This window comes from Cytobacillus sp. Hm23, from assembly GCF_051842895.1.
GTDB lineage: Bacteria > Bacillota > Bacilli > Bacillales > SM2101 > Nanhaiella.
Genome location: NZ_JBPXRQ010000009.1, coordinates 57,672 through 173,014, shown reverse-complemented (window position 1 = coordinate 173,014; position 115,343 = coordinate 57,672). Strand labels below are relative to the sequence as shown.

115 protein-coding genes (2 of these 115 cut by a window edge) are annotated in these 115,343 nt (G+C 36.1%); 102 read left to right on the top strand and 13 right to left on the bottom strand.

Going from position 1 to position 115,343, the window contains the following annotated elements:
- The 5 genes from ACSVDA_RS07975 to ACSVDA_RS07955 form a co-directional block, all read left to right on the top strand.
- Nucleotides 1-28, top strand: the end of a protein-coding gene (locus ACSVDA_RS07975) for an LCP family protein (protein WP_485882251.1). The gene continues 1,019 nt to the left of window position 1, outside the view; only the last 28 of its 1,047 coding nucleotides appear in the window; its start codon lies off the left edge, out of view; its stop codon occupies nucleotides 26-28.
- A gap of 42 nt (nucleotides 29-70) precedes the next feature.
- The gene (locus ACSVDA_RS07970; RefSeq protein ID WP_485882250.1) at nucleotides 71-751 is read left to right on the top strand and encodes a uracil-DNA glycosylase; all 681 of its coding nucleotides are present in this window, start codon (nucleotides 71-73) and stop codon (nucleotides 749-751) included.
- Nucleotides 752-1,219: 468 nt separating this feature from the next.
- Nucleotides 1,220-2,218: a potassium channel family protein gene (locus ACSVDA_RS07965; RefSeq protein WP_485882248.1), complete on the top strand. Its 999-nt coding sequence runs from the start codon at nucleotides 1,220-1,222 to the stop codon at nucleotides 2,216-2,218.
- A gap of 232 nt (nucleotides 2,219-2,450) precedes the next feature.
- Nucleotides 2,451-2,702, top strand: a complete 252-nt coding sequence (locus ACSVDA_RS07960; protein ID WP_485882246.1) for a YwdI family protein — start codon at nucleotides 2,451-2,453, stop codon at nucleotides 2,700-2,702.
- Nucleotides 2,703-2,721: 19 nt separating this feature from the next.
- Nucleotides 2,722-3,093 carry a DUF423 domain-containing protein gene (locus ACSVDA_RS07955; protein WP_485882244.1) on the top strand — a complete coding sequence of 124 codons (372 nt, stop codon included), beginning with the start codon at nucleotides 2,722-2,724 and terminating at the stop codon, nucleotides 3,091-3,093.
- Nucleotides 3,094-3,494: 401 nt separating this feature from the next.
- On the opposite strand, the gene gerQ is transcribed toward ACSVDA_RS07955, so the two are convergent.
- The 3 genes from gerQ to hemQ form a co-directional block, all read right to left on the bottom strand.
- A complete protein-coding gene (gerQ, locus tag ACSVDA_RS07950) occupies nucleotides 3,495-3,917 on the bottom strand; it encodes a spore coat protein GerQ (protein WP_485882242.1) in 423 nt (140 codons plus the stop codon).
- A gap of 28 nt (nucleotides 3,918-3,945) precedes the next feature.
- Nucleotides 3,946-4,368, bottom strand: a complete 423-nt coding sequence (locus ACSVDA_RS07945; RefSeq protein WP_485882240.1) for a cell wall hydrolase — start codon at nucleotides 4,366-4,368, stop codon at nucleotides 3,946-3,948.
- Between the two features lie 216 nt (nucleotides 4,369-4,584).
- Nucleotides 4,585-5,328, bottom strand: a complete 744-nt coding sequence (gene hemQ / locus ACSVDA_RS07940) for a hydrogen peroxide-dependent heme synthase (RefSeq protein WP_485882262.1) — start codon at nucleotides 5,326-5,328, stop codon at nucleotides 4,585-4,587.
- Nucleotides 5,329-5,802: 474 nt separating this feature from the next.
- Between hemQ and pta the strand changes: the two genes are divergently transcribed.
- Both pta and lipL read left to right on the top strand, forming a co-directional pair.
- Entirely contained in the window at nucleotides 5,803-6,780 is a 978-nt protein-coding gene (pta, locus tag ACSVDA_RS07935) for a phosphate acetyltransferase (RefSeq protein ID WP_485882238.1), read from the top strand.
- 26 nt (nucleotides 6,781-6,806) lie between these two features.
- Entirely contained in the window at nucleotides 6,807-7,649 is an 843-nt protein-coding gene (lipL, locus tag ACSVDA_RS07930; RefSeq protein WP_485882237.1) for an octanoyl-[GcvH]:protein N-octanoyltransferase, read from the top strand.
- A 766-nt stretch (nucleotides 7,650-8,415) separates the two neighbouring features.
- Here lipL and ACSVDA_RS07925 read toward each other — a convergent pair.
- Nucleotides 8,416-9,051, bottom strand: a complete 636-nt coding sequence (locus ACSVDA_RS07925) for an RsfA family transcriptional regulator (protein WP_485882235.1) — start codon at nucleotides 9,049-9,051, stop codon at nucleotides 8,416-8,418.
- A 450-nt stretch (nucleotides 9,052-9,501) separates the two neighbouring features.
- On the opposite strand from ACSVDA_RS07925, the gene ACSVDA_RS07920 reads away from it, so the two are divergent.
- The 3 genes from ACSVDA_RS07920 to ACSVDA_RS07910 all read left to right on the top strand — a co-directional run bounded on the left by ACSVDA_RS07920 (nucleotide 9,502) and on the right by ACSVDA_RS07910 (nucleotide 11,834).
- Nucleotides 9,502-9,729, top strand: a complete 228-nt coding sequence (locus tag ACSVDA_RS07920; protein ID WP_320207372.1) for a YuzB family protein — start codon at nucleotides 9,502-9,504, stop codon at nucleotides 9,727-9,729.
- A gap of 166 nt (nucleotides 9,730-9,895) precedes the next feature.
- Nucleotides 9,896-11,209: an HD domain-containing protein gene (locus ACSVDA_RS07915; RefSeq protein WP_485882233.1), complete on the top strand. Its 1,314-nt coding sequence runs from the start codon at nucleotides 9,896-9,898 to the stop codon at nucleotides 11,207-11,209.
- Between the two features lie 118 nt (nucleotides 11,210-11,327).
- Nucleotides 11,328-11,834 carry a YwgA family protein gene (locus ACSVDA_RS07910; RefSeq protein WP_485882232.1) on the top strand — a complete coding sequence of 169 codons (507 nt, stop codon included), beginning with the start codon at nucleotides 11,328-11,330 and terminating at the stop codon, nucleotides 11,832-11,834.
- A 117-nt stretch (nucleotides 11,835-11,951) separates the two neighbouring features.
- Here ACSVDA_RS07910 and ACSVDA_RS07905 read toward each other — a convergent pair whose 3' ends face one another.
- Entirely contained in the window at nucleotides 11,952-12,194 is a 243-nt protein-coding gene (locus ACSVDA_RS07905; protein ID WP_485882230.1) for a 2-hydroxymuconate tautomerase, read from the bottom strand.
- Nucleotides 12,195-12,532: 338 nt separating this feature from the next.
- Between ACSVDA_RS07905 and ACSVDA_RS07900 the strand changes: the two genes are divergently transcribed.
- Nucleotides 12,533-13,198, top strand: a complete 666-nt coding sequence (locus ACSVDA_RS07900; RefSeq protein ID WP_214480913.1) for a site-2 protease family protein — start codon at nucleotides 12,533-12,535, stop codon at nucleotides 13,196-13,198.
- Nucleotides 13,199-13,276: 78 nt separating this feature from the next.
- Nucleotides 13,277-13,789 carry a YwhD family protein gene (locus ACSVDA_RS07895; RefSeq protein ID WP_485882228.1) on the top strand — a complete coding sequence of 171 codons (513 nt, stop codon included), beginning with the start codon at nucleotides 13,277-13,279 and terminating at the stop codon, nucleotides 13,787-13,789.
- Nucleotides 13,790-14,367: 578 nt separating this feature from the next.
- Here ACSVDA_RS07895 and ACSVDA_RS07890 read toward each other — a convergent pair.
- On the bottom strand, nucleotides 14,368-16,434 hold the full coding sequence (locus ACSVDA_RS07890) for a transglycosylase domain-containing protein (protein WP_485882226.1): 2,067 nt from the start codon (nucleotides 16,432-16,434) through the stop codon (nucleotides 14,368-14,370).
- 288 nt (nucleotides 16,435-16,722) lie between these two features.
- On the opposite strand from ACSVDA_RS07890, the gene speE reads away from it, so the two are divergent.
- From speE to argS, 4 genes are all read left to right on the top strand, one after another.
- On the top strand, nucleotides 16,723-17,550 hold the full coding sequence (gene speE / locus ACSVDA_RS07885) for a polyamine aminopropyltransferase (RefSeq protein ID WP_320207378.1): 828 nt from the start codon (nucleotides 16,723-16,725) through the stop codon (nucleotides 17,548-17,550).
- 39 nt (nucleotides 17,551-17,589) lie between these two features.
- Nucleotides 17,590-18,465 carry an agmatinase gene (gene speB / locus ACSVDA_RS07880; protein WP_485882224.1) on the top strand — a complete coding sequence of 292 codons (876 nt, stop codon included), beginning with the start codon at nucleotides 17,590-17,592 and terminating at the stop codon, nucleotides 18,463-18,465.
- A 477-nt stretch (nucleotides 18,466-18,942) separates the two neighbouring features.
- Nucleotides 18,943-19,389, top strand: coding sequence for a YwiB family protein (locus ACSVDA_RS07875; protein ID WP_485882223.1), 447 nt, complete (start codon nucleotides 18,943-18,945; stop codon nucleotides 19,387-19,389).
- Nucleotides 19,386-21,056 (top strand): arginine--tRNA ligase, encoded by a 1,671-nt coding sequence (argS, locus tag ACSVDA_RS07870; RefSeq protein ID WP_485882221.1) that lies wholly within the window; start codon nucleotides 19,386-19,388, stop codon nucleotides 21,054-21,056. Before ACSVDA_RS07875 ends, argS begins: the two co-directional genes overlap by 4 nt.
- 763 nt (nucleotides 21,057-21,819) lie before the next feature.
- Here argS and cls read toward each other — a convergent pair.
- The gene (gene cls / locus ACSVDA_RS07865; protein WP_485882219.1) at nucleotides 21,820-23,022 is read right to left on the bottom strand and encodes a cardiolipin synthase; all 1,203 of its coding nucleotides are present in this window, start codon (nucleotides 23,020-23,022) and stop codon (nucleotides 21,820-21,822) included.
- Between the two features lie 184 nt (nucleotides 23,023-23,206).
- Between cls and ACSVDA_RS07860 the strand changes: the two genes are divergently transcribed.
- From ACSVDA_RS07860 to pyrG, 11 genes are all read left to right on the top strand, one after another.
- Nucleotides 23,207-25,324, top strand: a complete 2,118-nt coding sequence (locus ACSVDA_RS07860; RefSeq protein WP_485882218.1) for a (Fe-S)-binding protein — start codon at nucleotides 23,207-23,209, stop codon at nucleotides 25,322-25,324.
- A 688-nt stretch (nucleotides 25,325-26,012) separates the two neighbouring features.
- The gene (locus tag ACSVDA_RS07855) at nucleotides 26,013-27,194 is read left to right on the top strand and encodes an acetyl-CoA C-acetyltransferase (RefSeq protein WP_485882216.1); all 1,182 of its coding nucleotides are present in this window, start codon (nucleotides 26,013-26,015) and stop codon (nucleotides 27,192-27,194) included.
- A gap of 46 nt (nucleotides 27,195-27,240) precedes the next feature.
- Nucleotides 27,241-28,092, top strand: a complete 852-nt coding sequence (locus ACSVDA_RS07850; protein ID WP_485882215.1) for a 3-hydroxybutyryl-CoA dehydrogenase — start codon at nucleotides 27,241-27,243, stop codon at nucleotides 28,090-28,092.
- A gap of 23 nt (nucleotides 28,093-28,115) precedes the next feature.
- Nucleotides 28,116-29,249 carry an acyl-CoA dehydrogenase gene (locus tag ACSVDA_RS07845; protein ID WP_485882213.1) on the top strand — a complete coding sequence of 378 codons (1,134 nt, stop codon included), beginning with the start codon at nucleotides 28,116-28,118 and terminating at the stop codon, nucleotides 29,247-29,249.
- A gap of 33 nt (nucleotides 29,250-29,282) precedes the next feature.
- A complete protein-coding gene (locus ACSVDA_RS07840; protein WP_485882211.1) occupies nucleotides 29,283-30,422 on the top strand; it encodes an acyl-CoA dehydrogenase in 1,140 nt (379 codons plus the stop codon).
- Nucleotides 30,423-30,574: 152 nt separating this feature from the next.
- A complete protein-coding gene (locus tag ACSVDA_RS07835) occupies nucleotides 30,575-31,210 on the top strand; it encodes a TetR/AcrR family transcriptional regulator (RefSeq protein ID WP_214480899.1) in 636 nt (211 codons plus the stop codon).
- A complete protein-coding gene (gene icmF / locus ACSVDA_RS07830; protein ID WP_485882209.1) occupies nucleotides 31,200-34,457 on the top strand; it encodes a fused isobutyryl-CoA mutase/GTPase IcmF in 3,258 nt (1,085 codons plus the stop codon). The genes ACSVDA_RS07835 and icmF overlap by 11 nt, the downstream gene beginning before the upstream one ends.
- A gap of 85 nt (nucleotides 34,458-34,542) precedes the next feature.
- Nucleotides 34,543-34,689, top strand: a complete 147-nt coding sequence (locus ACSVDA_RS07825) for a hypothetical protein (protein ID WP_485882207.1) — start codon at nucleotides 34,543-34,545, stop codon at nucleotides 34,687-34,689.
- 101 nt (nucleotides 34,690-34,790) lie between these two features.
- Complete coding sequence (locus ACSVDA_RS07820) at nucleotides 34,791-34,940, top strand: hypothetical protein (RefSeq protein ID WP_485882206.1); 150 nt, start codon at nucleotides 34,791-34,793, stop codon at nucleotides 34,938-34,940.
- A gap of 507 nt (nucleotides 34,941-35,447) precedes the next feature.
- Nucleotides 35,448-35,954: a DNA-directed RNA polymerase subunit delta gene (gene rpoE / locus ACSVDA_RS07815; RefSeq protein WP_485882204.1), complete on the top strand. Its 507-nt coding sequence runs from the start codon at nucleotides 35,448-35,450 to the stop codon at nucleotides 35,952-35,954.
- A 312-nt stretch (nucleotides 35,955-36,266) separates the two neighbouring features.
- The gene (pyrG, locus tag ACSVDA_RS07810) at nucleotides 36,267-37,868 is read left to right on the top strand and encodes a CTP synthase (protein WP_485882203.1); all 1,602 of its coding nucleotides are present in this window, start codon (nucleotides 36,267-36,269) and stop codon (nucleotides 37,866-37,868) included.
- 184 nt (nucleotides 37,869-38,052) lie between these two features.
- On the opposite strand, the gene ACSVDA_RS07805 is transcribed toward pyrG, so the two are convergent.
- Complete coding sequence (locus tag ACSVDA_RS07805; RefSeq protein WP_485882201.1) at nucleotides 38,053-38,583, bottom strand: DUF2529 domain-containing protein; 531 nt, start codon at nucleotides 38,581-38,583, stop codon at nucleotides 38,053-38,055.
- A 446-nt stretch (nucleotides 38,584-39,029) separates the two neighbouring features.
- Between ACSVDA_RS07805 and ACSVDA_RS07800 the strand changes: the two genes are divergently transcribed.
- The 10 genes from ACSVDA_RS07800 (at nucleotide 39,030) to prmC (ending at nucleotide 49,859) form a co-directional block, all read left to right on the top strand.
- A complete protein-coding gene (locus ACSVDA_RS07800) occupies nucleotides 39,030-39,413 on the top strand; it encodes a response regulator (RefSeq protein ID WP_485882200.1) in 384 nt (127 codons plus the stop codon).
- A 268-nt stretch (nucleotides 39,414-39,681) separates the two neighbouring features.
- Entirely contained in the window at nucleotides 39,682-40,545 is an 864-nt protein-coding gene (locus tag ACSVDA_RS07795; RefSeq protein ID WP_485882198.1) for a class II fructose-bisphosphate aldolase, read from the top strand.
- 348 nt (nucleotides 40,546-40,893) lie between these two features.
- Nucleotides 40,894-41,541 (top strand): fructose-6-phosphate aldolase, encoded by a 648-nt coding sequence (fsa, locus tag ACSVDA_RS07790; RefSeq protein WP_485882196.1) that lies wholly within the window; start codon nucleotides 40,894-40,896, stop codon nucleotides 41,539-41,541.
- Between the two features lie 227 nt (nucleotides 41,542-41,768).
- Nucleotides 41,769-43,055, top strand: coding sequence for a UDP-N-acetylglucosamine 1-carboxyvinyltransferase (locus ACSVDA_RS07785; RefSeq protein ID WP_485882194.1), 1,287 nt, complete (start codon nucleotides 41,769-41,771; stop codon nucleotides 43,053-43,055).
- A 237-nt stretch (nucleotides 43,056-43,292) separates the two neighbouring features.
- Entirely contained in the window at nucleotides 43,293-44,255 is a 963-nt protein-coding gene (gene glpX / locus ACSVDA_RS07780) for a class II fructose-bisphosphatase (protein WP_485882192.1), read from the top strand.
- Nucleotides 44,256-45,053: 798 nt separating this feature from the next.
- Nucleotides 45,054-46,337, top strand: a complete 1,284-nt coding sequence (rho, locus tag ACSVDA_RS07775; RefSeq protein WP_485882190.1) for a transcription termination factor Rho — start codon at nucleotides 45,054-45,056, stop codon at nucleotides 46,335-46,337.
- A 224-nt stretch (nucleotides 46,338-46,561) separates the two neighbouring features.
- Complete coding sequence (rpmE, locus tag ACSVDA_RS07770) at nucleotides 46,562-46,762, top strand: 50S ribosomal protein L31 (RefSeq protein ID WP_214480887.1); 201 nt, start codon at nucleotides 46,562-46,564, stop codon at nucleotides 46,760-46,762.
- A gap of 115 nt (nucleotides 46,763-46,877) precedes the next feature.
- Nucleotides 46,878-47,498 (top strand): thymidine kinase, encoded by a 621-nt coding sequence (locus ACSVDA_RS07765; protein WP_320207395.1) that lies wholly within the window; start codon nucleotides 46,878-46,880, stop codon nucleotides 47,496-47,498.
- Nucleotides 47,499-47,914: 416 nt separating this feature from the next.
- Nucleotides 47,915-48,997, top strand: a complete 1,083-nt coding sequence (prfA, locus tag ACSVDA_RS07760) for a peptide chain release factor 1 (protein ID WP_320207396.1) — start codon at nucleotides 47,915-47,917, stop codon at nucleotides 48,995-48,997.
- Entirely contained in the window at nucleotides 48,990-49,859 is an 870-nt protein-coding gene (prmC, locus tag ACSVDA_RS07755) for a peptide chain release factor N(5)-glutamine methyltransferase (protein ID WP_485882188.1), read from the top strand. The genes prfA and prmC overlap by 8 nt, the downstream gene beginning before the upstream one ends.
- A 158-nt stretch (nucleotides 49,860-50,017) precedes the next feature.
- Here prmC and ACSVDA_RS07750 read toward each other — a convergent pair whose 3' ends face one another.
- Nucleotides 50,018-50,140, bottom strand: a complete 123-nt coding sequence (locus tag ACSVDA_RS07750; RefSeq protein ID WP_485882186.1) for a hypothetical protein — start codon at nucleotides 50,138-50,140, stop codon at nucleotides 50,018-50,020.
- Nucleotides 50,141-50,309: 169 nt separating this feature from the next.
- Between ACSVDA_RS07750 and spoIIR the strand changes: the two genes are divergently transcribed.
- The 5 genes from spoIIR to ACSVDA_RS07725 all read left to right on the top strand — a co-directional run bounded on the left by spoIIR (nucleotide 50,310) and on the right by ACSVDA_RS07725 (nucleotide 55,414).
- Entirely contained in the window at nucleotides 50,310-50,927 is a 618-nt protein-coding gene (gene spoIIR / locus ACSVDA_RS07745; RefSeq protein WP_485882185.1) for a stage II sporulation protein R, read from the top strand.
- Between the two features lie 432 nt (nucleotides 50,928-51,359).
- Nucleotides 51,360-52,403, top strand: a complete 1,044-nt coding sequence (locus ACSVDA_RS07740; protein WP_485882183.1) for an L-threonylcarbamoyladenylate synthase — start codon at nucleotides 51,360-51,362, stop codon at nucleotides 52,401-52,403.
- 234 nt (nucleotides 52,404-52,637) lie between these two features.
- Nucleotides 52,638-53,189, top strand: coding sequence for a manganese efflux pump MntP (locus ACSVDA_RS07735; RefSeq protein ID WP_485882181.1), 552 nt, complete (start codon nucleotides 52,638-52,640; stop codon nucleotides 53,187-53,189).
- Nucleotides 53,190-53,466: 277 nt separating this feature from the next.
- Entirely contained in the window at nucleotides 53,467-53,901 is a 435-nt protein-coding gene (locus ACSVDA_RS07730) for a low molecular weight protein arginine phosphatase (protein WP_485882179.1), read from the top strand.
- A gap of 214 nt (nucleotides 53,902-54,115) precedes the next feature.
- Nucleotides 54,116-55,414 (top strand): methyl-accepting chemotaxis protein, encoded by a 1,299-nt coding sequence (locus ACSVDA_RS07725; RefSeq protein WP_485882177.1) that lies wholly within the window; start codon nucleotides 54,116-54,118, stop codon nucleotides 55,412-55,414.
- Between the two features lie 505 nt (nucleotides 55,415-55,919).
- Here ACSVDA_RS07725 and ACSVDA_RS07720 read toward each other — a convergent pair.
- Nucleotides 55,920-56,450: a YfiT family bacillithiol transferase gene (locus ACSVDA_RS07720; RefSeq protein WP_485882175.1), complete on the bottom strand. Its 531-nt coding sequence runs from the start codon at nucleotides 56,448-56,450 to the stop codon at nucleotides 55,920-55,922.
- Nucleotides 56,451-56,694: 244 nt separating this feature from the next.
- Here ACSVDA_RS07720 and rpiB point away from each other — a divergent pair, with 244 nt between their 5' ends.
- The 48 genes from rpiB (at nucleotide 56,695) to ACSVDA_RS07480 (ending at nucleotide 99,201) form a co-directional block, all read left to right on the top strand.
- A complete protein-coding gene (gene rpiB, locus ACSVDA_RS07715; protein WP_485882173.1) occupies nucleotides 56,695-57,132 on the top strand; it encodes a ribose 5-phosphate isomerase B in 438 nt (145 codons plus the stop codon).
- Between the two features lie 21 nt (nucleotides 57,133-57,153).
- Nucleotides 57,154-57,726 carry a TIGR01440 family protein gene (locus ACSVDA_RS07710; RefSeq protein ID WP_485882171.1) on the top strand — a complete coding sequence of 191 codons (573 nt, stop codon included), beginning with the start codon at nucleotides 57,154-57,156 and terminating at the stop codon, nucleotides 57,724-57,726.
- A 97-nt stretch (nucleotides 57,727-57,823) separates the two neighbouring features.
- Nucleotides 57,824-58,078 (top strand): DUF2621 family protein, encoded by a 255-nt coding sequence (locus ACSVDA_RS07705; RefSeq protein ID WP_485882169.1) that lies wholly within the window; start codon nucleotides 57,824-57,826, stop codon nucleotides 58,076-58,078.
- A gap of 200 nt (nucleotides 58,079-58,278) precedes the next feature.
- A complete protein-coding gene (locus ACSVDA_RS07700) occupies nucleotides 58,279-58,731 on the top strand; it encodes a GNAT family N-acetyltransferase (RefSeq protein WP_485882167.1) in 453 nt (150 codons plus the stop codon).
- A gap of 116 nt (nucleotides 58,732-58,847) precedes the next feature.
- Nucleotides 58,848-60,089 carry a serine hydroxymethyltransferase gene (locus tag ACSVDA_RS07695; RefSeq protein ID WP_485882165.1) on the top strand — a complete coding sequence of 414 codons (1,242 nt, stop codon included), beginning with the start codon at nucleotides 58,848-58,850 and terminating at the stop codon, nucleotides 60,087-60,089.
- A gap of 316 nt (nucleotides 60,090-60,405) precedes the next feature.
- Entirely contained in the window at nucleotides 60,406-61,035 is a 630-nt protein-coding gene (upp, locus tag ACSVDA_RS07690; RefSeq protein WP_320207411.1) for a uracil phosphoribosyltransferase, read from the top strand.
- A gap of 184 nt (nucleotides 61,036-61,219) precedes the next feature.
- Nucleotides 61,220-62,365, top strand: a complete 1,146-nt coding sequence (gene wecB / locus ACSVDA_RS07685) for a non-hydrolyzing UDP-N-acetylglucosamine 2-epimerase (RefSeq protein WP_485882163.1) — start codon at nucleotides 61,220-61,222, stop codon at nucleotides 62,363-62,365.
- Between the two features lie 143 nt (nucleotides 62,366-62,508).
- Nucleotides 62,509-62,655 (top strand): hypothetical protein, encoded by a 147-nt coding sequence (locus tag ACSVDA_RS07680; protein WP_485882162.1) that lies wholly within the window; start codon nucleotides 62,509-62,511, stop codon nucleotides 62,653-62,655.
- Nucleotides 62,656-62,713: 58 nt separating this feature from the next.
- Entirely contained in the window at nucleotides 62,714-64,984 is a 2,271-nt protein-coding gene (locus ACSVDA_RS07675) for a S8 family serine peptidase (RefSeq protein ID WP_485882160.1), read from the top strand.
- Between the two features lie 194 nt (nucleotides 64,985-65,178).
- A complete protein-coding gene (locus tag ACSVDA_RS07670; RefSeq protein ID WP_485882158.1) occupies nucleotides 65,179-65,403 on the top strand; it encodes an AtpZ/AtpI family protein in 225 nt (74 codons plus the stop codon).
- 2 nt (nucleotides 65,404-65,405) lie between these two features.
- Nucleotides 65,406-65,786 (top strand): ATP synthase subunit I, encoded by a 381-nt coding sequence (locus tag ACSVDA_RS07665; RefSeq protein WP_485882156.1) that lies wholly within the window; start codon nucleotides 65,406-65,408, stop codon nucleotides 65,784-65,786.
- A gap of 7 nt (nucleotides 65,787-65,793) precedes the next feature.
- Nucleotides 65,794-66,528, top strand: coding sequence for a F0F1 ATP synthase subunit A (atpB, locus tag ACSVDA_RS07660; protein WP_485882154.1), 735 nt, complete (start codon nucleotides 65,794-65,796; stop codon nucleotides 66,526-66,528).
- Between the two features lie 88 nt (nucleotides 66,529-66,616).
- Complete coding sequence (atpE, locus tag ACSVDA_RS07655; protein WP_214480865.1) at nucleotides 66,617-66,841, top strand: F0F1 ATP synthase subunit C; 225 nt, start codon at nucleotides 66,617-66,619, stop codon at nucleotides 66,839-66,841.
- A gap of 183 nt (nucleotides 66,842-67,024) precedes the next feature.
- Nucleotides 67,025-67,555 carry a F0F1 ATP synthase subunit B gene (gene atpF, locus ACSVDA_RS07650; RefSeq protein WP_485882260.1) on the top strand — a complete coding sequence of 177 codons (531 nt, stop codon included), beginning with the start codon at nucleotides 67,025-67,027 and terminating at the stop codon, nucleotides 67,553-67,555.
- A complete protein-coding gene (locus tag ACSVDA_RS07645; RefSeq protein WP_320207417.1) occupies nucleotides 67,552-68,097 on the top strand; it encodes a F0F1 ATP synthase subunit delta in 546 nt (181 codons plus the stop codon). Before atpF ends, ACSVDA_RS07645 begins: the two co-directional genes overlap by 4 nt.
- A 15-nt stretch (nucleotides 68,098-68,112) precedes the next feature.
- Complete coding sequence (atpA, locus tag ACSVDA_RS07640; protein ID WP_485882151.1) at nucleotides 68,113-69,621, top strand: F0F1 ATP synthase subunit alpha; 1,509 nt, start codon at nucleotides 68,113-68,115, stop codon at nucleotides 69,619-69,621.
- Between the two features lie 103 nt (nucleotides 69,622-69,724).
- On the top strand, nucleotides 69,725-70,582 hold the full coding sequence (gene atpG / locus ACSVDA_RS07635; RefSeq protein ID WP_485882149.1) for an ATP synthase F1 subunit gamma: 858 nt from the start codon (nucleotides 69,725-69,727) through the stop codon (nucleotides 70,580-70,582).
- A gap of 42 nt (nucleotides 70,583-70,624) precedes the next feature.
- On the top strand, nucleotides 70,625-72,046 hold the full coding sequence (gene atpD / locus ACSVDA_RS07630) for a F0F1 ATP synthase subunit beta (protein WP_485882147.1): 1,422 nt from the start codon (nucleotides 70,625-70,627) through the stop codon (nucleotides 72,044-72,046).
- A gap of 25 nt (nucleotides 72,047-72,071) precedes the next feature.
- Nucleotides 72,072-72,476 (top strand): F0F1 ATP synthase subunit epsilon, encoded by a 405-nt coding sequence (locus ACSVDA_RS07625; RefSeq protein ID WP_320207421.1) that lies wholly within the window; start codon nucleotides 72,072-72,074, stop codon nucleotides 72,474-72,476.
- A gap of 205 nt (nucleotides 72,477-72,681) precedes the next feature.
- Nucleotides 72,682-73,056: an NADH-quinone oxidoreductase subunit A gene (locus ACSVDA_RS07620; RefSeq protein WP_320207422.1), complete on the top strand. Its 375-nt coding sequence runs from the start codon at nucleotides 72,682-72,684 to the stop codon at nucleotides 73,054-73,056.
- On the top strand, nucleotides 73,047-73,559 hold the full coding sequence (locus tag ACSVDA_RS07615; protein WP_320207423.1) for a NuoB/complex I 20 kDa subunit family protein: 513 nt from the start codon (nucleotides 73,047-73,049) through the stop codon (nucleotides 73,557-73,559). Before ACSVDA_RS07620 ends, ACSVDA_RS07615 begins: the two co-directional genes overlap by 10 nt.
- A gap of 3 nt (nucleotides 73,560-73,562) precedes the next feature.
- Nucleotides 73,563-74,759, top strand: coding sequence for an NADH-quinone oxidoreductase subunit C (locus tag ACSVDA_RS07610; protein WP_485882144.1), 1,197 nt, complete (start codon nucleotides 73,563-73,565; stop codon nucleotides 74,757-74,759).
- Between the two features lie 3 nt (nucleotides 74,760-74,762).
- Nucleotides 74,763-75,863, top strand: coding sequence for an NADH-quinone oxidoreductase subunit D (locus ACSVDA_RS07605; protein ID WP_485882142.1), 1,101 nt, complete (start codon nucleotides 74,763-74,765; stop codon nucleotides 75,861-75,863).
- A complete protein-coding gene (nuoH, locus tag ACSVDA_RS07600; protein ID WP_485882141.1) occupies nucleotides 75,863-76,870 on the top strand; it encodes an NADH-quinone oxidoreductase subunit NuoH in 1,008 nt (335 codons plus the stop codon). The genes ACSVDA_RS07605 and nuoH overlap by 1 nt, the downstream gene beginning before the upstream one ends.
- A 50-nt stretch (nucleotides 76,871-76,920) precedes the next feature.
- Entirely contained in the window at nucleotides 76,921-77,340 is a 420-nt protein-coding gene (gene nuoI, locus ACSVDA_RS07595; RefSeq protein WP_214480854.1) for an NADH-quinone oxidoreductase subunit NuoI, read from the top strand.
- Nucleotides 77,337-77,852, top strand: a complete 516-nt coding sequence (locus ACSVDA_RS07590; RefSeq protein ID WP_320207427.1) for an NADH-quinone oxidoreductase subunit J — start codon at nucleotides 77,337-77,339, stop codon at nucleotides 77,850-77,852. The genes nuoI and ACSVDA_RS07590 overlap by 4 nt, the downstream gene beginning before the upstream one ends.
- Entirely contained in the window at nucleotides 77,849-78,163 is a 315-nt protein-coding gene (gene nuoK / locus ACSVDA_RS07585) for an NADH-quinone oxidoreductase subunit NuoK (protein WP_214480852.1), read from the top strand. The genes ACSVDA_RS07590 and nuoK overlap by 4 nt, the downstream gene beginning before the upstream one ends.
- A 45-nt stretch (nucleotides 78,164-78,208) precedes the next feature.
- Complete coding sequence (nuoL, locus tag ACSVDA_RS07580; RefSeq protein ID WP_485882140.1) at nucleotides 78,209-80,077, top strand: NADH-quinone oxidoreductase subunit L; 1,869 nt, start codon at nucleotides 78,209-78,211, stop codon at nucleotides 80,075-80,077.
- Nucleotides 80,074-81,600 carry an NADH-quinone oxidoreductase subunit M gene (locus tag ACSVDA_RS07575; RefSeq protein ID WP_485882138.1) on the top strand — a complete coding sequence of 509 codons (1,527 nt, stop codon included), beginning with the start codon at nucleotides 80,074-80,076 and terminating at the stop codon, nucleotides 81,598-81,600. Before nuoL ends, ACSVDA_RS07575 begins: the two co-directional genes overlap by 4 nt.
- A 5-nt stretch (nucleotides 81,601-81,605) precedes the next feature.
- Nucleotides 81,606-83,117, top strand: coding sequence for an NADH-quinone oxidoreductase subunit NuoN (nuoN, locus tag ACSVDA_RS07570; RefSeq protein WP_485882137.1), 1,512 nt, complete (start codon nucleotides 81,606-81,608; stop codon nucleotides 83,115-83,117).
- Between the two features lie 290 nt (nucleotides 83,118-83,407).
- Nucleotides 83,408-83,641 carry a DUF1146 family protein gene (locus ACSVDA_RS07565; protein WP_485882135.1) on the top strand — a complete coding sequence of 78 codons (234 nt, stop codon included), beginning with the start codon at nucleotides 83,408-83,410 and terminating at the stop codon, nucleotides 83,639-83,641.
- A 277-nt stretch (nucleotides 83,642-83,918) separates the two neighbouring features.
- Nucleotides 83,919-84,926, top strand: a complete 1,008-nt coding sequence (locus ACSVDA_RS07560) for an NERD domain-containing protein (protein ID WP_485882134.1) — start codon at nucleotides 83,919-83,921, stop codon at nucleotides 84,924-84,926.
- Between the two features lie 192 nt (nucleotides 84,927-85,118).
- A complete protein-coding gene (locus tag ACSVDA_RS07555) occupies nucleotides 85,119-85,859 on the top strand; it encodes a YwmB family TATA-box binding protein (protein ID WP_485882133.1) in 741 nt (246 codons plus the stop codon).
- 36 nt (nucleotides 85,860-85,895) lie between these two features.
- Complete coding sequence (murA, locus tag ACSVDA_RS07550) at nucleotides 85,896-87,197, top strand: UDP-N-acetylglucosamine 1-carboxyvinyltransferase (RefSeq protein ID WP_320207434.1); 1,302 nt, start codon at nucleotides 85,896-85,898, stop codon at nucleotides 87,195-87,197.
- A gap of 454 nt (nucleotides 87,198-87,651) precedes the next feature.
- Complete coding sequence (gene exaC, locus ACSVDA_RS07545) at nucleotides 87,652-89,172, top strand: acetaldehyde dehydrogenase ExaC (RefSeq protein ID WP_485882132.1); 1,521 nt, start codon at nucleotides 87,652-87,654, stop codon at nucleotides 89,170-89,172.
- A 1-nt stretch (nucleotide 89,173) separates the two neighbouring features.
- Entirely contained in the window at nucleotides 89,174-89,503 is a 330-nt protein-coding gene (locus ACSVDA_RS07540) for a DUF779 domain-containing protein (RefSeq protein ID WP_485882130.1), read from the top strand.
- Between the two features lie 231 nt (nucleotides 89,504-89,734).
- Nucleotides 89,735-90,760, top strand: coding sequence for a stage II sporulation protein D (spoIID, locus tag ACSVDA_RS07535; protein WP_485882128.1), 1,026 nt, complete (start codon nucleotides 89,735-89,737; stop codon nucleotides 90,758-90,760).
- Between the two features lie 205 nt (nucleotides 90,761-90,965).
- Nucleotides 90,966-91,841, top strand: coding sequence for a stage II sporulation protein SpoIIQ (gene spoIIQ / locus ACSVDA_RS07530; protein ID WP_485882126.1), 876 nt, complete (start codon nucleotides 90,966-90,968; stop codon nucleotides 91,839-91,841).
- An 818-nt stretch (nucleotides 91,842-92,659) separates the two neighbouring features.
- Nucleotides 92,660-92,935, top strand: a complete 276-nt coding sequence (gene spoIIID, locus ACSVDA_RS07525) for a sporulation transcriptional regulator SpoIIID (RefSeq protein WP_485882124.1) — start codon at nucleotides 92,660-92,662, stop codon at nucleotides 92,933-92,935.
- Between the two features lie 217 nt (nucleotides 92,936-93,152).
- Complete coding sequence (mreB, locus tag ACSVDA_RS07520; RefSeq protein WP_485882123.1) at nucleotides 93,153-94,154, top strand: rod shape-determining protein MreB; 1,002 nt, start codon at nucleotides 93,153-93,155, stop codon at nucleotides 94,152-94,154.
- A gap of 159 nt (nucleotides 94,155-94,313) precedes the next feature.
- Nucleotides 94,314-95,135 carry a flagellar hook-basal body protein gene (locus tag ACSVDA_RS07515; protein WP_485882121.1) on the top strand — a complete coding sequence of 274 codons (822 nt, stop codon included), beginning with the start codon at nucleotides 94,314-94,316 and terminating at the stop codon, nucleotides 95,133-95,135.
- A gap of 69 nt (nucleotides 95,136-95,204) precedes the next feature.
- Nucleotides 95,205-96,050, top strand: coding sequence for a flagellar hook-basal body protein (locus ACSVDA_RS07510; protein ID WP_485882119.1), 846 nt, complete (start codon nucleotides 95,205-95,207; stop codon nucleotides 96,048-96,050).
- A gap of 171 nt (nucleotides 96,051-96,221) precedes the next feature.
- Nucleotides 96,222-96,521, top strand: coding sequence for a DNA-directed RNA polymerase subunit beta (locus tag ACSVDA_RS07505; RefSeq protein WP_485882117.1), 300 nt, complete (start codon nucleotides 96,222-96,224; stop codon nucleotides 96,519-96,521).
- 18 nt (nucleotides 96,522-96,539) lie between these two features.
- Nucleotides 96,540-96,974 carry a 3-hydroxyacyl-ACP dehydratase FabZ gene (fabZ, locus tag ACSVDA_RS07500; RefSeq protein WP_485882115.1) on the top strand — a complete coding sequence of 145 codons (435 nt, stop codon included), beginning with the start codon at nucleotides 96,540-96,542 and terminating at the stop codon, nucleotides 96,972-96,974.
- A 296-nt stretch (nucleotides 96,975-97,270) separates the two neighbouring features.
- Nucleotides 97,271-97,471, top strand: a complete 201-nt coding sequence (locus ACSVDA_RS07495) for a hypothetical protein (RefSeq protein WP_320207444.1) — start codon at nucleotides 97,271-97,273, stop codon at nucleotides 97,469-97,471.
- A 350-nt stretch (nucleotides 97,472-97,821) separates the two neighbouring features.
- Nucleotides 97,822-98,229 (top strand): hypothetical protein, encoded by a 408-nt coding sequence (locus tag ACSVDA_RS07490; protein WP_320207445.1) that lies wholly within the window; start codon nucleotides 97,822-97,824, stop codon nucleotides 98,227-98,229.
- An 8-nt stretch (nucleotides 98,230-98,237) separates the two neighbouring features.
- Nucleotides 98,238-98,402, top strand: coding sequence for a hypothetical protein (locus ACSVDA_RS07485; RefSeq protein ID WP_485882113.1), 165 nt, complete (start codon nucleotides 98,238-98,240; stop codon nucleotides 98,400-98,402).
- A gap of 295 nt (nucleotides 98,403-98,697) precedes the next feature.
- Nucleotides 98,698-99,201 carry a hypothetical protein gene (locus ACSVDA_RS07480; protein ID WP_485882111.1) on the top strand — a complete coding sequence of 168 codons (504 nt, stop codon included), beginning with the start codon at nucleotides 98,698-98,700 and terminating at the stop codon, nucleotides 99,199-99,201.
- A gap of 253 nt (nucleotides 99,202-99,454) precedes the next feature.
- On the opposite strand, the gene ACSVDA_RS07475 is transcribed toward ACSVDA_RS07480, so the two are convergent.
- A complete protein-coding gene (locus ACSVDA_RS07475; protein ID WP_320207448.1) occupies nucleotides 99,455-99,886 on the bottom strand; it encodes a YwpF-like family protein in 432 nt (143 codons plus the stop codon).
- Nucleotides 99,887-100,902: 1,016 nt separating this feature from the next.
- On the opposite strand from ACSVDA_RS07475, the gene ACSVDA_RS07470 reads away from it, so the two are divergent.
- From ACSVDA_RS07470 to ACSVDA_RS07415, 12 genes are all read left to right on the top strand, one after another.
- Nucleotides 100,903-102,069, top strand: a complete 1,167-nt coding sequence (locus tag ACSVDA_RS07470) for a nucleotide sugar dehydrogenase (protein ID WP_485882109.1) — start codon at nucleotides 100,903-100,905, stop codon at nucleotides 102,067-102,069.
- A 36-nt stretch (nucleotides 102,070-102,105) separates the two neighbouring features.
- Entirely contained in the window at nucleotides 102,106-102,585 is a 480-nt protein-coding gene (locus tag ACSVDA_RS07465; RefSeq protein ID WP_485882108.1) for a VanZ family protein, read from the top strand.
- A 790-nt stretch (nucleotides 102,586-103,375) separates the two neighbouring features.
- Complete coding sequence (locus ACSVDA_RS07460) at nucleotides 103,376-104,308, top strand: NAD-dependent epimerase/dehydratase family protein (protein ID WP_485882106.1); 933 nt, start codon at nucleotides 103,376-103,378, stop codon at nucleotides 104,306-104,308.
- A gap of 327 nt (nucleotides 104,309-104,635) precedes the next feature.
- Nucleotides 104,636-105,295: a sugar transferase gene (locus tag ACSVDA_RS07455; RefSeq protein ID WP_485882104.1), complete on the top strand. Its 660-nt coding sequence runs from the start codon at nucleotides 104,636-104,638 to the stop codon at nucleotides 105,293-105,295.
- A 39-nt stretch (nucleotides 105,296-105,334) separates the two neighbouring features.
- A complete protein-coding gene (locus ACSVDA_RS07450) occupies nucleotides 105,335-106,348 on the top strand; it encodes an NAD-dependent epimerase (RefSeq protein WP_485882102.1) in 1,014 nt (337 codons plus the stop codon).
- A gap of 14 nt (nucleotides 106,349-106,362) precedes the next feature.
- A complete protein-coding gene (locus tag ACSVDA_RS07445; protein WP_485882101.1) occupies nucleotides 106,363-107,556 on the top strand; it encodes a glycosyltransferase family 4 protein in 1,194 nt (397 codons plus the stop codon).
- A gap of 99 nt (nucleotides 107,557-107,655) precedes the next feature.
- Nucleotides 107,656-108,588, top strand: coding sequence for a glycosyltransferase family 2 protein (locus ACSVDA_RS07440; RefSeq protein ID WP_485882100.1), 933 nt, complete (start codon nucleotides 107,656-107,658; stop codon nucleotides 108,586-108,588).
- A 20-nt stretch (nucleotides 108,589-108,608) separates the two neighbouring features.
- Nucleotides 108,609-109,415 (top strand): glycosyltransferase family 2 protein, encoded by an 807-nt coding sequence (locus ACSVDA_RS07435; protein WP_485882098.1) that lies wholly within the window; start codon nucleotides 108,609-108,611, stop codon nucleotides 109,413-109,415.
- Complete coding sequence (locus tag ACSVDA_RS07430; RefSeq protein ID WP_485882096.1) at nucleotides 109,416-110,591, top strand: O-antigen ligase family protein; 1,176 nt, start codon at nucleotides 109,416-109,418, stop codon at nucleotides 110,589-110,591.
- Between the two features lie 96 nt (nucleotides 110,592-110,687).
- On the top strand, nucleotides 110,688-111,890 hold the full coding sequence (locus ACSVDA_RS07425) for a glycosyltransferase (RefSeq protein WP_485882094.1): 1,203 nt from the start codon (nucleotides 110,688-110,690) through the stop codon (nucleotides 111,888-111,890).
- 32 nt (nucleotides 111,891-111,922) lie between these two features.
- Nucleotides 111,923-113,380, top strand: a complete 1,458-nt coding sequence (locus tag ACSVDA_RS07420; protein WP_485882092.1) for a lipopolysaccharide biosynthesis protein — start codon at nucleotides 111,923-111,925, stop codon at nucleotides 113,378-113,380.
- Nucleotides 113,381-113,425: 45 nt separating this feature from the next.
- The gene (locus ACSVDA_RS07415) at nucleotides 113,426-114,484 is read left to right on the top strand and encodes a hypothetical protein (protein WP_485882091.1); all 1,059 of its coding nucleotides are present in this window, start codon (nucleotides 113,426-113,428) and stop codon (nucleotides 114,482-114,484) included.
- 31 nt (nucleotides 114,485-114,515) lie between these two features.
- Here the strand turns inward: ACSVDA_RS07415 and ACSVDA_RS07410 are convergent, their stop codons facing one another.
- Nucleotides 114,516-115,289 carry an AAA family ATPase gene (locus tag ACSVDA_RS07410; protein ID WP_320207460.1) on the bottom strand — a complete coding sequence of 258 codons (774 nt, stop codon included), beginning with the start codon at nucleotides 115,287-115,289 and terminating at the stop codon, nucleotides 114,516-114,518.
- Nucleotides 115,274-115,343, bottom strand: partial view of a nucleoside/nucleotide kinase family protein gene (locus tag ACSVDA_RS07405; RefSeq protein ID WP_485882089.1) — the end only. 884 nt of this gene lie beyond the right edge of the window; the window shows 70 of its 954 coding nt (coding positions 885-954); its start codon lies beyond the right edge, outside the window; the stop codon is at nucleotides 115,274-115,276. The genes ACSVDA_RS07410 and ACSVDA_RS07405 overlap by 16 nt, the downstream gene beginning before the upstream one ends.

Below are 115,343 nucleotides of genomic sequence, written 5' to 3'. Positions count from 1 at the left end.
ACTATTGAAACATTTCAATAAAGAATAATATATTAGTAGTAATGATATGAAAGTTGATAGGTGGTTTTGTATGACAATACTTAATAATGACTGGTCACAATTATTAGCAGGAGAATTTAACAAGTCGTATTATAAAAAACTACGTCAAACATTGAAACACGAATATAGTACAGAAACGATTTACCCTGATATGTATAGTATATTTAATGCTTTACATCATACGCCTTATCATAAAGTGAAAGTTGTCATTATTGGACAAGACCCCTATCATGGTCCAAATCAGGCACATGGCTTAAGCTTTTCGGTTCAACCTGGTATTCCTGTTCCACCCTCGCTAAAAAATATATATAAAGAATTACATAATGACATGGGGTGTACTATACCGAACCATGGATATTTATTAAAGTGGACAGAAGAAGGGGTATTGTTGTTAAATACTACATTAACTGTGAGGAAAGGACAGCCTAGCTCTCATCGAGGGCTTGGGTGGGAATTGTTCACAGACAAAGTAATTGAAGTATTAAATGAACGTGAAAAGCCGGTAATTTTTATCCTTTGGGGTAGACATGCTCAAGAAAAACAAAAACTAGTTTCAAATAGTTATCACTATATAATTAAGTCACCTCATCCAAGTCCTTTTTCTGCTAATCGTGGTTTTTTTGGCAGTAACCCCTTTTCAAAAGCCAATAGTTATTTAAAGCAAATTGGTAGCGAAGAAATTGATTGGCAAATCGACCCGCTAACTACTTAGGTAAAGGCTGTTTACGCATTGATTGTTGTTTTTCGTACTAAGGGGAAAAACACGCATACAATCTAGCGTTAGCGGCAATTTTTTTTACTATAACAATTTTGTGGCTTGGGTAAAATGTATCTAATTGTAAAAAGTTTAAAATAAATAAAATGAGTTTACGAAAACATCCTAGGTTTACTATCAAAGGTATATTTTGCTGAACCGTGTAGATGATAGTGATACAATAAAAACACAATATTATTAATGGGGAGCATAAAGGGTGAAATAATATGAGTGATCAAAGAATAAATTGTTTTAATTGTACCCATTTTTACACAACGTGGGATCCAAAATTCCCAAGAGGCTGCAAAGCTTTTAATTTTAAAACGGACATTATTCCATCCTTACGTGTATTCCAATCATCAGGGAAGTCGTGCATGAAATTTCAGGAGAAGAGAAAAAGAAGGTCTTGAAAGAAGGAGGGGCGTGGTGAAAGTATCCAAACATATCGTTATTTCTTTAATAGGAATGACGATAATAATTATAGTTGGAGGACTTGGGTTTGCCTTTCTTGAAGGGATAAGTTTTTTCGATGCTTTGTGGATGACAGCAATTACCGTACTGACGGTAGGTTACGGTGATATCATACCTCAAACAATAGGTGGGCGTATATTTGGCTTGCTCATTATACCTGTTGGAGTTGGACTAGTAGGGTATACACTAGCAGCAATGTCGGCTGCAATTATTGAAGGAAAGTTATCACAAAGTGTATGGAGGCGTCGTATGCATCAACAAATTGAAAATCTATCAAATCATATGATTATTTGCGGAATAGGTCGTGTAGGTGAACAAGTGCTGCAGAGATTTATTCAAGAAGGTGTTCAAGTTGTTGTTATTGAACGTGATAAAGAAAGAGTGGAACAAATAGAAGAGAATTTTCTATACATAGTAGGTGACGCAACTGAGGATCGGGTTTTATATAATGCAGGGATAGAAAGAGCAAAAGGGTTAGTAGCAACGCTACCTGATGATGCTTCAAATGTATTTGTGTCATTAACTGCAAAAGGATTAAACCCAAATATTCAAATTGTGGCTAGAGCAGAAAAAGTTGAATCTGAAGATAAGCTTCGCATTGCTGGAGCAAGCAAAGTTATTAATCCTTCCTCTCTAGGGGGGAGGAGGATGGCAATGTCAGTTGTAAAACCCATCAGTGTTGACTACATAGATACGATTCTCCAATTAGGTAAAGACGAATACGGGGTCGAAGAAATTATGATCCAACCTAGATCGAAAGTTGTCAATATCTCTTTACGAGATAATAACATTCGCAGTGTGTACGGTGTAACGATTGTAGCGATAAAAAGAAAACACAGGCTAATTAGTAACCCTCACCCGGATGAACTATTAAAAGAAGGCGACTTAACAATTGTGTTTGGTACAGAGGGTCAATTAGTGAAATTTGAAGAAGCTACAAAACCTAGTATATAATAATCAATTATCCTATACTTTTGAACTTTCTTAAAGGTTGTTTTCGCATTAATTGTTGCTTTTCGTACTAAGAGCCAAACACGTACATAATTAGTGTTCGTGGCATCTTTTCTTCTGTACAACAATGACTAACCAAGTAAAACCACTTTTTATTGGTACTAATTGAAAACAATAGCAACAAAGTTTACGAAAAGAGCCTTCTCAAAAAATATAAACTCAGGAGGTGGGGAGTTTGGAGGTACCAGTTCAAATGATACTTGATAAAATTGGTGAGGAGCTGTCAAAAGCAAACCAGTCAAATGACGAAGGCAGACTTCGTGAACATATTGCTAGTATCCACTCTTTGTGTGATGTCGTATTATCATCTAATTCTATAGAGGACAATCGTAAAAAAACGATTCCAGAAATACAACAAATGTCAATTAAACAACATAATAAAGTAAATGTAGATGAAGCAAATGGAGATTCATTACTAGATTTTTAAAATTGGGGGACTAACAAACATGAAAATATTGCTAATAATTGGAGCAATTAATGGTTTTTTAGCGGTAGCACTAGGAGCATTTGGTGCACACGGTTTAGAGGGCAAAATTCCAGCAAAGTATTTAGAGACATGGAAAACTGGCGTGACTTATCAAATGTTTCATACTACAGCAATCATGATTATCGCTTTGATTGCAAGCAAATTTCCAAATACACCTTCTCTGACATGGGCTGGTTGGTTTATGTTAATTGGAATTATTTTATTTTCTGGAAGCCTTTATATTCTAAGTGTTACTCAAGTAAAAGTGTTAGGAGCAATTACACCATTAGGAGGTGTGGCTTTCTTAATTGGATGGGTACTTCTCGGGTATGCAGTCATGAAACATATGTAAAAAAAGGGGGTTGTCTTTAGTCGAATTTCGACAAATAGACTCCCCTTTTCTATTGGTAAAGCACTTTTAAAAAGGCTTTTTTTGCATTGAATGTTGCTTTTCGTTCTAAGGTATAAGTACGTATATATCTAGCATTCGTGGCATCTTTTCTTCTGTACAAAGATGGCTAACATCTAAAATCACTTTTTATGGTAATAATTTGATAAAAATAGCAACAAAGTTTACGAAAAGAGCGTTTCATAAACTTTATTGCTTTTTTTTATGGCTATTTACTCCAACCGTTGTCTTAGTGAAACCTCTCGAGTCCATCAAGGTCACTTCACCATTCCATCCGAAGGCAAAATGCGCCTTCATCTGAAATGGTACGAATGCTTGTTAGGAGAAGTCATGGTTGATGACATTCACCTAGGAGAGTAGCTTACAATTCTATCTGGGTAATATTCTATTTCTTCATCAAAGGTAATATAATCTAGATACACCATCAATAATACATAGCGCTTTTCCGACTCAGTATCGCTAAGTATGATATGGTCACGTCCAGCAGCCTCAATCATTCCTTTAAATATTTGTGTCCTTCCTTCTCGACCATTTTCAAAGGTCATATAAACAGTTGCTACCTTCCCTTTATTTAATCGTAGTATATTTTCAATATAAGATTCTTCAAGTGGTAACATATCTGGTACTTGTGGACCTGTTGTTGGGGCAGAAGTTGGTTGTGGGACTTGTTGTTGTTGTTGTTGTCCGTATTGGTACGGGTATCTATATGGGTATGATGATTGGGATTGATAAACTCCATAGTTCCCCTGATTGTAATTATTTGTCATCAAATTCCTCCTTTACACCAAAATAGGTTTAATACACTTTAGGACATTCCGACTGAGTCGGTGCAAAAAAACAATGGGATTTGAAACGTCCGGTATTCCATTGATTAAACCATTGTGCTGGGCAATCGCCTTCAGGCCTGTAAAACCATAATGTATTTGTTGCAGGGTGAAATCTTTCTCCATTTATGAGTCTTCTAGCTAGCTGTTTGTCAGATTCTCTTGCGCGCTGATAAAAGTATCCTTTTATGGTTGCTTCAAATCCACCCGGGCGCTGAAAGACCATTTTTTGTATTGATGTAATGTCTCTAAAATCTAAACAACTGGCTCTAACTCGGTTCACACTAGTATTACCGGCCATTAACATACCGAGTTTGCCATCTCCCTCTGCCTCTGCACGAATTAAGCGTGCAAGTAAATCTACATCTTTTTCTGTATAAGGAATTACCGCCATCTTCTCACCTCACTTACAAATAGGTATCCACCTACAATTTCGTACAATATTACTCTATTTAAATAAGAGAAAATGGTTCCTTATTTTTGAAAAATGATGATTTCTATTTAATAGATATGAGTTGAACATTTTAGATATGCATTAAATTCAAGTAAAAAGAAAATGACCCATATATGTATATGAGCCATTTTCCTTTTACTTGAATGATTATAGATATTACACGTGTAGTAGTTGATTTAATTTTTCTTCATTTAAAATGTTACCTACAAAAAACGTTCCAAACTCACCATAACGAGCACTTACTTCATCAAAACGCATTTCGTACACTAACTTCTTAAATTGTAAAACATCATCTGCAAAAAGTGTTACACCCCATTCGTAATCATCGAAGCCGACAGAACCTGAAATTACTTGTTTAACTTTTCCTGCGTATTTCCGGCCTATCATGCCATGTGAACGCATTAATGCTCGACGTTCCTCCATCGGAAGCATATACCAATTGTCATTACCTTGACGACGCTTATCCATAGGATAGAAGCAAATATGATTTGCTTTAGGTAAGGTAGGGTATAGCCTTTTTAGGATATCAGGGTTTTGATACGGGTCTTCATCAGATGGTAAATAGTTACTTAACTCAACCACTGACACATACGAATATGTAGGAATTGTATACTCAGCAAGTTTAGTTTTATTAAATGCATTTTCTATTTCATTAATTTCTTCCATTGTAGGCCTTAAAATCATGAGCATAAAGTCTGCTTTTTGCCCAACAATTGAATAGAATGCATGACTACCCTGTTGATTTTCTTCAACAAGACCCCATTTTTCAAGTAAACCAACAAACTCATGAATTGCGATTTGACGCTCATCACTTGTTAGTCGTTTCCAAGAAGACCAGTCAATTGCACGTAAATCATGTAGACAATACCAGCCATCTAACGTTTTAGCTGCTTCACTCATATTGATACCCATCTCCTTCATTATGTATGATATGACAATTATAGTTTACTCTAATTAGATCATGATATAAAATATATAGCATTTCTAATATACCACAGTTTATGCATTACTAAGAAACACGAAACATTTTTGTTAATTAGTGTTTCGTACTAACACGTACTCGTGGCCAGCTAGCCTTCTTTAACACAGCTGACACTTGCATGAACTTTCTTTGGTTTTTATCATTCAGCAAAATAGTAATAAAGAGCTTTCTGAAAAAGCTAACTTTGTAATATGTGTGAACGAAGTGTGACTACGCTTATTAGTTTTGACAAATTTTCTCCAACATACGTATAAATGTGTTTTTTTTGTGAATTATGAAAAGATAAACTTCTTTCATGTAAGCGTTATTTTAAGATAGATTTATTGATTTTCAGTAATAGTCAAGTATTCTAAATATAACGAGTAATGATGAGAGCAAAGGAGGAAAAACATATGTCACAATTATTCAACATATTAGAAGAGAAAATTAAGGGTGAAAACATCCGTATTGTCTTTCCAGAAGGGAATGATAATCGAATCTTAGAAGCTGTAAGCCGTTTAGCACAAGAGGAAATTATTAAGCCAATTATTATTGGGAATCCAGGTGAACTTCAAGCAAAAGCTGAAGCACTAAAAGTATCGTTAAGTGGGGTAGAAATATACGATCCTGAACAATATGATGAAATGAACACGTTAGTAGAAGCTTTTGTTGAGAGAAGGAAAGGCAAGGTTACAAAAGAACAAGCTTACAAAATGTTACTAGATGAAAATTATTTTGGAACAATGCTAGTATATACAGAAAAAGCTCATGGGTTAGTAAGTGGTGCAGCCCATTCTACAGCAGATACAGTTCGTCCAGCATTACAAATAATTAAAACAAAAGAAGGTGTTAAGAAGACATCGGGTGTGTTCATCATGGTTCGTGATACCGAAAAGTATGTATTTGCTGATTGTGCAATTAATATAGCACCAGACAGTCAAGATTTAGCTGAAATTGCAATAGAAAGTACCCATACAGCACAAATGTTTAATATTGAACCAAAAGTTGCTATGCTCAGCTTTTCCACAAAAGGTTCTGCCAAATCACCTGAAACCGAAAAGGTAATAGAAGCAGTTCGTTTGGCAAAAGAAAGAAACCCTGAATTAATGGTTGAAGGAGAATTGCAATTTGATGCAGCATTTGTACCTTCTGTTGCACAAAAGAAAGCACCTGATGCACTTATTCAAGGTGATGCTAATGTGTTTATATTCCCGAGCCTTGAAGCAGGGAATATTGGATATAAAATTGCTCAAAGACTAGGGAATTTTGAAGCGGTAGGCCCAATATTGCAAGGGTTAAACAAACCTGTCAACGATTTGTCCCGAGGTTGTAACCAAGAGGATGTTTATAAATTAGCTCTTATTACAGCAGCTCAAGCACTGCAAAAATAATGAAAATATGTTAGGGGACGCATATTATGTATACTCAGTCAAAGAGCTTATTAGAGCAAAACAGATGGAGAATCATTGATCAATCTAGTGTAGGTCCACACTTTAATGCGCTCCAGTCCTTTGCTATTGATGATACGTTATGCTCTTCTGTAGGGAAAAATGAATCTGTGACAACAGCACGTACATGGGTTCATCACAATACGATTGTGCTGGGTATTCAAGATACAAAGCTCCCTTACTTAACTGATGGAGTTCGTTTTTTGCAGTCGCAGGGATATCGAGTGATTGTAAGGAATTCAGGGGGCTTAGCAGTTGTTTTAGATGAAGGAGTTTTGAATATATCTCTCATTTTCCCAGATACAGAAAAAGGGATCGATATAAATAGAGGCTATGATGCCATGGTGGAACTAGTAAAGCATATGCTTTCTCGTTTTCATTTACAGATCGAGGCTAAGGAAATTATCGGTTCATATTGTCCTGGAAGTTACGACCTAAGTGTAGCAGGAAAGAAATTTGCAGGAATTTCTCAACGAAGGGTTAGAGGTGGAGTAGCTGTACAAATTTATCTTTGTGTGACTGGTAGTGGGGGAGAGCGTGCAAATTTGATTAAGGATTTTTATAACAAATCAATCAAAGGCATCGAAACAAAATATGTTTACCCTGACGTAAGGCCTGAAACGATGGCTTCATTAAACGAATTGACAGGCGAATCAAGCACAATTCAAGATATGATGTTAGCATTGTTAACAACGCTAAGGAATATGAGTACGTCTATCTATTCTTCGCAATTAACAACAGATGAATTAGTATTATTTGAACACAATTATAAGAGAGTCATTGAACGCAATGAAAAAGCACTTAACATCTAGGTTAGGTGCTTTTTCATATATCTAGTTCCATTGTATATCCTCTTGAGTCGCTTCCGCAATTTCTCGTGAAGTCAAAAGACGCCTTCAAGTGAAATGCTTCCAGTGCTTATCGGGGATGACCAAGGCGCTTGCGCTTTTCTTTTTGTCTAGCTCCAGCGCCTATCCCCTCGAGTCACTTCACCATTTCACATGAAGTCAAAAGGCGCCTTCAAGTGAAATGCTTCCAGTGCTTGTCGGGGATGATCAAGGCGCTTGCGCTTTTTTACTTGTCTAGCTCCAGGTGCCATCGGCTCGAGGTCATAAGCCAAACCGACGAGAAGGTTAAAGAACAATCTTCTCGTCGGCTCGTCTTATGCTTGTCGCCGATAAACGGGCACCTTGCGCTTTTCTTTTTGTCTAGCTACGTCTCCTTGCCTCTCGAGTCGTTTCACCTTTTCAGCAGAAGACATAAAGCGTCTTCAGTTGAAAAGGTTCCAACGCTTGTCGAGGCAGTTCAAGTCGGCTTCGCTTTTCTTTTTGTCTAGCTCCAGCGCCTATCCCCTCGAGTCACTTCACCATTTCACATGAAGTCAAAAAGCGACTTCAAGTGAAATGCTTCCAGTGCTTGTCGGGGATGACCATGGCGCTTGCGCTTTTCTACTTGTCTAGCTCCAGGTGCCATCGGCTCGAGGTCATAAGCCAAACCGACGAGAAGGTTAAAGAACAATCTTCTCGTCGGCTCGTCTTATGCTTGTCGCCGATAAACGGGCACCTTGCGCTTTTCTTCCTACTTCGCCATTTTTTCTAGGTTACCGTTTTTATCCATCTTGAATGCTGTGGTCGGGCTTTGTTCTTCTTCAATTAAAACTAGTTTTCTTGCGCGATTCATGATTTTCATGAGTGTGTCGTAATCTTCTTGTATTGAAATAGAACTTTGCTGTAGTTTTGAAATGTTTTCTGAAAATGTTTTATTTTGTTTAGACATTTCTTCATTTTCTTGTCGTAATCTTTCATTTTCTTTACGTAGAAAATCGATATTACTAGTGTTTTGTTGTAATGATTGTAAGAAAGAGACCACCTGATCGAGTGTAACGTCCTTATTACTTTCTATAGCATTTATACCTAAGTCTTTAATAGAAGGAACAGTCGGTTTATATAATAGAGTCTTTTTAACCTGTTGGTGTTTTCCTAAAGAGCGTTGCCGTTGCTTACGTTGCTTTCTTGCTAACTCTAGCGCTTTCTGATAGTTGTTACGTACTACTGCATTCCAACGAAAGCCACATGCTGCCGATGTGCGGTTTAATTTGTCTCCAACCTCTTCAAAGGCATTTAACTGTGTACTACCTTCACGAACATGCCTTAGTATTGTTTCAGCTAATAATAAATCATCTTCTTCTGTCCATGCATCCTGTCTTTCTTTCATACTCTCAACTCCCAATTTTTATAAAATATTTTATTAATAGCATTGACAAGTTCAAATTTCTTTATACTTACTGTTTTTTATTTTGGTTGCTTTCGGGCTGTTTGCTTCTTTAGTAAGCTTTTTTCGCAATAAATGTTCCTTTACGCAAAAAGAGCTAAACACGAATATATCAAACGTTGGCCACCTTTTATTCTATAAAAATCATATTTTATACATCAGTTACTCAAATGTAAGCGAAGAAAAGCAACAAAGTTATTGCGAAGTTTTTTCTCCATAGTGCACATGTTTCTTTCCAAGTAGATTAAGATAATATCTCTGCCAAATGGTGTAATTAAAACTCAGCACTTGCATTACCAATCAATTAAATGTACAATACCCTTTAGCCATTGACGAAATGATATATATTTATATTGTTATTCATGAAGAAGGTTTTAGAAGGGGCTGTACTGTATGGCAAATGAATTTCGTATTTGTGACGATTGTCAAGCAACAAATATTAAAACATTGCTACCTCGTTTAAAGAAAATAGATCCAAATGCTAGCATAGATGTAGGCTGTCAATCCTACTGTGGACCGGGGAGAAAAAAAGCATTTGCATTTGTAAATAATCGTCCTATTTCCGCAAAGGATGAAAATGAGTTACTCGAGAAGGTAGAGAAAAAAATGAAGAAAAAGTAAGAATCACCTTTGTTTTATGAATAAGGTGATTTTTACTTTTATAACGGATTATTCCCATGTGCTTATAAATTTTTTTAGTGAGATAAATAATGATAAAATCAAGAGTTTTTTTGTCATTGATTAGGAGATATAATATAAAATATGTCAAACGAAAAGAGGGAATTGGATGACATATGCCAATGAAAAACTGACGGAGGAAAAGGTGTTTAAAGACCCTGTCCACCGATATGTCCACGTACGCGATAAGGTCATCTGGGATTTAATAGGAACTGCAGAGTTCCAGCGTTTGAGGCGAATTAAACAGTTAGGTACAACTTATTTAACTTTTCATGGTGCAGAGCATAGTAGGTTTAGTCATTCACTGGGAGTTTATGAAATTATTCGTAGAATTATAGATGACGTATTTGACGGTCGCCCAGAATGGAATAGTGAAGAGCGGCTACTCTGCTTGTGTTCGGCACTGTTACATGATTTAGGTCATGGTCCATTTTCACATTCTTTTGAAAAGGTTTTTCACCTCGATCATGAAAATTTCACCCAATTAATTATTCGTGAGGATACAGAGGTGAACCGTGTTTTGCGAAAAGTAGGCCAACATTTCCCAAAACAGGTCGCTGAAGTTATAGCAAAAACATACGAAAATAAGTTAGTAGTCGGTTTGATCTCAAGTCAAATAGATGCAGATCGTATGGATTATCTACAGCGAGATGCTTATTATACGGGCGTTAGTTATGGACACTTTGATATGGAACGAATACTTCGTGTGATGCGGCCTCGTGAAGATCAAGTAGTAATAAAACAAAGTGGTATGCATGCTGTAGAAGATTATATTATGAGTCGTTATCAAATGTATTGGCAAGTATATTTTCATCCGGTTACTCGCAGTGCTGAAGTTATTTTAACGAAGATATTGCATCGAGCTATGCACTTATACAAAGAAAACTACTCATTTAAAAGTCAACCTGTACATTTTTACTCATTGTTCGAGAATAAACTTGTGCTTGCTGACTATTTGAAATTAGACGAAGGTGTGATCTTGTACTATTTTCAGGCGTGGCAAGAGGAAGAAGATGCTATTTTATGTGATTTGTGTCAACGTTTTTTAAATCGAAATCTATTTAAGTATGTCGAGTTCAATCCATCGAATGACGAAATGACTAAATTAATTGAATTAACAAAGCTTTTTAATGAAGCAGGCATTGACCCTGAATATTATTTAGTAGTTGATTCCTCATCAGACTTACCTTATGATTTTTACCGTCCTGGTGAAGAAGAGGAAAGATTACCTATCCAATTATTAATGGCGAATGAAGAAATCCATGAGCTATCGAGAGAGTCAGCAATTGTTGAAGCGATTTCTGGAAAGCGTAGAACTGACCATAAACTTTATTTCCCTCAGGATTTGTTAGAAGATCGTTCATCCAATCCAAATATTAAGAAAAAAATAACAGAATTACTATATACGAAGGTTAAGTCATAGATGTATTTAAAGGGACGACAACATTGTCGTAAGTATATCCTATATAAATTTAGCCATTTTTCCATTTTTCCATTCTTTTTTTAAGGTGTGTTAAAAGGGCGTTAGGAGATGAACGGAATTGTTATTAGAACATGCAAAAGTTATGAAAGCATTCTCGGAAGCAGGAGAGATAGTCGGACGTAAAAAGCTTCAAAAAATGATTTTTATCGCAAAAAAAATGAAAGATCCATTTTATGAAAAATATAATTTTCATTTTTACGGACCTTATTCCGAAGAACTTACATTACGAGTTGAAGAGCTTTGTAATTTAGGTTATATACATGAAGAAATTGAGAAGAAAGCAGGATACTCCCAGTATCGATATTCACTAACTGAATCAGGAGAACAATTCTTGAATCACTATGAATTGGACATGCCTTTTTTGCAAAATTGGATCTGTAATTTAAATGAGCAAAATGCGAGATTTTTGGAGCTTGTCTCTACGATTATTTATTTTGAAGATTTAAGTAAGGATGAAGTGAAGGAAAAGGTATTCACGCTAAAAAGTAAGCAAAACTATTCAGAGGAAGAATTTGAAGAAGCAATAACATATATTGACGTCTTAAGAAAGTCAGTAACAAGCTAAGGCTGTTTTCGCATTGCTTGTTTCATGGCATTTTTGTTATTAGAAATAGTATTGACAGAGTTTATGAATAGAGCTTAAAGGAATGAGCTAATCACTCATCCCTTTAATGTCTACCTTTTATTCATCACTTAAACGTTTTCCACCAACAGCATAATGACTTTTAGTCATCTCATCTATAAATACTACAATTTTTTCAGCAGGTGCACCTGTTGTTTCGGAAACAGCAGCAGTTACTTTTTCAACAAGCTGTTTCTTTTGTTCTTCTGAACGTCCCTCAAGCATTTTGACAGTAATATATGGCATTTGATGTCTCTCCTTTTTACAGTTGTAAGGTATATTAAAATTAACATGTATGTGCATTGCAGAGGAGCTATATTCATAGTATGGACACTATCCATATGGACAGGCTTTTCAAAGTTTAGCTCAGAGGTCAAACCACTCCATGCATTAGGATTCCCCGGTTATTATGAAATGTTAAGATGTTTCCACATTTGTTTTAGCGCCTTATCTTTGGGCTCACTTTTCCCTAACATTCTAAGGTAAACAGTACACTTATGTATTAAAGTTGTAGTGCTTGTTAGAAATTCTCCGCCTTTCGTTTTAATTCTACCACGTTTAATTTAACAATTCGAATTTTCATAGTCAATTGTGTATACTATTATTGCATGTATAAAAAGTGAACAAAAAGGAGAAACAAAGTGAGCAATTTTTTAGCATTTCCTATTGAACAAATCCCATATGTAGTAATTGCTTTAGTAATAGCATTTACCTTACACGAATTTGCTCATGCTTATGTCGCATATAAATTTGGTGATATGACAGCAAAAAATCAAGGCAGACTTACACTTTCACCACTTTCACATTTGGATCCAATAGGTACTTTATTAATATTTATTGCAGGTTTTGGTTGGGCTAAGCCAGTACCCGTTAATCGTTACTTCTTTAAAAATCCTCGTTTAGCTGGTGTCTTAGTATCAATAGCTGGACCGTTAAGTAATTTGGTAATAGCTTTTGTTGGGCTATTCATTTTGAATGCTATGGTTCATTTTGGTATCATTGGCCTTTTACCAATAGGGTTTGGTGACAGCTTATATTCGTTTTTTATTATACTAATAAATTTAAATGTTCTTCTATTTGTATTTAACTTGTTACCATTTCCACCACTTGATGGGTATCGCGTCATTGAAGACTTATCACCACCTGATATTCGGGCAAAATTGACACAGTATGAAAACTATGGAGCTCTCATTTTTTTAATATTAGTTATAACACCTTTAGACAGATATACAATTCAACCGATTTTTAATACGTTTATTCCTTTTGTTAATAACATACTAGCAACCATAATGAATATTATATTTTAGTGTATTTTGCAAGTCATGTTACTACAGTGTAATGAAGTAACTTCAATATAGCAGTTTCGCAAAGGAGGAAGATATGGTATGGAAAAAGATAACAAGAAAAAAGTTGGGTTTACAATTATAAAAAAAAGTGATTCGACAGACGGCCATGGTGGGTTTGGAGTAGGTGTTTTAAGCTTAGATAATATATCGCCTGTTATTATTGATGTAGAAGAAAAATCTGCTGTTGTTGATATCGGTGCAATGCATGCTCGTAGTGATGTGGAAAGAGGGATAAAATTTCTACCAAACAGAGATGAAGTACCTAATGGAAAACTATATTGGCTCGTTTGGGTTACGATAGAACAAAATGAGGAAGGACCGTTTTATACAGGTGTAACTGCATGTGAAATGACTGTTGATCGTGACATACGCCGTGGGTATAAATCGCTCCCTGAACATGTAAATAATATGGATAAATCGCTTAAGCGCCAGATTATTGTTGAACATATGGATGTAGCTTCAAAGCAAGTGCTAGCAGAATTTTTACAAGAGCATAATATTGATATGTGGAATAGATCTGGTGAGCAGCTAAAGAATGATCTACAATCATAATGCAATTATATCCTCTTGAGTCATTACAATTTAAGATTGTTTTCTCAGCGATTGGTATTTCGTATTAAGAAGTAACACATTCTGCTAGAGTTCGTAGTTTCTTTTTCTGTTATAACGATAGCTGTTACTTACCGTATCTTCTCATCTTGATTAATAAGCACCAGATTTTATAATGATTAATTTTGATGTTTTAAACGAATCGGAGTAAACTTAGTTTTAATGTTATTCACATGTGAAAACTAGGACAAAAACCCTTAACTATGTATTATTAGTTAAGGGTTTTTTACTTATTTTAATGTCATGCTTTGCTCAATTCATGTTATATCATTGAATAAATCATGTTGTTACTTAACAACAATAAATGTAAGATCCAATATTTAATAGGTAGGCTTGTTTGTACGAGTAAGTTTGTTAGCATACTTATAATTGCTCTTTTCATAAAGATTGTTGCTATTATCAACAAATTGTACCTAAATAAATGACTTTATACGTTAGTCATCATCTTATAGAAGAAAAGATGCCATGAACTCTAGCTGTTTTTATTTCCTAAAACGGAAAACAAGAATCCAAAAAACAGCCTAATTAAACCAGTCAATAAACCGTTTAAACCAACCTTTATCTTCTATAGGTGTTTGTTTTTTATCAAGTGGTGGCTTATCTGAATGTTCATCACAATATTCCTCTGGTTCAGTTCCTTTAACATAATACATTTGTAATGTAATAGGACAATCTTTTGTTGCTAACTTTCCGTTGTCGGGGTTAATAAACACTTTTTTAAGATTCCCAGTTGTGTTTCGAAAAGTGAGCACAGGTTCCTTTGTTAATGATTGTTCCATAAAATTTGCCCATATACGTTTTGAATAAGCTCTTTCATCTACTTTGTCTATGGTGTAATCTCTGTCATAACCTGTCCAAATGCCGGTTACTATTTGTGGTGAATAACCAATCATCCAGCTATCGGTCTTTGTAGTGCCGGATTTTCCAGCATATAGCCTAGTTAAATCATTTTGAATAATGCTACCTGTTACATTCGTATAATCGTTTAATTTCTCGTCAAACATTCCTTTCATTAGCTGCGTTGTAACAAATGCTAGGTCTGGATCAAGAACTTGTTCAGATGATGGAGCCTCTTCAAAAATAACATTTCCATGATGATCAATAACCTTTGTGATGTAAGTAGGGTGTACCTGTTTTCCATTGTTAGCAATAGTAGCGTACGCTTGAACCATGTCAATCATCCTGACAGGAGAAGTACCAAGAGCTAATGACGGTACATTGTCTAGTTTGCTTGTAATCCCCAATTTATTAGCAGTTTCTACAAGAATATTATTCCCTAAATATAAATTAGTTTTTACTGCATATACATTATCGGACAGAGCCATTGCTTGTGCTAATGTAATCGTATCATCGGCGTAATAATTATTATAATTATGAGGTGTATAAGTTGCTCTTCCTTCATCAAAGATAAAGGTTGTTTGTTCACTTCGTAACTTGGTTGAGGCAGTAAAACCTTTTTCTAAAGCAGCATAATATAAAAAAGGTTTAAAAGTTGACCCTGGCTGCCTTTCTGCTTGAACAGCCCGATTAAAGGGACTTTCATCATAATCTCTTCCTCCAACCAATGCTTTTACTTCACCGGTATATTGATCCAAAGCTACGAAACTCACTTGTATATCAGATGAAGGATTAATGGTGTTAGAAATTGATTCCTCAGCTAATTTCTGTAGCTCTATATCGAGTGTTGTATAAACGTGAAGTCCGCCCATTTCAATAACCCGTTCATCAATGTTTAGTTTGTTCACTAGTTCATTCTTTACAATGTCCTGGAAATAGAGTCCTACTTCTTCATGCTTAACCTTTTGCTGTTCGACATATTGTATTTGTTGATTATAGGCTTTGCTTGCTTCATTTTCTGTAATGTAGTTGTTATTAACCATAGCATTTAATATGGTCCATTGCCGATCTTTTGCTTTTTCTTCGTTAATAAGTGGTGAATAATGTGACGGCCCTTTTGGAATACCCGCTAACATACTTGCTTCACTTAACGTTAAATCTTTAGCTGACTTCCCAAAATAGTATTGAGCAGCTGCTTCAATTCCATAAGTCCCATGTCCATAGTATATGGTATTTAAATAACCCTCTAAAATGTCATTTTTGCTATAGTTCATTTCTAAACGAATGGTATAAAGTGCTTCATGGAATTTTCTTTTCCATGTTTTATCATGCTCTAAAAATAAGTTTCTTGCATATTGTTGTGTAATTGTACTTGCTCCCTGAACCTTCGCTAAGGCTTTTATATCTGCTATCGCAGCACCTGCAATTCGTTTAAAATCAAATCCAGGGTGTGAAAAAAAACTTTGATCTTCTATAGCAATCGTTGCTGCGATTAAAGAAGGGGAAATATGATCAAGTGAAATCCAGTATCGCTTTTCTTTGCTATGGCTTTCACCTATGATGACATTGTCATTTGCATAGTAAATTGTAGATTGCGGTACAGTTAGTGGTGGGGCACCTTTAACGGTTGCATATGAAAAAAGAGAAATTAAAGTTATCGACATTAAGATTAGTAGTATAAGAGTAACAAAAATAAGAGCTCTAAAATACTTAAGTGCTTTTTTAAATCGTTGATTTGTGATGATTTCCATACTAATCACCTCATCTTTCTATCACAAAAACAGTATGGGGTGGATTTTTCTTTTTTATACCTTGCTAAAAAATTTGCTTGCAATTTTGCTAGATTCATCTATAATTTTTTTAGCTAATATCTTGCTGACGGTATAAAGTGCCTCATAAGATTTGGATGACAACATTCCACCGCTACTCGCAAGGTGTGAGCAACGGTGGTATTGCGCGTTGTGCTTTTCTTATTTACATTTCCTGATCATGTTTGGGAAAACTAATAGAAGCTTAAAGATAGAAAGGAAGAGGAACAAATGGAACTATGGTTTACAGAAAAACAAACTGCGAGTTATGGAATAACAGCGAAAATTAAGCGTACTTTACATACAGAGCAAACTGACTTTCAAAAATTAGATATGATCGAAACTGAACAATTTGGAAATATGCTCGTTCTTGATGGCATGGTTATGACAACTGAAAAGGACGAATTTGTATATCATGAAATGGTTGCCCATGTACCGTTATTTTCTCACCCTAATCCAGAAAATGTACTAGTTGTAGGCGGTGGAGATGGTGGGGTAATCCGTGAAGTTCTTAAGCACCCAAGTGTAAAAAAAGTCACTTTAGTGGAAATAGATGGTAAAGTTATTGAGTATTCAAAGAAATACTTACCGAGCATTGCCAGCCACTTTGACAATCCACGAGTAGAAGTCATAGTCGGTGATGGCTTCATGCATATTGCCGAAAGTGAAAATGAGTATGATGTTATTATGGTAGATTCAACTGAACCAGTTGGTCCTGCAGTCAATCTATTTTCAAAGGGTTTTTATGCAGGGATTTCAAAAGCCTTAAAAGAGGATGGGATCTTTGTTGCACAAACAGATAATCCATGGTTTAAGCCAGAGTTAATTGCAACTGTACAAAAAGATGTGAAAGAAATTTTCCCACTAACTCGTCTATATACTGCAAATATACCGACATATCCTAGCGGGTTATGGACATTTACATTAGGTTCAAAGAAATATGACCCACTTCAAGTAGAAGATGGTAGATTTCATGATATTGATACGAAATATTATACGCAAGAGCTTCATAAAGCAGCTTTTGTGCTTCCGAAATTTGTTAGTGACTTAACGAAGTAGTTTACAATAATGAAGTATCTTTAGAATGGGGGAAGCAAAATGCGTTTTGATGAAGCTTATTCAGGAAATGTTTTCATTAACAGCCATCCACTGCTAGAAGAAAGTGATGCTGTGATCTATGGAATGCCGATGGACTGGACAGTTAGCTTCCGACCAGGATCAAGGTTTGGTCCTGCTCGTATTCGTGAAGTGTCACTTGGGCTAGAGGAATATAGTCCGTATGTAGATAGACATTTAGATGAAGTAAAATATTATGATGCTGGAGACATTCCACTTCCATTCGGAAATCCTGCGAGAAGTCTACAAATGATTGAAGAATTTGTAACGAAAGTACTACAAGCTAATAAGTTTCCACTTGGGTTAGGTGGAGAGCATCTTGTTTCGTGGCCGGTTTTTAAAGCGATGTATAACAAATATCAGGATATGGCGATTATTCATATAGATGCACATGCTGATTTACGAGAAGAATATGAAGGTGAGCCTTTATCACACTCGACGCCAATTCGAAAAGCATGTGAACTGATTGGGGCAGAAAATGTTTATTCTTTCGGCATTCGTTCAGGAATGAAGGAAGAATTCCAATTTGCAAAGGATTCAGGCATGTATATGGCTAAATTTGATGTGGTTGAGCCTTTGAAAGAAGTATTACCTAAACTTGCTGGTCGGAATGTATATGTAACGATAGATATTGACGTCTTAGACCCTGCTCATGCTCCTGGAACAGGTACTGCTGAAGCCGGAGGAATTACTTCAAAAGAGCTCTTGGATGCCATTACACTTATTTCTAATTCTCAGCTAAATATTATTGGCGCGGATTTAGTAGAGGTAGCACCTGCGTATGATCCTACTGAACAAACACAAATTGCTGCTAGTAAATTCGTGCGTGAAATTTTACTCGGTTGGGTAAAGAAGTAATGTTTGAAAGACAGTAATTTCATATTCTACGCTATGTCATTGAATTTAAATCCATTCAAAATTTGTGTAAAAGACTGAACTATTTGTTAAAAAAGTTCAGTTTTTTCTTTAATAGCGAGATGAGGTTTGGACAGTAAAGAGCTGATTTTGGACAGTAAGGAACTGAATTCGGACAGTAAAGCATCGATTTTGGACAGTAAGGAACTGAATTCGGACAGTAAACGACTCAATTTGGACAGTAAGAGGTATAATTCGGCTAATAAAAGCAATCAGAGATATTTTAGTAAGTCAATGACCTGGTATTACTACTAATTTGAAATGATAACACTAAGATTAGCTGGAAAAGTTGATAATGGTTATTGAACAATCGGATAGAAACAGCAAATCCAAGTGAAAACTAGCAAATGTATTTGAACTTTTTTTTAAGAATCATTATACTATTTAAGTCAATAACGTACGTTTGAGGAAGTGTATATTTTGGTTCAATCAAATGGAAAAGGTATTCCAATTAAAGTTAATTTTGTTTCTGAAATAAAAGATGGCTCAAAAAGCGATCGTGTTGCTTTTACGACAAATGGTTTATACTACATAAAAGGAAAAACTACATATTTGTCTTTTAATGAAAGTGAAGCACCACATGAAATTAAAACGATTATTAAAATAAATGAACATGGTGACGTGCTGATTATGCGTAAAGGTGCCGTATCAATGAAGCAGTATTTTCAGCAACATAAGGAAACATACGGAAAATATCGAAATGAAATTGGCTTATTTGAAATGGTTACGACAACCGAACAAATAAAGTACGAGTGGACTGAAGATAAGAAAAGTGGATACTTGTTGTTAACATATTGGTTACGAATACAAGGAGAATTAGCTGGGCGGTACAATGTAACAATACAATTTAGGGAGGAACAAATATGAACATTGTTGAGCAAGTAAAGGATCGATTGAAGGATGAAATATCTGAAGCTGTCGTTAAGGCGGGGTTAGCTACAAGAGAGCAACTTCCAGAGATTATTCTAGAAATACCCAAAGAGAAGGTACACGGTGATTATTCTACAAATATGGCAATGCAGCTTGCTAGAATCGCTAAAAAAGCACCTCGAATGATTGCAGAAGAGCTAGTGAATAATTTCGACAAATCGAAGGCATCTATTGAAAAAATTGACATAGCTGGTCCAGGATTTATTAATTTTCACATGAACAACAGCTATTTAACCGAGTTAATTCCAACGATATTAAAGGCTGGTGATTCATATGGAGAGACAAATGTTGGTCGAAAAGAAACCATTCAAGTAGAGTTCGTATCAGCGAATCCAACAGGCGATCTTCATTTAGGTCATGCACGAGGCGCAGCGGTGGGTGATACATTATCTAATGTTTTGGCAAAGGCAGGATATGATGTTAGTAGAGAATATTATATAAACGATGCTGGCAACCAGATCAATAATTTAGCTTACTCTGTGGAAGCACGGTACATGCAGGCACTTGGGGTGTCGCAAGACATGCCAGAAGACGGTTATCATGGGGAAGATATTATTGGAATTGGAAAAGAGCTTGCAGAGCAACATGGTGATAAATTTGTTCATATGGATGAAAATGAACGATTTACATATTTTCGTGAGTATGGTTTACAGTTTGAGCTTAGTAAACTACAAAAGGATCTGGAAGCGTTTAGAGTTTCCTTTGACAAATGGTTCTCAGAAACTTCATTATATGAAAACGGTAAAATTGATACAGCACTTAAAACATTGCGTGAAAATGGACATGTATATGAAGAGGATGGTGCAACATGGTTCCGCTCCACAACTTTTGGTGATGACAAGGATCGCGTGTTAATCAAAAATGATGGCTCATATACGTATCTAACTCCAGATATTGCTTACCATCAAGATAAGTTGGATCGTGGTTTTGAGAAACTTATTAATATTTGGGGAGCAGATCACCACGGTTATATTCCGAGAATGAAAGCAGCTATACAAGCACTAGGGTATGAAAAAGATACACTTGAAGTAGAAATCATACAAATGGTTAACTTATTTAAAAATGGGGAAAAGGTCAAAATGAGTAAACGTACTGGTAAAGCTGTTACAATGCGAGAGCTCATTGATGAGGTTGGTCTTGACGCAGTTCGTTATTTCTTTGCGATGCGCAGTCCAGATTCACACCTTGATTTTGATCTTGATTTAGCGGTATCAAAGTCTAATGAAAATCCCGTATACTATGCCCAATATGCTCATGCACGGATTTGTAGTATGCTACGTCAAGGTGAGGAGCAAGGCTTATTAATTGATGAAGAAATAGCTTTACAACACATTACATCTGAAAAGGAAATTGACCTTCTCAAAAAGTTAGGTGAATATCCGATAGTTGTAAGTGAAGCAGCACAAAAGCGCATTCCACATCGTATAACAAATTATATTTATGATCTGTCTACAGCACTGCATAGTTTTTATAATGCTGAAAAAGTGATTAACATAGAAAATAAAGAACAAAGTAAAGCTCGCCTTGCGCTTATGAAAGCAGTACAAATAACTTTACGGAGTGCACTATCTATAGTAGGAGTTTCAGCACCTGAACAAATGTAGTTTATCGCAAGTGGTCAACGATTTTTATAGTATATTATATTTAAACGAAAGGGTAGTAAAAATACTATCCTTTCGTTTGTTTACGCTTCAGCGTTTATCTGCTGGGTTGTCTATGGATTTGTCGCTTCATCATTTCAATGAAGGCAAGAAGCGACTTCACGTGAAATGCTTCCAACGCTTGTCGGGGGAGTCATGGATGACGACATTCCACCATTGCCCACAGGACGTGGGCGGCTTTTAGGTGGAATTGGGTCGGCTTCGCTTTTCTTCCTGTCCAGCTACAGTGCCTATCCCCTCGAGGTCATAAGTCAAACCAACGAGAAGGTTAAAAAGCAACCTTCTAGCCGGCTCGCCTTATGCTTGTCGCAGATAAGCTGGCGCCTTTCGCTTTTCTTTGTCCAGCTACAGGCGCCATCGGCTCGAGGTCATAAGTCAAACCAACGAGAAGGTTAAAAAGCAACCTTCTAGCCGGCTCGCCTTATGCTTGTCGCAGATAAGCTGGCGCCTTTCGCTTTTCTTTTTGTCTAGCTCCGCCTCCCAGTCCCTCGAGGTCACTTCACCATTTCATCTGAAGGCAAAAAGCGCCTTCTTATGAAATGCTTCCAGTGCTTGTCGGGACTATGCAGTCGGCTTCGCTTTTCTTTGTCCAGCTCCGCCTCCTTACCTCTCGAGTCGCTTCACCATTTCACATGAAGTCAAAAAGCGACTTCTTGAGAAAAGCTTCCAGCACTTGTCGGGGATAAACAAGGCACTTTCGCTTTTCTTATAAAAAACCATTGATTAATGTTGAAAAAGATTCTTTACCTTGATCTAGTAACGAGCGTTTTGTAAAGTAATCAATCGTTAATGGTTCGGCAAGTTGAATGTCTTCTTTTATTGTCGTCTTCACTTGTTCATTAAATTTCTGATCATAAATGAAGCAGTTAATTTCATGATTGATAAAAAAGCTCCTTTTGTCAAAATTTGCAGTCCCGATATCACATATGTCATCATCGATTGCTACGACTTTTGCATGATAGAATCCGTTATAAAACCGAAATATATGACAACCAGCAACGAGCAATGGCTTAAAGAATGGATATGCAGCTTCTTTAACAAATGGATGATCAGCTTTCATTGGGACGAGAATATTGATGTTCACTCCTCTCTCTGCTGCAGCAAGTAATTCATTGACAATTTCTTTACCAGGAATAAAGTAGGGGGTCCCTATATAAATTTCTCTTTTAGCTTGTTTTATCATTGTAATGAAAGATTCTTTTAGAAATGCCCCATCAGAAGGTACGATACGGTGTAATACAATGGAATCTTCGTTTAACTTTATCTTCTTTGGTTCGTCTTTAAGCTTTTCTTTTGTTGCCGAATACCAATCTTTATTAAACTGTTTTTGTAAGTCAGCAACTCCTTCTCCGATAATTTTCAAATGATAATCACGCCAAAATCCCATTTTAGGATCTCTCCCTAAGTATTCTCTTCCGACGTTAAACCCACCTAGATAGCCAACTTTTCCATCTATAATTGTTATTTTTCGATGATTACGTCTATTTAGTGTATAAAAAAAGAATGGGAACTTAGGAGTGTTGCTATAAGAGAAGGAGATTCCATTTTCACGTAAAGACCGTACAATTTGTTTAGAAACTTTAAACCCACCGAGCCAGTCTACTTGTAAACGAACTTCAACGCCTTCCCTTGCCTTTTTCTTTAATAATGAAAAAAACTCGGAGCTAATCTCATCATTTTTAATAATAAAAAATAGCACATGAATGTGTGTTTCTGCGTTTCTAATGTATTGAAAATAATCATTGAAGAATTCATGACCATTTGTAAACAAGCTTAATTCACCTTGATGTAATGGATATGTTTTATCCGTTACTTTTTTCATATACTTATGTCGTCCAAGTTTTAAATCCCAACGTACCCACATAATTAAGAGTAACAACAATATTGCTAGAAAAAGAACAAATTTCATTCATTTATCCCTCCATCCAATACATCATTGTGTTATTTTTACCGATTTTAGCTGATTTTATTTTTTGCAAAAAATAATAAGAGTTCATTATTTATATAAAAAATATTGACTGAATGCTCATTCATTATATAATGGAATTATAATATTAGTCAGAAAATTAATTATTTGAGGGGAGATTACTACCGTGGAGAATCTACTTATTATTAACTTAATAGCATTCCTACTTGTAACCGCTTACGGTTTATATTTATTTGCATATCTTGTGAAAACAAGAATTGCGTATATAAAGCTAGGGAAGAAGGTTGAATTTGATAAAAAATACAAAGAACGCATGAATAAAATATGGGTAAACGTGTTTGGTCAAAAAAAATTATTGAAGGATAAAAAAAGTGGCGTAATTCATGTCATGTTCTTTTATGGTTTTATCCTCGTTCAATTTGGAGCGATTGACTTTATTTGGAAAGGATTAAAGCCGGGTTCTCATCTACCGCTAGGGCCTTTATATCCTGCGTTTACTTTTTTTCAAGAGATTGTTACTTTAGTCATTTTAGTAGCTGTTATTTGGGCATTTTATCGTCGGTATATCGAAAAGCTTGTTCGTTTAAAAAGGGGATTTAAGTCAGGTTTAGTGCTTATATTTATCGGTGGCTTAATGGTTTCAGTTCTTCTTGGTAATGGCATGGGGTTAGTATGGCATGGTGAAGAGTTATCGTGGAGTGAGCCAGTTGCTTCTTCGTTAGCATACCTTTTTGGATGGATTGGTGAAACAGCTTCAATCGTTGTCTTTTATGTGTCATGGTGGATTCATTTACTTATTTTATTAACGTTTTTAGTTTACGTACCACAATCTAAACATGCTCATCTTATTGCAGGTCCTGCCAATGTATTTTTTAATCGTTTATCAAACCCTGGAAAGCTTGAAAAGATCGATTTTGAAGATGAAACGCAAGAAACTTATGGGGTAGGGAAAATTGAAGACTTTACTCAAACACAATTAATTGATTTATACGCCTGTGTTGAGTGTGGACGCTGTACGAATATGTGTCCTGCAACAGGAACTGGAAAAATGCTCTCACCGATGGATATCATTTTAAAGCTACGAGATCATTTAACTAATAAGGGAGCAGCTATTACTTCACAGGCTCCTTGGGTACCAACATTTGCATTTTCAAATACACAAGGGAATCAATTAGCTGTATCTGGCGCTGGAAAAGGTGTGAGTGAATCTGCAGCAGCTATAGAGCTTGCATATAACCCGAGCTTAATTGGTGATGTCATTACGGAGGAGGAGCTATGGGCATGTACAACATGTAGAAACTGTGAAGATCAATGTCCTGTAATGAATGAACATGTAGATAAAATTATTGACCTTCGCCGTTATCTCGTTCTTACAGAAGGAAAAATGGATGCAGATGCTCAACGTGCAATGACGAATATCGAGCGACAAGGTAACCCATGGGGATTAAACCGTAAAGAAAAAGACAAATGGCGTGATATTCGTGAAGATGTGAATATCCCAACAGTGAAAGAAATGAAAAAATCAGGTGAACAGTTTGAATATTTATTATGGGTTGGATCGATGGGAGCATTTGATAATCGTAGCCAAAAAATAACACTATCATTCGCTAAGTTATTGAATGAAGCAGGAGTAAAATTTGCTATCCTTGGTAACAAAGAGAAAAACTCAGGTGATACGCCAAGACGCTTAGGTAACGAATTTTTATTCCAAGAACTAGCTACGAATAATATAGCTGAGCTACAAAAACATGATGTGAAGAAGATTGTAACAATCGATCCACATGCTTATAATACTTTCAAAAATGAGTATCCGGACTTCGGGTTAGAAGCTGAAGTATTCCATCATACTGAAGTTCTAGATCAATTAGTAAAAGAAGGTAAGTTAGTTCCTAAGCACGAAGTAAAAGAAACAATTACATTCCATGATTCTTGTTATTTAGGTAGATACAATGAAGTGTATGAACCACCGCGTGATATTTTAAAAGCTATTCCTGGTGTGGAGCTTATTGAGATGGAACGTAAGCGTGAAACAGGTATGTGTTGTGGAGCAGGTGGAGGACTGATGTGGATGGAAGAAACGACAGGAAACCGTGTAAATGTTGCTAGAACTGAGCAAGCATTAGCTGTGAATCCAACTGTTATTAGTTCTGGATGTCCATACTGTTTAACAATGTTAAGTGATGGAACGAAGGCAAAGGAAGTTGAAGAGCGTATTGGAACTTATGATGTAGCAGAACTTTTAGAAAAATCAGTCATTGGTAATACAGAAGAAGTAGCATCTTAATTTTAGTAATAAGAAACAGATAGAAAATTTAGTAAAGTATTTCTATTTTGACTATTTTTCAGTACAATAGAGTTATAAATTAAAGCTCTTTTCGTAAACTTTGTTGCTATTGTTATCAATTTAGTACCACAAAACTGGATTTATATTGTTTGTCATCTTTGTATAGAAGAAAAGATGCCACGAACACTAGTTGAGTAAGGTTTATTTCTTAATACGAATAACAACAATCAATGCGAAAACAGCCTAAATCAAAGTTAGTATTTTAGAGGTGTGCTTAAGTACACCTCCTTAAAATGGAGATGAGTGAGCGAGCGTTCAGTCAGCTATACAGAGCAGTTCTTTTGGCAAGCATAAGGTGCTGGCACATATTCAAGCTGTACTGAGTCGCTTCACTCTACAACTCCTAAGTGAAAAGTCGGTGCATAAAAGTAATCATAGTTGACGACATACTACCGTTGCCGACAAGACGTAGATCGGTTTTAGATAGTATGGGAAGCATTGCGCTTTACTAATTCGGCTCTTTTCGTAGCTTTGTTGCAATGATCATTCATTACGACAGCAAAGTATACTCCATATGATTGACATCTTATTAGGAAGAAAAGATACTTCGAATTCATGTAAAGACATTTTTTAACGCAAAATGAAAACGCTTACTAAATAAACCACAAGATTTATGGAGGGGATTTACATGGGGAAAACAGTTATTTTAAGTGGGGTTCGTACACCTTTTGGGAAATTTGGAGGCGGTCTAAGTTCTAAAAAAGCTGTAGATTTAGGCGCTATAGCTGTCAAGGAAGCACTAGTACGTGCGAATGTGGAAGCTACAGATGTAGATGAAGTGATTCTAGGCTCTGTGCTACAAGGGGGACAAGGTCAAATTCCTTCACGCCAAGCTTCTAAATTAGCTGGAATCCCTTGGGAGGTAAAAACTGAAACGATAAATAAAGTTTGTGCATCAGGCTTACGCAGTGTCACTTTAGCTGATCAAATTATTCGTGCTGGAGATGAAGAAGTGATCGTTGCTGGTGGGATGGAATCGATGAGTAATGCACCTTACATGATGCCAAAAGCTCGGTGGGGTATGAGAATGGGTGATGCGGACGTTAAAGATTTGATGATTCACGACGGTTTAACATGTAGCTTCACTGGAGTGCATATGGGTACATATGGAAATGGTGTAGCTGCAGAATTTGAACTTAGCAGAGAAGAGCAAGATCAATGGGCTTTCAGAAGTCATCAACGCGCTATTTCGGCAATCGAATCAAGTAAGCTTGCTGAAGAAATTGTATCTGTTGAAGTACCTCAACGTAGAGGAGAATCTATCATTGTTGAGCAAGATGAAGCACCTAGAAAAGATACATCTATCGAAAAGTTATCAACTTTAAAGCCAGTATTTGATCAAACTGGCACGATTACAGCAGGTAATGCTCCAGGTGTTAATGATGGAGCTGGAGCTCTAGTTCTTATGAGTGAAGAGAGGGCACAACGTGAAGGCAGAGAACCTCTTGCAACAATCGTTGGGCATGCAGCTATCGCTGTTGAAGCTAAAGACTTTCCGAAGACACCTGGTTTAGTCATAAATGAAATCCTTAAGAAAACTGGAAAAACAGTAGACGACATCGATTTATTTGAAATCAATGAAGCATTCGCCGCTGTGGCATTAGCAAGTGGAAAAATAGCATCACTTGACCAAGAAAAAGTGAATGTAAATGGGGGTGCAGTAGCACTTGGGCATCCAATTGGAGCTAGTGGAGCTAGGATTATTATTACACTCATTCATGAGCTAAAGCGTCGTGGAGGTGGTTTAGGAATTGCTGCTATTTGTAGCGGTGGAGGCCAAGGGGATGCAATCATGGTTGAAGTTAAATAAGGTCAATAAATGCTGTTAACTAAGCTTTAGGTATGGGGGTATAGAAATGAATATAAAAAAAGTTATGGTCATTGGAGCAGGACAGATGGGGTCTGGTATTGCTCAAGTATGTGCGACAGCAGGCTTCTCAGTCATACTCAATGATATTACAGAAGAATTTGTAAATCGCGGCTTAGCTAATATTTCGAAAAATTTATCGAGACAAGTAGAAAAAGACCGTATGTCGTTAGAACAAAAACAAACGATATTAGATCGAATTACTCCTTCAGAGCAATTACAAGATGCAAAAGACATTGATATAGTCATTGAAGCAGCAGTTGAAAATATGAAAGTGAAGACACAAATTTTTGCTGAGCTCGATCAAATTGCTCCTGAACATGCTATTTTAGCAACAAATACATCATCACTTCCAATTACTGAAATAGCTGCAGCAACGAAACGTCCAGAACAAGTGATTGGTATGCATTTTATGAATCCTGTACCAGTTATGAAGTTAGTAGAAATTATACGTGGTTTAGCTACAAACGACGAGGTGTACGAAGCCATTGAAGCGATGACACACCAACTTAATAAAGTCCCTGTAGAAGTGAATGATTTTCCAGGGTTTGTTTCAAATAGAATTCTTATGCCTATGATTAATGAGGCGATTTATACGTTATATGAAGGTGTAGCATCCGAAGAGGCAATTGACCAAGTGATGAAGTTAGGGATGAATCATCCGATGGGTCCTTTAACGCTTGCAGATTTCATTGGTTTAGATACTTGCTTGTACATTATGGAGACATTACACGAAGGGTTTGGTGATGATAAATACCGTCCATGCCCATTATTAAGAAAGTATGTGAAAGCTGGGTGGTTAGGTAAGAAAACTGGCCGTGGCTTTTATGTGTATGAGTAATTAGTGATATGGGGGAACAGAAAATGAACCTGAATTTTACAGAAGAACAAGAAATGATGCGGAAGATGGTTCAAGATTTTGCACAAGCAGAAATTACCCCGTCCATTGAACAAATGGAGCAAGGAGTATTTCCACGCCACATTATAAATAAAATGGCGGGTCTTGGTCTTATGGGGATTACTATCCCTGAGCAATATGGCGGTGCTGCAATGGATTTTACATCGTATATTATTGCCATTCATGAACTGTCTAAAGTAAGTGCAACGGTAGGAGTCATTTTATCTGTGCATACTTCTGTCGGAACAAATCCGATTCTATATTTTGGAAATGAAGAGCAAAAACAAAAATATATACCTAAGCTTGCGTCAGGGGAATATTTAGGAGCATTTTGTTTGACTGAACCGAGTGCAGGGTCTGATGCCGCTAGTTTAAAAACGAGAGCAGAAAAACATGATGATTATTATATTATAAATGGTTCGAAAATTTTTATTACAAATGGTGGGGAAGCAGACACGTATATCGTATTTGCCCGAACTAATAAAGACCATATAGGCAGTAAGGGAATTTCAGCGTTTATCGTTGACAAAGATACACCTGGTTTAATAATTGGTAAAGATGAACACAAAATGGGTTTATACGGATCGAGAACAGTTCAGCTTTCTTTTGAAGATATGAAGGTTCCTACTGAAAACTTGTTAGGTGAAGAAGGTCAAGGATTTAAGATTGCAATGGCAAACCTTGACGTAGGAAGAATTGGCATTGCTGCTCAATCACTAGGAATTGCTGAAGCAGCTTTAGAACATGCAATTGCTTATGCCAAAGAACGACAACAATTTGGCAAGCCGATAGCTGCACAGCAGGGGGTCGGATTTAAACTTGCAAATATGGCTACAAATGTTGAAGCAGCAAAACTACTAGTCTATCAAGCTGCATTTTTACGGGAAAATCAGTTGCCATGTAGCAAAGAAGCATCGATTGCTAAATTGTTCGCTTCCAAAACGGCTATGGAAAACGCAACAGAAGCCATTCAAATATTTGGCGGATATGGATATACGAAGGAGTATCCTGTCGAAAGATTATTTCGTGATGCTAAAGTAACTGAAATTTATGAGGGCACTAGTGAAATACAACGGATTGTAATTAGCAAACATTTGTAAACGTTTTCTATCTAATTTAAGGGGGATTTTGATATGCATTTCAAATTATCTGAAGAGCATGAAATGATTCGCAAAATGGTCCGAGACTTCGCAAAAAATGAGGTTGCGCCTACTGCTGCAGAGCGTGATGAAGAAGAACGATACGATCATGGCATATTTAAAAAAATGGCAGAGTTAGGTTTGACAGGTATTCCTTGGCCAGAGGAATACGGAGGAATTGGTAGCGACTATTTAGCTTATTGTATCGCGATAGAGGAGCTATCTCGGGTATGTGCATCAACAGGAGTGACATTATCTGCGCACACATCTTTAGCGGGTTGGCCAATTTTTAAGTTTGGCAATGAAGAGCAAAAACAAAAATACTTAACTCCAATGGCGCAAGGAAGTGCAGTAGGTGCTTATGGTTTAACAGAACCAGGATCTGGGTCGGATGCAGGAGGTATGAAAACAACTGCAAGACTTGATGGTGATAGCTATATACTAAACGGCTCCAAAATTTTCATAACGAATGGTGGAATAGCAGACTATTACGTTGTTTTTGCAGTAACTGATCCTTCTCATAAACATAAAGGCACGAGTGCGTTTATTGTTGAAAAAAATTTCGCTGGATTTTCTATAGGTAAGAAGGAGAGTAAGCTTGGTATTCGTTCTTCACCAACAACTGAAATAATTTTTGAGGAATGTCGTGTACCTAAGGAGAATTTATTAGGTCAAGAGGGAGACGGCTTCAAAGTTGCTATGATGACTCTTGATGGTGGGCGTAACGGCATTGCTGCTCAAGCAGTTGGTATTGCTCAAGGAGCACTTGATGCAGCGACTGAATATGCAAAGGAAAGGCATCAATTTGGTAAACCGATAGCTGCCCAGCAAGGGATAGGCTTTAAGCTAGCGGACATGGCAACAAGTGTTGAAGCGGCTAGATTATTAACTTATCAAGCTGCTTGGTTAGAGTCAGAGGGTTTACCATATGGTAAGGAGTCTGCTATGTCTAAATTATTTGCAGGTGATGCTGCTATGAAAGTGACAACGGAAGCTGTACAAGTATTTGGTGGGTATGGTTATACGAAGGAATATCCAGTTGAACGCTTTATGAGAGATGCAAAAATTACACAAATATACGAAGGAACACAAGAAATACAACGCCTTGTAATATCACGCATGTTAACGAAATGACTAATTAGGTAATTAGAAGGTTAAGACAAAATACTAATTAAGGTGTGAGTTGATTCTTCCTCACACCACCTTTTTAAATAATCGTAGTAGAGGTAGGGTATATACCCATCAAACGATGCTTAAGATATATCTCCGCTGAAGGTTGTGATTTAATGAATAAACGAGAGGTGCTTGCTTCTGTTAAGGATGAGCAACTCGTTAAAAAGAGACGAAGCCAAATGATTAAAGGAGCAGTAACACTTTTCAAGGCGAAAGGCTTTCATAGGACAACTACAAGAGAGATAGCAAAGGCTTCTGGTTTTAGTATCGGAACTTTATATGAATACATTAGAACGAAGGAGGATGTTCTTTATTTAGTATGTGACAGTATTTATGATGAGGTGCATAACCGCTTAGAAGAAAATATCGATACAAAGCAAGGGACCACTGAAAGCTTAAAACTGGCTATTTCATCTTATTTTAAAGTCATGGATGAAATGCAGGATGAAGTACTCGTTATGTATCAGGAGGCTAAATCACTCTCTAAGGATGCGCTACCTTATGTGCTAAAAAAAGAAATAGAGATGGTTGGCATGTTTGAAAGTGTTATCAATCGCTGTGTCGAAAACAATGAATTTCATCTAAGTGATAGGGCGATAAAGTTGCTAGCACATAATATCTTTGTGCAAGGCCAAATGTGGGGCTTTCGACGCTGGGCACTTCAGAAATTATATAGTTTAGAGGAGTATATAGAACTTCAGACGGAATTATTACTAAAGGGAATAAGAGGGGGGCACCATGGATACTGAACAAGTATATCGTCCAACAAACCATATTCGTTTTGTGACAGCGTCGAGTTTGTTTGATGGGCACGATGCATCAATCAACATTATGAGGCGAATTCTCCAAGCGAGTGGCGCAGAGGTCATTCACCTTGGTCATAACAGATCTGTGGAAGAGGTAGTAAATGCTGCTGTTCAAGAGGACGTTCAAGGTATAGCGATATCTTCTTACCAAGGTGGTCACGTTGAGTATTTTAAGTATATGTACGACTTACTGAAAGAAAAAGGAGCTTCACACATCCGTATATACGGTGGTGGTGGCGGAGTAATCATTCCAAGTGAAATAAAAGAGCTACAAGAGTATGGAGTTGCTGGAATATTTTCTCCTGATGATGGGAGGAATTTAGGGTTACAAGGAATGATTAACAAAATGTTAGCAGAATGTGATTTTCCTACGTTGTCGACTTCATTAGCGGATGAAGTAGAAGAGGTAAAATCAAAAAATAGTAGGTCAATAGCAAAAATGATTACTGCTGCCGAAATAAATGTAAATGAATCTGAAGAGTTAGTTTCTACTACTCTAGAACGCATAAAGGATTTAGGACAGCATGTACCTGTTATCGGGATAACTGGTACTGGTGGTGCAGGGAAAAGCTCGTTAACCGATGAGCTTATTCGTCGTTTTATAAATGAAATTCCAAATATAAAAGTAGCTGTATTATCAATAGATCCTACAAAACAAAAAACTGGAGGAGCACTCTTAGGAGATCGTATACGCATGAATGCAATTTTTTCTCCTAATGTCTATATGAGAAGTTTAGCTACAAGAGGTTCAAAATCTGAGCTATCATTAGCTATTCATGATTCAATAGCTATTGTGAAGGCAGCTGGGTTTGATCTTATTATCGTAGAAACGAGTGGAATAGGTCAGGGAGATGCTGAAATTTCGGAAATTTGTGATCTTAGCATGTATGTAATGACGAGTGAATTTGGCGCACCTTCTCAGTTAGAAAAAATTGATATGATTGATTTTGCGGATATGGTAGTCATTAATAAATTTGAAAGAAAAGGATCCGAGGATGCTAGAAGACAAGTACAAAAGCAATATCAACGCAGTCATATGTTGTATGATAAAGAGCTAGATGAAATGCCAGTTTTCGCCACAATGGCTAGTCAGTTTAATGATCCTGGTACGAATACATTATTTGTTGCTTTAGTTAACAGAATTAATGAAAAATATAGTACCAATTGGACGACTGATTTGCAAATGGTAACAGATGTTGAAAAGCAAAATATAATTATTCCGAATGATAGACGTCATTACTTAAGGGAAGTTTCTGATACAGTGCGAGACTATCATCAAAAGTCTGAACAGCAAGTGCAAGTTGCTCGAAAGCTCTATCAACTTGATGGTGCAATAGCAAGTGTAAAAGAAAAAGAAGGTAATGAGGCTGTTATTTCCTCGCTAATAGCGATAAAAAATGAATATGATAATATGCTAACGAAGGAATCAAAGGCTATTTTAGAAGGTTGGGGAGAACGAAAGAAAAAATATTCTTCTAAACAATTTACCTCATTGATTAGGGGAAAAGAAATAGTAACTGAGTTAACTACGAAAAGCTTGTCAGGCTTAGATATACCTAAAATTGCTTTGCCGAAATACGAGGATTTTGGAGAGATTTTACGCTGGGTTTACAAAGAGAATGTACCTGGGGCATTTCCATATTCAGCTGGCGTATTTCCTTTTAAGCGTCAAAGTGAAGATCCGAAGCGTCAATTTGCAGGTGAAGGGACACCTGAGCGAACAAATAAAAGGTTTCATTATTTATCAAAGGATGATGCGGCAAAACGGTTAAGTACAGCATTTGATTCAGTTACATTATATGGGGAGGACCCAGATTATCGCCCTGATATTTATGGGAAAGTCGGAGAAAGTGGTGTAAGCATTTGTACGCTTGATGATATGAACAAGCTATATAAAGGATTTGATCTATGTCATCCTTCGACATCTGTCTCTATGACTATTAATGGCCCTGCTCCAATCATTTTAGCTATGTTTATGAATACTGCATTTAGCCAACAAGTCGAGAAAATTGAACATGAATTATCCAGACAATTGACAGAACATGAGCTTGAAGAAGTTAAAATGAAAACATTAGCCAATGTCCGTGGAACTGTTCAAGCAGATATTTTAAAAGAAGACCAAGGTCAAAATACGTGTATATTTTCAACAGAATTTGCTTTACGAATGATGGGAGATATACAAGAGTATTTCATAAATAATAATGTACGAAATTACTATTCTGTTTCAATTTCTGGCTATCATATTGCTGAGGCAGGAGCAAACCCTATTTCACAGCTAGCCTTTACGTTATCCAATGGATTTACGTATGTTGAGTATTATTTGAGTCGTGGTATGAATATTGATGATTTTGCACCAAATCTCTCTTTCTTTTTCAGCAATGGTCTCGACGCTGAGTACACTGTAATCGGAAGAGTTGCCCGTCGTATTTGGGCGACTGTTATGCGCGATAAATATGGAGCAAACGAAAGAAGTCAAAAACTAAAATATCATGTTCAAACTTCAGGGCGTTCATTACATGCCCAAGAAATTGACTTTAATGATATTCGAACTACTTTGCAAGCACTGATGGCACTTCATGATAACTGTAATTCATTACACACTAATGCCTATGACGAAGCGATAACAACTCCAACTGAAGAATCTGTAAGACGTGCAATGGCGATTCAAATGATTATTACGAAAGAACATGGGTTGACTAAAAATGAAAATCCAATGCAAGGGTCTTTTATTATAGAGGAACTCACAGATTTAGTTGAAGAAGCTGTTCTACAGGAATTTGATCGTATCAACGATCGTGGAGGCGTGTTAGGTGCGATGGAAACACAATATCAGCGAGGAAAAATCCAAGAGGAATCGATGTATTATGAGATGAAAAAGCATTCTGGAGATTTGCCGATCATTGGTGTAAATACGTACGTGAATCCTAATCCTCCATCTGAAGATGATATTAATAATATGGAGCTAGCTCGAGCGACTAAAGAAGAGAAAGAAACGCAGATTCATAATTTAACAAGCTTCCACAAACGGAACGAAAATGTTGTAGATAAAGCGCTGGAAAATTTGAAGTCTACTGCAAAAAACGGAGGAAATATCTTTGAAGAATTAATGACAACCGTAAAAGTAGCGAGTCTAGGCCAAATTACAAAAGCACTCTACGAAGTAGGCGGCCAATACCGCCGTAATATGTAAAAAGAAAAGCGAAAGTGCCTTGTTTATCCCCGACAAGCGCTGGAAGCATTTCACTTGAAGTCGCTTTTTGACTTCATGAGAAATGGTGAAGCGACTCGAGGGGATAGGCACTGTAGCTGGACAGGAAGAAAAGCGAAAGTGCCTTGTTTATCCCCGACAAGCACTGGAAGCATTTCACTTGAAGTCGCTTTTTGACTTCATGAGAAATGGTGAAGTGACATCGAGGGACTAGGAGGCGTAGCTAGACAAAAAGAAAAGCGAAAGGCGCCTGCTTATCGGCGACAAGCATAAGGCGAGCTGGCTAGAAGGTTGCTTTTTAACCTTCTCGTCGGTTTGACTTATGACCTCGAGCCGATGGCGCCTGTAGCTGGACAGGAAGAAAAGCGAAAGTGCCTTGTTTATCCCCGACAAGCACTGGAAGCATTTCACTTGAAGTCGCTTTTTGACTTCATGAGAAATGGTGAAGTGACATCGAGGGACTAGGAGGCGTAGCTGGACAGAAAGAAAAGCGAAAGGCGCCAGCTTATCGGTGACAAGCATAAGGCGAGCCGGCTAGAAGGTTGCTTTTTAACCTTCTCGTTGGTTTGACTTATGACCTCGAGCCGATGGCGCCTGTAGCTGGACAGAAAGAAAAGCGAAAGGCGCCCGCTTATTGGCGACAAGCATAAGGCGAGCCGGACAGAAGGTTGCTTTTTAACCTTCTCGTCGGTTTGACTTATGACCTCGAGCCGATGGCGCCTGTAGCTGGACAAAAGAAAAGCGAAAGTACCTTGTTTATCCCCGACAAGCGCTGTAAGCATTTCACTTGAAGTCGCTTTTTGACTTCATGAGAAATGGTGAAGAGCCTTCCAGGGAACTGTCTGTATGACTTTTGGTACTATTAATTAACATTTTTCACAAATACATAGAATTGAGTAGCATAAAGTGGTTGAATTTGTTTATAATGAATGGTATTACTTAGAGTGGAAGCAATGAAAGGAAGTGTCCCTTTTGAGTTTAAAACAATATTCGTTGGACCAATTAAAAGAAATGTCACTTATTGAGATTGCATTTGACATTTTATCAAGCAGAAAGAAACCTATTATATTTAAAGAGTTAGTAGATGACATTACAGCATCTCTTCATTTATCCCAAGATGAAATAAACGCAAAGATTTCTCAATTTTATACTGATATAAATATTGATGGGCGGTTTATTTGTGTTGGTGAAAATCTATGGGGACTAAGATCTTGGTACCCTTATGAGAAAATTGAAGAAGAAGTGACTCCTACGGTAAAATCGAAAAAGAAAAAATCGAAAAAAGCATCTGACAAAGTTACAAAAAAAGTAGAAGAAGAGAGTTTCGATGATCTTGACGATTTTGAAGAAGAAGATATCGAGCTTGATTTAGATGACATCGATGACCTTGATGAGGAAACTGATGATGATCTTGAAGAAGACTTCGATCTTGAAGAAGATGATGAAGATCTTGAATTAGATGACGAGGAAGATTTATAATACGCTTGACTTTTATAAATGAACTAGGTAGAATCTTTTTTGGGCTCTTTAAAAAAGAACTTATCTTAACTATTAAAATATCCTGCTCCCTTACGAATATTCGTAAGAGGGGCATTTTTTATTTTTTAGGATAAGAAATCCACGGTGCTGTGCACTTAAAATGATTATCCCCTGTTTTAAAGGTTTTGCCGTTTTATACAATCTAGCGGACCTATTAAGTAAGGTGAACGAAAAGCAATGATACTTAATAGTAATTTTTATCGTGCTTTTTGAACATCCTCATATATATAGGATTTTGAAAGGGGAAAAACAATGACAAAATATATTTTCGTTACTGGCGGAGTTGTATCATCATTAGGGAAAGGTATTACAGCAGCATCATTGGGAAGATTATTAAAAAATAGAGGGTTAAACGTAACGATTCAAAAGTTTGATCCATATATTAATGTCGACCCTGGAACGATGAGTCCATATCAACACGGAGAAGTTTTTGTTACTGATGATGGAGCTGAAACAGATTTAGATTTAGGTCATTATGAACGATTCATAGATATAAATTTGAATAAATACAGTAATGTGACTACAGGAAAAATTTATTCAACTGTATTAAAAAAAGAACGACGTGGTGATTATTTAGGTGGAACTGTTCAAGTTATACCACACATCACGAATGAAATTAAAGAACGTGTCTTTAGAGCTGGGAGAGAAACAAACGCTGATGTTGTTATTACAGAAATCGGTGGAACAGTAGGGGACATCGAATCTTTACCATTCTTAGAAGCAATACGACAAATTAAGAGTGATATAGGAAGAGACAATGTAATGTACATTCATTGTACATTGGTTCCATATCTTAAAGCAGCTGGCGAAATGAAAACAAAGCCAACACAACATAGTGTAAAAGAGCTTCGTAGCTTAGGAATTCAACCAAATGTTATCGTTGTTAGAACAGAAATGCCGATATCTGATGATATGAAAGATAAAATTGCATTGTTCTGCGATATTGACTCGAAGGCTGTTGTAGAAATGCGTGATGCGGATACATTGTATTCTGTGCCACTTGCAGTTCAAGAGCAAAAGCTGGATCAAATCACATGTGATCACCTAAAGTTACCTTGTAAACCTGCTGATATGACTGAATGGGAAGAGCTTGTTAATAAGGTGAAAAACCTTTCGAATAAAACAACAATTGCCCTTGTTGGTAAGTATGTTGAATTACAGGATGCATATATATCAGTTGTTGAGGCAATGCGCCATGCAGGTTATGCATTTGATACAGATGTCAATATTAAGTGGATTAATTCAGAACATGTGTCGAAAGATAATGTTGTTAATCTACTATCAGAAGTAGATGGTATTTTAGTACCGGGCGGTTTCGGTGACCGAGGCATTGAAGGGAAAATTTTAGCAATTCAGTATGCGCGTGAAAATAAAGTTCCATTTTTAGGAATATGTTTAGGGATGCAATTAGCTTCTGTTGAATTTGCACGTAATGTTGTTGGCTTGCAAGGTGCTCATTCTGCGGAAATAGATCCTGAAACACCGCATCCTGTCATTGATTTATTGCCTGAGCAAAAAGATATTGAGGATTTAGGTGGCACATTAAGATTAGGTCTTTACCCATGTAAATTATCAGATGGAACAAAAGCCTCTGAGGCCTATAAAGATGAAGTTATTTATGAGCGTCATCGTCACCGCTATGAATTTAATAATCAATATCGCCAAATGCTTGAAGAAAAAGGGTTTGTATTTTCTGGGACAAGTCCTGATGGACGTCTTGTAGAAATAATCGAATTAAAAGATCATCCTTGGTTTGTTGCATCACAATTTCATCCGGAATTTACGTCACGACCAACAAGGCCTCAACGATTATTCCATGACTTCATCCAAGCTTCAATAGTAACAAAAGCGTAGCCGACTGGTAGTCCCGACAAGCACTGGAAGCATTTCATATGAAGGCGCATTTTGCCTTCGGATGAAATGCTGAAGCGACCTCGAGGGAGTAGGAGGCGAAGCTTGAGGAGAAAAGCGAAGCCCACCCGAATACACCGTTGCTTATGTTTAAGCAACGGTGATTAGGGTAAATTGTGACAATCCGTTAGTTTTCGTCGATAATTTCTTCAATTGTATAAGCAAGTCCATAGTAAGCAAACAAAGCTGCCATCATTGTAGGTAGACCAAAGCGCGTGCCATCACTATTTGGAATTAATGGTTTGATAAGTTTTGTATCGATGTGTACATCCACTAAATCAGTTAATGAAGTTTCATTTTCTTGTGAAGAGTCTGCTGATATAGCTACAATTGGTATACTAAGGTTCATAAGTGATGTTGCACTTTCAATTGCCTTTTCATCTGTTGAATATCTTGTGACTAAGAGTACTCGATCTGTTTGATGAATTGAAGCAAAATCATCATGCATAGACAATCTTTTGATTTTAGGTAAAGGTTCTGTTCCGATAGATGCTTCTATTGCAATAGCTTCCATTTCATGAATTCCGAGCACATATATTGACCCATCTCCAATAATAGCTTGTGCAAGCAGCCTAGCCCCATCTTCTATGTGATTTTCTTCGTTTTCTGTAATTTTTTTGAATAATCCCGTTAGCTGAGTAGTAAATATTTTTAACATGCAGTGTGAATCCTCCAGTGGTTTATTAATTCAAGCTAAAAAGTCAATCCGCTAGAAAACTTTCGAGCTAATTCTTCATTACTTAACTTTTCTTTAGCAAGTTTAACTGTAATAGTAATTAAATTCAAATTCCTAAATTTGATAGTTTCAGCTATTTAAACATTGCTGTTTTTTCATCAGTTGTTTTATATTAAGAGATAAACTCAAATACAAAATTATCGGTTGAACACCTTTTCTTATTTACAACTGTGTAAATCTTATAAAAGTTCATTCAACTGAGGTAATTTAGTAAAAATAGCGATAAAGTTAAAGATAAGAACCTTTGCTTTAAATTGAATAATCTAGGAAGGAATGTAAAATAAAATCAATATAAAGAAGGAAAATGTGAAATTAACGAGAAATAAAAGTAGTTAAGTAGGGAAACTTATTTTGAGGAGTGAAAAAGAATGGGGCACAAGATACTAATTGTCGATGATCAGTATGGCATTCGTATATTACTCAACGAAGTATTTCAAAAAGAAGGCTATGTAACATTTCAAGCTTCTAATGGAGTTGAGGCATTAGATATTGTGAAAAAGCACTCTCCTGACTTAGTATTGCTAGATATGAAAATTCCAGGTATGGATGGAATAGAGATATTAAAGAGAATGCGGGTAGACGATCAAGAAATAAAGGTCAAGGTCATTATTATGACAGCGTATGGTGAGTTGGACATGATTCAAGAAGCGAAGGATTTAGGAGCGATTACTCATTTTGCTAAGCCTTTTGATATTGATGAAATTCGTGTAGCTGTGAAAGAGCAATTGTCAATTGGTTCTGTTAAACAATGACTTTTTAGTGAAAATTGCTATGTAAGCGATTACTACTTGAACGAAACTATTGAGCTTTGACAAGTAAGTTGGTATGCTATGAAATGTAAATAAGTTATGATCAAATGTGAGTATTCTTCAAACGATTACAATTGCACTGTTCCATAAATTTTGTGAATGTCTCTAATAACATTTGGACAGTACATAGTAATTGATGAATATGGATACTCTACATATGATGAACTTATAGGAAAATATACTAATTAGCTGCCTTAAGGAGGATAATGATATGCCTTTAGTTTCTATGACCGAAATGCTTAACAAAGCAAAAGACGAAGGATATGCAGTTGGACAGTTTAACCTGAACAACTTAGAATTTACACAAGCAATTTTACTAGCTGCTCAAGAAGAAAATTCACCAGTTATTTGTGGTGTTTCTGAAGGTGCTGCTCGTTATATGGGTGGATTTAAAACAGTTGTAAAGATGGTTGAAGGATTAATTGAAGATTATAACATTACAGTTCCTGTGGCGATTCATTTAGACCATGGTTCTAGCTTTGAAAAATGTGCTGAAGCAATCCATGCAGGTTTTACTTCTGTTATGATTGATGGTTCTCATCATCCACTTGAAGAAAATATTGCTATTACGCAAAAAGTTGTTGAACTTGCACACCTACACGGAGTTTCTGTGGAAGCGGAATTAGGCCGTATTGGTGGTCAAGAAGATGATTTAGTAGTCGATGATGCAGATGCAATGTATGCAATTCCATCTGAATGTGATCAACTTGTTCGTGAAACTGGGGTAGACTGCTTTGCACCAGCTCTAGGTTCTGTCCACGGTCCCTATAAAGGTGAACCTAATCTTGGCTTTGATCGCATGAAAGAAGTTATGGAATTAACAGGTATTCCTTTAGTGCTTCATGGTGGAACAGGAATTCCTACGAAAGATATTCAAAAGGCTGTTTCATTAGGAACATCAAAAATTAATGTAAATACTGAAAACCAAATTGCTTCAGCTAAAGTCGTTCGTAAAGTATTAGCTGAAAAAACAGAAGAGTATGATCCACGTAAATACTTAGGACCAGCTCGTGAAGCTATTAAAGAGACTGTTAAAGGTAAAATGAAGGAATTTGGTTCATCAAATAAAGCGTAAGTCTTACCAAAGGAATTACACATCAATTCTATATTGCGTGTTTTTCTTAGCTATTAGAACATTTTCATATAGTGATTGTTCATATGATATGGTAGGCTAGCCAAATAATCTATATACACGGAGAAACCGCCCTTGCACAACTATTGTGCATTATTTCATTATCTTTGTAGATACTTGAAATGAAGGGCGGTTTTGTTTTTTTTCTTCAGCTTCTTTTCATAAGATTTGCTGCGATAGTTCCTTATTGCGTGTAAAATGACCAGAACTCATGTATATTTATTAGTACGAAATACAACGAATAATGCTAAAAAATTGTTTTATTATATTTATTTAGGAGGAATAATGATAATGAAATTTTTTATTGATACTGCAAACATTGAAGAAATTCGTGAAGCTCATTCAGTTGGGATTTTATCTGGAGTAACGACAAATCCAAGTTTAGTTGCAAAAGAAAAAAATGTTTCCTTTCACGATCGTCTACGTGAAATAACTTCGCTCGTACCCGGATCAGTTAGCGCTGAGGTTATTGCTACAACAGCACCAGAGATGATTGAAGAGGGAAAAGAGCTTGCTAAGATCGCTCCAAATATTACGATTAAAGTTCCGATGACTATTGAAGGCTTAAAAGCTGTGAAAGCTTTTTCCGATGAAGGAATCAAAACGAATGTTACGCTCATTTTTAATGCAAATCAAGCGTTGCTTGCTGCAAGAGCTGGAGCTACTTATGTATCACCTTTCCTTGGCCGTTTAGATGATATAGGACATAATGGTATGGACTTAATTGCAACGATTGCAGAAATTTTTAATGTGCACGATCTAGAGACGGAAATTATTGCTGCCTCTATTCGTCACCCAATGCATATAACAGAAGCTGCGCTAAATGGAGCTCATATCGCTACTGTTCCTTATAACGTTATTATGCAACTTTGTAATCATCCATTGACAGATCAAGGTATTGAAAAGTTTCTAGCAGATTGGAATAAAAAAAATGACTAGAAAGTATTTTTAAAAGGATTATTTCCATACATTATTTTTGCTTTTTCGTGTAAACTATTAGATAATACTTAATTTATATGGATAAATATACCAATTTATTATAAATCTATATTTAGTTTACTTCGCTATGGTGGATGAAAAGGGAGGCAAAAAATAAGTGTTGGAGGAATATATCGAACCGAGTTTTTTGAGGAACTTTTGATGATCCGCTTAGAAGGGAGAAAAACATGGAAAAGTTAAAAATAGCCGGTGGTTATCCGTTAAAGGGATCAGTGAAAATTAGTGGTGCTAAAAATAGCGTCGTTGCTCTTATTCCAGCAACGATCTTGGCGGATTCACCTGTCACAATTGAAGGTATACCAAATATATCTGATGTACAAATGCTAGGTGGTTTATTAGAGGAAATCGGTGGTAACGTAGTACTTAATGATAAAGAAATGACTATTGATCCTACTAATATGATTTCTATGCCTTTGCCAAATGGTAAGGTGAAAAAATTACGTGCCTCTTATTATTTAATGGGTGCGATGCTTGGTCGATTTAAAAAGGCTGTAATTGGGTTGCCTGGAGGGTGTCATTTGGGACCTCGACCAATTGACCAGCATATTAAAGGCTTTGAAGCACTTGGGGCTCAAGTAACTAACGAACAAGGTGCGATTTATTTACGTGCTAATGAGCTAAGAGGTGCCAGAATATATTTAGATGTAGTAAGTGTTGGTGCAACGATTAATATTATGTTGGCAGCTGTCAGAGCAAAAGGAAGAACAATTATTGAGAATGCTGCAAAAGAACCTGAGATTATTGATGTTGCCACTTTACTCTCTAGTATGGGTGCAAAAATCAAGGGTGCAGGAACGGATGTCATCCGAATTGACGGGGTAGAGCATCTTCACGGATGCCGTCACTCAATCATACCAGATAGAATTGAAGCTGGTACATATATTATTATTGCAGCAGCAACTGGAGAACAAGTATTAGTAGATAATGTAATACCGTTACATCTCGAATCACTTATTGCTAAGCTACGTGAAATGGGTGTTTCAATTGAAACGAGCAATGATCAAGTGCTAATTTCTAGTTCAAATAATTTAAAGGCAGTCGATTTAAAAACACTTGTGTATCCGGGCTTTCCGACAGATCTACAACAACCTTTTACTTCTTTACTAACAAGGGCACAAGGTACAAGTATTGTTACTGATACGATTTATGGTGCACGCTTTAAGCATATTGATGAATTGAGACGTATGAATGCGAATGTCAAAGTAGAAGGTGGCTCATCCATTATTTCGGGTCCAGCTCGATTACAAGGTGCAAGAGTACGAGCGAGTGATTTGCGAGCAGGTGCTTCATTAGTTGTAGCTGGTTTAATCGCTAATGGCATAACAGAAATAACTGGATTAGAGCATATTGATCGTGGGTATAGTCACCTTGAAGATAAGCTTTCAGGTCTCGGTGCAACGATATGGAGAGAGAAAATGACCGAAGAAGAAATAGAGCAGTTACAAAACTTATAAATATAGTGTTTACACTATTTGATTATTGATAAGACAAATACAAATGATCATCCAAAAAAAATAAAAGCTATAGCAACTTTAAAAAACGTAACTAACTGTTTAAAAGTAGGAAAAAATAGCTACAAGGTGTACGAAAAGAACCTTTGATAAAGTTTAATATATGCTCACTGCTTTTCAACTTGCGTTTTTTAAAGTAAACTGTAAAGTTGAAAGGCAATTTTTTGGGGGGAAGCACGTATGGAACGAAGTTTATCTATGGAGCTTGTTCGGGTAACTGAAGCAGCTGCTTTAGCATCAGCACGATGGATGGGTCGTGGGAAAAAAGATGAAGCAGATGATGCTGCAACTTCTGCAATGAGAGACGTATTTGACACTGTACCAATGAAAGGTACTGTTGTAATTGGAGAAGGTGAAATGGACGAAGCACCGATGTTATACATTGGTGAAAAGCTTGGAACTGGTTATGGACAACGTGTCGATGTTGCTGTTGATCCACTTGAAGGCACTAACATCGTTGCTTCAGGTGGATGGAACGCGCTTGCAGTTTTAGCTGTTGCTGATAATGGAAACCTATTGCACGCACCTGATATGTATATGGATAAAATAGCTGTCGGTCCAGAGGCAGTAGGACATATTGATATCGATGCGCCTGTAATTGATAATTTGAAGGCTGTTGCAAGGGCGAAAAACAAAGATATTCAGGATGTTGTTGCAACAGTATTGAACCGCCCTCGACATGAGCATATTATTGCACAACTACGTGAAGCAGGAGCGAGAATAAAGCTGATCGATGATGGAGATGTAGCAGGAGCTTTTAACACTGCGTTTGATCATACTGGTGTTGATATTTTATTTGGCTCTGGTGGCGCGCCGGAAGGTGTTCTAGCTGCAGTTGCTTTAAAATGCTTAGGGGGAGAAATTCAAGGTAAACTCCTACCACAGGATGATGCAGAGATAGAACGTTGTAAATCTATGGGACTTGATGTTAGTCAAGTTTTACGTATGGAAGATTTAGTTCGTGGTGATGATGCTATTTTTTCAGCAACAGGTGTTACAGATGGTGAGCTTCTTAAAGGAGTTCAATTTAAAGGCACCTATGGTTCTACTCATTCGATTGTCATGCGTGCAAAATCTGGAACGGTTCGTTTCGTAGAAGGAAGGCATAGTTTGAAGAAAAAGCCAAACCTTGTCATTAAGTAATATAATTTTTAACTAGCTAAACGAGGGTTTTCTTAACAACCCTCGTTTTCTTTGACTGTTTTCGCATTATTTGTAGCTTTTCGTACTAAGAGTCAAACACATACACAATTAGAGTTCTTGGTATCTTTTCACCACTATTAATGGGTACTAATTCGATAACAATAGCAAGAAAGTATACGAAAAGAGCCTTTTCTTTTAAAAAAACTGTCTTTGCCATGATTGATAAAGAACTAAATTAATGATGGTGAAATTTTTTTCCTGTAAAAGGTGGTTACTATTGTTTTTTATTACAACAAACATGTATGATACTTTGCAATGTTATCTTCCCTCGTTATCTAATTGTATAAATTTAGCAAAAACTATATAGGAAGAGCCATATATTATGCTGAATGGCTTATTTCATCTTCCTTACTGTACATTGTTCTTTCTCCAATAGTAGTAAGTTAAAAAAGTATATTCTGTTTTTTATGGAAAATGTACTGGTGAGACGCTTAGATTAGATATGTTTTGCTGTTAGGATTAAAAAATAGTTGAATATGTATACGAAAAAAGGGTAAAATAGAAAGTGCTACGTAAAAGAAAAACTTGTATTCTTCTTTTTTTGCTTCATGTGAAAGCCTTCCAAACCTTCGTTTTTCAATACTGACAAATAAACTAATGAAAAATGAACAAGCAATGCGGAAAAAGAATTATCATTAATTCTACCTCTTTAATAAGATAGCTCACCTAACTATTATTCATTCCATTTTTTACCTACTTATTTAGAGGAAATAATAACATTTAAAGAGTGGTGTTTATATGAGTCTAACAATTGGAAAGTTAGAGGAAATGAAGTTAAAGGAATTGTACGAGCTTGCTCGTGAATATAAAATAACTTATTATAGTAAGCTTACGAAAAAGGAATTAATCTTTGCCATTTTAAAGGCAAGGGCGGAGAAAGACGGATTGTTATTCATGGAAGGTGTTTTAGAAATAATTCAATCTGAAGGGTTTGGCTTTCTAAGACCAATTAATTATTCTCCAAGCTCAGAGGATATCTATATTTCTGCTTCGCAAATTCGTCGATTTGACCTTCGAAACGGTGATAAGGTTTCTGGGAAAGTAAGGCCTCCTAAGGAAAATGAGCGATATTATGGATTGCTACACGTAGAAGCAGTTAATGGGGACGATCCTGAAACAGCTAAAGAACGTGTACACTTTCCTGCATTAACACCTTTGTATCCAAATAGACAAATTAAGCTTGAAACAGCTCCACATAAATTGTCGACACGCATTATGGACGTTACAGCTCCTGTTGGCTTTGGACAACGTGGTTTAATTGTAGCTCCTCCAAAGGCTGGTAAGACAATGCTGTTAAAAGAAATTGCAAACAGTATTACGACAAATCAACCTGATGCTGAGCTTATTGTACTGTTAATTGATGAAAGACCAGAGGAAGTAACAGATATTGAACGTTCTGTTGCAGGAGATGTAGTTAGTTCAACGTTCGATGAAGTACCAGAAAATCATATAAAGGTTGCTGAGCTTGTACTGGAGCGTGCGATGCGACTTGTTGAGCATAAGAGAGATGTAATCATTTTAATGGATAGTATCACACGATTAGCACGTGCGTATAACTTAGTTATACCACCAAGTGGACGTACATTATCGGGTGGTATTGACCCAGCTGCTTTCCATCGTCCTAAGAGATTTTTTGGAGCTGCTAGAAACATTGAAGAAGGTGGAAGCTTAACGATATTAGCTACTGCATTAGTTGATACCGGTTCAAGAATGGACGATGTCATATATGAGGAGTTCAAAGGAACTGGAAATATGGAACTTCATTTAGATCGTTCATTAGCAGAGAAAAGAATTTTCCCTGCTATTGATATTCGTCGTTCAGGAACACGTAAGGAAGAATTATTAATTCCTAAGGATCACCTTGATAAGTTGTGGGCGATCAGAAAATCTATGTCAGATTCACCTGATTTTGCAGAAAAGTTTTTAAGAAAATTAAGGAAATCAAAATCAAATCAAGAATTTTTCCAAATGCTTGAAGAAGAATGGAAAGCGATGGGACATTCGTCATCAAGGCGAGTTTAAATTTTTGATGAAAAATGAATTGTTAGTATCAGGTAGTTGCAAAAGATGAGAACCCTTGTTATAATTTCTCATGTGTATTTCTAGATGGAATCTGTTAATGGGGTTATTTCCTATTTTGCTCCATTCTAGATGAATAAGAAAGTGTTCTAAACATTTCTTTTGCACTTTTTAATAACCTCGATAACTCTGTCTCAGATGATTCAGGGCGGAAGGAGATGAAAATAATGAAAGCTGGAATTCATCCAAATTATTCAAAAGTAACGGTTAAATGTGCTTGTGGAAACGAGTTCGAAAGTGGCTCTGTAAAAGAAGAGGTGCGTGTTGAGATTTGCTCAGCTTGTCATCCATTCTATACTGGACGTCAAAAATTCGCTTCTGCAGATGGACGTGTAGATAAATTCAACAAAAAATACGGCCTTAAGTAATCAAGTAAAACAGGCGAGTTATTCCATATCTTGCCTGTTTTTTACTTTGTTTTATACTTAGTTAAACATAAAAATATTTGATGTGAAATTATAGAAAAAAGGGAGACGCCGTTTCATGTATGTTATGAAGCAAACTGGCTGGCTTGAACTAATTTGTGGCAGCATGTTTTCTGGAAAGTCTGAAGAATTAATTCGACGAGTGAGACGTGCGCAATTTGCAAAGCAAAGTATTCAAGTTTTTAAACCACTTATTGATAATCGCTACAGTGATGAAGCAGTAGTATCTCATAATGGGACATCTATTATTGCTCATTCTGTAAAAGATTCACAAGATATTATTTCGAATGTAACGTCTACAACAGATGTAGTAGCTATTGATGAAGTTCAATTTTTTGATGAAGGCATTATTCAAGTTGTTACGCAATTAGCCAACCAAGGTCATCGTGTCATAGTTGCTGGTCTAGATCAAGATTTTAGAGGAGAACCGTTTGGGCCTGTTCCTGCGCTAATGGCTATAGCTGAATTAGTGACAAAGTTGCAAGCTGTATGTGCGATTTGTGGTTCACCAGCGAGTAGAACTCAGCGATTAATAGATGGTAATCCTGCTTATTATGATGAACCAATTATTTTAGTAGGAGCATCAGAATCATATGAACCTCGGTGTCGTCATCATCATGAAGTACCAGGTAAACGTAGCATGAATATGGGGATAAACAGTAATAATGTCGGAAAATAATGCGCAGCAAATAGTTGTGCATTTTTTATTGGCTAAACTACATAACTCTTGTTTTTAAGTCTCTTTTCCGAGGCTTTATTGCTATTTTTACTAAGGCTCTTTTAATAAACTTTGTTGCTATTGTTACCATATTAGTATCAAATAAGTGGTTTTATATTGTAAGTCATCGTTATAAATATGAAAAGGTGCACCGAAATCAGGTTGTGTAATATGAAAAACAACAATCAATGTGAATTGTTAAGGTCGCCATATGAAAAACAATCAATACAAAAATATCCTTGTTGTTGTTACTATGTTAAGTATATACCTTGTTGAATACCTCTGACGGATAACGAGAGCTATCATACAATGACGACATTTCTTTGACTCCTTTGTTAACGTATAATATAATTACAATGTTATGGACTAAAATTGAGGTGAATGATGTGTTTGATCGTTTGCAAGCTGTAGAAGAGCGTTTTGAAAAATTGAATGAGCTATTAAGTGATCCTGAAATCGTAAATGATCCTAAAAAATTACGTGATTATTCTAAGGAACAATCAGATATACAGGAAACAGTTCAGAAATATAGAGAATATAAATCTGTAAGCGAGCAACTTCAGGATGCAAAAGCAATGCTTGAAGAAAAGCTTGATGCTGATATGAGAGATATGGTGAAGGAAGAGATTAGTGAACTTGAAAGTAATGAGTCCGAAATTGTGGAGCAATTGAAAGTTCTTCTTATTCCTAAAGATCCTAATGATGATAAAAATGTAATTATGGAAATACGTGGTGCAGCAGGTGGAGATGAAGCAGCTTTATTTGCAGGTGATTTATACCGAATGTATTCTCGTTATGCCGAGATTCAAGGGTGGAAAACCGAGGTCATAGAAGCTAGCTCAACTGGAATTGGTGGCTTTAAAGAGATTATTTTTATGATTAATGGTAAAGGTGCCTATTCAAAGATGAAATTTGAAAACGGTGCACACCGCGTTCAGCGCGTTCCTGAAACTGAATCTGGTGGTCGTATTCATACGTCAACAGCTACAGTTGCGTGTTTACCTGAAGCAGAAGAAGTTGAAGTAGATATCCATGAAAAGGATATTCGAGTGGATACCTTTGCTTCAAGTGGGCCAGGTGGACAAAGTGTAAATACAACCATGTCAGCTGTTCGTTTAACGCATGTACCAACAGGTACGGTAGTATCTTGTCAGGATGAAAAGTCACAAATTAAAAATAAAGAAAAAGCGATGAAAGTATTACGTGCACGTGTATATGATAAGTTTCAACAAGAAGCACAAGCTGAATATGATCAAAATCGTAAACAAGCTGTAGGCTCTGGTGATCGTTCAGAGCGTATACGGACATATAACTTTCCTCAAAATCGTGTAACTGATCATCGAATTGGCCTAACAATTCAAAAGCTAGACCAAATTTTACAAGGTAAGCTAGATGAATTTATTGATGCGCTTATATTAGAAGATCAATCCAAAAAAATGGAGCAAGACGATAATGAGTAAGCAAAAGAGAAAAATATATGAAGCCCTGAACTGGGCTTCTTCTTTTTTAAAGGAATCTAATAGGGATGACAATGTAGGGGAATTATTGTTACTTCATCATCTTCAAATGTCGAGAACACAACTGTTTAGTAACATGAGAATGGACATCGATAATGAGATAGATAGAAAGTTTACTGAAGATATACACACTCATTGTAGTGGTGTTCCAGTTCAACACATTATTGGATATGAGTATTTTTACGGAAGAACCTTTCGTGTAAACAAAGAAGTATTAATCCCTCGTCCAGAAACAGAAGAGCTTGTGCAAGGGGTCCTGCAACGTATAGATAAGCTATTTCCAAGTGCAAATAGAGTTAACGTAGTAGATGTTGGAACTGGGAGTGGTATCATTGCTATTACATTAGCTTCCGAGCGAAAATCATTACAAGTCACTGCAACTGATATTGCAATAGAATCATTAGAAATTGCCAAGTGGAATGCTGAACATCTCGAGACAGAGGTTACGTTTATTCAAGGGGATTTGCTAACGCCTTTTATGAATAGTGATACAACTTTTGATGTGATCGTCTCGAACCCTCCTTATATTCCAAGTAAAGAGATAGATAAATTATCCCCAATCGTAAAAGATTATGATCCTATGCGTGCATTAGCTGGTGGTGAGGATGGACTCGATTTTTATCGTCGTTTTATGACGCAACTACCATACGTATTAAGTGAGAAGGCAATTATTGCTTTTGAAGTAGGCGTTGGACAAGGTAAGAGTGTTCAATCATTACTACAACAAACTTTTAGAGATGCAGTTGTTGAGGTTGTATTTGATATTAACGGCAAGGATAGGATGGTCTTTGCTGAGATATCATAATATGAAGATTCTTATTTAGGCTATTTTTTCTCAGAGTTCACCTTACCTTCTTATAAATTTTAGGCTCGGATAAAGCGTATATTCATGTCCATTGTTAATAACAATAGACGAAAAGAGCCCTTATTTATCTTCCTATCCCTTAAGGTCACTTCGCCATTTCATAAGAAGTCAAAAAGCGCCTTCATATGAAATGGCTCCAGTGCTTGTCGGGGATAAGCAAGGCACTTCCGCTTTTCTGTTTGTCTAGCTACAGGCGCAATCGGCTCGAGGTCATAAGTCAATTCGACGAGAAGGTTAAAAAGCAACCTTCTAGCCGGCTCGCCTTATGCTTGTCGCCGATAAGCATGCGCCTTGCGCTTTTCTGCCCCTCTACTAGATTTTTTTCATTTTACTAGTTTAAGATTTTTTTATATTGTCCACACTGTTTTAGTGAAGGGGCGGTGCTAGTAAATGGGGAAGAAAAACATTGCTATTATATATATTTTATTATTAGTTTTTGGAGTTAATATTGTGTTTTACGGGGAGCAAACAAGTGTGCAGGCAAATGATACTGTCATTATTCCAGATGAGGCGATACGTTTGCGTATACTTGCTAATAGTGATTCTAGTGAAGATCAAGCTTTGAAAAGGCTCATTCGAGATAAGGTCAATGAACAAATTACACAATGGGTTGAAGAATTGACTTCAATTGAAGAGGCAAGAAAACTAATCAATACCCGTGTTCATATGATAGAGCAAATTGTTGAATCGGTACTAAGTAACCAAGGTAGTAAACAAATTGCTAGTGTAGACTTTGGCGAAGTAAGTTTTCCAACGAAATTATATGGAAACTATTTGTATCCTGCAGGCGAATATGAGGCAATTATAATTACGTTAGGTGATGGTGCTGGAGCTAATTGGTGGTGTGTTTTATTTCCTCCTTTATGCTTTTTAGATTTCTCTAACGGTGAAGCAGTTGATATGAATGATAACAGTGGGGATGAACTAAAGCAAACGAAAGAAAAGCAAGATGAAAAGGTTAAAGTGAGATTTTTTCTTATCGAATGGCTTTCAAAGTTGTTTGATTAGGACTCACTTCAGAACTATGTTGCAAAGTTAACTAAATAGGTGAGGAAAGATAATGGTTTTAACAAATAGCCATTGTTTTTAAAGAAGAGAAAGTACCATGAACGCTAATTGAATAATTGTATTACCTTCGTATAATAACAATAATTATTACGAAAAACAGCCTTAATTAATAAAAGTGTGTTATTTAGATAAATGAAATGATCTCTCTATTTGATATTCTAGTTTTAGTAATCCACAAGTTATCCACTATTACATGAGCTTTATCCACATTTTGTGGATAAAGCTTGTTTTCTAGTGTTGAATATTTTATAGTTTTAATAGCTTATCAACATGGTGGTTATAAATTAAAATAGTATATTGATGAAGATACTAATGTTGAAATAATAATACTTATAAGTAACTACTGCAGCTAAGAAGATAGGAGTGAGATAGTTGAGTACTAAAGTTTGGGTTGTGGATGACAACATGATTAATCCACAAAGTTATCCACATATTAAGCAAGCTGCCCAGTTGCTTAATCAAAATGAGGTTGTAGCTTTTCCGACTGAAACTGTATATGGATTAGGGGCAAATGCTTTGTCGGACGAGGCTGTGACTAAAATTTTTACTGCAAAAGGACGACCAAGCGATAATCCACTTATCGTTCATATTGCAGAGAAAAAGCAGTTGTATGATATTGCGAAAAATGTATCGGATGTAGCATTGAAGTTAATAGATTATTTTTGGCCAGGTCCATTAACGATTGTTTTAATGAAAAAAGAAGGAATCTCTGACAAAGTTACAACTGGCTTACGTACTGTTGCTGTTCGAATGCCTAACCATGAAATAGCTTTACAGTTAATTAGAACAAGTCAGTTACCAATTGCTGCTCCCAGTGCGAATCTTTCTGGACGACCAAGTCCTACCTCAGCAAAACACGTACACGATGATCTAAACGGCAAAATAGCTGGAATACTAGATGGTGGTCTTACTGGAGTAGGTGTAGAATCAACTGTCTTAGATTGTACAGGACAAATACCAGTAATACTCCGACCTGGTGGTATAACAAAAGAGCAGCTTGAGGAGGTTGTGGGTAAGGTGGACATAGATCATGCTTTAGTTGAAGAAGGTCAAACACCTAAGTCACCTGGAATGAAATATACCCACTATGCCCCACAAGCCCCACTGTTCATTGTGCAGGGAACAAGTGGTTTTTTGCAATTAAACATTGATAAACGAAGAGCTAGTGGAAAACGTGTTGGAGTGATAACTACTGATGAAAATAAACATAAATATAATGCAGATGTCGTTTTAAGTTGCGGACTAAGGAACGATTTGTACAGTGTTGCTAGTAATTTATATGGTGTTCTTAGAAAATTTGATGACACACAAGTAGATGTTATTTTAAGCGAGAGTTTTCCTTATGAAGGAATTGGCCATGCAATTATGAATCGTTTAATGAAAGCTGCAGCACATCAGACGATAAAACAAAAATAGTACCCTTTTCTTCTATTTCCAACAGTACAAGCATATGTTTAAGAAAGTCGTTTTGTGATTATATAGGCTATTTTTATTTGCGTTGTTATGTCGTCGCTTTAATAACAAGATGACACGAACGATTACGAAAATTAACAATCAAATCGAAAACAGCCTTTGCATATGTTTATCTAGACTGGTCTTAGGGATGTTTGAACTTCCTTTACTAGATAAAGTGTAGGAGGTAGGAGGACGATGGGAACGCTATTTGGGGAAATAGTTACTTTATTTATCATGGCATTTGCTTTAGGAATGGATGCTTTTTCTGTAGGTCTTGGGATGGGATTAATCCCTCTACGTCTAAAGCAAATTTTTTATATTGGTGTGACGATAGGCTTGTTTCACATTTGGATGCCATTGGTAGGAATGGTTATTGGAAGGTTGTTGTCCGAGCAGTTCGGTGCAGTTACTTCGTATGCTGGTGGTGTATTATTATTACTACTCGGTATCCAAATGTTTATATCGTCCTTAAAAGAAGATGAATCATCATTAATAACCCCTGTTGGATTCGGTTTACTTATTTTTGCTTTAAGTGTAAGTTTAGATAGTTTTTCTTTAGGTTTAAGTTTAGGGATGTTTGGGGCGAGAACAGCAATAACCATATGTATGTTTGGTCTAGTGAGTATGGTCTTGACTTGGACAGGGTTGCTATTAGGTAGATCAGCTCAAAGGTGGTTAGGAACATATGGAGAAGCATTAGGGGGAAGTATTTTATTTGCTTTTGGTATTAAACTACTTTTGGCTTGAAGAAATAATTATGAATAGTATAGTTAGAAAATCTTGGTTCATCCGTATTGAATTTTTATACTTGTCCTCCTTAGTAACCTAGCTCCCATAAGGTTAATTTTTTTGCATAAAATAATAATAAATGTATATTATTACCTATATAATGCGACAAATTTCGATTATAATGGTAGTGATGGTATAATTTTTTGTAGAATATAGCCGTAAATCAAAGAATTTCAAACACCATAGAAGCTAGAACGAAAGTCATATATAGATTTAATAGCATCGGAGGATTAGAATGACAAAGATACTATTTGTATGTACTGGGAATACGTGTCGCAGCCCAATGGCAGAAGCGTTATTAAAACATAAAAACATGGGTAATATTCAAGTTCGATCAGCTGGTATTTATGCAAATAATGGAAGCGCTGCATCAGCTAACGCCAATGAAGTACTTAGAGAAAAAGATATTGTGTTAGATCATATTTCTAGTCAGCTTGAAAAAGAACATATTGATTGGTCCACATATATTTTGACGATGACGAGCAACCATAAGCATCTCATTGTGAAAGCATTTCCCGAAGCTCTATACAAAACCTATACATTAAAAGAATTTGTTGAAGGTGAAGGTGGAGATATTAGTGATCCGTTTGGTGGTTCGGTACAGACGTATCGTCAAACAATGCTTGAGTTAGAGCGGTTAATTGAGAAGTTATATAAAAAACTTATATAAAGGTGCTTTTCTTAAACTTTGTTGTAATTTTTGCAAAACCAAAATAGCTAAATGAGGTTTTACGCCGTTGGCATCATTTTATAGAAGAAAAGATGCCACGAAACACTAGTTGTATATGTGCTTATTTCTTGGCACGACAAAAACATCAATGCGCAAACAACATAAATAAACAAGGGGATATATTGTTTTATATTATGGAAAGGGGAGTCTTATTATGGGAGAGAAGAAGAAACGGTATAAATTTGGTTTAAGGCTTAAGCTAGTATTGTTTATTACCACTGTAGCGTTAATTACATACTCTACTTCAGCGATCTGCATCTATTATTTTTATGATTTCGTTAATGGTTACTTTGCGTTAAGTGAAGAAGCTTTCACGATCATTACTTTAGTGTTAGGGATCTTTTGGTCTAGTATATTGGCATATTTAGTTGCAGGGTTGATAACTAAACCATTACAAAAATTAGAAGCGGTTGCAATGAATGCAGCGAATGGCCAAATTAATGAAGATGTTCCTGTGAAAAAAGCGGATGATGAGATTCGGTCATTATCTATTGCATTTAATAAGATGCTAAAGAGTTTAAGAGAAATGGTACATAATATTGAAGATAATTTTGCAAATACGAATAACAAAGTGATAGAAATATCAGCTGCTACAAATTCAGCATCGGTACAAGCTGAGAACATTGCTCACACGATTGAGGAGATCTCTAAAGGAGCAGATAGTTCAGCTGTCGCTGTTCAAAGTACAGCAGAATCTGTTGATGATGTGCTGATGTTGGCGAAAGAAGTACAAGATAAAGCAGTAGCATCTGAACACCTTTCTAAAGAGATGGTTAACCGCTTAAATGATAGTAAAGTAGTTATACATTCTCTCGTTTCAGGAATTCAAAGTTTAGCGGAAAATAATCAACAATCTTTAAATGCGGTTGGTAGATTAGAAGAGAATGCAAATAAAGTAGAGAATATTATTTCATTAGTTGGCGATATTGCAGAGCAAACGAATTTGTTAGCGTTGAATGCATCCATAGAAGCTGCTCGTGCAGGGGAGCATGGGAAAGGTTTTGCCGTTGTAGCAGAAGAGGTTCGTAAGCTTGCGGATGAGAGTGGAACAGCCGTCCAAGGAATAACTGAGTTAATCAAAAACATTCAGCTTGAGGTTCAGAATGTCGTTCAACAAATTACAGATCAAGTAAATGTAGCAAATAACGAGGCAAATAAAGGATCAGAGACAAACCAAGCCATCGCAGAAATGACTGAATCAGTAAATGAAGTCGTTGAAGCGGTCAAATACATTACTAAATACGTGATGCGTCAGATGGATAGTATTAATCATACTGCTGTACAATCTCAAGAAGTCGCTGCAATAGCTGAGCAAACATCAGCAGGAGCAGAAGAAGTAGCAGCCTCTACGAACGAACAGGCATTAGTTATTGAAAATATTGATAAACTCGCAACTGAATTATCGGGACAAGCTGATAACTTGAAAAAAACAATACAACAATTTAATTGTTAATTACGTATTATAGCGAACTAAGTTCGTATTACACACACGCAATGAGAACAGCGCGAAAGATCTTAGTTTGTTGTTATTGTGAGTAGGTCGAAAAACCATAAACACTGTCAATAAGTTAACGAGTATAATTAATTGAGAATATGACGCAAAAAAGTTTTAGTTAGCTATACGATTATTCGTAGCAAACTAAAACTTTTTTAATAGGCTATTTTCGCATTGATTGCTGCTTTTCGTTATAAGATATATGTTCGTATACATTTAGCGTTCGTGGCATCTTTTCTACTTTTAAAATGATTGAGCTCTCATAAAGCTCACCATACGGTTCTTATTTAATAAAATCAGCCACAAAGTGATCATAAGTCTGTTCATAAACGTTTGTTACTACGGTGTTACTGAAGGAGCTTTAGTCATTTTGTAGGTACTTATTAAAAAAAGTGGCAGTATTATCATAAAGTGCTGTGCGGAAATTTGTTTTACCTATAATCCTCTATTAATTACTTTCTCGTTATTTATTCCAACCTTTTCTTTCTATTAAACTTGTAATGTGAGCGATATGATGGTGCCCATGCCAAGCATAAATACCGATAGCTGTTTTTAATTTAACTACTCCTGAATCTGGATGAATAAACTGCTTTTCTAAATCGCTAGGTTGTAATGAGCGCAATAATACTACCCACTTTTTATGTAAAGCTGTTAATAGATCTAGTGATAAATCAATCGGTGCTGATGAGGAATCGTGTAATTGTGCAAATCCTTGTTGATCATAAGCTTTAATATGTGGCTCATTTTCAGTCAGCGTCCACTTAAATCGAATAAAACCATTGATATGAGCATCTGCCACATGATGTACAACCTGTCTCACCGTCCATCCCTCTGGCCGATACGCGGTATTTAACTGTTCTTCCGATAAACCTTTTGCAGTTTGTTGAAGCATTAAAGGTGTTTTTTCTATTTGACTGATCCATAGGTCTAGTTGTTCTTTGGGTAAATTATCGTCTAGCTTAGGTTTACCTATCGGGTATCGTAATTCTTCCATCTGTCTTCCTCCTTACTTCGATTGAATGTTTAACATTATTTTACACGAAAAAAAGTTAATCAAATAGTTAAAGGTTAAATTAAAACTATATAATCTTTCTACTGAATAGATTGTCTCAGCTCGGAAGAGATTTAAAATTTACGTGTAACAATGTGCATAAAGTATTTGCTTGTTCTATTCCAAATAAACTATCATATAGACGGATACCTCTTTGGGACAATATTACGTAAATGGAGGCTTAATAATGAAAATAGCAATTGCATCAGATCATGGTGGAGTAAATATTCGTGAAGAAATTAAAAGCTTAATGGAAGAGATGAACATAGATTATGTTGATCTAGGCTGTGAATGTGGCGAATCAGTTGATTACCCTGATTATGCACTTCCAGTTGCGGAGAAAGTAGTGAGTGGAGAGGTTGATAGAGGTATATTAATATGTGGTACTGGGATAGGAATGAGTATTGCGGCTAACAAGGTGAAAGGAATTCGATGTGCGCTTGTTCATGACTTATTCAGCGCTAAAGCAACACGTGAACATAATAATAGCAATATTTTGGCTATGGGTGAGCGAGTAATAGGCCCTGGACTAGCAAGAGAGATTGCAAAAGTTTGGTTGACTACTGACTTTGAAGGTGGACGACACGAGAATCGAGTTAACAAAATTACTGAATATGAAAAATAAAACGAAGGAGAGCGAGACGACATGAGTGCTGATATATTAAAATGGCAGCAGCAATTACATATGATTTTAAGTGAGTTCCAACAAATTGCATCGCTAGGGAATCAACAGCTGTTAGTCGTTGGTTGCAGTACGAGTGAAATCTTAGGCGAACGAATAGGAACATCTGGTACGATGGAAGTTGCAGAGATGGTCGTTAAAGAATGTATGGTATTAAAAGAGATGTATGGTTTACAAATTGCATTTCAATGCTGCGAACATTTGAACAGGGCGTTAGTTGTGGAAAGGCAAACAGCACTAGAAAAACAGCTTACAGAAGTAACAGTAACACCTATTCGTTCTGCAGGTGGATCGGTACCTACATATGCTTATCACCATTTCGCTGATCCGGTTGTTGTAGAGTTTATAAAAGCAGATGCTGGTATTGATATCGGTGATACTTTTATCGGGATGCATATTAAACATGTGGCTGTTCCAGTTCGGTGCTCCATCAATCAAGTTGGACATGCTCATGTCACCCTTGCTAAATCAAGACCAAAACTTATCGGTGGTGAACGAGCTGTTTATGCGAGTAACAAAGAAAATAAACAATGTTAATTTTTTTCTGTTTTAACAGCGCTTTTGCCTGCCTGCGATTAGTGTGGAATTTTTCATACGTGTAAGAATCTTATTAATATGAAATGGAAGGATGATGATGATAATGGAATGGGAAAATGATGCAAAAGAACTATATGAGGAGTTACTTAAGCTAATTCCAGTTTTTGCGCGACCAATGGCTAAAAAGGGAATTGAAAGAAGAATCCTTGAAATATCAGATAATAAAATATCAATGGATGAAGTTATAAGAGGGTATGTTATGGCAGCACCTGGAAACATGAAGGGGCGTGTCATTGATGTGTTAAAAGCTAAAAACATCGACCTTACCCCGTACAAGGATATAATGGGATAGTTTGTTGACTGTTTTGCAATCAGTTAATGCGTGATAATAATAGTGTTTTCAATAACGATGTTATTAAAACAGTAGAATCATTTTTTAACATGGCTTTTCGTAGGTGATATAAGTTTTTAACAAAGAAATTGTTTTTTAGGTGACAACGTCTAACGAAATAAACATAGGGATAGCATCGTTTCTACAAGAAAGGATACATGATGAAAACAAGACGGATAACGACGGAGAATGAATTAAAAACGGCATTTCATATTAGAACAACAGTGTTTGTAGAGGAACAAGGGGTACCGTTAGAAGATGAATTTGATGAATACGATCAATTAAACGGAAAATGTGATCATGTCCTTGTTTTTATCAACGATGAAGCTGTAGGGACTGGTAGAATTCGTTTTGTTGATGGGCAAGGGAAACTTGAAAGAATATGTGTCTTAGCTCCATACCGTAAATTTGGTGTTGGAAAAGTGATTATTCAAGCACTTGAAGAAATAGCCGAGGATAAACAAATAACAAGAGTGAAGTTACACGGTCAAACGCAAGCAGAAGGCTTTTACAAAAAGTTGGGTTATGATATTTTGTCTGATGTTTTTATGGAAGACGGCATTCCACATGTATTAATGGGGAAAGGTTTGAATGTTAGTAGTTCCGAACAATAACACCACAACAAGTGTTGTTTGTTCTTTTTTTCGTAGATTGGGGTATAATCATGTGCTATAATAGAAATTAATTTTCGGAAAAAACATATGGGCAGAAGCCATCGGAGGGGATTTATATGAAAAACTTATCGCAGCAAGATCAAACCGTTTTTAAAGCAATGACTGAAGAATTGACTAGACAGCGCACAAAAATTGAATTAATTGCATCTGAGAATTTTGTAAGTGAAGCAGTAATGGAAGCACAGGGATCTGTACTAACAAACAAGTATGCAGAAGGTTATCCTGGTCGACGTTATTACGGAGGCTGTGAGCATGTTGATGTTGTTGAGGATATTGCGCGTGACCGCGCAAAACAAATCTTTGGTGCTGAGTATGCAAATGTACAACCACACTCAGGTGCACAAGCGAATATGGCTGTGTATTTTACGATCCTTGAACAAGGCGATACAGTGCTAGGAATGAATTTATCCCACGGTGGTCATTTAACTCATGGTAGCCCCGTCAATTTTAGTGGAGTTCAATATAATTTCGTTGAATATGGTGTAGATCAAGATACTCATCGTATTAATTATGAGGATGTTCTAGAGAAAGCTAAACTACACAAACCTAAATTAATTGTTGCTGGAGCTAGTGCATACCCACGAGAAATAGACTTTAAGCGTTTCCGAGAAATTGCTGATGAAGTAGGGGCTTATTTAATGGTTGATATGGCTCATATTGCAGGCTTGGTAGCTGCAGGCTTACACCAAAATCCAGTTCCTTTTGCAGATTTTGTTACAACGACAACTCATAAAACATTACGTGGACCACGTGGTGGTATGATTTTATGTAAGGAAGAGTACGGTAAAAAGATTGATAAATCAATTTTCCCTGGTATTCAAGGTGGCCCGCTTATGCATGTCATTGCTGCAAAAGCAGTTTCATTTGGTGAAGCACTTGAAGACAGCTTTAAACAGTATGCAGGAAATGTAATAGCTAATGCTAAGCAACTTGCTGAGAGTTTAAAAGAAGAAGGCATCACACTAGTTTCAGATGGTACTGATAATCACCTTGTATTACTAGATGTTCGTTCGTTGAATATTACAGGTAAATTGGCTGAAAAAATACTTGATGATGTAGGTATAACAGTGAACAAGAATACAATACCATTTGACCCTGAGAGCCCGTTTGTTACTAGCGGAATTCGTATAGGTACTGCTGCTGTAACAAGCCGTGGCTTTGATATAGAGGCTATGAAAGAAACGGCAGCAATCATTGCATTTACGCTCAATAACCATGATAACGAAGAAAAGCTTAAAGAAGCGAAAGAACGTGTAGCAACTTTAATGAAGAAATTCCCATTATATGAAGAGAAATAATATGACATAAGCTAGACTGCATTTTGCAAGTCTAGCTTTTTGTTCGTAATATAGTGTTAAATTTAGGTAATTATTCGATTGAAATCGGGACTGAAACCTATAAAGAAAACTATCCTCATTTGAAGAGATGTTATTTATAATGCTTTTCTCATCGATATGATTTTTGTAGAGCATTTTATTATAAGAATAAATATGATGAATCACCCTTAAATGAGATAGGATTGAGGAGCTTGCGCTTTTCTTAAGTGAAACTTGAACTGTTGGAGGTTTTTCTGTAAAATCAATTGAAGTGAAAACGAAAAGGAGAGATATTAAGATGGCAAAAGTATATGTGTTTGATCACCCCCTCATTCAACATAAACTTACATATATTCGAGATAAACATACAGGTACGAAAGAATTCCGTGAATTAGTTGATGAAGTAGCGACTCTCATGGCATTTGAAATTACGCGTGATCTTCCACTTGAGGATGCGGTTATTGAAACACCTGTTAATAAAACAAATTCAAAAATATTAACAGGGAAAAAATTAGGTATTATTCCTATTTTAAGAGCTGGCTTAGGAATGGTAGATGGCATCTTAAAGTTAATTCCTGCTGCAAAAGTAGGACATATTGGACTGTATCGTGACCCAGAAACATTGAAACCAGTTGAATATTATGTGAAGCTTCCTTCTGATGTAGCTGAACGTGACTTTATTGTAGTGGATCCGATGTTAGCAACTGGAGGTTCAGCAGTTGAAGCAATTCATTCATTAAAAAAACGTGGTGCCAAAAACATTAAATTAATGTGTTTAATCGCTGCTCCTGAGGGTGTTGAGGTAGTTAAAACTGAACATCCTGATGTTGATATATATCTTGCTGCTTTAGATGAAAAACTTAATGATCATGGCTATATTGTTCCAGGTTTAGGTGACGCTGGTGATCGATTGTTCGGAACGAAATAAATTCATATTTTTTGAAAATCAAGTAGAGCAGACTTTACTTGATTTTCTAGGTTTGTTAAGGGTCTGATTCCTCTCAATCTATTGTATTTACGCTTGAGGGTTATTGAATTTGACCTTTTTCGTTTAATCTTTACGTAGTCAAATGGTATAACTAAGATAACATTGTTAGTGGAGGCGTCTTGTGATGACTAAACGAATAAGAGTGATGACGATTTTTGGAACTCGTCCTGAAGCAATTAAAATGGCACCGCTAGTACTAGAATTACAAAAACAATCCGAGCATTTCGAATCGATTGTAACTGTAACCGCTCAGCACCGAGAAATGCTTGATCAAGTTTTACATATTTTTGGAATTACGCCTAATTATGATTTGAATATTATGAAGGAACGTCAAACATTAACTGATATTACAACGAGAGGGCTTCAAGGCTTAGAAGATGTAATGAAAAAAGTACAACCAGATATCGTACTTGTACACGGTGACACGACAACAACTTTTGTGGCGAGTCTTGCTGCGTATTATAACAAAATTGTTGTCGGTCACGTGGAGGCTGGACTTCGTACTTGGAACAAGTTTTCACCCTTTCCAGAGGAAATGAACAGGCAATTAACGGGAGTATTAGCTGATTTACACTTTGCTCCAACTTCTAAAGCACAAACTAACCTTTTAAATGAAAATAAAGAGGAACAAGGAATATTTATTACAGGGAATACTGCGATTGATGCGTTAACAACGACAGTGAAGGATCAGTATACACACCGTATTTTAGATCAACTTGGTCATGATCGACTAATTTTATTAACAGCACACCGTCGTGAAAATGTTGGCGAACCGATGCTGAATATATTCCGTGCGGTGAAACGTCTTGTTGAAGAACACGGTGATGTTCAAGTTGTATATCCTGTTCACTTAAATCCAGCTGTAAGAGAGCTGGCTAATGACGTATTAGGAAATGATTCACGTATTCACTTAATTGAACCATTAGATGTAATTGATTTTCATAATTTTGCTTCAAGAGCTCACCTCATCTTGACAGATTCAGGTGGCGTTCAAGAAGAAGCACCTTCCTTAGGAGTACCTGTCCTTGTCCTTCGTGACACAACCGAACGCCCTGAAGGTATTGATGCAGGTACATTAAAATTAGCAGGAACTGATGAAGATACGATCCATCAGTTAGCAACTGAACTTCTCACAAATAAGGAAGAATATGAGAAGATGGCACAAGCGAGTAATCCATATGGTGATGGCGAAGCATCTAAGCGTATAGCGGAAGCTATAAAGTATTATTTTAAACAATTAGCTAATAGACCAGCAGATTATTTAATATAGTTATTGTTAAAAAAGGCTCATTTCGATTGTTGCTATTTTTATCTAATTAGCACCAAAAAAGTAGTTTTATATGGTTAGTCATTGTCGTCCAGAAGAAAAGATGCCACGAACTCTAATGTGTACGTGTTTGGCTCTTAGGACGAATGCGAAAACAGCAATTAAAAAAGACTGATGATTGTCAGTCTTTTTTAGTTTGGACAGTAAAAGTGGTTGCTTGGACAGTAAACCCAGAAGTTTCGACAGTAAAGTATAAATTTTGGACAATAACACCGCATTTTACTCGAAATTAACATGTTTCCTCACATAAAATCATTCCATTCGTATAAAACTATAGCCTGAGGTGATGCTATGCGATTAATCAGGCAAATGAACCTAGTAGTTCTTCTTATCTTACTTCTATCATTGAATCCTTATCATCATGATGAGTTTAAAGCAGCAAATCAAGTTATAACCTACCCTGATCGACCCCCTATACCAAAATTTGTTCCAAATAAACAAGAGAAGGCTATTATTGTCGTTGAGGAAGAGCATTTTGAAAGTGCGAAAAAGCAATTATCCAACTCACTTTCTTCAATACGTGTTTATCAAATATATGAAATAGCCTTTAAAGGGTTTGCAGTAGAAGGTAAGTCACAAGATATACATAAACTATTACAGAAATCATGGGTGAAGCACTCTTCTTCAGTTTCCACATATCGTGTAACGCTTGAAAAGAGTGTTCCTTTTATCGGTGGTCATGAAGTAAGGGGGCTGTTTGATCCTGAGGATGTAAGACTAACTGGAAAGGGTATGAGAGTCGGTGTCATTGATACAGGGGTAGATTATACACATCCAGATTTACAAAGAAACTACGGAGGTGGATTTGATGTTATTGACGATGATAATGACCCAATGGAGACGATTGCTGCTGAAGGGTTACCCACACTGCATGGTACTCACGTAGCTGGAATCATTGCAGCGAATGGAAAGGTGAAAGGGGTCGCACCAGAAGCAGAAATTATCGCATATCGTGCATTAGGTCCAGGAGGAGTTGGTACGAGTGATCAGGTCATTGCAGCTATTGAAAAAGCGATTGAAGATCAAGTAGATATTATTAATCTATCTCTAGGAACTACAGTGAATGGGCCGGATTGGCCTACTAGTTTAGCGCTTGATAAAGCTGTTGAACAGGGCATCATTGCTGTCACGTCAAGTGGTAATTCTGGTCCTAGCATTTGGACGGTCGGCTCACCTGGTACGTCCGTAAAATCGATTTCTGTTGGTGCTTCTACTCCTCCAATGCATAATCCTTTTATTAAAGTCGCTTTACACGATGAAGAGATCGAGTTATCTACTATGCAAGGTTCACATGCTTGGGACATAAACAAACCGACTTCATTTGTTCTTGGCGGTCTTGGTACAAAAGAAGATCTAGTTGATGTGAAGGGGAAAATTGTTCTTATTGAGCGCGGGAAGATTACTTTTACAGAAAAAGCACTGAATGCTCAAAAAGAAGGTGCAGTTGGCGTAATTATTTATAATCATAAAGAAGGAGATTTCCTAGGAACTCTTGAGGAGCAGCCAACAATTCCTGTAGTATCAATGTCACAACAAGATGGCATATGGCTAAAGGCACGGCATGAAGAAGGTAAGAGGCTATTGTATACATCTCAACGACCTAGTAAGGACGTGTTAGCTGACTTTAGTTCAAGAGGGCCTGTAACATATACTTGGGGTATTAAGCCTGATATTGTCGCTCCAGGCGTGGCGATTGATAGTACCGTCCCGAATGGCTATTTACAATTACAAGGCACGAGTATGGCGGCTCCCCATGTGGCAGGGGCATGCGCGTTAATAAAACAAGCTCATCCTGATTGGACTCCAGAGCAAGTAAAGGCAGCTTTGATGAATACAGCTAAAATTCTAACGAAGGAGGATGGGAGTTTATATGAGCCCTATGAACAAGGAGCTGGAAGAATTCAACTTGCCGAAGCCATTAGAGCAAGTACTTTAGTATATCCTAGTTCAGTTGCCTTCGGGCAATTTCAAACAGAGGATGTTCGGCTAACGAAAAAAGTGACACTCACCATTGAAAATCAATCTACAAAGCGTGCTTATTATGCATTTGAATATCCAAAGCATCAGGCTGGACTACAATGGGGTTTGCCTATGTCCTTTACATTACAGCCTAAAGAGAAGAAGCAAGTTGATGTTAAATTTGATATTACACCAAATATGTTTGAGGGTGGCTTACATACAGGAGCATTTGTCATAAGAGAAAATAACAAACGTATTACATTACCTTATCTCTTTGTAGTAGATGAACCGGATTATCCAAGGGTGATGGGCTTTGAATTTACAATTGGAGACGAACCAGCTACATATCAATATGAGCTATATTTGCCTGGTGGTGCTGAAGAATTAGCTATAGCTTTGTATGATCCAGATACATTTCATTTTATTACATATTTAGACTGGCAAAAGGATGTAGAGCGAGGTTTATTTGAAAAAACATTATCGCTTGATGAAGTTCCAGCTGAAGGTGTTTACAAAGCAATTGTCTTTGCCAAAAAAGAGGGGAAAGAGGATTCGTTTGAAACAATGGTAGTAATAGAAGACATCGCTAACAACGAAAAATAGTGTAATCTAATAATATAACATTTTGTCGGCTTATGTAATGTGAACATTTCACAACAAACAGATTGACATTGACTATGTGCTATTGTATGCTTACAAAGGATGTAAAAAATAAGGCTTACAAGCGGGTAAAAACAAGACTTTTCAGACATTTTTTAATGCGTTTTGAAAAGTATTATTGTGAGGTTTATGTCGGAATGCGTCAAAACCAACGACACCCTTTACGAGCGATGGCACTAATGTCGACCATTCTCTCGCAACTAGTAGGTTCAGTTTTATTTGGCATTTTTTCTGGAAGATGGATCGATAGTAAATTGGAAACGGCACCATTGTTTTTAATTATTGGTCTTCTTATTGGACTAGCAGCTGGTGTATTAGCTATGGTGCGCTTGATCAACCACTATTTTTCGGGAGATTCCTAATTATGCAAGATTTGCAGCAATTGTCTATACGTTATAGAAAATACATATTATTTCTGCTTTCAATCTACGTGTTAGGTTGGGGGTTCACACCATATCAATCGGTTTTTTTAGGGTTGATATTTGGTACAATAATAAGTTTGTATAATTTATGGATCATGGTTCGTAGGTCAAACCGATTTACTAAAGCGGTGGAAGAAGGTACTAAAGTTCGTTCATTAGGAACATTTAACCGGATGGCTTCAGCTGCACTTGTCGTGTATATTGCATTACAATATCCAGACAAGATTCATTTATACTCAGCAATATTGGGATTAATGACGATCTATATCGTCATTATAATAGATTATTTTTTTCAACTCATTCATCGCGGGGAAGAGAGGTGAATAATAAATGAATCATGGAGCTCCAATTGCAGAATTTTTTGGCCTTTATTTTAATTTAAGTAACGTATTAATGATGCTAGTTACTGCTACAATTGTATTTATTATCGCAGTCATCTGCACTCGTTCACTATCTATGAAACCAACAGGTAAGCAGAACTTCATTGAGTGGGTAGTAGACTTTATTAAAGGAATTATAAATAGCTCGATGGATTGGCAAACAGGTGGAAGATTTTTAGCGTTAGGATTAACGTTATTCCTATACATCATTGTTGCCAATATGTTAGGTCTACCATTTGCGGTTCAAGTAAATGGTGAGCTATGGTGGAAATCACCGACTGCTGATCCAGTCGTTACGCTAACATTAGCGATAATGGTTGTTGGATTGTCACATTATTATGGTGTGAAAATGAAAGGTGTAAAAGAATATGGAAGAGACTTCATCAAACCATTTCCTTTTATGTTGCCATTTAAGATTATCGAAGAGTTTGCTAACACATTAACATTGGGTCTTCGTCTTTATGGGAATATATTCGCAGGTGAAATTCTTCTAGGGTTACTAGCTGGTTTGGCTACAAGTGGGTATCTTGAAAGTATCGGTTCTGGAATTATTGGAACTATAGCTTCAATTCCGCTTATGTTAGCTTGGCAAGGTTTCAGTATATTCGTTGGTGCAATTCAAGCGTTTATCTTTACAATGTTAACAATGGTTTATTTGGCACACAAAGTGAGCCATGACCATTAAATAAATCTACTCGTTCAAAATTAATTTTTTGGACACATCTTTTTAAATCATACTATTACTTTCACAAATTAAAGGAGGACTTTTTATTATGACAGGTTCTGTTGGTTTATTAGCAGCAGCAATTGCAATTGGTTTAGGAGCACTAGGTGCTGGTATTGGTAACGGTCTTATTGTATCTCGTACAGTTGAAGGAATGGCTCGTCAGCCTGAAGCACGTGGTATGTTACAAACAACAATGTTCATTGGGGTTGCACTAGTTGAGGCACTTCCTATCATCGCTGTTGTTATCGCATTTATGGTAATGGGTTCATAATAGTAGATCTTTGATTAGTGGGGTAATGGCGAAGAACATGTTCAAAGAACCTTCGCCATTCCTTTTGTTTAAATAATATAAATTTAATTTTCTTACACATACAATCGTTCAAAGACATTAGGTTTTTGAACGTCTTCATGAAATCTCTTGAAGGGAGTGAACGAAGATATGTTCAAATTGGACATGTTGATATTAGGAGCAGGAACTGGTGCAGAAGGCGGTGAGACGCCACTTTTTAATGGTGGAGATATTCTCGCACAATTAGTCATCTTCCTTATTCTATTATTGCTATTGAAGAAGTTTGCATGGGGTCCACTAATGGGTATTATGAAACAACGTGAAGACCATATCGCAAATGAAATTACGACTGCTGAACAAAGCAGCAAAGAAGCGCAGAAGCTTCTTGAAGAGCAACGTCAGCTATTAAAAGATGCACGTAAAGAAGCACAGGAACTTATTGAAGGTGCGAAGAAAATTGGTGATGAGCAGAAAAACGATATCGTTAATGCTGCCCGCATCGAAGCTGAGCGTGTAAAAGAGTCTGCAACTCAAGCAATCGAGCAAGAAAAAGAACAAGCTATTGCTGCATTACGTGAACAAGTAGCATCGTTATCAGTTCTTATTGCATCGAAAGTGATTGAAAAAGAACTAAATGAACAAGATCAAGAAAAACTTATAAATGATTACATTCAAGAAGTAGGAGAAGGGCGATGAGCAAAGAAATCGTAGCAAAACGATATGCGCTGGCTCTTTTCCAATTAGCAAAGGAACAGAATATCCTTGATGAGATTGGTGAGGAACTTCGCGTCGTAAAACAAGTGTTTACAGACAATGAGCAGTTTCTTTCTGTTCTGCATCACCCTAAGGTATCTGTTGCTAAGAAGAAGGCGTCGCTACAAGAGGCTTTCAAATCTGCTTCTTCAGTCGTGGTGAACACGCTTTCTCTATTAGTAGAACGCCATCGCTTAAACATCGTTGTTGATGTAGTGAATGAGTTTTTATCACTGTCAAATGATGAGCGCGGTGTTGCAGATGCAAAGGTATTTACTGTTAAGCCTTTATCGGATGTAGAAAAAAATACGTTATCAAATGTATTTGCGACAAAGGTTGGAAAGCAGTCTCTTAATATTGAAAATATAGTTGATCATACACTGATCGGTGGCATTAAAATCCGCATCGGTAATCGTATATATGACGGGAGCGTTAGCAGTAAGCTAGAGCGTATTGAACGTCAGCTCGTAGGAAATAGATCGTAGATAGGGGTGAAATTCATGAGCATCAAAGCTGAAGAAATTAGTTCACTGTTGAAAAAACAAATTGAAGATTATCAGTCAGAAGTTGAAGTTAATGATGTTGGTACAGTTATTCAAGTAGGTGACGGTATCGCACGTGTGCATGGCCTCGATAATGCCATGGCTGGGGAGCTTGTTGAATTTTCTAACGGTGTCATGGGAATGGCACAAAATCTAGAAGAAAATAACGTAGGTATCGTTATTTTAGGACCTTTCAGAGATATCCGTGAAGGAGACGAGGTTCGTCGTACAGGACGTATTATGGAAGTTCCTGTTGGAGAAGAATTAATCGGTCGTGTCGTGAATCCACTTGGTCAACCTGTCGATGGTTTAGGACCAATTGAATCAAACAAAACTCGTCCTATTGAAAGCCCAGCTCCAGGGGTAATGGATCGTAAATCCGTTCATGAACCTTTACAAACAGGAATTAAAGCAATCGACTCACTTATTCCAATTGGACGTGGTCAACGTGAATTGATTATCGGAGACCGTCAAACAGGTAAAACAGCAGTTGCGATTGATACAATTCTTAACCAACAAGATCAAGATATGATTTGTATTTATGTAGCTATCGGGCAAAAAGAATCTACTGTACGTGGTGTTGTTGAAACATTAAGAAAGCACGGTGCATTAGATTACACAATCGTTGTTACTGCATCTGCATCTCAACCTGCACCTTTATTATTCCTAGCGCCATATGCAGGAGTAACGATGGGTGAGGAGTTTATGTACAACGGTAAGCACGTGCTCGTTATTTATGATGATTTAACGAAGCAAGCCTCTGCATATCGTGAGCTTTCACTATTACTTCGCCGTCCTCCAGGTCGTGAAGCTTATCCTGGTGACGTATTCTATTTACACTCTCGCTTATTAGAGCGTGCTGCGAAATTAAGTGATGCAAAAGGTGGCGGCTCAATTACAGCCCTTCCGTTCATTGAGACGCAAGCAGGTGACGTATCAGCATACATCCCTACAAACGTAATCTCGATTACAGATGGGCAAATATTCTTGCAATCTGATCTATTCTTCTCTGGTGTACGACCTGCCGTGAATGCTGGTTTATCAGTTTCTCGTGTTGGTGGTTCTGCACAGGTGAAAGCGATGAGGAAAGTATCAGGTACATTACGCTTAGACTTAGCGTCTTACCGTGAGCTTGAAGCCTTCGCTCAATTCGGATCTGATCTTGATCAGGCAACACAAGCGAAGCTTAATCGTGGTGCACGTACTGTTGAAGTATTAAAACAAGGTTTGCATAAACCTCTAAAAGTAGAAAAACAAGTAGCTATTCTATATGCATTAACTCGTGGATTCTTAGATGATATTCCAGTAGCAGATATTTCACGCTTCGAAGAGGAATATTTCTCTTGGATTGAACATAATCGTAATGAGTTATTTGAGCATATTCGTTCAACAGGAAACCTTCCTGAAGAGGCTGACTTTGATGCAGCTATTGAAGATTTCAAGAAGACGTTTGCTGTTTCTGAATAATTGATGCTAAGCGGCGAGGTCTTACATTTGTAAACAACGATCGCCGCTATTTATACAAAATTTATTCTTATTTTGAACAACCTTAAAAAGGTGGTGAGAACCTTTGGCATCCTTACGTGATATAAAAACGAGAATTACCTCAACGAAGAAAACGAGTCAAATTACGAAAGCGATGGAGATGGTTTCAGCTTCGAAATTAAATAGGGCTGAAAATAATGCGAAATCGTTTGTACCATACATGGAAAAAATTCAAGAGGTTGTAGCTAGTATCGCATTAGGTAGTACCGGTGTTAGCCATCCGATGTTAATGAGCCGACCTGTGAAAAAGACTGGCTATATTGTCATTACTTCTGATCGTGGTCTTGCAGGTGCATATAATAGTAATGTCTTACGTTCTGTATATCAAAAAATTCAAGAACGTCATAGCTCTACTGAAGAGTATGCTGTCATTGCACTTGGTCGTATCGGTCGTGATTTCTTTTTAAAGAGAGGTATACCGGTAAATTCCCATATTGTTGGCCTAGCAGATCAACCTTCTTTTACAGAAATTAAAGATATTGCTAGTCAAACAATTGAATCTTTTGTAGATGGTACGTTTGATGAGATGTATTTGTACTATAATCACTTTATTAGTGTAATCCAGCACGAAGTAACAGAAAAGAAACTACTACCATTAACGGATATAGCAGCTGAGAGCAAGCTTTCTTCTTATGAATTTGAACCTTCTCAAGAAGATATTTTAGAAGTGTTGCTTCCTCAATATGCTGAAAGTCTCATCTATGGTGCCTTATTAGATGGTAAGGCAGCGGAACATGCAGCTCGTATGACTGCGATGAAAAATGCTACGGATAATGCAAACGAGCTTATTAAAGGTCTTACTCTATCATTCAACCGTGCGCGTCAAGCTGCAATTACTCAAGAAATTACTGAGATTGTTGCTGGTGCATCTGCACTTGAATAGGAAAGATCATAGATTTTCACAAGCAAGTTAGGAGGGAAAACGATGAATAAAGGACGCATTCTTTCAGTAATGGGACCGGTTGTTGATGTGAAATTTGATAACGGCCATCTTCCTGAAATTTATAATGCCCTTAAAATTGAGCATAAAGCGCGTAATGAAAATGAAGTTGATATTAACTTAACATTAGAAGTTGCTCTTCACCTTGGAGACGATTCTGTACGTACGATTGCAATGTCATCTACAGATGGACTTGTACGTGGATTAGAAGCAATTGATACTGAAGCAGCAATTTCTGTACCTGTTGGTGATGTTACATTAGGGCGTGTATTTAACGTTCTAGGTGAAAACATTGATTTAGATGAAGCAATCCCACAAGATGCACGTCGTGATGCGATTCACAGACAAGCACCGTCTTTTGAAAAGCTTTCTACAGAAGTAGAAATTTTAGAAACGGGAATTAAAGTAGTTGACTTATTAGCACCGTACATTAAAGGTGGAAAAATCGGCCTATTTGGTGGAGCGGGTGTTGGTAAAACCGTTTTAATTCAGGAATTAATCAATAATATCGCACAAGAACATGGTGGTATTTCAGTATTCGCTGGTGTAGGTGAGCGTACACGTGAAGGAAACGATTTATACCATGAAATGACTGATTCAGGCGTTATTAAGAAAACAGCAATGGTTTTCGGTCAGATGAATGAGCCTCCTGGTGCACGTATGCGTGTTGCATTAACAGGCTTAACAATGGCTGAATATTTCCGTGATGACCAAGGACAAGACGTGTTATTCTTTATGGATAACATCTTCCGCTTTACTCAAGCAGGTTCTGAGGTATCAGCATTACTTGGACGTATGCCTTCTGCCGTTGGTTATCAGCCAACATTAGCAACAGAAATGGGTCAGCTTCAAGAGCGTATTACATCAACAAGCGTAGGTTCTGTAACTTCGATCCAAGCAATTTACGTTCCTGCCGATGACTATACTGATCCAGCTCCAGCAACGACGTTTGCTCACTTAGACGCAACGACAAACCTTGAGCGTAAACTTTCAGAAATGGGTATTTACCCTGCGGTTGACCCACTTGCATCAACTTCACGTGCATTAGCACCTGAAATTGTTGGAGAAGAGCACTACGAAGTTGCTCGTCAAGTACAGTCAACGCTACAGCGTTATAAAGAATTACAAGATATCATTGCGATCCTTGGAATGGATGAGCTTTCTGATGAAGACAAATTAATCGTTCATCGTGCTCGCCGTATTCAATTCTTCTTATCTCAAAACTTCCACGTGGCTGAGCAATTTACAGGTCAAGCTGGTTCTTACGTTCAGGTTAAAGAAACAGTTCGTGGATTTAAAGAGATCCTTGAAGGAAAGTACGATAACCTTCCTGAAGATGCGTTCCGCTTAGTAGGACGTATTGAAGAAGTAGTTGAAAAAGCGAAAGAAATGGGCGTAGAAGTATAATTATTGGGACCTAGGAGGGTATAAAATGAAAGTGGTTAAAGTCCATGTAGTTACTCCCGATGGCCCGGTTTTAGAAGAAGATGTGGAGATGGTAATTGCAAAGGCTCAAAGTGGAGAGCTTGGTATTTTACCTGGTCATATTCCGATGGTTGCTCCATTACAAATTGGGGTAGTTCGTCTAAAAAAGGGAACCGACACTGAACTTGTGGCTGTTAGTGGAGGCTTTCTAGAAGTTAGACCTGAAAAAGTAACGATACTTGCACAAGCTGCGGAAGTTGCATCTGATATTGATGTGTTACGTGCGAAAGCAGCAAAAGAAAGAGCTGAACAACGTCTAAGAGCTCAAAAATCAGATGTTGACTTTAGACGAGCTGAGATGTCTCTTCAACGTGCGATTAATCGTTTGAACGTTACGAATAAACACTTTTAATTAAAAAGGCTTTCTGTATCATACAGAAAGCCTTTTTATTTGTGATTTTTGTCATTGACGAAAGGTTGAAAATTAAGTAATGTTGCTGATGGAAAATTCAATATTTCGTCCATGCTTTATCGACACAAATATTGGTATTTGCTATAATGTTAACGGTTAAATAAAATATTTTTTCATTACAAGGCACGACAAACGGAGGGGGAACATGGAGCAATTTAACTTATACATCAACAATTATTTAATCGTATTCGTTTTTCTATGTCTAGGAGTCTTGTTACCTGTAGTTGCATTAACAGCAGGACGGTTTTTACGACCGCATGCACCGAACAGTGAAAAGCAAAAGACTTACGAAAGCGGTATTGAACCATTCCATGATTCACGTGTGCAGTTTAACGTAAGGTATTATATTTTTGGCTTAATGTTTGTAATTTTTGATGTTGAAACAGTTTTCTTATACCCATGGGCAGTTGCATATGACAAACTCGGTATTTTCGCATTAATTGAAATGCTTATTTTTGTCGTTATGTTATTAATCGGGTTAATATATGCATGGAAGAAGAAGGTGTTAAAATGGATTTAAACATAGAAAACATTTCAGCAGAAGAAATGGAAGAATTAAAACGCAATATATTTTTTACAACACTTGAACAATTGAAGGGTTGGGCGAGAAGTAATTCTTTATGGCCATTAACGATGGGACTCGCTTGTTGTGGTATCGAAATGATGGGTGTTGGATCATCACATTATGACTTAGACCGTTTTGGCTCTTTTTTTCGTACCTCTCCACGACAATCTGATGTCATGATTGTTTCGGGGACAGTTACAAAAAAAATGGCGCCAATCGTTAAGAGATTATACGATCAAATGTCTGAACCTAAGTGGGTAATAGCAATGGGGTCTTGTGCAACAGCGGGAGGACCATATGTTAAGTCTTATGCAGTTGTCAAAGGGGTCGACCAAATTGTACCTGTCGATGTATACATTCCTGGGTGTCCGCCAAATCCAGCAGCACTTATTTATGGAATAAATAAATTAAAGGAAAAAATTCGCTACGAAGCTAAGACAGGAAAGAAGGTGATGTAGCAAATGAGCAAAGATCTTGATCAACAAAAGAAGGAAGCTGCAAAAAAAGCTAAAGAGCTAGCATTAAAAAAACTAGCAGAGAAGAAAGCTAACGATGCTAGTCTTAAAGAAAATGAAAGTGATTCAAATATTGATGTAGCTAAAGCAAAAGCAGCCGCAGCAGCGAAGGCAAAAGCAGCTGCATTAGCCAAACAAAAAGAGATGGCAAAGCAAAAAAATGAGGGCGAAAAATCAGCACAAAAGGAAGCGGTTACAAGTAGTTCTAATGATGTAACAGACCTTGAGAAGCAAAAGGCAGCCGCAGCAGCAAAAGCAAAAGCCGCTGCGTTAGCCAAGCAAAAAGCAAAAGAAAAGAACGAAAGAGCTCCTGAAGATGATGAAGCGAAAGCAAAAGCTGCCGCAGCAGCAAAAGCGAAAGCCGCTGCGTTAGCTAAACAAAAAGCAAAAGAAAAAACCGAAAAAGCTCCTGAAGGTGATGAAGCGAAAGCAAAGGCAGCCGCAGCAGCAAAAGCAAAAGCCGCAGCCGCAGCAAAGGCAAAAGCAACCGCTTTAGCAAAGCAACAGAGAGATAGTGGGAATGAGAAAGTTGAAAATGATGATGCTGCCGCCGCAAAAGCGAAAGCGATTGCAGCAGCAAAGGCAAAAGCGAAAGCCGCCGCTGCAGCAAAAGCAAAAGCAAATGGTGCAACAGAGTCAGACCAAACAGTAGAGAAAAAACCATCTCAAAACCAACCTTACCTCGATAAATATGTAAAAGTAATTGAAGAGCATCTAGGAAAGGAAGTTTTGTCAGACTCGTATATTAATGAGGTTTCAAAAGACGTTCCAACACTAGTAGCAACACCTGAATCATATTTTAAAATAGCAGAATTTCTAAAATATAATGAACAGTTAAGCTTTGACTATTTATCGAATATACACGGAACAGATTTTGTTTCACATATGGAAGTATATGTGCATTTATACTCATATATTAATCGGCAAACTGTTGCCTTAAAGGTCAAAATAGATCGTGAAGAACCAATTATTGATTCGTTGCAACCATTATGGGAAGGAGCGAATTGGCCTGAACGGGAAGCTTATGACTTATTAGGCATCAACTTTAAAGGTCATCCTAACTTAGCGCGCCTTTTACTTGCAGAGGATTGGGTTGGATACCCGCTTAGAAAAGACTACGAACCGTATGATGTGGAGGTTTAACTGATGATTCGAACAGAAGAAATGCTCCTTAACGTTGGACCGCAGCATCCAAGTACACATGGTGTATTTCGGCTTGTGGTCAAAATAGATGGTGAAATCATAACGGAAGCGACACCAGTAATTGGTTATCTTCACCGTGGAACAGAAAAACTAGCAGAGGACTTACAATATACACAAATCATCCCATTTACTGATAGAATGGATTATTTATCAGCAATGACGAATAATTACGTCCTTTGTCATTCAGTTGAAACAATGATGGGGCTTGAAGTACCTGAACGAGCTGAATACTTACGAGTATTGGCGATGGAGCTTGGACGTATCTCTAGTCATCTCGTCTGGTGGGGAACATATTTACTAGATATCGGTGCAGTCAGTCCGTTTCTTTATGCATTTAGAGAACGTGAAATGATTATTAATCTGCTAAACGAACTTTCAGGTGCTAGACTTACCTTTAATTATATGAGGGTAGGCGGTGTCAAGTGGGACGCACCAGAAGGTTGGATTCAAAAGGTAGAAGAGTTTGTTCCATACATGCGCGAACAGCTTAAAGGGTACCATGACCTCGTCACAGGAAACGAGATCTTTATGAGTCGTGTAAAAGGTGTAGGAACTTATACGAAGGAAGATGCACTTGCATATTCGTTAAGCGGAGTAAACTTACGCTGTACGGGCGTTAAATGGGACCTACGAAAAGATGAGCCATATTCAATCTATGATAGGTTTGATTTTGATGTACCTGTTCGAGAAGAAGGCGATGCATTAGCACGTTATTTTTGTCGCTTAGAAGAAATTGAAGAGTCATTAAAAATAATCGAACAAGCTTGTGAACAGTTTCCAAATGAAGGTCCAATATTGGCGAAAGTACCTAGGATTATTAAAGCTCCCAAAGGTGAAGCGTATGTACGCATCGAATCACCTCGTGGAGAAATAGGCTGTTACATTGCAAGTGACGGTAAGAAGGAGCCGTATCGTTTAAAATTCCGTCGTCCGTCATTTTATAATTTGCAAATCCTCTCAAAATTATTAAAAGGGGAAAATATGGCGAATTTAATTGTTATTTTAGGAGCAGTTGATATTGTTCTTGGGGAGGTAGATGGGTAATGATGCAAGACTTATTGCATTCCTCACCAACTGTCGGAAACCTGGCCATTTTTTTAGGATTAGGTACGCTATTTTTATTTGTAGTACTAGGATTTGTTACATATGGCATCTTAGCAGAGAGGAAAGTAATGGGATTTATGCAGGGACGTATAGGCCCAAACCAAGTAGGGGGCCGTTGGGGCTTACTACAAACTGTTGCAGATGTTCTTAAACTGTTATTAAAAGAAGATGTCGTAACGAAGAATGCTGATAGACCACTATTTTTAATTGCTCCAATTATTGCTTTTGCTCCTGCATTTATGGTGTTGGCAACGATGCCATTCACGGACGCATTCCAATTTGCAGATATTGGTGTTGGATTATTGTATTACATTGCTATATCTGGCTTAACGACAATTGGGGTTGTGACTGGTGGTTGGGCATCAAACAACAAATATGCATTATTAGGTAGTATGCGTGCCGCTGCACAGATGATTTCTTACGAGATTCCACTTGTGATGTCAGTATTAGGGGTCATCTTCTTAACAGGAAGCTTAAATTTAAATGATATCGTTCAAGGTCAAGAAACTTGGTGGAATATATTTAGGCAACCAATTGGTTTTGTCGTCTTTTTAATTGCTGCTGTTGCAGAGTTAAATCGTGTACCATTTGATTTGCCAGAGGCAGAGTCGGAAATTATTGCAGGTTACCACGTCGAGTATTCAGGGTTTCGCTGGGCATTTTTCATGCTAGCTGAATATGTTTACTTTTTTGCGATGGCTTCACTTATAACTGTATTATTTTTAGGTGGATGGCATCCGATCATGTTCCTTGATTTTATTCCTGGAGCGGTTTGGTTTGCTTTAAAGTTTAGCTTCGTAGTGTTTTTACTCATTTGGTTCCGTGTTGCATTTCCACGTGTACGAGCAGACCATCTAATGGAATTTGGTTGGAAGGTGTTACTACCTGTTGCTCTTGCAAATATATTTATTACAGCTGTAATTAAGGAAATTATTAACTATTTTTAGAGGAACATCCTCATTAGTAATATGTCATTAAAAAATAAGGGGTTGGGTACATGCTAGGTTTAGCAAAAGGATTAAAATATACCCTAAATAGTGTAACGAAGAAGAAGGTTACGTATGATTATCCGAATGAATCATTACCACTTCCTGATCGTTTTCGAGGAATACAAAAATTCTATCCTGAAAAATGTATCGTTTGTAACCAGTGTGCAAATATATGCCCGACAGATTGCATTAGGCTGACTGGTAAGAAGCATCCTGATCCAAATAAAAAAGGGAAAATCATCGATACTTATGATATTAATTTTGAAATTTGTATTTTATGTGATTTATGCACGGAAGTTTGTCCGACTGAAGCAATAGTCATGACCAACAACTTTGAGCTTGCTGAGTACAGTCGTGATGAGCTATTTAAAAATCTAGAATGGTTAGATGAGAATGACCAAAACATTCGAAAGGAGAATAAAGCATGAGCGGTGAATTTATAGCACTAATAGTACTTTCACTAATCGCTATAATTGGCAGTATCCTCATGTTGTCTCTAACAAAGGTAGTACACATGGTCATTTCACTTGTGTTTACGTTTATTAGTATTGCTGGTGTTTATGTCCTGTTGTCTGCAGAATTTGTAGCGGCTGTTCAAATATTAATATACTCTGGTGCAATTACGATTATTATGCTGTTTGGTATTATGCTGACACGTCATAATGATGAAACGGGTGACTCTAAGGCAAGCATGCTGCGTAAGCTTCTTACCTTATTGGGTGTCATAGCTTTTGGAATCGTAGTCATGCTAGGAATTGTTAATCTTGATTTCGGTCAACAAGCGACTACGTTACACGTAGAAAACACAAAGCAGATAGGTATAGCCCTTTATTCTAAATTTGTTATACCGTTTGAATTAATGTCTGTCCTTTTGCTTGTAGCACTCATTGGGGCTATTATTTTAGCAAAAAAAGATGATGAGGAGGCGGACAATAAATGAGTTCAACTCCTTTAGCTGGTTATTTATTATTAGCGTTGTTTTTATTCTGCTTAGGCTTGTATGGTGCGCTGACGAAAAAAAACATGGTCATTGTGCTCATTTCGATTGAGCTAATGCTCAATGCTGTAAATATAAATTTAGTAGCATTTAGTAAATTTGGAGTCAATCCAAATATTACTGGTCAAATCTTTTCCCTTTTTACGATAACTATTGCTGCAGCAGAAGCGGCGGTTGGTTTAGCTATATTGATGGCGCTATATCGTAATCGAAAGACAGTTAACATTGACGAAATGGATTCGATGAAGCATTAATGGACAGTTTATCTTCACTGACTAAAAAAAGGGGATCGTGATACGATGATGGAATATGCATGGTTAATACCGCTTTTCCCGTTAGTTTCTTTTGTGCTTCTTCTCCTGTTTGGTAAGCGTTTGAAGGAGGGGAGTGCATATGTAGGTATTCTCATGACGTTGGTATCTTTCACAATGGCAATTTTCGTATTGGTAGAACGGCTGAGTGAACCAACATTTAAGCAAGAAGGTACATGGCTTACGATTGGGAATATCAACTTAACAGCGGGATTTGAAATCAATCAATTAAATGCACTAATGCTAGTAGTAGTAACGCTTGTCAGTTTTCTTGTACACCTTTATTCAAAGGGATATATGCATGGAGATGAACGGTTTCCAGTATTTTATGCATATCTAGGGTTATTTACATTTTCTATGCTAGGATTAGTGATTTCACCAAACCTACTTCAAACCTATATATTTTGGGAGTTAGTTGGTGTGGGATCATTCTTATTAATCGGTTTTTATTTTTATAAAGAGGATGCGAAAGCAGCTGCCAAAAAAGCGTTTATCATGACAAGAATCGGTGATGTAGGACTATTCATTGGTATGATTCTATTATTTTGGCAGGTCGGTAGCTTTGAATATGATGACATTTTCAATGCAGTATCAACAAATGTGATACCGATGGAAATGATTACTTTAACAGCTATTTTAATTTTTATTGGTGCAATGGGTAAGTCAGGTCAGTTTCCATTGCATTCATGGCTCCCAGATGCAATGGAAGGTCCGACACCTGTATCCGCACTTATACATGCGGCGACGATGGTAGCTGCAGGGGTATATTTAGTTGCATCGATGTTTCCTTTGTTTACTGCAAGTGAAACAGCATTGACAACAGTTGCAATTGTTGGTGGCTTTACAGCGATATTTGCGGCATCGATTGGACTTGTTCAAACGGATATTAAACGAGTACTAGCTTATTCAACGGTTAGTCAGTTAGGGTATATGATGCTTGCTCTAGGCTCTGCGGGCTATGTTGCTGGGGTATTTCACCTGACGACACATGCATTCTTTAAGGCATTGCTATTCTTAGCAGCTGGTAGTGTCATTCACGCAGTTCATACGCAGAACATCAATGAGATGGGTGGTTTATGGAAAAAGCTGCGTCTCACAGGTCCGTTATTTTTAATTGGTACGTTAGCAATTAGCGGTGTACCGCTGTTTTCTGGATTTTTCAGTAAAGAAGAAATTTTAGTTGCGACATGGACTCATGGCAATTATGTGTTGTTTTGGATCGCTGTCATTGCAGCATTCTTCACAGCATTTTATATGTTCCGCTTATTCTTTTTAGTATTCACAGGAAAACAAAATGGAACTACGAAAGAGGTACACGAGTCACCATTATCGATGACGTTTCCGATGATTGTGTTAGCTATTTTAGCGATTGTAGCTGGATATATAAATACACCTTGGTTTGGAACGTTCTTAGGTGATTGGTTGGCACAAGGAAATGAATACTTGGAAGCTGCACATGTTAAAGCCCCAGCATGGATTATGATTGTGGCAACGGTCGTTTCATTTGCCGGTATTTTTCTAGCATATTTAATGTATGGGAAAAAATCACTTGCAAGGGATACCTTCTCTTCACGTGAATCGATTGTATATAACATTTTGTTAAATAAATATTACGTAGATGAGTTTTATCAAGCAACGGTTGTTTACACAACTAAAGTGATTAGCTTATTTATGAAATATATTGAGAAATTTATCATTGAAGGTATAGTGAATGGCATTGCATTATTTACACAAAGCATAGGTAGAATAGGGTCCAAGCTACAAAATGGGCAGATTCAAATGTATGGTGCAGTGACTATTATTGGTTTAGCAATCTTATTAGTGATCTTTGCTTTGACAGGGGGGTATATCGGATGAACGCATCTTTCTATTTATCACTATTAATATTCTCCCCATTGCTAGGAATTATTCTTCTCATGTTGATTCCTAAAACGCAAGAGAAGCAAATTAAACTTGTCGGTTTTTTAGCAACATTACCTGCATTATGCTTATCACTCATTGTTTTTGTGAAATATGTAACTGGTGAAGCTTTAAGTCAATATGCAGAAAAATATGAATGGATTCATTTAGGTCAGTTTCCAGGGTTGCCTGAATTTGCTTGGAGAATTGATTATGAGCTGAGTCTCGACGGTCTAGCACTCGTCATGATCGTACTTACTACAGTCCTTTCGACATTAGCAGCGATTGCGTCTATTCATATTAAAAAAGAATGGAAAGGCTATTTCATGCTTTTCCTGTTATTAGAAATTGGCATGCTCGGCGTTTTTGCTGCTGGGAACCTTATCTTATTCTTTATTTTCTTCGAAGTAACGCTTATTCCAATGTTTTTCCTTATTGGAAAGTGGGGCTATTTTGCCAAAGAAAAAGCTGCGTTCAGCTTCTTAATCTATAATGGGATTGGTTCAGCAATCCTATTAATCGTTATCATTATCTTATTTGCGAAAACTGGAACAGCCAATTTTGAGGATCTTAAGGTTGCTTTAAGCTACCCTGTTGATCAAATTCAATTTTTCTTTCCAGTTTCTGAACAGCTTCGTTATGGGTTACTCATTGCACTTATTGTTGCATTTGGCGTGAAGCTACCTATATTTCCGTTACATAGCTGGATGCTACGTGTACACGTCCAAGCACCACCAGCCATTGTAATGCTTCACTCTGGCGTCCTATTAAAAATAGGTGCTTTCGGTCTCATTCGGTTTGGTATGGGGTTATTCCCGAACGAGTTTGAGTCAATAGCAATATGGTTAGCGATATTAGGTGTCATTAACCTGTTATATGGTGCATTTTTAGCACTTATTCAAACGGACTTAAAAATGGTACTAGCTTATTCAAGTATTTCACATATGGGAATTGTGTTAATCGGACTAGCTGCATTAAATGAGGCTGGCATTCAAGGTGCGATTTTTCAAGTCGTATCACACGGCTTAATTTCAGCATTGTTGTTCTTCCTCATAGGTGTCATGTATGAACGTGTTAACACTTCATCGATTGACAAGCTTGGTGGTTTAGCAAAGGCTATGCCATTAACAGCTGGGTTCTTACTTGCAGGAGCAATGGCATCATTAGGATTACCTGGCATGTCAGGGTTCGTTAGTGAATTCATGGCATTTGCTGGTTTATTTAAAGAAATGCCTGTCATTGCAGCAATAGGGGCACTTGGTATTATTTTGACAGCAGCTTATTTACTACGAGCAGTGTTGCAAGTAACATTTGGAACTGCAAAGCAATCATATGGGGAACTAGCTGATTTCAAAGCAGTAGAAATGGTTCCTGCGCTCGTATTACTCGGTTTTATTATCTTAATAGGTGTATACCCAACTGTTCTATCAGAGCCGTTAAAATCAACTATTGAGACTATTATGTTAGGAATAGGAGGGTGAGCGGGATGGATCTCGATACTTTGCTTAGTTACGAATGGGGAATTATGGCACCAGAGTTCGTCATCCTCGGTGTTGCAACCCTTCTTTCACTAATAGATTTGTTTATGGGGCAAAATAAAAGTCGTAAACCACTCGCGTGGTTAGGCATTGCTGGGATTGTCGTTGCTATTATCTTTTTAGTAGGGTCATTTGAAAAAGAAGTGACATCCATTCTATATGATACGTATCGGCTTGATTCTTTCGGTAAAGCGTTTAAGCTATTATTGCTAGTAGGTGCCGGCTTAGTGTTGTTGCTTTCAATGAGCTATCAGCCAAAAGATAAGCTAGAATACCGTGGTGAATTCTATTATTTATTTTTAACTGCACTACTAGGTGCTATGATTATGACTTCAAGTGGAGATATGATTACACTATTTGTCGGCCTTGAATTACTCTCTATTTCATCATATATTTTAGCTGGATTACGCAAAAAGAATCAGCAATCAAATGAATCAGCGATGAAATATGTAGTGAATGGCGGAATTGCTACAGCGCTAACGTTGTTTGGAATGAGTTATATTTATGGATTAACAGGTACTACAAATGTAATTGAAATTGCATACCAGCTTTCAACAATTTATGATACGAACATGCAATATATGTTATCATTGGCATTTTTAATTATGTTCGTTGGCCTGGCGTTTAAACTAGCAGCTGCACCTTTTCATATGTGGGCACCAGATGTCTATCAAGGGGCACCTACACCAGTTACTGCATTTTTAAGTGTAGTATCAAAAACTGCTGGCTTTGTTATTATTATGCGCTTGTTCTTGTCCATTTTTCCACGAACACCAGCAGGAGGAACAAGTGGGAATTGGATGTTTTTCGAAATGCAAGATTACATTGCATTCTTAGCAGGAGCATCGATGATTATTGGTAATACCATTGCGTTAAAACAAAGAAATGTTAAACGTATGCTTGCCTACTCTAGTATCGCTCATGCTGGGTACGTATTAGTAGCTTTTGTCACGCTATCACCATTTATGATTGACACCATTTGGTTTTACTTAGCTGCGTATTTACTAATGAATTTAGGGGCATTTGCAGTATTGCAACTTATCACTGATAAATCTGGTTCTGAGGATATAAGCCAGTTTGCTGGGCTATATAAACGTTCACCACTGTTAGCAGTGACGATGACCATCTTTATATTATCGCTTGCAGGTATTCCTGGAACAGCAGGATTTATTGGGAAGCTAAATATATTTATAAGTGCATTTGCTTCTGTTCCTAGCCATTACGTACTCGCATCGATTTTAATCGTGACGACTGTCATATCTTATTTCTATTACTTCGGCATATTGACGCAAATGTTCTTTCGTCCTGCGCCATCGCAAGGTGCATTTAACGTCTCTTTCGGTGTCATAGCTGTTATCGTTATTTGTGCAATTGGTACAATCCTTCTAGGGATACTCCCTGGCATTGCATTTGACTTTTTATACGATACTTTTAATTATTTTAATGATTTTGTACGCTAGTTGAGACCGAGAAAGATTAAGTTTTATAGCTCTTATATAGGAATGAGACATTGAAAGCATGATGGGAAATAGTAAACACAATGCGGTTACTGGCGTAGCTTTCATGGGTCATTTGAATTCACAAATATAGAGGTTTATTGATAAGATAAAAGGAGAGGTGGACAAAGCTACCTCTCCTTTTTGTGGGAAGGCTCAGTGGTTCTAAATGGAAGAGGCTATGAACGGAGCAGCTTTTCAAGTAAAGAAGATCAATGTCAATCTACCTGAAAAATGATGGGAGGTATATATTAATGACAAATTATGGTATAGATGCACTTGTTAGCATCCTATCACATTTGATATTTATTACGATTACATGGTGGGCACTACAATCGCTAAATTTTGAAAAGATTTTTAAAAAAAATCGGGTAATCCAAGCTCGGACATTATTTATTTTAATCACTATTGCAATCGGTTCAACCATTAGCAACTTTTTTTTAGACTACCTTTTCTGGTCGAAACAAATTACCACGTTATTTAGCTAAATTTGTGCTTAAAACCGCTTAGGACAGTAATGAAGTACTTTACACAGTATCACTCACGGCAAAGACAGTAAAGAACACAGCTTGGATAGTAAAACGCTTAATTTGGACAGTAAAACACTAAGTTAGGACAGTAAAACGCTAAGTTTGGACAGTAAAACATCAAATTCGGACAGTACAGCTTCTATTGTTGTTAAGTTAATTAAAAGAATGTAAGAAAATTAAAGGAGAACGAGTAAAAGGTGGAGAACTCTTCAAAAAAATAATATGAGGTGATGGAATGATTAAAAAAGGAAGGCAAATCCCACCTAAGATACAACAATTAGAGGCTTTATTAAGACGGTTGCCACCTACACACTCCAAAAAAGAGCTGCTTAGTAAAGAATTAGCAAAATCATATGCTGGATATCGAGGAGAGAAGTCGCTTGATTATCACTTTGACTTTCTCCCAAATGATAAGTATTTCATACTACATGATTTAAGAATTCCTGATAGTGAAAACCGTTATTTTCAGCTAGATACACTCATCATATCGGCATGTTTTATTTTAATTATTGAAGTGAAGAACATCTCTGGCACACTCACATTCGACCGAACCTTTCACCAACTGATTCGAGAATTAGATGGAAACGAAGAGGCATTTCCTGACCCCTTTTTACAAACTAGTAGGCAAGAAAGTCAACTGAAAAATTTGTTAGCGAAGTATAACTATACATCTATACCAGTTCTATCACTCATCGTCATAAGCAAGCCTTCAACAATTATAAAAATTACTTCTCATTTTAAGGAAACCTCTCGCAAAGTGATCCACGCTGCATCACTCCCAACCAAATTAAACGATTTAGCTTCCGTATATAAAGAAGAAATATTAACTAAGAGGGACCTTAACAAAATCATCCAACTGCTCGTACAACATCATTCTCCAACATATCCAGATGTGTTACAAAAATTTCAAATTCATTCCTCTGAGATTATTACAGGAGCTCATTGTCCAATATGCTCTACCCTTCCGTTACATCGACAACGAGGTGTTTGGTATTGTCCCGTATGTAAATCGAACATTCAAAATGCTCATATTTATGCTTTAAAAGATTTTTATCTCCTCATTAGCCCAATAATTTCTAACAAACAATTACGTGAATTTCTTCAGCTACCTTCCATATCCATTGCCTCAAAAATATTGGTATCCCTCAACCTACAACATTCTGGGGATTTTAAAAAGAGACAGTATGAGCTTTCACGCACGAAATTAAGTGAATTAGTTAAGGCTCATTCCGCAAAACTATGACTAAGTTGTGATCATTTGTTATAAAAATGATACTTATTGCTTATGCGTGTGACTTATTAGTAACCCATATGCTGAGTATAGTATTTGCTTTCTTTCCTTCACTTATTTTCTTGTCTAAAGATGACGAGTTTTTCCAAGTATGAACTGCGTTGATGTGGCAACAATGAAAATAAGGAGAGGAAGTGGCGAGAGATGAAAAATAAGCTTCATAAAATATGTATGTTACTTATTGTAGTGATTTTACTAAGTATTTATGAAAATTCCATGACTAGTGCAGATGAGTACGTAAATAAATTAGAGGAAATTGCAAATGTATACGAAAAAAATCATATTACGATTGAAGAATGGAGCCTCTATAGTAGACAGGCATTAGAAATCAGTGATCAGGTGGAATTCGAACAACGGATAGAGGAGCTTAAGGAGAAGACTGGTAGCTTTAATTGGGATATTTCTAAAAATTCAAATAAATTGGAAGCTGTTGGTACACTTGAGCATTTGGATAAAAACCAAACAGAAGTTGTAAAGCTCATCTCATCATATGACAATGGACATCGGTATTCATACCTATTTTATGAAGTTAAAGGAAATCACACCGATTGGACTAGTGTAAATGGTACAACAAAAAAGAGAATAGCTGACATTTTTACTGATGATGTCACAATTTTTACTTGTATCAAGGGCTATTTAAATGATAAGATTGAAGAGGTTTTGTATAAACGAGCGGACAAATTACTACAACAATTTAATGCTAGAGCAATTGAGGCATTGAACGAAGAGACATTTGTCTCAATTTCTGCATATACTGATGATTGGAAAGATATTATTCCAACAAAAACTGAACCGATCAATATACAAATAGCCTTGCGTAGTACAGGGTTAGGTGGGAGGACTAACGTTGTAGTTGGAACACCTATCATAACATCTGAATATTAATATTATATAGAAAATGGACGCGGAGGGGAATATACCTTGGAAAAAATCATCGTCCGTGGCGGAAAAAGGTTAAGTGGTACGGTTAAAGTAGAAGGTGCAAAAAATGCCGTTTTACCTGTAATCGCTGCATCTTTATTAGCGAGTGAAGGAAAAAGTATAATAAGTGATGTACCTGAGCTCTCCGATGTATACACGGTGAATGAAGTGTTACGTTATTTAAATGCTGACGTAACATTTAACAATAATCAAATTATAGTTGATGCATCTAGAGAGTTAACGATAGAAGCACCATTTGAATATGTTCGAAAAATGAGGGCTTCTGTATTAGTAATGGGATCGTTATTAGCGAGAAACGGTCAAGCGAAAATTGCTTTACCAGGTGGTTGTGCAATTGGCTCAAGACCGATTGATCAACATTTGAAAGGCTTCGAAGCGATGGGAGCAACTGTAAAGGTTGGTAATGGATATATTGATGCAAAGGTAGATGGAAAACTACAAGGTGCAAAAATATACCTAGATTTCCCTAGTGTAGGTGCTACAGAAAATATTTTGATGGCAGCTACGTTAGCTGAAGGAACAACGATTATAGAGAATTGTGCAAAAGAACCAGAAATTGTTGATTTAGCAAACTTTTTAAATAAAATGGGTGCAAAAGTGCGTGGTGCTGGAACTGGTACGATACGTGTCGAAGGTGTAAAAACCTTATATGGAACAACACATCAAGTGATTCCTGATAGAATTGAAGCGGGTACTTTTATGGTAGCAGCTGCAATTACTGGCGGTGATGTATACGTACAAGGAGCAGTACCGGAACATTTAAGCTCATTAATAGCAAAGATGGAAGAAATGGGCGTAACGATTACTGAGGAGCATGATGGCATACGAGTAGTTGGTCCTCAAACGTTAAAAGCTGTAGATCTAAAAACGATGCCTCATCCCGGATTTCCAACAGATATGCAGTCACAGATGATGTCATTACTGTTATGTGCGGAAGGCACTAGCATGATCACTGAAACTGTTTTTGAAAACCGTTTTATGCATGTAGAGGAATTTCGTCGGATGAATGGTAATATTAAGATTGAAGGACGTTCAGTTATTATTAACGGTCGTTCTGATTTACAAGGCGCAGAAGTAGCTGCTACAGATCTTCGTGCAGCAGCGGCTCTCATTTTAGCTGGATTAGCTGCTAAAGGGCATACAAGGGTTACTGAGCTTAAACACTTAGATCGTGGCTATGTAAGCTTTCATGAGAAATTAACAGGCCTTGGAGCTGATATTGAACGTGTAACAGTTCAAACAGACCAATTCACAGCAGAATATAACCAACAAGCAACTTAACAACTTAAAGGGGCCTGACCTCCACCGCTATACAGGGTTAAAGCGGTGGAGATCAGGCCTCTTTGCTTTAAACTTACGTTTCCTAGGGCCTCAATAACTCCAAAGTAATTTCTTAATAAAAATAATATTTATAAATACCGCAATATTAATGGATTCAAAAATACCCCTTAACGTTAATTAAACCCCGCTTTCTTCATTCAATTCAATTTAGACCTTTAATAGAAACAAAGCAATCACTCATAACCCTTTTACTTATATATTGAGCTCTAACTTACTTATATGTATGAAATTAATTCCATAACAAAATTTTTTATTCTTGGAAATTTTTAAAAAACATGCTTGTAATAACTCAAAAAAAATAATATGATGGTTCTTCAGGGCTGAATTTGTCAGAATTGTGACAAATGCCTTGAATACAGAATAAATAGACAATAATTTTGGGGGGAATTACACAATGATTTATTCAAATCCAAACAATGAAAGCGCTTTAGTAAATTTTAAAGCACAATATCAAAATTTCATCGGAGGGGAATGGGTTGCTCCAGTTAAAGGTCAATACTTAGACGTAATCTCTCCAGTAACCGGAAAAGTATTTACAGCTGTTCCACGTTCTTCATCAGAAGATGTTGAATTAGCACTTGATGCCGCTCACGCAGCAAAAGACGCTTGGGGTAAAACATCTGTTGCTGAACGTGCTGTTATTTTAAATAAAGTTGCTGATCGAATTGAAGAAAACTTAGAAATGTTAGCTGTAGCCGAAACTTGGGATAATGGTAAAGCGGTTCGTGAAACATTAAATGCTGACCTTCCTTTAGTTATTGATCACTTTCGTTACTTTGCTGGCGTTATTCGTGCACAAGAAGGCGGTATTAGTGAACTTAACGAAGATACAGTTGCATATCACTTCCATGAGCCAATTGGTGTAGTTGGTCAAATTATTCCTTGGAACTTTCCGCTGCTAATGGCATCTTGGAAAATAGCACCTGCACTTGCAGCTGGAAACACTATTGTGCTAAAACCAGCAGAGCAAACACCAGCTTCTATTTGTGTGTTACTTGAACTAATTCAAGATATACTACCAAAAGGTGTATTAAACGTTGTTCAAGGTACTGGTTTAGAAGTAGGAAAGCCACTAGCAACAAACCCACGTATTGCTAAAATTGCTTTCACTGGTTCAACAGCAGTAGGACGTTCTATTATGCAATACGCAACTGAGAATATTATTCCTGTAACATTAGAGCTAGGTGGTAAATCACCTAACATCTTCTTCGCTGATGTAATGGATGCAGATGATGATTATTTGGACAAAACAATTGAAGGTTTTGTATTATTCGCTTTAAACCAAGGTGAAGTTTGTACTTGTCCTTCGCGTGCATTAATTCATGAATCTATTTATGATAAATTTATGGAGCGAGCTTTAGAACGTGTTAAAGCTATCAAAGTAGGTAATCCACTAGATACTGAAACAATGATGGGCGCACAAGCTTCTCAACAACAGTTAGATAAAATCCTTTCTTACCTTGAGATTGGCAATAAAGAAGGTGCAGAACTCTTAATTGGTGGTCACCAAAACAAACTTGAAGGCGATTTTAAAGAAGGTTACTATGTAGAACCAACTGTGTTTAAAGGTCATAACAAAATGCGCATCTTCCAAGAAGAAATTTTTGGCCCTGTGTTATCAGTAACAACATTCAAAGATTTTGATGAAGCAATTGAAATTGCTAACGATACATTATACGGCCTTGGTGCAGGTGTTTGGTCTCGTAACGGTGAAACTGCTTATCGTGCAGGTCGTGCAATTGAAGCGGGACGTGTTTGGACAAATACATATCACCAATATCCAGCTCACGCTGCTTTCGGTGGTTACAAGCAATCAGGTATTGGACGCGAAAATCACTTGATGATGTTAAATCACTATCAACAAACAAAAAATATTTTAGTTGGTTATAACAAAGGTTCAATGGGCTTTTTCTAAAATGGAAAAAGTTATTGCAACTGAACCAGCTAAAGCATTAATTAAACAATTACAAGAACAAAACGGTAAACTTATATTTGTTCATTCAGAAGGTTGTTGTGATGGAACTTCGCCAATTTGTATGAAATCGGATGATTTTTATGTCGGGAGCAGAGATATACAAGTAGGTGAAATATTAGGTGTTCCCTATTATATGCATAGATCCAACTTCTCTTATTGGGAACATTTACAAATAATAATTGATGTGATTGATGGTATTGGTAATTCATTTTCTTTAGAAAGTATAGAAAATAAAACATTTATTATCCGTGCAAACCAAATGGCCACTTAACAGTTAATATACTTTTTTTTAATCAAGTAACTAAAACCCATTCGCTATATTAGTAGTTAAAGCGAATGGGTTTTAATATATTCGAAAAAAGCTGTTTTCCAGAGATAAAGCTATAGTGGTTAGGCACACATTCTTATCATAAAAGGTTGTCCACCTCCATAAGCATATATAGAAGTGTGGTTTTGAGAATCTTATGAGCTACACAAAAAATCTATTTGGAGGCTTGAAGCGATGAAACAAGTAAAACCACTAGTTATACTAATTTCTGTACTATTTGCCATGATTATTGTAATCCCCTCATTGTTAGTTTTCCCTTTCTCAGCTAAGGAAGGTGGGAAACTCATTGAAGAATCGAAGCTGGAATCCTCTCCCAACTTAACTACGAACACATTAAATTCCGAAGTGGAAGTGGCTGTCTATCGTAGTCAAGCTAAAACGATCGAGCATGTCCCTCTTGAAGAATATGTTGTTGGAGTTCTAGCATCAGAAATGCCTGCAGATTTTGAGCTAGAGGCTTTAAAAGCACAGAGTTTAAGTGCGAGAACTTATATAGTTAAAAAAATGATAGGTGGGCAAGCGGTTGGAGTACCAGAGGGTGCCGATGTTACAGATATGGTACTTCATCAAGTATATAAAAGCAAAGATGAGTTGAAGAAATTATGGGGTGTAGATTATGAACGGAAGATGGAAAAGTTTCAAGAGGCTGTACGTTCAACTGCCGGCCAAATATTAACTTATGATAGTACCCCAATAGAAGCATCCTTTTTCTCAACAAGTAATGGGTATACAGAAAACTCGGAGGATTATTGGGAAAATCCATTCCCCTATTTAACAAGTGTAGCAAGTCCTTGGGATGAAGCTTCTCCAAAATTTCATAATCAAGTAACGATGACGGTGGCTGAGTTTGAACAGAAACTTAACATAAAATTACCGAGCGATGGCACGGTAGGAAAAATTATTGCAAGAACTTCTGGTAAACGTGTTGATACCGTAGAAATAAGTGGTAAAACGTTTAAAGGGAGAGAGGTTCGTGATCAATTAGGGTTATCTTCATCAGATTTCACATGGGTACGTACAAATGATCAAATTGTCATCTCAACAAAAGGCTATGGACATGGTGTTGGTATGAGTCAGTATGGCGCAAATGGAATGGCTGAAGAAGGGAAAACTTATCAGGAAATTCTTACACACTACTACAAAGGAACACAAATTAGTGATGCAACGCCTTATTTAACGAATTTTATCGTAAAAAATTAATTATTTAATACTGAACAATTACAAAACGAGAGTGCGTAAAATCAGATAAGACAGCTTTCTTGCAAAAAAAAAAGCCCAATTTAGGGCTTTTTTTAATTATTATGGATAATTTTTTACTTGATGGGGATATTAAAACAAAAAAATATAAAAAGATTGTATAAAAATATGAAAATGTGCCCAAAATGGTTGCTGAGGTGATGAATTCATGAGAGAAGAAAAGAAATTCTCGAAAGTGAAACGATTTTTTAAACGTCGTTGGGTTCTTCCAGCAATTTATATTGCTAGTGCAGCAATCATTCTAACAGCTATCCTTTGGTATCAAAACAGCAAAAATGTTGCAGATTCTGATCAATATGATCTTGATAATGTATCATTGCAATCCGATTACTTTGTGGATGATGATTCTGTACCAGTAACTCAATCGCTTGAAAGTTTTATGTATCCAGTGACGAATGTTGAAGAAATGGAAATTCAAAAGCAATTTTATGATGCCGATGCATCTGACGCAGATCAAGAAGCAGCGCTGTTATACTACGACAATCAATATATTCCAAACAAAGGTATTGATATTGTAACGAAGGATAATAGTGTCTTTGATGTAGTTGCATCTGCTAGTGGAACTGTTACAAGAACTAGCATTGATTCAACGCTAGGGAATGTTGTAGAGATTGATCATGGAAATGGGATCGTAACTGTATATCAATCACTTGCTGATATTCAAGTCCAAGAAAATGATATGGTGGAACAAGGGCAAGTTATTGCACAGTCTGGTAGAAGTCTCTTAAATAGTGAGGCAGAAAATCACGTGCATTTTGAAATCCGTAAAAATGACGAAGCCATTAATCCAATTAGTTTAATTGGAAGTCCAATCACTTCATTGTTAGATGAAGATGAAAATATGGATCTAGAGGCTTCTGAAGGAAAGAAAGAAGAAACATTGCCTGAAGAAGAGCAGGAAGAAGCTGAAGAAGAAGTAGAGGAAGAAGAAGAGGAAGCACCAGCTGAAGAAAAAGAAAAAGAAGAGGAAGCTCCTGCTGAAGAAGAAAAGCCAGGAAAAGAAAAAGAAGATAAAGATTCTTAATCATTTGCTTTAGTATAAAGTGAATAGCTTGATACAAATATGACCATTCTCATTAGAGGATGGTTTTTCGTTTGTCGTCATTTAACAGTTTGCTGAGTTAACCATCATTATAACTAGAGGCTCTTTTCGTAAACTTAGTTGCTATCGCTATTAAAAATGAACAGTATGATGTTAAGAGAGCTCAAAAATTGTAAAAAGTAGAAAAGATGCCACGAAGTCTAGAAGTATAACACGTGCTTATAGCTTAGAACTAAAAGCATCAATTAATTCGAAAACACCGTAACCAAAAGTGCTACAAACATTATTAGTATATTAGGCTTTTTAATTGCTGCTGTTTGGACAGTAAGATGAGGTTTTATTTAAGTCTGAAAACATAGCAAGAACGTTAACGTGTTTATATCTTAGTCTTCAAAATATCAATTGATGCGAAATTACTTTGTAACGGTGATATGAACAACCTTGTTTGGATATACGAAAATACATTTGTTTATATCCTCAAAGAAACTATATTCTGTTTGCAGGATAGCTAATCTTTTGTCGGAAATTAAGTTTCAAAATGGATCATGGGTGTGATTTGAACAAAAAATTAACAAATCCCTTGTCCCTCTTGACTTTTATGGAATATATAATCACCCAAGCTAATAAAATGTTACAAACCTGATAAAAGAGAGTGTTTGAGGTGAGGGGCTTGGGTTTTATGATAACGATATAATTTATTCAAACTTATTACTGTCATAACAAATTAGAGCATTTTAATCGTGAAAGAAAACGAGTCTCTTTTGACACTTCTCACATCCAATTTAGGGAGGGCGAGTGGTGTGCACGATTACATCAAAGAGCGTACTATCAAGATTGGTAAGTATATCGTGGAGACGAAAAAAACCGTTCGTGTAATAGCGAAAGAATTTGGCGTTTCCAAAAGTACTGTTCATAAGGATTTAACAGAAAGATTACCTGAGATTAATGCAGAACTTGCAAATGAAGTGAAGGAAATATTAGATTACCATAAATCAATACGACATCTACGTGGTGGAGAAGCAACAAAATTAAAATATAAGAAAGAAGGTGAACGAGAAGAAGAGACTGTCCGATAAAAAGAAAGAGGATGAATCATCAAAGGTAGAGTCCGGTTTTATAGCCTGTAAAAGTGATTAATAAAATCAGACTCATTTGAGTCATCCTCTTTTTGTGTATTTGACCAAACTTTTAAAATTCGACTATTTTTTTACAACATTGCCTTCTAGACGGAAATTTGTGCTAAAATATAAAATTAGAGAAAGTATCGGGAATTTTGCAAGGAGGCTAATAATAATGTTTGCTAGAGATATCGGAATCGACTTAGGAACAGCGAATGTACTCATTCACGTAAAAGGAAAAGGAATTATTTTGAACGAACCATCCGTTGTTGCAATTGACCGTCAATTAGAAAAAGTTTTAGCAGTTGGTGAAGAAGCAAGACGTATGGTTGGTCGAACACCTGGAAATATTTCAGCCATTCGCCCATTAAAAGATGGAGTAATTGCAAATTTTGAAATCACCGAAGCAATGCTTAAGCATTTTATTAATAAACTAGATGTAAAAGGTTTTCTTTCTAAGCCGCGCATACTTATATGCTGTCCGACGAATATTACATCGGTTGAGCAAAAGGCGATAAGAGAAGCGGCGATGAAAAGCGGAGGAAAAAAAGTCATTTTAGAGGAAGAGCCGAAAATAGCTGCAATTGGTGCAGGTATGGATATTTTTCAACCGAGTGGAAATATGGTTGTTGATATTGGCGGTGGTACGACTGACGTCGCTGTTTTATCGATGGGTGAAATCGTTACATCCTCTTCGTTAAAAATGGCTGGGGACAAGCTTGATATGGAAATTCTTCAATACATAAAACGTGAATATAAATTATTAATAGGTGAGCGTACAGCAGAGGATATAAAGATAAGTGTAGGGACGGTCTTTCCAGGAGCACGTAATGAGGAAATAGACATTCGTGGACGCGATATGGTATCGGGATTACCTCGTACCATTACGGTAAGATCGGAAGAAATAGAAAAGGCTTTACATGAATCTGTAGCACTTATTGTTCAAGCTTCAAAAAGTGTACTAGAACGCACACCGCCAGAATTATCAGCAGACATTATCGATCGTGGAGTAATTTTAACGGGTGGGGGAGCATTATTACATGGAATCGATCAGCTTTTATCAGATGAATTAAAGGTTCCAGTTCTCATCGCAGAAAATCCGATGGAATGTGTGGCAATAGGTACTGGTATTATGCTTGAAAATCTGGACAAGCTTCCAGTACGTAATTATGGTTAAACTGTTTGTACTTAGAAATAAGCACGTTCACAACTAGAAGGATGTCTTACATAATACGGTGACCGCTGTATAATCACTTGTAGTAGTTTTAAAGCAACCATGTTTAAGGCAATAGCCTATGGATAAGATACATATCGATTCAAGGATGAGGTGATAACAATGTTACGTGGATTTTACACAGCAGCATCAGGAATGATTTCACAACAGAGAAAAACGGATATGTTAACAAATAATATGGCAAATGCAAATACACCAGGTTATAAAGCAGAACAAGGGTCCTTACGAGCATTCCCAGAAATGCTATTGCAGCAACTTGGCACGTCTTCTATTCCAGGGCAAGAGTTGAAGGAGCTTCCTTATGCAAAAACAATTGGTACGATTAACACAGGTGTCTATTTACAGGAAACCATACCAAACTTCACTCAAGGTGACTTGAGAGAAACGGGATTACATACTGATTTAGCGCTACTTGATGTAGCTGTACCAAATAATGAAGGGCTATTTTTTACGGTGCAAAGCGCAAATGGTGACACTTTGTACACAAGAAATGGTAATTTCACTATTGATGGACAAGGGTATTTAACGACTAGTAGTGGTCATTATGTCCTTGATGAAAATGATGCACCAATACAAGTGGGCAGTGGTCAATTTACAGTTAACAGTGATGGGACAGTGCTAGAAAACAATGAGATTGTTGCTCGAATAAATATCGCCTATGCAACGGACACCAATACCCTCATTAAGGACGAGACGGGTATGTTAAGAACGGAAAACAACCAAGCTTTGCCAAGTGCAAATACGAACCAAGGGATCATATTTAAAATTGAGCAAGGTTTTATCGAAGGGTCAAATGTTGACACAACACAAACAATGACAGATTTAATGACTTCCTATCGTGCGTTTGAAGCAAATCAAAAAATATTACAAGCATATGATAAGAGTATGGATAAAGCAGTAAATGAAATTGGTAGGTTACGTTAAAATTAATTAAACGGTGTTTCAAATAAGCATATATTTTATTTATTGCTGATTATTGGGAGGGAATATGTAGTGAATAGGTCAATTTTGGCAGCTGCAAATACGATGGGTCAGTTACAACAGAAGCTTGACACGATTGGTCATAACCTTGCAAACGTTAATACGGTCGGCTACAAACGTCGTGAAGCAAGTTTTACCGAATTATTGTATCAAGAGTTTAATAATCAACCGAAGGATGATCAAGAGGTAGGTCGCTTAACACCAGATGGTATCAGACTGGGCACTGGGTCAAAATTAGGCCAAACGAGTATTGTTCTTTCTCAAGGGAGCCTTAAAGAAACAAACCGACCGCTTGATATTGCTTTTACTAAGGAAGGGCAATTTCTTCGCGTATCCGTAGAAGAAAATGGCAATGAAACAATTAATTATACGAGAAATGGTGCGCTCTATCTTTCACCTCTAAGTGAAGGATCTAATGAATCAGTGCTAGTAACGAGTGATGGGTACCCTGTGCTTGACAGCTTAGGTAATGCTATTAATATTGAAAATGATTTCCAAGACATTTCTATTAACGAAAATGGTACAATGAACGTAACGAAGAATGATGGTGAAGAACAAATTTACAATCTTTCTGTTGTTGAAATACATCGACCACAGCTATTACAGTCTATCGGCGATAATTTGCTTGGATTACCGAATCTCCAACAATTAAACTTAGGTGAAGATGAGGTATTAACATATTTAACAGACGAGCTTCAGGAAACAGTAAGTCTAAAACAAGGGGCATTAGAGCAATCTAATGTTAACTTGTCAAAAGAAATGACAGATATGCTCACAACGCAACGGACGTACCAATTTAATGCAAAATCAATTTCTATCGCAGATCAAATGATGGGTCTCGTTAATGGAATTCGATAATAAAGATAGATCAATTAGTTCGGGAATAAGATGACCGAAAGCTTGAAGGAAATGCTAATCCTACGTTAGCTTAAAACGTTTCAGACTTAAGTTTAGCCATTTCTTTCACGAAGCAAGAAATATCTTCCTATTCTTTTTGAACAGATCTATATTTAAAAGGAGTAAAGATAAGTGACAACGAATGTAAACCAGTCTGAAACAAAGACGCGTTCTCAACTGAGACAAGAACGACAACAAGGGGAAGAACATACACAAGACACGAAAAGTAAAAGTAAAACAAAAGTGAAAGCTCGTGTACGCTTAATCCCCATTTGGTTAAAACTAATAATTGTTGCTGTGCTACTTGTCACCAGTTTATTATTAGGTGCTATAGTTGGTTATGGTGTCATTGGAAATGGAGATCCTTCCGATGCACTCAAAAAATCTACTTGGCAACATATTTTTAATTTAGTTGATAAAGATACCGAGTAAGAAGGAGATTTGCATATTATGTTAGATGTAACAGCAATTAAAGATATTATACCTCATCGTTATCCATTCTTATTAGTTGATAAAATTATAGAAGTAGATGAAGGCAAGCGAGCTGTAGGCATTAAAAATGTAACAGCTAATGAAGAATTCTTTAATGGACATTTTCCTGATTTTCCTGTTATGCCAGGTGTTTTAATTGTAGAAGCACTAGCACAGGTCGGTGCTGTAGCTATGTTAAAGAAAGAGGAAAATCGAGGCAGGTTAGCGTTTTTTGGTGGAATTGATAACTGTAGGTTTAAAAAGCAAGTGAAACCTGGTGACCAATTGCGCTTAGAGGTAGAAATGACTCGGGTACGAGGTTCCATTGGCAAGGGAAAAGCTGTTGCAACTGTTGATGGAGAAATTGCGTGTGAAACGGAAATTATGTTTGCTCTTGGTGATAAAACAGAGTAAATCTACACTTTAATTACGACATAATAAGATTACCCTAGTGGTAATCTTTTTTTATGCTGTTTTCGTATAGATTCCGTAGCATTTTTTCTTCTAAAAAACAATAACTGATGAGTAAGACGACGTAGTTATGAATGCTAAATCAGCTTATATGTGATGATCGCTAATATAACTAACAATGAATATATACATTCCTAATAATAACAATTATTTAATGAAAAATTTCAATGAATTTTGGGAAACATATTCAAAGACACACCTTTGGATGTCTAAGTAAGGATAAATAAGGAGTGAGTTTCATGAACAAAAAATGGTCATTAACACTAATGAATTCATTATTATTTGCGTTACTATTTACAGGTTGTAATACGAATCCAGAAAATCCTCCACCACCTGAGACTGAAACACCGATGGAAGAAGAACTGCCAGAGGAAGATTTAAATAATAACACTTATGAGGAAGATATGATGGAAGAAGAGGAAGAAAATCAAGAGGGATGACAAGACGTTATTATTTCTATTGCCCACTTTTTGTGGGCTCATTTTAGTTAGGCTGTTTTCACATTTGCTTGATGCTTTTCGTACTAAGAAATACGTATAAACTAAGTCTTTTCTTCTATACAATGATGATTTACCTAGTACTAATTTGGATAACAATTGCAACATTATTTACGAAAAGAGCCTTCAGTTATTACTATAGTGTTTGTCAGTGAAATGATAATCTTCCAAATTCTATCCACTTCGAAATAATTCTTCACGATGTAACAAATTTCCTCAATAATTGTCATTTTGAATAACTATATGGTATTATTAATAATTAGTCAGATTAATTTTGGAGGTACGGATAGTAAATGTTCAAAAATCTTCCACACGGTATAAAAATTAGTATTTCTCGCTCAATATCTGCAGCATTCGAACAGTATATGAACAAAATTGAGTGGAATGAAGAAAAATATGATACCAATGATTTTATTCAGCATTGGAGACACTATGCAGACAAAAATGCATCATGGTTTGATAAAATAGAAGATGAAATTAAAGAAAATCCTTTATTTCATGAACAGCTCGCTGATAAAATTAATGAAACAATTGAGAAGCTTTTATCAGAACAACCAACAAACGATCAAATACAACAAATCGAATCTCTAGTTAATGAACTGCAAATAGAAGATATTGATTATGCGTGTAAGTCGGAAGCGAAATACCATATTGACCAATTAACAAAGGCTGTAAAAAAAAACAGCAACGACAAAAATTAACTGAAATCTTGTATTATCAGGCTTTTGAAGAAGAATTACCAGAACAGGCATATAGTCTTGATGATCTCACAAAAATAGGGAAGCAAGCACAGGATAAGCTTAATTCGGAAGAAGAACTAACTGAAGAGCTTGATGATGTGACACAAAATAAAGAATTTAAATTATATCATTAAACAATATAAAGTATAGAGGGACAGGTTCCATAACCGTATATGGGCCTGTCCTTAGTTATGAACAATTACACCCCACTGTAAAAACTCATTATGTGATATGGCTTCGTCTACTATTCCTCTTAAAGAACTATGTAACTTTCTATATTTATACTCTATTAGAACAGACTTAAAGAAGGTAATATCGTTTAATAGTAATAAAAATAGTAATATATAGACAAAATTTCTATTTTTTCATAAATATGAGACGATTATACTATATAATAAATATTATCCTTTTTTAAGGGGGGGGGGTTATGTGAGTATTTACTTTTACCTTACAAAGGTGTCTGTATCAGAAGTGCGGAGCGACACAGAGGAAAATAATGTATTCTACAAAATTCTCATTAATGAAAATCCAGCGATGTATAACCATAAAAATACACAGTTGAAGCATTTAGATGATGTCATTACTAGCCAAATTATTTATCACTTTGATGACGTGCAAATACCTTTATCTGCTCTACCAAAACCACACTTGCATTCCACGGCATTTTATTGTAAATCTAATTCCATTATTGAACTATACTTTTTATCAAATGATAAAAAACGATTAGTAGTTGCATCGATTTTCCTCCAGCATAATAAAATAAGCTTATTAACCTATAAGTGGAATAAACGAATGAAAGAGTATACCTTACAACCATTGCATGTAGAAGATAGTTTTATGGAAACCTCAATTCAAAGAGTATTAAAACGATTTAGTATTATGAGGGGAAATCTTTGTGCATTTATGCTTTTTCCGAATGAAAGAAAGAATTAGTAGATCAACGAAGTGATGGTCGAGTACGTTGAAATATAGAAAAGGGTCAATCTTACATCGTTGATAGCTTGGTTAACATTCACCATAACCGGCGAATATATAGTGTAAGGTCACAGACCCTAAGAGTACCTCAAATAAATATAATTAGGGCTTTAAATAAAGCTAAAGCGTGTATGCCACCATGCATGAGAGGCTTTGTTGCATGAGGAGTATGTAACAAAGTGATAGATAGCATACATGCACATTTCACCACTTATCGACTATTGTTATTAAGCTGTTGTTTAAATTCTTGTAATAGCTGTTCACCGTGTAAACCTCTTTGGAGTAAATCAGTTAATAATATTTCGGCACGTTTCGTTCTTCGGTTGATTAAGACACCGTCCATTAAAACGCTCACACTATCCCCCATAGTTGTAATCTTCTTTACTTTTACGGACATTGTTGCAGGATCATTGTCTTTCTTGGAGATGACCGTTTGAATCGGAATGCTCTTTGTCTGACTCTGTTTATGTAGTTCATTGAATAGGTGTAAATAGTCTGGAACAATTAAAATATCAAGTAACCACCTGTTTTCGCCGTCCTCTTTATTAATGATTAACCCATCAAGTAATGATATGCCTTGTTTACTAACCTGTAATTCGTCATCATTTAATATAGTGAGGGCAACTAATCTGAAGGTTTTCATGTACACACCTCCCTCATTTAATAAGAAACAACTTCATTTCTTACAGTATATCATAATCATTGAGGTATATTTTTAAAAGAAATAATGACAGTCTTAGTTCAGCGAGGTTTTGATGTAGGCTCTTTTCGTAAACTTTAATGTTTTTTAACTTATATTTTAAGAAAACTGATGTGTATGATATGCTACGAACCCTAGTTGTGTGCACGAGGTTATTTCCTCATACGAAATACAGCCTGATTGTAATAGGATTTTTGCTTACAAGCGTCAGTTCAGCTAGTTAATATGTTTACCGAATATATTTAAGCTATAGATTTAACGTCAAATAAATACCTCGAAAATAGTATGAATAATTTATCAGCACCCGTAGGTCCTTTCATACATATTGTGTCCCCAATTGGTTACGGGAAGTGCTATCAAATGCCAAATCATTTGTTTACTTAATCTTATATGCTTATGATATTCTATGTGTTCATATATAGGCGCTTGTATGTATAACTGTGCTAATCGAGTTGACGATTATTCTTGAGACGGAAATGCGTTAAATCTATGAATACAGAACAACGCCTTCTTTAGATATAAAACTTCAGCAGCATTTGATGTTAGTTGGCAAGGTGTTATCTATTCTAGTGAAATTGTTACAATTATTCAGCAGTTTTTATGGGCATCGTATAACGTGTAAGTTGTTTATTTTCAACATTAACAAAGCCTTCACGCAACTTTTAGCTTCATGTTCCAATACCTCTTCTGTTAACTCGAATCCTAAGTACCACTAAAATCTAGTTAGGCCAATTACTGTAATCCTATTATCTCTCTTGAATGTTCTTCCTATGTATAAATTATTATGATATATACAATAGGACTAGATAGTATGAAATTTGCTTTACGTTTTAGTCATTAGAAAAAATGGGTATAATAAACACAAAAAATTCATAGTTTATGAAGAAGGTTATTAATTCAATTAAAATCTATACAGCTTGAATTTATATTTAGTAGATTGGGGAGGCGATTCTTAAATAATGAAAATAACAGTAGCGGGAGCAGGTTATGTAGGTTTATCAAATGCGATACTATTAGCGCAACATAATGAGGTAGTAGCGATAGATATTCATCAGGAGAAGGTAGATTTGATAAACAATAGACAGTCTCCAATTGTAGATACAGAGATTGAAGAGTTTCTTACAACGAGGAACTTAAATTTATCAGCAACAACAGATGTATATAAAGCTTATGAGCATGCGGAATTTGTTATTATTTCTACACCAACGAACTATGACCCTGACAAGAATTATTTTAATACTAGAACAGTGGAAGCTGTGATCGCGAATGTCCTTGCAGTGAACCCAAAGGCTACTATGGTTATTAAATCGACTGTTCCTGTAGGGTATACTAGCAGGGTGAAGGAAATGTTTGAGACGGATAATATCATCTTCTCACCGGAATTTTTAAGAGAGGGTAGAGCACTTCATGATAATTTATATCCTTCAAGAATTATCATTGGAGAAAAATCTGAAAGAGCAGAAAGATTTGCAAGCTTATTAGCAGAAGGGGCCATTAAAAAAGACATCTCTATTTTATATACAGACTCTGCTGAAGCAGAAGCAGTAAAGCTTTTTTCCAATACCTATTTAGCAATGAGAGTAGCTTATTTTAACGAACTAGATACTTATGCTGAAATACGAGGACTAAATACAAAAGAAATTATTGATGGTGTTGGACTTGATCCTAGAATTGGAAATCATTATAATAACCCTTCATTTGGGTATGGTGGATATTGTTTGCCTAAGGATACGAAGCAACTTTTAGCGAATTACGAGGATGTGCCTAACCATATTATTGGTGCTATCGTAGATTCTAATCGAACACGAAAAGATCATATAGCGGATCAAATTATAGCAAAAAAGCCCAAAGTTGTAGGGATATATAGATTGACAATGAAAACAAACTCAGATAATTTTAGAGATTCATCGATTCAAGGTATTATGAAAAGAATTAAAGCTAAAGGAATAGAGGTTGTAGTGTACGAGCCAGCTTTAAATGATGAACTTTTCTTTCACTCAAAAGTTATTAATGATTTGTCTCAATTTAAAATGTTAGCAGATGTCATTGTTTCAAATAGACTTAGTGCCGAAATTGAAGATGTTGAAGAGAAAGTATACACGAGAGATTTGTATAATACAGACTAGCTACAATAAGAAGTAAGCTGAAAGGGTAGAGTTTATATGGTGAAAGCCCGCAAGAAGTCAAGTTATATCATTTTATGGATTACAGTCATTACATGGATGATGCTTATTTTTTATTTATCCTCACAAGTGGAGGAACAATCCGCTAATCTAAGTACAAACATCACCAAAGTTATTATAGAATCAGCGGAAAAGGTTTCACCTCAATCTGAATTTAGTTTATATAAAATGAATCGTTTAGTAAGGAAAAATGCCCATTTTATCGCTTACTTAGTATTAGGAATGCTAGTTGTGTTTGCATTGAGGAGCAGTGGGAAGTCCGGCTTGAAATCCTTTGGTGTTGCGCTAATGATTTGTGTGTTATACGCCATATCGGATGAACTCCATCAGCTATTTGTGCCTGGCAGAGGTGCTCAAATGAGAGATGTTATCATTGATAGTGCTGGTGCTATCGTTGGTATTAGTATGTCCTTCCTACCAAAACTTTTTCTGGTGAATAGTAAATACGAAACCTCTTAATCTACTTTCTGTTGATTGAGAGGTTTTTTAATAGCTAGAAGTTTTATGTATATCTAAGCCAAGTTCTATCACTCTGATTCCACTAATAAGAACTGTCCACTATTTATCTTCCCTAGTACCTTTCTTTTAAAACTTGCATTATTGATTATATTCATACTTAACGTGTGTGTATATTTACCTCATAAATGATTAATATTCATCTTGTGAAAATAGTAACAATACCTTACGAAAAGCACTTTTTAAAAGGCAGTTTTCTCATAAATTGTTTTTCGTATTAGGAATTAAACACGTATACAACTATATTTCGTATCATCGTTTCTTCTATAACATGATGACTTACATATAAAGCCATTTCTTATCGTACAAATTTTGTGAGAATAGCAACAAGGTTAAGAAAGAGTCTTTCATCTAGATTGCTGTTTTTCGTACAAAAAATATAAAAGAGTACAACTAGATTTCGTGTCATCCTTTCTTCAATAAATCCGATGACTGTTAATTACATCGACATTTTTATAGTTTAGGAACGGTAGCAACAAAATTTGAAAATATCCTTAACAAAAAATGACATATTGATAAATGAAGATGCATAGTATTTTTTATCTATAAATTATTGAAAGATGAGAGAAGGAGTGAGAATACTATGCCAAAAGAAGCAGTCATACATACATAACATGGAAAAGGAATAACGATGAAACAAATTAAGGTCACTTGAAAGTATTGATTGGTAGATTCATATGATAACGAATTAATAATGGCTGCAAATCAGTTAATAAGATGAGGGGGAGCAATAATGGGTACGAAAATAATGGTAACTGGCGGTTGTGGTTTTATTGGATCTCATATAGTAGATCAACTACTGGAACAACAATATGAAGTTGTAGTAGTAGATAATCTCAGCTCTGGTCGTTTAGATAACATTCCTTCAAATAAGGTTGAGTTGTATGTATGTGATGTAACAAGTGATGAATTCCATGAGGTTGTGCAAAAAACAAAACCAGATTATATCATCCATCAAGCAGCACATGTATCAGTTGTCAATTCTACAATGAACATGATGCACGATGCTGAAATTAATATTAAGGGTTCTTTAAATGTAATTGAAGCAGCCAAACGGTTTAAAGTACAAAAGATTATTTTTGCATCATCAGCTGCTGTGTACGGTGAAACGGAATACCTACCGATCGATATCTATCATCCTACAAAGCCCCAATCACCATATGGTTTATCCAAATGGACAACAGAGGAATATTTGAAAATGGCTTCAAAATATTATGGTGTGAAGTTCAGTATTTTAAGGTATAGCAATGTTTATGGACCACGTCAAAATTATTTAGGTGAAGGTGGAGTAGTAGCCATCTTTGCCAATCAAATGAGTAATCATGAGGAAATTAGCATATTTGGTGACGGTGAGCAAACGAGAGATTTTATTTATGTGAAGGATGTAGCTGCTGCTAATATTCGAGCCTTGAAGAATGGTGATGGATTAGTCTTAAATGTTTCTTCAACTATGCCAGTAACAATAAATCATTTATTTAAGACAATGACAGCTTTGCTGGATTATAAGCAAGAAGCAAGCTATCACAATTCTCGAAAAGGAGAAATAGCGAATAGCGTATTATGTAACAAATCTACAAAGGAACATCTAAATTGGAATTTGTCCTACTCATTTCAAGAAGGTTTAAAAGAAACGATAGATTATTATAAAAACTATTCTTTAGTATAAAGTAGATTTCACAAAGATTGCCTATCACTTCACTAAAAAGCTGTTGGTTGGCGATCTTATTTTTAATATTTTTCCACTCTTTGTGATAGAAACTCTCTTAATTTATTAATAATGATAAAAACAGTATTAATAAGTAATCAAGTGCATATAATGAATCAAGGTTTTGGTTAAACACGTTTTCAGTGTCCATATTCCAACCATGAAGGGTATAAAAAGTAGAGTTGTATCTTTTATAGCATTAGTTAGAGGAGGGATACTTGTTGCCCATAGAGAGTGAGGATAGGAAGTAGAATAAATTGTTATACAAAATAGGAGGGAAGCAGCGTATTGAAAACAACAAATAACTTTTTCGACACTTATGTTTCTGCTACTTACATAGAAAAAGATAGTTTTAAAGTACAAAAGAATATTGTATTTCCAGTATTGAAAAGGTGGGCAGATATACTCCTTTCGCTAATCGGATTGTTAATGACATCTCTTATTATTATCGTTTTTGCTATTTTGATAAAACTGGAGACACCAGGGCCTGCATTTTTTATTCAAAAAAGAGTAGGTAAAAATGGTAAATATTTCAATTTAATTAAATTGCGCTCTATGTGTGTAGATGCTGAAAAGAATGGAGCTCAATGGGCCCAGAAAAATGATCCAAGAGTGACGAAGGTAGGAAGCTTTATGCGAAAAACAAGGATAGATGAACTACCCCAATTTATTAACGTATTAAGAGGTAACATGAGTATTGTAGGTCCAAGACCTGAACGTCCGATGTTTACAGCTCAATTTAACGAAGAAATACCTGGGTTCATAAATCGCTTATCAGTAAAACCAGGATTAACTGGATGGGCTCAAATTAATGGGGGATATGAGATTACTCCATATGAGAAATTAAAGCTGGATCTTTATTATATAGACAATCAATCATTTTTGATGGAGCTGAAGATTATGTTAAAAACAGTTCGCATCGTAGTAACAGGAAATGGAGCAAGGTAATTATAGACGAGTGAATTTAAATATGAGGAGATAAAAAATATGATTTTAGTTACGGGCGCTGCAGGCTTTATTGGCTATCATTTATCACAGTATCTATTAAAAGAAGGATATGAAGTTGTAGGCATAGATAACTTAAATGATTACTATGATGTCACATTAAAAGAAGATAGGTTGAAATTACTTGAGGTAAACAAGAGGTTTACATTTGAAAAGGTAGATTTGAAAGACCAAGATCAAGTTTTGCATATTTTTAAAAATTACCCTATAACTAAAGTGATTAACTTAGCAGCACAGGCGGGTGTTCGATATAGCTTAGAAAATCCTTTATCTTATATTCATTCTAACGTTCTAGGCTTTACAAATATATTGGAAGCGTGTAGACATCATGGCATTAAACATCTCATTTACGCATCATCAAGTTCTGTTTATGGTGCTAATAAAAAAATGCCATACGCTGTTAAAGATAATGTAGATCATCCTATAAGTCTTTATGCAGCTACAAAAAAATCAAATGAGTTACTTGCACATACGTATAGTCACTTGTTTGGTTTGCCTACTACTGGATTAAGGTTTTTTACTGTATACGGTCCAATGGGAAGACCTGATATGGCTTACTTTAAATTTACGAAATCAATTATTGAAGGGAAACCTATACAAGTATTTAATCATGGAAAGATGAAGAGGGATTTTACTTATATAGATGATATTGTAGAGGGAATTGTTAATTTAATAGATAAGATTCCACAATCGAATGACAGTTGGGATAGAGAGCATCCTGTGCCAGATTCAAGCTATGCACCGTATAAAGTATACAATATTGGTAATAACCGTCCAGTCGAATTAATGACCTTTATCCATACGATAGAAAAGGCCGTTGGAAAAAAAGCAATCATCGAATATCTCCCGATGCAACCAGGGGATGTAAAAGAAACGTATGCAGATATAGATTCATTAACAGATGATATCGGCTTTACACCATCAACTAGCATTGAGCAGGGAATACATCAATTTGTAGATTGGTACAAAAAATACTACACTCCAATAACGAAATAGGGGAAGTTGGTTATATGAATCATAAGAATGTGAAGGTTCTTCATATGTCAACAATTGATTTAACGATAAAAGATATGTTATTAGATAAAATGGATGAACTTAGGGAGTTAAATTATAAGATTGAGTTTCTTTCTGATGATACTGGCTTAGTTACAGAAATAGAGAGCAGAGGGTATCGTCACATTACCGTAAGTATGTCTCGCAAAATAAAACCACTGAAGGATCTCGCTAGCATTATGACGATTGTTAAAATCTTAAAAAATGAGAAATATGATATTGTGCATACACATGCAGCTAAAGCGGGTGTCATAGGTCGAATAGCAGCGAGGATAGCAGGAGTAAAAATAATTATCCATACAAGTCATGGCTTACCTTTTTATGAGGGCCAATCTAACATAAAAAACTTTGTCTATAAAGGTTTAGAGAGGGTGGCTAGCTCCTTTAGTCATGCTTACTTTTCTCAAAACAAAGAAGATTTGGATGTTATAAGGAAGATAGTACCGAAAAGAATTATAACTGCTTATGAAGGAAATGGTATTCCTTTAACTAAAATTGATAATTATGAGAAGCTAACGGTTTCCAAAAAAACAGAGCTCCAACAAAGCATAGGTATTAACAATAATGAATTTGTGTTTTTAATGGGTGCAAGGTTTGAGGGTGTAAAAAATTATCAAATGCTATTGAGGTCAATTGCCAATTTAACAACTGATCGTTCTTGTAAGTTTCTTCTTGCTGGTACAGGAGAAGAATTAGAAAGTATGAAGTTATTAGCTGAGAATCTTCGTATTACAGACAAAGTAATATTTTTAGGATATAGGAAAGATATATATGACTTAATCCAACTATGTGATGCTGTTATTCTAACTTCTGAAAAAGAAGGGATACCGAGGATTTTAATGGAAGCTATGGCGTTTAATAAACCAGTGTTAGCTACAAACGTGTTAGGAACGAAAGAATTAGTTGTGCATAATCAAACGGGTGAATTAGTAGAATTAAATGACATAGAAGGTTTAACAGAAACAATGTCCAAGTGGATTTCAGAGAATTATAGATTAGAATTGGAACAATATGCAAAGAACGCACGAGAAAGAATAATTAGTGAATTTACCGAAGCTAAAGTGGCAGCTAGACTAGATACTCTTTATAAAGATTTAATAAGCAAAGTATATGATATTAATTCAATGAATGAGAGGTTAAGGAGCTATTAAACTATTAATGAATCGTATGTTAGAAAACAAGTCCCTATGATTTGTTTTTATAGTCATAATAGTTACTTATAATTGATTTCATATGAGGTGAATTTAAGAATGCAAGATGAATTTGTGAGCATAATTATACCAACATATAAAAGGGCAGATTTGTTAGAAAGAGCCATTGTGAGTGTGCTAAATCAATCATATACAAATACTGAGGTTATCGTTGTAGACGATAATGATCCACATACAGAGTTTAGAAAAAAAACTGAAGAAATTATGAAAAAATTTATAAATGCAACAAATGTTATTTATTTTAAACATGAGAGAAACAAAAATGGCGCTTCAGCAAGAAATACAGGTATTAAAATAGCAAGAGGTCAATATATCGGCTTTTTAGATGATGATGATGAGTTTCACAAGGATAAAATTTGGTATCAAGTGAAGGAATTACGAAAAACTGACTTCAAGATTGGTGCGGTATATTGTGATTTTGTAGTGAAGGATAACAACCAAATAATTAGAAAAAATAGGTATAACAAAGAAGGAAATTTACAATTCGATGTATTGTGCAACAGGTTGAATATTTCAGGTTCTAACTTCCTTTTTAAGAAAAGTGCAGTTGAAAACACAGGGTTTTACGATGAAAGATTTAACAGACATCAGGACTTAGAGTTTCTGGTGAGGTTTTTTAATGACTACAAGACTAAATATATTAATAAGTCTTTATTAAGTATTTATAAAGATGACAGGGCTAATATATTGGATACAACCTCTATGGAAAAAACAAAAAAACAGTTTTTATCGAAATATGAAGGCATTATACACACCTATCAAAAACAAGGACATATGATTTATTTTTATAACTATTTAGAGATCTATAAGCAGCATCTTCTTAATAAAGATTTCTTAGCTGCCCTTAAATGTTGGAAAAAGTATAAACTCGGGCTAAGGGTTATACCAAGCTTGTTGAATCGCCAACTGTATAAGCTGATGGATAAGGTGATGGTGAAACTCTATTTATTAAAGAAGGAGAGGTTATTATAAAAAAATCTATTTCCATTGTAATGAGTTGTTATAATGCAGCTGAAATAATTGGGAGAACGATAGAATCTATTAAAACCCAACATTTTCAAGACTATGAGCTTATTATTGTTGATGATTATTCAACCGACAACACAGTAGAAGTGATAGAAGAGGAAATTACATTAGATCCTCGAATGACTTTAATAAAAAATACAGAGAATATAGGTTTGACAAAATCACTTATTAAAGCAGTTCGTTTATCTCATGGGGAATATATTGCGAGAATTGATGCTGGAGATTTAATGCACCCTGAAAGACTTAGAAAACAAAAGGATATTTTGGATGAACATGATGACGTTGGGTTAGTTACTTCATATTGTAACATTATTAAAATGAAAGATGGAATAATGATAGAGCAATACGACAAAGTACTAGAAGCTGAAAATATTAAGAAATCGATGGCGCTAGGTAATAGAATTGAGCATTGTACTACAATGTTTAGAAAATCTATATATGATGAAGTTGGCGGGTATAACAAAGAATACTATACTTCGCAAGATTACGATCTGTGGGTGAAAGTGCTCCATGTTTCTAGTCTATATGTTATTCCAGAGATATTATCAACAAGTATTTATGATATAGGTAATTCTATCACCTACAATAAAAATAAAGTTCAATTAAGGAATGGAATAAAAATAAGAGTAAATGCAATGAAAAATAGTTACCTTCCTAAAAAGGCTTGTATGTCAGGAATTATTAAAGCACTGCTGATGTATATTTTACCTAGCAAGGTGAATATCATGCTAAGAAATTATTTTAGTCCTGTAAAATCGAGGAGTTTGGAATAAATGGTTATGATAAGTATCAATAATAGTAAGCCTGCTGTGGCTTTATTATTTGGCTATGTAATGTATTTTACCTTGAAACCTTTTTACCTTTTTAGTAGTGGATCTTTACAAATTGCAGATTTTATTTTGTTAGCCACCTTCGGTATACTTCTTATTGCTGTAAATGGAAAGTTTCGCGCTCCTGAACCCGTTATGTTAATTTTGAAAGTTGCTCTGTTTTTTTGTTTGTATGTAGCTTTTATAAATATTATTTGGGGTATTATCAATCAAGAATGGAGTGCTTACTTTAAAAATACGTTGTTTTATATATTTAATTTCTTTTCAATGTTAATGGTTGTTGGATTATATAAAGTATACAATGTTGCCTTTTTAAAAGCATCAGCTTTAGCCGTCCAATTATCCATTATTACTCAATTTTTGCTCTTCATCATATATGGTGGTTTTTCTTCTTCGAGAATGGTGTTGTTTTTTAATAATCCTAATCAGTTAGGTTATTATGCAATCTTAATCGCAGCTCTGCTCCTTGCTTTAAAAGATTACGTTATATATAAACCTTTGTATATCATAGCTATATTTTCTAGTTTAGTCATATGTTTAATATCTTTGTCAAAAGCCGCAATGCTAGCATATCTTATTATTTTTATTCCGACGATTGTCAAACGATTTTCTGTCAAGAATGGTAAATGGATCAAAACACTGTTTATACTACTCTTAATTATTATTCCTGTTGGAGTTGTTTTTCAGGATGAGATTGTGAACAATCCTTTAACGACTAATGTAGTTGAAAGAATTAATAAAATTGGACAAGATAAAGATGATTCATTAGGTGGAAGAGGGTACGATAGGATTTTTAACCATATCAATTATTTAATATTTGGAGCAGGAGAAGGTTTATACGAGCGTTTTGAAAGTCAAATTACAAAAGAAGTCCATTCAACGATTGGGAACCTTGTTTTTTCATATGGATTAGTAGGTCTATTTATCTTTATATTTATTATCTATTATATTGAAAAGGTAGAGGGATTTAAGAATGTCAGTTCAATTATTGGATTAATGTTTTATGGTCTGTTTCATAACGGAATTAGGAATACGATGCTATGGATATTTCTAATGATCTTAATAATTATTGCTGTAGATCTTAAAAAAAGAAAAGCGAATCATGTAACCCTCAAATAGTTTTGTAAACTTAGTTAATTGAATACTTAGTAAATAATATATCTTGTGAGCTTTTGAATGATTGTCAAAATTGTTTGTTATACCAGGAGGCTTCTCATGAAACATAAAATTGCATTTTTCATAGGAACACTCTCAACAGGTGGAGCTGAAAGAGCGGTATCAAATTTAACATTAAATTTATCGAGTGAATTTGATAACAATATAATTTTATTTGAAAATAAAGCAAAAGTTGAATACCCCTATACTGGAGAAATAATTAAAGTGAGGAATGTAAAAGCAAGCAATGTCATTTATAAATGTTTAGCTCTTTATTATAGGATGAATATCATTAAGAAGCTGAAGAAAAAAAATGAAATTAAAACAATGATCAGTTTTTTAGAATATCCGAATCTAATAAATTTATTAACGAGAAAATATGGTAAAACGGTTATTTCTGTTAGAAATCACATGTCAACGAAGCACAAAAAAGGGCTTAAATCTTTCTTTTGGAAAAAAACCATCAAAATCTTGTATAAAAAAGCTGATAAAATTGTGGCAGTTTCACATGAAATAAAAAATGATTTAGTTACAAATTATGGCATCGATGAAGATAAAATAACAATTATTTATAACTCATACCCGATTCAAAGAATTAACGAACTATCAAAAGAACCCATTGAAGAGCAGTATAGAAATATATTCGAACATCCAGTGATTATCACAGCTGGAAGGTTAAATAAACAAAAAGGACAATGCCATCTCATTAGAGCATTTAGTAGAGTGAAAGCTTTAAATCCAAATGCGAAACTAGTTATTCTTGGGGAAGGTGTATTAAAGGAAGAACTAGAACAATTGGCAGATGAGTTAAAAATTAAACAAGATGTCCACTTTTTAGGCTTCCAACAAAATCCTTTTAAATACATTAATAAGTCAAAGGTATTTGTTCTCTCTTCTTTATACGAAGGCTTTCCCAATGCATTAGCAGAAGCAATGGCTTGCGGTATTCCTATCATTTCAACAGACTGTTTATCTGGTCCTAGAGAAATATTAGCGCCAACTCATATTGGTGTCAAGAATATGACATATGAAATTAATAGAGAGATGTTCGGAGTGTTAACACCAGTTTGTAGAGGTAATCATTTAAGGGAAAAAGATAGCTTACTAGAAGAGGAATTAACTTTAGCTAATCACATTCATCACTTATTAAATAATGAAGATTTGCGAAAATACTATGCAAATAGAAGCGTTGAAAGGATAAGTGATTTTAATATAAATCATATTATTAAGGAATGGGAAAACATGATTTCTAAATTCTGTTAAGTATGACTATATTATTTAAGAGGTATATAACTTTGGATAATAAAGAATTAACAGGGAAAATGATAAACGCTACTAAATGGGCAACGTTAACTGAGATCGCTGCAAAATTAGTTACTCCTATTACGAATATGATTTTAGCTAGAATCTTAGCTCCGGAGGCGTTCGGAGTTGTTGCAACCATCACAATGATAATTAGCTTTGCAGATATGTTTACAGATGCAGGGTTTCAAAAATACTTGGTTCAGCGTGAGTTTAAGGATAAGGAAGAAAAGCTTAAAAATACGAATGTTGCTTTTTGGACAAACCTTGGCATTTCTTTGGTCCTTTGGGGAATTATCATTATATTTAGTGATTTAATTGCTGCTTTAGTAGGAAATCCAGGCTTAGGAATAGTTGTTGCTATTTCTTGTATGGTATTACCTTTAACATCCTTTTCAAGTATTCAAATGGCACTATACAGACGAAGCTTTGATTTTAGGACTTTATTTACAGTAAGAGTAGGGACTGTATGTATCCCATTTTTTATTACGATCCCTTTAGCTTTATTTGGTTTAGGTTATTGGTCGTTAATTATTGGCATGATTGCAGGACAATTGTTTAGTGCAATTGTATTAACTGTAAAATCAGAATGGAAACCATCACTGTTTTATAAATTCAAAATATTAAGACAAATGCTATCATTTAGTATATGGTCGTTAATTGAAGGGATAATGATCTGGTTTACCATTTGGGTAGACGTTCTTATTATTAGTGGTGCCTTAAGTGTCTATTATTTAGGAATATATAAAACATCTATTATGATGGTGGATGCTTTATTCGGGCTTATAATTGCGTCAACTGCACCTGTTTTATTTTCTGCTTTGTCACGTTTACAACATGATAATGAAAAGTTTAATCTTTTCTTCTTTAAAATCCAAAGATACGTTTCCTTGATCGTATTTCCACTGGGTATTGGTGTATACCTATATAGCGATTTAGCGACCCAAATATTTTTAGGTGATGATTGGTATGAAGCTAGTGATGTCATTGGTTATTGGGCGTTAACTAGTGCAATTATGGTAGGTGTCGGACGATATTGTAGTGAAGTGTATCGGGCTAAAGGCCGTCCTAAATTATCTATATTGGCTCAAATATTGCATTTAGTCGTTTTAATTCCTGTTTGTCTCATTAGCGTTAAGTATGGTTTTTGGGTGTTAGTCATTGCTCGTTCATGGATTAGGTTGCAAGGTGTCATTGTTAATTTATTAATAATGAAGTTTGCAATCGGGATATCTATAATTAAAATGCTTAAAAATGTGCTCCCTTCAGCTTTATTTGCAACTTTGATGGGTTTTTTAGGATATTTATTGCAGCGAATGAATGAGGGGCTCGCTTGGGATTTTATATCGATTTTATTATGTATGATTTTTTATTTCTCACTAAATATACTTTTTCGAGATACACGGCTAGATTTAATCGGTTTAGTTCAACAAATAAAAAAGAAATCATAAAAAGAAATGGTTGTCTGGATGAAAAATAGTACAGGTGGTGGGTAAATGAAAATTGGAGTTTTTTCCGATCCACAGGGACACGAGAAGGCTATTGTAGATGCTTGTATTGATAGAAATGTAGATTATGTCATTATTAATATATTTGCACCTAATTGGATAGAGCAGTTTGAGAAGGCTGAGTGTGATGGTTATATTGTACGACCTCCTACTAAAACAAGATTGTGGAGGAACGTGTTCCTTAATAGAATATGGTTAATCAAAGATAGAATAGAAGGTAAATGCGTTCCTGAGCTTGAAAGCATTTTATATTATGAATCTAAAATTATGATGTCTGACTTCTATAAGTTAAATGAGCTGCCTCATGTCTCGGCAAACACCTTTTTTAATATAAAAGAAGCGCTACATTTCGCCAAACAAACAAAATCATTTCCTAAAATCATTAAAAGTGATGGAGGAAATTCAGGTCTTGGCGTCAAAAAAATAAATTCTAAAGTCAAATTAATGTTTCAAATATACAAATCTTTTTTTACAAAAAATATATTTAGAGGATACCATACAATAAGTGATCTACCAAAGTTTGTGAAAAGCTATTTAAAGCCCATAAAAATGTATAAAAATATGAATAGAGAGTATTTTCCATACACTGAAAGGGGGCAGGGGTACATCCACATTCAAGAGCATGTGGATATGAAAACAGAGTGGAGGGTCATTAAAATTGGCAATTCTTATTTTGGATTTAGGAAACCAAAAGGGAAAAATGGGTTGAGAAGTGGGTCTGGTTATCTTGGTGATTGGGTCGACCCTCCAAAAGAATTGTTAAATTTGGTTAAAGCATGGTGTGAAAAGTTAAAAATATCCTCAATGTCCTTTGATATCTTTGAAGATTTAGAAGGTAATTACTTGATTAATGAAATGCAAGTATTTTTCGGATCAATTTCTCCTAGTCAAATGTACATTGATGGTGTTCCAGGAAGATATATGTGGATAAATGGTAAATGGGTTTTTGAGGAGGGGGAATTTTGTAGATTTAATTGCAATTTGTTAAGGATAGAGATGTTAAATGAAATGATTTATAAGAAAGAACTAGCAGCTAGTTTTAACTAGAATATATGGCTCGCCAACCGGCGAGCCTTTATCATTTTCCATAGCAGCGATAACGATAAAGGCACAGCTCTTGAATATACTGGTCAATGACTACTGTGTTTTTATCCAATTGTTCGTTATTATCATTGTTTAATGATATTACTTTTAATTTTTCCTCATCAATATTTGTAAGAGAAATATTATGCTTTAATTGGTTTAAAATTTCATTTGATATTTGTATATGGTTTGGCAACGCTTCCAAAAAATATTTTTCAATTCTACTATAGTCTGTTTTTCTTTGATGTAGTCTTTTAAGAACTTCTGTGTGTTTGACGTGAAGGTCTATAATTAACAGCGGTTTTGAGTGAACCATCTCTAATAATTGTTTTAAATCGAGAGGTTTAATGAGATGATGGGCACTATACTCAATGGACCATAGTGCTTGAAAAAAACCTTGGTCTAAAATATGGATCCCTTTTTTAGTAGAATTAGATTTAATAATGGCGATTACAAATAATAGGTTAGAAGCAGTTTTGATAAAGTCCTTATAACTTTTTTGGTGTGTTTTAAGAATAATTTGAATAGCATAGATGCATATATTCGGAGCTGTAATTAATATTTTCATAATATATAATAATTTTGTTATTTTTTTGAAAAACTCTTTCTTCGAATTTATTTTATAAGTTGGCTCATTAACATGAAAGCCTTTAACTGATAATGATTTAGCCAACATATGTGACAGTGTTGTTTTTCCTACACCTGGAATACCGATAAATTCTACCATGATGTCGTTATGGTTATGAAAGTTTTTTATATGTGACCCCATATCTTTGTTTTCACCTCTGAAAGAACCTCATTTAATGATCGATTTGCATCTATT

What these genes read in the sequence shown, in the direction of transcription:
- ACSVDA_RS07955 (WP_485882244.1), top strand. Translation starts at nt 2,722, where the DNA reads ATGAAAATATTGCTAATAATTGGAGCAATTAATGGTTTTTTAGCGGTA.
- mreB (WP_485882123.1), top strand. Translation starts at nt 93,153, where the DNA reads ATGTTTGCTAGAGATATCGGAATCGACTTAGGAACAGCGAATGTACTC.
- cls (WP_485882219.1), bottom strand. Translation starts at nt 23,022, where the DNA reads ATGAAATTTGTTCTTTTTCTAGCAATATTGTTGTTACTCTTAATTATG.
- ACSVDA_RS07490 (WP_320207445.1), top strand. Translation starts at nt 97,822, where the DNA reads ATGTTCAAAAATCTTCCACACGGTATAAAAATTAGTATTTCTCGCTCA.
- atpB (WP_485882154.1), top strand. Translation starts at nt 65,794, where the DNA reads ATGAATCATGGAGCTCCAATTGCAGAATTTTTTGGCCTTTATTTTAAT.
- ACSVDA_RS07560 (WP_485882134.1), top strand. Translation starts at nt 83,919, where the DNA reads ATGATTAAAAAAGGAAGGCAAATCCCACCTAAGATACAACAATTAGAG.
- ACSVDA_RS07705 (WP_485882169.1), top strand. Translation starts at nt 57,824, where the DNA reads ATGATAATGGAATGGGAAAATGATGCAAAAGAACTATATGAGGAGTTA.
- ACSVDA_RS07605 (WP_485882142.1), top strand. Translation starts at nt 74,763, where the DNA reads ATGATTCGAACAGAAGAAATGCTCCTTAACGTTGGACCGCAGCATCCA.
- ACSVDA_RS07725 (WP_485882177.1), top strand. Translation starts at nt 54,116, where the DNA reads ATGGGAGAGAAGAAGAAACGGTATAAATTTGGTTTAAGGCTTAAGCTA.
- rho (WP_485882190.1), top strand. Translation starts at nt 45,054, where the DNA reads ATGAGTCTAACAATTGGAAAGTTAGAGGAAATGAAGTTAAAGGAATTG.
- ACSVDA_RS07945 (WP_485882240.1), bottom strand. Translation starts at nt 4,368, where the DNA reads ATGGCGGTAATTCCTTATACAGAAAAAGATGTAGATTTACTTGCACGC.
- speE (WP_320207378.1), top strand. Translation starts at nt 16,723, where the DNA reads ATGGAACTATGGTTTACAGAAAAACAAACTGCGAGTTATGGAATAACA.
- ACSVDA_RS07720 (WP_485882175.1), bottom strand. Translation starts at nt 56,450, where the DNA reads ATGGAAGAATTACGATACCCGATAGGTAAACCTAAGCTAGACGATAAT.
- ACSVDA_RS07565 (WP_485882135.1), top strand. Translation starts at nt 83,408, where the DNA reads ATGACAAATTATGGTATAGATGCACTTGTTAGCATCCTATCACATTTG.
- ACSVDA_RS07645 (WP_320207417.1), top strand. Translation starts at nt 67,552, where the DNA reads ATGAGCAAAGAAATCGTAGCAAAACGATATGCGCTGGCTCTTTTCCAA.
- ACSVDA_RS07700 (WP_485882167.1), top strand. Translation starts at nt 58,279, where the DNA reads ATGAAAACAAGACGGATAACGACGGAGAATGAATTAAAAACGGCATTT.
- ACSVDA_RS07920 (WP_320207372.1), top strand. Translation starts at nt 9,502, where the DNA reads ATGGCAAATGAATTTCGTATTTGTGACGATTGTCAAGCAACAAATATT.
- ACSVDA_RS07835 (WP_214480899.1), top strand. Translation starts at nt 30,575, where the DNA reads ATGAATAAACGAGAGGTGCTTGCTTCTGTTAAGGATGAGCAACTCGTT.
- nuoI (WP_214480854.1), top strand. Translation starts at nt 76,921, where the DNA reads ATGCTAGGTTTAGCAAAAGGATTAAAATATACCCTAAATAGTGTAACG.
- ACSVDA_RS07710 (WP_485882171.1), top strand. Translation starts at nt 57,154, where the DNA reads ATGAGTGCTGATATATTAAAATGGCAGCAGCAATTACATATGATTTTA.
- wecB (WP_485882163.1), top strand. Translation starts at nt 61,220, where the DNA reads ATGACTAAACGAATAAGAGTGATGACGATTTTTGGAACTCGTCCTGAA.
- ACSVDA_RS07680 (WP_485882162.1), top strand. Translation starts at nt 62,509, where the DNA reads ATGCGAAAACAGCAATTAAAAAAGACTGATGATTGTCAGTCTTTTTTA.
- atpF (WP_485882260.1), top strand. Translation starts at nt 67,025, where the DNA reads ATGTTGATATTAGGAGCAGGAACTGGTGCAGAAGGCGGTGAGACGCCA.
- ACSVDA_RS07410 (WP_320207460.1), bottom strand. Translation starts at nt 115,289, where the DNA reads ATGGGGTCACATATAAAAAACTTTCATAACCATAACGACATCATGGTA.
- ACSVDA_RS07425 (WP_485882094.1), top strand. Translation starts at nt 110,688, where the DNA reads ATGAAACATAAAATTGCATTTTTCATAGGAACACTCTCAACAGGTGGA.
- ACSVDA_RS07450 (WP_485882102.1), top strand. Translation starts at nt 105,335, where the DNA reads ATGATTTTAGTTACGGGCGCTGCAGGCTTTATTGGCTATCATTTATCA.
- ACSVDA_RS07765 (WP_320207395.1), top strand. Translation starts at nt 46,878, where the DNA reads ATGTATGTTATGAAGCAAACTGGCTGGCTTGAACTAATTTGTGGCAGC.
- nuoL (WP_485882140.1), top strand. Translation starts at nt 78,209, where the DNA reads ATGATGGAATATGCATGGTTAATACCGCTTTTCCCGTTAGTTTCTTTT.
- spoIIR (WP_485882185.1), top strand. Translation starts at nt 50,310, where the DNA reads ATGGGGAAGAAAAACATTGCTATTATATATATTTTATTATTAGTTTTT.
- fsa (WP_485882196.1), top strand. Translation starts at nt 40,894, where the DNA reads ATGAAATTTTTTATTGATACTGCAAACATTGAAGAAATTCGTGAAGCT.
- rpmE (WP_214480887.1), top strand. Translation starts at nt 46,562, where the DNA reads ATGAAAGCTGGAATTCATCCAAATTATTCAAAAGTAACGGTTAAATGT.
- ACSVDA_RS07445 (WP_485882101.1), top strand. Translation starts at nt 106,363, where the DNA reads ATGAATCATAAGAATGTGAAGGTTCTTCATATGTCAACAATTGATTTA.
- ACSVDA_RS07495 (WP_320207444.1), top strand. Translation starts at nt 97,271, where the DNA reads ATGAACAAAAAATGGTCATTAACACTAATGAATTCATTATTATTTGCG.
- atpA (WP_485882151.1), top strand. Translation starts at nt 68,113, where the DNA reads ATGAGCATCAAAGCTGAAGAAATTAGTTCACTGTTGAAAAAACAAATT.
- rpiB (WP_485882173.1), top strand. Translation starts at nt 56,695, where the DNA reads ATGAAAATAGCAATTGCATCAGATCATGGTGGAGTAAATATTCGTGAA.
- ACSVDA_RS07805 (WP_485882201.1), bottom strand. Translation starts at nt 38,583, where the DNA reads ATGTTAAAAATATTTACTACTCAGCTAACGGGATTATTCAAAAAAATT.
- ACSVDA_RS07470 (WP_485882109.1), top strand. Translation starts at nt 100,903, where the DNA reads ATGAAAATAACAGTAGCGGGAGCAGGTTATGTAGGTTTATCAAATGCG.
- glpX (WP_485882192.1), top strand. Translation starts at nt 43,293, where the DNA reads ATGGAACGAAGTTTATCTATGGAGCTTGTTCGGGTAACTGAAGCAGCT.
- ACSVDA_RS07665 (WP_485882156.1), top strand. Translation starts at nt 65,406, where the DNA reads ATGCAAGATTTGCAGCAATTGTCTATACGTTATAGAAAATACATATTA.
- ACSVDA_RS07895 (WP_485882228.1), top strand. Translation starts at nt 13,277, where the DNA reads ATGGAAAAAGATAACAAGAAAAAAGTTGGGTTTACAATTATAAAAAAA.
- ACSVDA_RS07735 (WP_485882181.1), top strand. Translation starts at nt 52,638, where the DNA reads ATGGGAACGCTATTTGGGGAAATAGTTACTTTATTTATCATGGCATTT.
- pta (WP_485882238.1), top strand. Translation starts at nt 5,803, where the DNA reads ATGTCACAATTATTCAACATATTAGAAGAGAAAATTAAGGGTGAAAAC.
- ACSVDA_RS07845 (WP_485882213.1), top strand. Translation starts at nt 28,116, where the DNA reads ATGAACCTGAATTTTACAGAAGAACAAGAAATGATGCGGAAGATGGTT.
- ACSVDA_RS07785 (WP_485882194.1), top strand. Translation starts at nt 41,769, where the DNA reads ATGGAAAAGTTAAAAATAGCCGGTGGTTATCCGTTAAAGGGATCAGTG.
- ACSVDA_RS07590 (WP_320207427.1), top strand. Translation starts at nt 77,337, where the DNA reads ATGAGCGGTGAATTTATAGCACTAATAGTACTTTCACTAATCGCTATA.
- ACSVDA_RS07795 (WP_485882198.1), top strand. Translation starts at nt 39,682, where the DNA reads ATGCCTTTAGTTTCTATGACCGAAATGCTTAACAAAGCAAAAGACGAA.
- ACSVDA_RS07620 (WP_320207422.1), top strand. Translation starts at nt 72,682, where the DNA reads ATGGAGCAATTTAACTTATACATCAACAATTATTTAATCGTATTCGTT.
- exaC (WP_485882132.1), top strand. Translation starts at nt 87,652, where the DNA reads ATGATTTATTCAAATCCAAACAATGAAAGCGCTTTAGTAAATTTTAAA.
- ACSVDA_RS07415 (WP_485882091.1), top strand. Translation starts at nt 113,426, where the DNA reads ATGAAAATTGGAGTTTTTTCCGATCCACAGGGACACGAGAAGGCTATT.
- ACSVDA_RS07615 (WP_320207423.1), top strand. Translation starts at nt 73,047, where the DNA reads ATGGATTTAAACATAGAAAACATTTCAGCAGAAGAAATGGAAGAATTA.
- nuoH (WP_485882141.1), top strand. Translation starts at nt 75,863, where the DNA reads ATGATGCAAGACTTATTGCATTCCTCACCAACTGTCGGAAACCTGGCC.
- ACSVDA_RS07670 (WP_485882158.1), top strand. Translation starts at nt 65,179, where the DNA reads ATGCGTCAAAACCAACGACACCCTTTACGAGCGATGGCACTAATGTCG.
- prmC (WP_485882188.1), top strand. Translation starts at nt 48,990, where the DNA reads ATGAGTAAGCAAAAGAGAAAAATATATGAAGCCCTGAACTGGGCTTCT.
- ACSVDA_RS07695 (WP_485882165.1), top strand. Translation starts at nt 58,848, where the DNA reads ATGAAAAACTTATCGCAGCAAGATCAAACCGTTTTTAAAGCAATGACT.
- ACSVDA_RS07435 (WP_485882098.1), top strand. Translation starts at nt 108,609, where the DNA reads ATGAGTTGTTATAATGCAGCTGAAATAATTGGGAGAACGATAGAATCT.
- ACSVDA_RS07610 (WP_485882144.1), top strand. Translation starts at nt 73,563, where the DNA reads ATGAGCAAAGATCTTGATCAACAAAAGAAGGAAGCTGCAAAAAAAGCT.
- spoIIQ (WP_485882126.1), top strand. Translation starts at nt 90,966, where the DNA reads ATGAGAGAAGAAAAGAAATTCTCGAAAGTGAAACGATTTTTTAAACGT.
- atpE (WP_214480865.1), top strand. Translation starts at nt 66,617, where the DNA reads ATGACAGGTTCTGTTGGTTTATTAGCAGCAGCAATTGCAATTGGTTTA.
- ACSVDA_RS07625 (WP_320207421.1), top strand. Translation starts at nt 72,072, where the DNA reads ATGAAAGTGGTTAAAGTCCATGTAGTTACTCCCGATGGCCCGGTTTTA.
- ACSVDA_RS07465 (WP_485882108.1), top strand. Translation starts at nt 102,106, where the DNA reads ATGGTGAAAGCCCGCAAGAAGTCAAGTTATATCATTTTATGGATTACA.
- atpD (WP_485882147.1), top strand. Translation starts at nt 70,625, where the DNA reads ATGAATAAAGGACGCATTCTTTCAGTAATGGGACCGGTTGTTGATGTG.
- ACSVDA_RS07540 (WP_485882130.1), top strand. Translation starts at nt 89,174, where the DNA reads ATGGAAAAAGTTATTGCAACTGAACCAGCTAAAGCATTAATTAAACAA.
- ACSVDA_RS07855 (WP_485882216.1), top strand. Translation starts at nt 26,013, where the DNA reads ATGGGGAAAACAGTTATTTTAAGTGGGGTTCGTACACCTTTTGGGAAA.
- ACSVDA_RS07575 (WP_485882138.1), top strand. Translation starts at nt 80,074, where the DNA reads ATGAACGCATCTTTCTATTTATCACTATTAATATTCTCCCCATTGCTA.
- ACSVDA_RS07800 (WP_485882200.1), top strand. Translation starts at nt 39,030, where the DNA reads ATGGGGCACAAGATACTAATTGTCGATGATCAGTATGGCATTCGTATA.
- ACSVDA_RS07850 (WP_485882215.1), top strand. Translation starts at nt 27,241, where the DNA reads ATGAATATAAAAAAAGTTATGGTCATTGGAGCAGGACAGATGGGGTCT.
- gerQ (WP_485882242.1), bottom strand. Translation starts at nt 3,917, where the DNA reads ATGACAAATAATTACAATCAGGGGAACTATGGAGTTTATCAATCCCAA.
- ACSVDA_RS07515 (WP_485882121.1), top strand. Translation starts at nt 94,314, where the DNA reads ATGTTACGTGGATTTTACACAGCAGCATCAGGAATGATTTCACAACAG.
- ACSVDA_RS07730 (WP_485882179.1), top strand. Translation starts at nt 53,467, where the DNA reads ATGACAAAGATACTATTTGTATGTACTGGGAATACGTGTCGCAGCCCA.
- ACSVDA_RS07460 (WP_485882106.1), top strand. Translation starts at nt 103,376, where the DNA reads ATGGGTACGAAAATAATGGTAACTGGCGGTTGTGGTTTTATTGGATCT.
- ACSVDA_RS07475 (WP_320207448.1), bottom strand. Translation starts at nt 99,886, where the DNA reads ATGAAAACCTTCAGATTAGTTGCCCTCACTATATTAAATGATGACGAA.
- argS (WP_485882221.1), top strand. Translation starts at nt 19,386, where the DNA reads ATGAACATTGTTGAGCAAGTAAAGGATCGATTGAAGGATGAAATATCT.
- lipL (WP_485882237.1), top strand. Translation starts at nt 6,807, where the DNA reads ATGTATACTCAGTCAAAGAGCTTATTAGAGCAAAACAGATGGAGAATC.
- ACSVDA_RS07925 (WP_485882235.1), bottom strand. Translation starts at nt 9,051, where the DNA reads ATGAAAGAAAGACAGGATGCATGGACAGAAGAAGATGATTTATTATTA.
- ACSVDA_RS07440 (WP_485882100.1), top strand. Translation starts at nt 107,656, where the DNA reads ATGCAAGATGAATTTGTGAGCATAATTATACCAACATATAAAAGGGCA.
- nuoN (WP_485882137.1), top strand. Translation starts at nt 81,606, where the DNA reads ATGGATCTCGATACTTTGCTTAGTTACGAATGGGGAATTATGGCACCA.
- spoIID (WP_485882128.1), top strand. Translation starts at nt 89,735, where the DNA reads ATGAAACAAGTAAAACCACTAGTTATACTAATTTCTGTACTATTTGCC.
- upp (WP_320207411.1), top strand. Translation starts at nt 60,406, where the DNA reads ATGGCAAAAGTATATGTGTTTGATCACCCCCTCATTCAACATAAACTT.
- ACSVDA_RS07675 (WP_485882160.1), top strand. Translation starts at nt 62,714, where the DNA reads ATGCGATTAATCAGGCAAATGAACCTAGTAGTTCTTCTTATCTTACTT.
- nuoK (WP_214480852.1), top strand. Translation starts at nt 77,849, where the DNA reads ATGAGTTCAACTCCTTTAGCTGGTTATTTATTATTAGCGTTGTTTTTA.
- icmF (WP_485882209.1), top strand. Translation starts at nt 31,200, where the DNA reads ATGGATACTGAACAAGTATATCGTCCAACAAACCATATTCGTTTTGTG.
- ACSVDA_RS07905 (WP_485882230.1), bottom strand. Translation starts at nt 12,194, where the DNA reads ATGCACATACATGTTAATTTTAATATACCTTACAACTGTAAAAAGGAG.
- ACSVDA_RS07430 (WP_485882096.1), top strand. Translation starts at nt 109,416, where the DNA reads ATGGTTATGATAAGTATCAATAATAGTAAGCCTGCTGTGGCTTTATTA.
- ACSVDA_RS07915 (WP_485882233.1), top strand. Translation starts at nt 9,896, where the DNA reads ATGACATATGCCAATGAAAAACTGACGGAGGAAAAGGTGTTTAAAGAC.
- speB (WP_485882224.1), top strand. Translation starts at nt 17,590, where the DNA reads ATGCGTTTTGATGAAGCTTATTCAGGAAATGTTTTCATTAACAGCCAT.
- hemQ (WP_485882262.1), bottom strand. Translation starts at nt 5,328, where the DNA reads ATGAGTGAAGCAGCTAAAACGTTAGATGGCTGGTATTGTCTACATGAT.
- pyrG (WP_485882203.1), top strand. Translation starts at nt 36,267, where the DNA reads ATGACAAAATATATTTTCGTTACTGGCGGAGTTGTATCATCATTAGGG.
- ACSVDA_RS07970 (WP_485882250.1), top strand. Translation starts at nt 71, where the DNA reads ATGACAATACTTAATAATGACTGGTCACAATTATTAGCAGGAGAATTT.
- ACSVDA_RS07555 (WP_485882133.1), top strand. Translation starts at nt 85,119, where the DNA reads ATGAAAAATAAGCTTCATAAAATATGTATGTTACTTATTGTAGTGATT.
- ACSVDA_RS07890 (WP_485882226.1), bottom strand. Translation starts at nt 16,434, where the DNA reads ATGGAAATCATCACAAATCAACGATTTAAAAAAGCACTTAAGTATTTT.
- ACSVDA_RS07840 (WP_485882211.1), top strand. Translation starts at nt 29,283, where the DNA reads ATGCATTTCAAATTATCTGAAGAGCATGAAATGATTCGCAAAATGGTC.
- fabZ (WP_485882115.1), top strand. Translation starts at nt 96,540, where the DNA reads ATGTTAGATGTAACAGCAATTAAAGATATTATACCTCATCGTTATCCA.